Below are 110900 nucleotides of genomic sequence, written 5' to 3'. Positions count from 1 at the left end.
GCGGCCATCCGCGGATCGCGGGCGCGATCGATCTCGCCGCGTACCTCGCGGCCGATCACGTCCAGGCGTCGCCGCGCCCGTCGGGGCCGGGGCTCGAGGACGAGGGGCTGGCGGCGCTCGGCGAGACGCGACGGGTGGCGATCCGCTGCCAGAACATCTGGTCCGCGTGGCAGGTGGTGGCGCAGACCGACCTTCTCCTGACGCTGCTGGCAACGCATGCGGCGACGCTGCTGCCAGTCGCCGACAACCAGATCCTGCCGCTGCCGTTCGCGATCGCGCCGCGACCGTTGCAATTGCTGTGGCATCCGGCGGCAACGCGCGATCCGGGCAATATGTGGCTGCGCGATCTTGTCCAGGGGCGGCTGGCGGAGGCTTAGCGGCCAACGTCGGACGGTCGCATCGGCTGCTCGCACTAACACAGTCATGCAGCACGTTCATGACGGCGATCGCGGATCAGCATTGGCGTCGATGGGCATCGGGCCGCTATTGCGGGCGCAGTTACACTGCTGGGTGGGAATAATGTCCAACATCTTCACGATTCCGGAACTCGACGATCTGCGCATGTCGGAAGGCGTGCGGCCGCTGTTTGACGCGGTGAAGGCGTTCGTGCGCGATCACGTCGACCCGATCTATCCCGAGTTCGAGCGGCTGGGCGAGGGGCGCGCCGACCGCTGGAGCTTCGCGCCGGGACAGCTCGAACTGCTGCAGGGAGCGAAGGACAAGGCGAAGGCGGCGGGGCTGTGGAACTTCTTCCTGCCCAACGCCGAGACGGGGGAGGGGCTGTCAAACCTTGATTATGCCTATATCGCCGCTGAGCTCGGCAAGTCGCCGCTCGCCTCCGAAGCACTCAACTGTTCGGCGCCCGATACCGGCAACATGGAAGTGCTCGAGCGCGTCGGCACGCCCGAGCAGAAGAAGCAGTGGCTCGAGCCGCTGCTCGCCGGCGAGATCCGCTCCGCCTATGCGATGACCGAGCCGGACGTCGCCTCGTCCGACGCCAAGAACGTGCGCTGCGCCGCGCGGCTCGAGGGTGACGAATGGGTCATCAACGGCGAGAAGCATTACATCTCGGGCGCCGGCGATCCGCGCTGCAAGGTGATGATCACCATGGTGCGCACCAATCCCGATGCGCCGTCGTCGCAGCAGCAGTCGCAGATCCTGGTGCCAATGGACGCGCCGGGCGTCGAGATCCTTGGTGCGATGGAAGTGTTCGGCAAGGACCACGCGCCGCGCGGGCACATGCACCTGCGCTTCAACAACGTGCGCGTGCCGCGCGAGAACATCCTGTTGGGTGAGGGCCGCGGCTTCGAAATCTCGCAGGTGCGGCTCGGGCCGGGGCGTATCCACCACTGCATGCGCACGATCGGCAAAGCGGAGATTGCGCTCGACCTGATGGTGAAGCGTGGCAATTCGCGCGAGGCGTTCGGCCACTCGCTGATCATGCTCGGCAAGAACCTCGAGCTCGTCAGCCGCGCGCGGATCGAAATCGAGGCGATGCGGCTGATGGTGCTGAAGGCGGCGAAGGCGATGGACGTGCTGGGCAACCGCGAGGCGCGCGTGTGGGTCAGTATGGTGAAGGCGATGGTGCCCGAGAAGACCTGCCAGATCCTCGACCAGGCGATCCAGATTCATGGCGCCTACGGCATGAGCCAGTTCACCCCGCTCGCCGAACTCTACGCCGACGTGCGCCACCTGCGCTTCGCCGACGGGCCGGACGAGGTGCACCACATGGTGGTCGGCCGCAACGAGCTGGCACTGCACTGATCGCCCTATCCAAGCGACACAACAGGCGACAGTAAAGGCGCCGGGGAACATCGCGGTTCCCCGGCGCCTTTACTTTAAGGGGATCCGAGTGACCGATGCCATCTTCACGCGCGACGGCGCCGGGTTCGTCGCGAGCGGCTATGCCGCGGGGCCATGGCACCCGGGCCTGCAGCACGGCGGGGCGCCGTCCGCACTGGTCGCCTGGGCGGCGGAACAGGTGCCGACTGCCTCGCCGATGCGCGTTGCGCGCGTGACGGTCGAGCTGCTGCGGCCGGTGCCGGTCGATCGGCTGGCGGTGGAGACGGAGGTGATCCGTGACGGGCGCAAGATCCAGCTCGTCCAGGTGCGGCTGCTGCACGCCGACAAGGAAGTGACGCGCGGGATCGTGCTGCGCGTGCGGATCGGCGACGAGTCTTTGCCCGAGGGGGCGGGGATCGCCGGCGGGCCGGGATCGCCCGACGACGTGCCGCCTGACACGACATTCCAGCGCGAACTGCCGAGCCGCATCAACTTCGGCGCGAACTTCGACATGCGGCGCATCCGCGGCGGCTTCGGGCAATTGGGGCCGGGTAAGATGTGGTTCCGCCAGCACCGCGCGCTGATCGCGGGCGAGCCGCAGACTCCCGCGACGCGCGCGATGGCAGTGGCGGATTTCTCCAACGGCATCGCGCCGATGTTGCCGTTCGACGCGTGGACCTTCCTCAACGCCGACTTGACCGTCAGCTTCGCTCGCGTGCCTGAGGGCGATTGGATCTTCTCCGACGCGGAGACGTGGCTGGGCGAGGATGGCGCGGGGCTGGCGATGACGCGGCTCGGCGACGCGCGCGGCTGGTTCGGGCGCGCGGTGCAGTCGCTGATCGTCGAGCGGCGCTGACCGGCGTGCGTGGCGGGACGGCCAACCGGTACTTTATGCTGCGTTGGCGGCGCGCGGAGGTGACGGGTGGCGGATGATTACGCGCACGGCCGCCGCGACGGGCTGCGGCTCGCGCTCGCGATCCTCGCGGCGGAGGAGGCGAAATGGGCGGCGCTGCTCGGCGAAAGCCGATCGTGGCGAACCAACCAGATACGCGAGGTTCGTTATAAAACGCTGCAGGTGGCGCAGAAGCGCGTGCAGACCGCGCTCAATCGGATGAGCCCGAAGGAAGCGGACGGGACGAGCGAGGAGCTCGCGGCGGCGCTCGACAAGCTCGGGCTGTAGCGGCCGGGCGCGCCGGGCAGTCAGGCGCGGCGGGCGGTGGGGCGCACGCCGAGCGCGTCGAGCGCATCGGCATTGTCGCGGCCCCAGGCGTAGAGCAGCTCGACCGGCTCGACGAAACGGCAGCCGAGCGGGGTGAGGCGATATTCGACCGCGGGCGGCATCGCGCTTTCGACGTGGCGCGTGACGAGGCCCGCGCTCGCCATGTCGCGCAGCGTCTGCGTCAACATCTTCTTCGAAATGCCGGGCAGGCTGCGCTGGAGCACGCCCGTGCGCGCGGCACCGGCGTGACGCGCATGGAGCGTGTGGAGGACCATGCTGGTCCATTTCGTCGCGAACAGCGCGAGGACGCGGCGTGGCGCGCAATCCTCGCGCCAGTCCGCGTCTGGTGTGCCGGGTGTCATTCGTGGTTACCTGTCGGTGCCCGGAGGCGTGAATGGTGCCGTCTGGAAGCGTTCGGCGGCGATGCCTAGTTCTCGGTGCGACGAGACGAAGGATCGGACATGGCAAAGACGGCATTGGTGGTGGGCGCGAGCGGGATCGTCGGCAGCGCGACGGCGGCGTTGCTGGTGGCCGAGGGCTGGACCGTTCATGGTCTGGCACGCGGCGCGGTGCGGCAGGACGGCGTGACGCAGGTGCGCGCCGATCTGCTCGATGCGGCGGGCACGCGCGCGGCACTGGCGGACGTGTCGCCCGATGCGGTGTTCATCAGCACGTGGCTGCGGCAGGACAGCGAGGCGGAGAATATCCGCGTCAATGCGGCAATGGTGCGCAACCTGCTGGCCGCGCTGCCCAAGGCGGACGCGCCGCGCCATGTCGCGTTGGTGACGGGGCTGAAGCATTATCTCGGGCCGTTCGAGGCGTATGGCAAAGGCAGTTTGCCGCAGACGCCGTTTCGCGAGGAGCAGGAGCGGCTCGACGTCGAGAACTTCTATTATGCGCAGGAGGACGAACTGTTCGCGGCCGCGGCGCGCGACGGGTTCAGCTGGAGCGTGCACCGCCCGCATACCGTGATCGGCAAGGCGGTGGGCAATGCGATGAATATGGGCACGACGCTGGCGGCGTACGCCAGCTTGTGCCGCGAGCTGGGCCGGCCGTTCGTCTTCCCCGGGTCGGCGGCGCAGTGGGAGGGGCTGACCGACATGACCGATGCGGGGCAGCTGGCGCGGCATCTGCTGTGGGCAGTGGAGACGCCGGCGGCGCATGACGAGGCGTTCAACGTCGTCAACGGCGACGTCTTTCGCTGGCAATGGATGTGGGAGCGGATCGCGGAGTGGTTCGGCGTCGACGCGGCGCCGTTCGACGGCGTGGTGCGGCCGCTGGAGGAGCAGATGGCGGATGACCAGGAGGTGTGGCGCTCGATCGCGGAACGTCATGGATTGGTGGAGGCGGATCTGACGCGGCTCGCGTCGCCGTGGCACACCGATGCCGATCTCGGCCGGCCGATCGAGGTGGTGACCGACATGTCGAAGAGCCGGCGATTGGGCTTCACGGCCTATCAGCCGACCGACGACGCCTTTTTCGCACTGTTCGCACAATTGCGGGCCGATCGGCTGATCCCGTGACGATGCGGCGTCAGTAGGGCTCGACCGATACGCTAGGGCGCGGCGTGACGATCACGCCGCGCTCGGCCATCTCCTTGGCGAAGTCGTGCCGCGCATCGGCGACCTCGCGGCGGTATTCCGCCCAGGCGTCGATCCGGTCCCCGGGGTCGTTCGCCCGCGCCAGATCCTTGCGCAGCTCGCGTCGCGCTTCGCTGAGGTCGGTCTTGTAATCGAGATAATGTGAATTGCTGTCGTCGTAGACGCCGCCCGGAAAACGCTTGGGTCCACCGGCGAGTGCGGGGGTTGCCGCGGTGGCGAGCGTGCCGGCCAGCGCCAGCATGGTCAGGGTCTTCATACGCCTCACTCCTTTGGGTCGTTTCGGCATGGCGGAAGGAACGGCGCGCGGGCGCGGCGGGTTCCGTTTGGCGTACCGACGAGCGCTGAATGAGAGACCGCGATGAGGTTGCCACATCCCGAACCCGACGCGGCGGGACCGGGGCAGGAGAGCGTGTGGCGCTATCCGCGGCCGGCGGCTGCAGAGCGGGTGGCGAACCACCTCAAGGTCGTTTTCGACGGTCGCACGCTCGCTGAGACGCGCGCTGGCGTGCGCACGATCGAGACAAGCCATCCGCCGACCTTCTACTTCCCGCCTGGCGACGTCGATCAGGCGATGCTCGAGGCGGTGGCGGGCGGCAGCTTCTGCGAGTGGAAGGGCAACGCGCGCTACTATGACGTCGTGTCGGGCGGGCGACGCGCGGCGCGCGCGGCCTGGGCCTATCCCGCGCCGACGGCGTCGTTCGCGATCATCCGCGACCATATCGCCTTTTACCCGGCGCTGATGGACGCGTGCTTCGTCGACGACGAGCAGGCAGTGTCGCAGCCGGGGCGCTTCTATGGCGGCTGGATCACGTCGCGCGTGGCAGGGCCGTTCAAGGGCCCTCCGGGAACCGAATTCTGGTGATCGCCGGAAAAGAGAAGGGCCGCGGCACCGGGGTGCTGCGGCCCTTCTCTTTTGGAGCGTGGGCAGCGGCTTCGCCGCTGCCGGACGTCAGACCAGTCCGGCTGACGCCGGCTGGCTAGCCGCTTCCGATTTCGTGTCGGGCGCAGCTTCCGCTGCGCCCGTCCGAAATCAGAAGTCCATGCCGCCCATGCCGCCGCCGGGCATTGCCGGCATCGCGGGCTTGTCTTCCGGCAGCTCGGAGACGGTCGCCTCGGTGGTGATGAGGAGACCCGCCACCGATGCGGCGTTCTGCAGCGCGGTGCGCACGACCTTGGTCGGGTCGATCACGCCGGCCGACACGAGGTTCTCGTACACGTCGGTCGAAGCGTTGAAGCCGAACGACGTGTCGTCCTGATCGAGCAGCTTGCCCGAGACGACCGCGCCGTCGTGACCAGCGTTCTGTGCGATCTGACGCACCAGCGCCGTCAGCGACTTGCGGACGATGTCGATGCCGCGCGTCTGGTCCTCGTTCGCGCCGGTCAGGCCCTGCAACGACTTGGTCGCGTACAGCAGCGCCGTGCCGCCACCCGGGACGATGCCCTCTTCAACCGCGGCGCGGGTCGCGTGCAGCGCGTCGTCGACGCGATCCTTGCGCTCCTTCACTTCGACCTCGGTCGCACCACCGACCTTGATCACCGCGACGCCGCCGGCGAGCTTGGCGAGACGCTCCTGCAGCTTCTCACGGTCATAGTCCGAGGTCGTCACCTCGATCTGCTGACGGATTGCCTCGGTGCGGCCCTTGATCGCATCGGCTTCACCCGCACCGTCGACGATGGTGGTGTTGTCCTTGTCGATCGACACGCGCTTGGCGGTGCCGAGCATGCCCAGCGTGACGCTCTCGAGCTTGATGCCGAGATCCTCGCTGATGACTTCGCCCTTGGTAAGGATCGCGATGTCCTCGAGCATCGCCTTGCGACGATCGCCGAAGCCCGGTGCCTTGACCGCTGCGACCTTCAGGCCGCCGCGCAGCTTGTTGACGACGAGCGTGGCGAGCGCCTCGCCCTCGATGTCCTCGGCGATGATGAGGAGCGGACGACCCGACTGAACGACGGCTTCCAGAATCGGGAGCATCGCCTGCAGGTTCGACAGCTTCTTCTCGTGAATCAGGATGTACGGATCGTTGAGCTCGACCGCCATCTTCTCCGGATTGGTGATGAAGTACGGCGACAGATAGCCGCGGTCGAACTGCATACCCTCGACGACGTCGAGCTCGAACTCGAGACCCTTCGCCTCTTCGACGGTGATCACGCCTTCCTTGCCGACCTTCTCCATCGCTTCCGCGATCTTCTCGCCGACTTCCTTGTCGCCGTTGGCCGAGATGATGCCGACCTGGGCGATCTCGCTCGAACCAGCGACCGGCTTCGAACGGGCCTTCACGTCCTCGACGACCTTGGTCACGGCGATGTCGATGCCGCGCTTCAGATCCATCGGGTTCATGCCGGCGGCGACCGACTTCATGCCCTCGCGCACGATCGCCTGGGCGAGAACGGTCGCGGTGGTGGTGCCGTCACCGGCGATGTCGTTGGTCTTCGAGGCCACTTCGCGCACCATCTGCGCGCCCATGTTCTCGAACTTGTCCTTGAGCTCGATTTCCTTGGCGACGGTGACGCCGTCCTTGGTGATGCGCGGTGCGCCGAAGCTCTTGTCGATCACGACGTTGCGACCCTTCGGGCCGAGCGTCACCTTCACCGCGTCGGCGAGGATGTCGACACCCTTGAGGATGCGCTCGCGTGCGTCGCGGCCGAATTTCACGTCCTTGGCTGCCATGTGGCTACCCTTTCAACTGAACGAATGATGGAAAAAGAAAGAAGGAAATGATGCGTTCGCTCAGCCGACGATGCCGAGGATGTCGCTTTCCTTCATGATCAGCAGGTCCTCGCCGTTCACCTTCACCTCGGTGCCCGACCACTTGCCGAACAGGATACGGTCACCGGCCTTGACGTCGAGCGGGGTGACCTTGCCGTCCTCGGCCTTGGCGCCTGCACCGGCGGCGACGACCTCGCCCTCCTGCGGCTTCTCCTTGGCGGTGTCGGGGATGATGATCCCGCCGGCGGTCTTTTCCTCGGCCTCGACGCGGCGCACGAGCACGCGGTCGTGCAGCGGACGAAAGTTCATGGCTGTACCCTCTTTTGAGCGGTGTATGACAATTTCTTGGCACTCAGCGATACCGAGTGCCAGCAGCCGCCATATGTGGGTGCCCCCCGGCACCGTCAACGGGTACCACCGACAAAAATCGGAACTATTCGTCAGGCCGTGCGTGGCAGCAGGCCGAGGCGATCGCGCACGTGCCAGCGCCACAGCAGCAGGATCGATACGGCGAGCAGGCCGACGGCGAGCCCGATCCATACGCCGACGCCGCCCCAGCCGAACCGAAAACCTAGCAGGATCGACGTGCCGAAGCCGATCACCCAATAGCCGAACAGCGCGATCAGCATCGGCGCGCGCGTATCCTGCACGCCGCGCAGCACGCCGGCGGTGACGACCTGCGCGCCGTCGAGCAGCTGGAAGATCGCGGCAATGAGGAGGAATTGCAGCGCGAGGGCGATCACCGGCGCGTTAACTGGATCGGCAAGATCGAGATAGGCGCCGACGAACGGCAGCGGCGCGATCCAGATCGCGGCGGCGGTGAGCACCATCGCGCCGATGCCGAGCGCGACCGCGACGTTGCCCGCGCGCCCGACCCATGCCGGATCGCGCGCGCCATACGCCATACCGACGCGGATCGTCGCCGCCTGACCAATGCCGAGCGGGATCTGGAAGGCGATTGCAGCGATGTTGAGCGCGACGGCGTGCGCGGCGACCTCCGCCACGCCGATCAGCCCCATAAGGACGGCGGCGCCACCGAACAGCGCGCCCTCGAACGTCAGCGTCAGCGCGATCGGCACGCCGAGGCGGACGATCTGTGCCATGCGCGGCCATTCGGTCTGCCACCAGCGGCCGAACAGGCGGTAGCGCCGCAGCCGGCGATCGCGCACGAGGATCACGGCATAGGCGATCGTCATCACCAAAGTGGTGACGAGGCTGGCGAGCGCGGATCCTTCGAGCCCCATGCGGGGAAAGCCGGCGTTGCCGAACACGAAGCACCAGTTGGCGACGATGCCGACACCGAGCGCGATCGCAGTGACGACCATCGCCCAGCCCGGTCGGCCGAGCGCCGCGGCAGTGGTACGCATCACCCCGCACAGGACGCTGGGCACGAGGGCAAACAGCAGGATGTCGAGAAAGGCGTCGGCGCGATCGGCGACCGCCGGATCCTGCCCGGCGGCGAGTAGAATCGTCTCGCCGAACGCCATCGCGACGGCGAGCGGCGTCGCGACAAGGACGCCGAGCCACATCGCCATGCGGAACGAGCGGCGGACCTGGCGCACGGCATGGCGTCGCGCGCCGAGTTCCGCGGCGATCAGCGGAGCGCAGGCACCGGTGAGCCCAATGAGGCCCCACATCACCAGCGAGTAGATGAAGAGGCCGAGCGTCGAGGCGGCGAGTTCGAGCGCCCCGAGCCGTGCAACGAACACAACGTCGACCGCGTAAACCGCCATCTGAAGCAAGTTCGCCGCCACCAGCGGGCCCGCGAGCCGGCCGAGCGCGACCAGTTCCGCGCGATTGCTCGCGGGGCGATGCTCGGTCAGCGTGCGAGGGGCGACGGCGGCGTCCATGTCGAGCGGCGCTCTAGAAGCTAAGCGGGGCGCGTGAAAGTGGTGTGGACGGGTTCAGGGGTGCGACGTCCCGTGCTGCGCACGCGACGAAAGCAATGTTTTCTTACGAAGCCGGAACAAACGTGCAGCATCTGTCGTTCGGGGCTGCTGAAAGTACTAGTAATGGGAGGTTCTGATGGCTGATTATCGCACAACGGACGATCGAGTGGTGGTGAAGCGCGGCGGCGCGGGTCGCACGATCGCGATTCTGCTCGGCATCGTCGCGCTGGTCGCCGTCGTCCTCTTCGCGACCGGCTTCTGGTCCGCCGACGTTAAGGAAGGCGCGCTGCCGGACGTTGATATCAGCGCCAAGGGCGGCGCGCTCCCCAAGGTCGACGTCGACAGCAAGGAAGTCGTCGTCGGCACCAAGAAGACCGAGGTCGAGGTGCCGACCGTCGGCGTCAAGGACAACGGCGAGAAGTAAGCGCCCCGCGCCTGCTTTGCCGAATGAAGCGCCGGTCCCCAATGGGGGCCGGCGTTGTCGTTTGTGCGGCACCCGCGCGAAAGCTGCGGCGGCCGTATTGCTCACGCCATACACTGTCGGCTAGATCGGCGGCGGACTTCCCGGGAAAAATAAGATGAAGCTGGTTCGCGGCGCGTGGAGATTGCTGGTCGGCATCAAGGACGCGCTGGTGCTCGTCGCGATGCTGCTGTTCTTTGCCGCGCTGTTCGCGGCGCTCAACAGCCGCCCGACGCCGGCCGCGATCAAGGACGGCGCGCTGGTGCTCGACCTCGACGGGCCGATCGTCGAGCAGCCCGAGGAGGTGCCGCCGCTGGCGTTCGTCAGCGGGCAGGAAGTCGGCCGGCAATATCGGCTGCGTGACGTGGTGCGTGCGATCGACAAGGCGCGCGGCGACGATCGGGTGAAGGCGATCGTGCTGGATCTCGACCGTTTCGGCGGCGCCTATCCCGCGCTGCTCGGCGAAGTCGCGGACGCGCTGTTGCGCGCGCGGCAGGCGGGCAAGCCGGTGCTCGCCTATGCCACCGCCTACACCGACGGCGGCTATCGCCTGGCGGCGGCAGCGAGCGAGATCTGGATGGACCCGATGGGCGGCACGCTGTTCGCGGGCCCAGGCGGCAACCGGCTGTACTACAAGGGGCTGATCGATCGGCTGGGCGTCAACACGCACGTCTATCGCGTCGGCAAGTTCAAGTCGGCGGTCGAGCCCTATACCCGCGCCGACGAGAGCCCGGAATCGCGCGAGGCGTCGACCGCGCTGTACGGCAATTTGTTCGAGCAGTGGAAGGAGGCGGTCGCCCGCGCGCGCCCGAAGGCGCAGCTCGCCGGCTGGCTGACCGCGCCCGAGCAGGTGGTGCGCGCCACCGGCGGCGACATGGGGCAGGCGAACCTGCGCAGTGGGATCGTCGACAAGCTGGGTGACCGGGTGGCATTCGGCCGGCGCGTCGCGCAATTGGCAGGCAGCGAGAGCGGCAAGCCCGCGGGATCGTTCCGCGAGATCAAGCTCGCGTCGTACGTCGATGCCAATCCCGTCCCAACCGATGGCGCGATCGGCGTGGTGACGGTGGCGGGCGAGATCGTCGACGGCAAGGCCGATCCAGGCACCGCGGGCGGCGATACGATCGCCAAGTTCATCTACGACGGGCTGGCGCAGAAGCAGCTGAAAGCGCTGGTCGTCCGCGTCGATTCGCCGGGCGGATCGGTGCTCGCGTCCGAGCGCATTCGGCTCGCGATCATGGAGGCGAAGCGGCGCGGGCTGCCGATCGTCGTCTCGATGGGCGGGCTCGCCGCGTCCGGCGGTTACTGGGTGTCGACACCCGCTGACGTGATCTTCGCCGAGCCGAGCACGATCACCGGATCGATCGGCATCTTCGGCATCATCCCGACGTTCGAGAATACGCTGGCGAAGATCGGCGTGACGTCCGACGGGGTGAAGCTGACCCCGCTCGCCGGGCAACCCGACGTGATCGGCGGCACCAATGCACAGACCGACGCGGTGATCCAGGCGTCGATTGAGCACGGCTATCGCCAGTTCCTGACCCGCGTATCGCAATCGCGCCGGCTGCCGATCGCACGCGTCGACGAGATCGGGCAGGGGCGCGTGTGGGCGGGCGGCACAGCGCGGCAGATCGGGCTGGTCGACCGGTTCGGCACGCTCGACGATGCGGTGGCGGAGGCGGCGCGGCGCGCGAAGCTCGATCCCGCTGGCGCCAAGGCGGTGTATCTGGAGAAGAAGCCGGGCTGGGCGGCGCAGCTCGCGCGGCAGATCAGCGCCCGCGAGGACGACGAGGACGACGAGGACGCCGGCGCGCCGACCGATGCGCTGGCGCGGATGGCCTGGGAGCAGCGCCAGACGCTGGCGCGCGCGCTAGGCGACGTGCGGCGGCTGGTGACGGGCGGTGGCATCCAGGCGCGGTGCCTCGAGTGCGGCGGACTGGGGCCGACGCGGGCGAGCGGCGGCGATACGAGGATGTTCGACGCGCTGCTGGTGCGGCTGGGGCTGTGACGATCGCGGCGCTGCTGCTGCTGGCACAGGCCGGCGCGCCGGGCATATCGCCGGCGCCGGTAGCGGTGATGCATCCGGCGTCGCCGCGGACGCTGACGGGGCGCTTCACCTGTGCGGCGGCGGTGTACGAGGTGCAGGTGACGGCGGCGCCGCTGGCCGGGACGGGCGTGGTGCTCGACCGGCTGGCGAGCGGTGGCCGATCGGTGGAGGCGGGCGCGCTCGCCGAAGCGCGGCGCATGACGGCGCGGCTTGCCGACGTCCAGTCGCTCGACGTGCGCTGCCGCGACGACGGCACAGGCGAGCTGAGCATCTACGGCACACAGGGAACCGCTGGCGCGCCGCCGCGTCGCGCGCGGCTGCGCGGTACGATCCGAGGTGACGCGATCAGCGGCCTCGTCGTGGCGGTGGCGCGCTGACCGCGCGTCGCGCCGACGTCGCGATCCGGGCGGCGCGGCCGTCCGACGCGGCGGCGATCGCGGCGATCTACGCGCCACACGTGCTGACCGGGACGGTGTCATTCGAGACCGAGGCGCCCGATGCCGACGCGATCGTGGCGCGCATGGCGGCGGCCGGCGACGTTTATCCCTGGCTGGTGCCGGCGGACGGCGAGACGGTGCTCGGCTACGCCTATGCCGGCCGGTTCCGCGAGCGGGCGGCATATCGCTTCGCAGTAGAGACGACGATCTATCTTGCCGATGCCGTGCAGCGGCGCGGGATCGGGCGGCGGCTGTACGGGGCGCTGCTAGAGGATTTGCGCGGGCGCGGGTTCACGCAGGCGATCGGCGTGATCGCGCTGCCCAACGACGCGTCGGTGGCGCTGCACGAGGCGCTGGGCTTCCGCGCTGCGGGGCGGTTCGCCGCGGTCGGTTGCAAGTTCGGGCGGTGGGTGGATGTCGGCTATTGGCAATGCGCGCTGGCCGATCGCGACGGTGCGCCGTATTAGCCGCCGGGCGACCCGGCCGCACGATCGCGGTAGGCGGGAAGATGGATTTGCCAGCGGATCGCGGCGGCGCGCAAGCCGAAGCCGGCGGCGGCGGCGATCGCGGCAGCAATCGCACCGGGCAGGCCGGCGAGCGACAGGACGATGAACAGCGCCGAGGCGAGCGCGGCGGCGGTGACGTAGAGTTCGGGCCGCATCAGGATCGACGGCTCGCCCGCGAGCACATCGCGGATAATGCCGCCGACGCAGGCGGTGACGACGCCCATGACGAAGGCAGGGATCGGCGGGACGCCGTAGCCCAGCGCCTTGGCCGCGCCGTAGACGGCGTAAGCGGCGAGGCCGACCGCGTCGAACCAGTCGAGCGCCGCGCCGCGCCACCAGCGCTGCGGCGTGATCCAGATGACGACGGCCACCGAGAGGCAAACGGTCGCCGCGCGGGCATCGACGATCCAGAAGACGGGCGCGCCGATCAGGAGATCGCGCAGCGTGCCGCCGCCGACGCCGGTGACGAGCGCGAAGAAGGCGAGCGTGACCATCGTCTGCCCGCGCCGCGCCGCGGCGAGCGCGCCCGATGCGGCGAACACCGCGAGGCCGGCGAGATCGAACCACGGCGCAAAGGCGGGAAGGAGCGTTTCGGGCGGCACCGGCGGCCTTTAGTCGGCGGTGGGCGCGGCGGAAAGCCGGAGGAACGACAGGCGGGAAGGATCAGTCGGCCAGCGTGATCCACGTCGGGGCGTGATCGCTAGTCTTCTCCCACCCGCGTACGGCGCGATCGACGCCTGCGTCGGCGAGGCGCGGCGCGAGCGCGGGGCTTAGCAGCAGGTGGTCGATCCGCAGCCCGGCGTCGCGGGTGTAGGCGTTCCGGAAATAATCCCAAAAGGTGTAGATCGTTTCGTCGGGATGAAGGTGGCGCAGCGCGTCGGTCCAGCCCTGATCGAGCAAGCGCGCGTAGCGGTCGCGCACCTCCGGCGCGAACAGCGCGTCGTCGAGCCAGCGTTCGGGTTTGTAGACATCCCGCGCCGTCGGCATGACGTTGAAGTCGCCGGCGAGCAGCACCGGTGCGCCGGTGTCGAGCAGCGTTCGCGCGTGATCGATCAGCCGATCGAACCAGGCGAGCTTATTGTCGAACTTCGGACCGGGACGCGGATTGCCGTTGGGTAGGTACAGGCCGGCGACGATGATGCCGTTGACCGCGGCCTCGATGTACCGGCTCTGCGCCGGATCGGGATCACCCGGCAGCCCGCGCCGAGTCTCGTGAATCGAGCCGACCCGCGACAGGATCGCGACGCCGTTCCAACTCTTCTGCCCGTGCCAGATCGCGTCATAGCCGAGCGCCTGAAGTGCCGCGGCGGGAAAGCGCGCGTCGGGTGCCTTCAGCTCCTGCAGACACACGATGTCCGGCGTCGTCTGCTCGAGCCAGCGCAGCAGGACAGGCAGCCGGCCGTTGACGCCGTTGACGTTGTAGGTCGCGATCCGCACGGCGGCTGATTAGCCGATCCTGCCCGCCCCGTCTCGTTCAGCCGTCTTCAGCCGGTCCTCTTCAGTTGCTCGGCGGCGGCATCGAGCTTCGCGCGGTCGTTGCCGATATTGTGGATGAGATCGCGCGCCGCGTCCGCACTTATGCCGTGCTTACGTGCAAAATACTCGACCTCATAACTCTCGCCTGCCGCGACGCGCGCGCGATCTGCCGCGCCCTGCTTGGTCTTATCGTCCGCCATCACTCTCTCCTTCGCTGCGGCAGGAATCCGCGATTCTCCGCTTCGGTTCCGCCGACGCAATTATCCCCAGCTTGTAAGTGGCTGGCGGACTTGAACTTTCCGTTCGCCTTTCCATATCGCGATCACTGTTCAACAACTGAAAGGAGGTGGTCGAATGTCTCATTGTCTCACGCCGCTGAAGGCGGGTTCGGTGGAAGCGACCTCCCTCGGGAAGTTCGCCCACCGATAAGGACGCCAGCCTTCGGTGGCTGACAATGGAAGGGCCGTTCCCCGCTGAGGCGGGGGGCGGCCCTTCGTCTTTTGTGCGGGGCGTGCGACGTACCAATCTGGAGCAGGACGACGCGCGGGAACATCGCCGGGAAACAGTCGTCTGACGATCATGGAAGACGAAATCGTCCATCTCGGACTGCTCGACGACGACGCGATCCTGATTGATGCCGAGGCACTGCGGATCGCGAAGCTCGACCACCCCGACGTATCGCTTGCCCCCTACGCCGATCTGCTGAGCGAACTCACCGAACGGCTGGTCGAAGTGGGCGGCGGGGCAGAAACGGCGGCGGAGCGCGCCGCGGTGCTGGCGCAAGTGATCGCGGAGGAGCACGATTTCGTCGGCGACTTCGAGACGTACGACGATCCCGACAATGCCGATCTGATCCGCGTGATCGACCGGCGCCGCGGGCTGCCGGTGAGCCTCGCCATCCTGTACGTCGCCGCGGCGCGACGGATGAGCTGGGAGGCGGACGCGCTCAACACGCCGGGGCACGTGCTGGTGCGGATCGGATCGGCGACGGAGCCGGTGCTGATCGACCCCTTCGCCGCGGGGCGGGTGACGGGCGCGCCGCAGCTTGCCCGCCTGTTGCAGCGCGCGCTTGGACCCGACGCGATGGTGACGGGCGAGCATCTGATGCCGATGACCAACCGCACGATCTTGGTGCGGCTGCTGATGAACCAGGCGACGCGCGCCGAGGCGGCGGGGCAGGCCGACCGCACGCTGACGCTGTTCCGACGCATCACGACGATCGCGCCAGCGCACGCGCACGGCTGGTGGGAATGCGCGCGGCTCGAACTGCTGCATGGCGACGTCGCGGGCGCGCGATCGAGCCTGAGCGCGATGCTGGAGATGACGCGCGAGCCGAGCCTGCGCGCGCATATCTTCGCCGCGCTCGACGCGCTGTCGCACCGTACCTGACGCGGATGACGCGCCGCTAGCGGTCCTGCCCGCCATCGACGGGGATCACCGCGCCGGTGACGAAGCTGGCGGCGGGGCTGAGCAGGAAGGCAGCAACGCGGCCGATCTCGTCCGGGGTGCCGAAGCGCTGCAGCGGTACCTCGCGCTTGATCCAGCGCCACCAGCTCTGCGCGCGCGCGCCGGTCGATCGCTCCTCCCAGTCGCCGCCGGGAAAGATGATGTTGCCCGGCGCGATCGTGTTGACGCGCACCCCTGTCGGCCCTGCGATGACCGCGAGTTCGCGCGACAGGTGGTTCATCGCTGCCTTCGCGGTGCCGTAGGTGAGCGGCGTGCCCTTGGCGGCGAGGCCGGCGATCGAGCTGATCAGCAGCACCGATCCGGCGCCCCGCGCCGTCATGCCGCGCAGCGCGGCGCGGGCGAGGAAGAAGGCCGAATCGAGGTTCTGCGCGAAGCCGCCGCGCCATGTGGCGTCGTCGACCTCGAAGCCGGGCGGGCAGGGATGCAGGCCGACGTTGGCGACCGCGCCCCACAGCGGGCCGAACGCGGCTTCGGCGTCCGCCAGCGCTTCCTCGACGGTGGCGGACGCGGTCATGTCACCGGCGAAGCTGCGGATCGCGTCGGCACCGAAGCGGTTGGCGAGATCGGCATGGGTGGCGGCGAGCGCGTCGGCACCGCGCGCGGTGATTGCGACGCGCGCCCCTTCGCCGAGCAGCGCCTCGACGATGCCGCGCCCGATGCCGCGGCTGCTACCGGCGACGAGGATCGCCTTGCCGGCAAGGTTCAGGTCCATGCGTCTCTCCCGTATCTTTTGCGCAGTTTCGGCGCGGCTTGTGCGCAAGTCCAGCGCGCGTGAACCAAAGGTCAGCACTTACGCGCTACGCGCGGCGGGATGAGCAGGCAGGATGGAATGGCGGACGGGCGTGCGGCGATCGTCACGCTGTCGGTCGACGATGCGACGCTGGCCGCGTGGGACGTGCTGGCGCGTGACGCGGGGGCGGCGAACCCGTTCTACGCCCCCGCCGGCGTCGCGGCGGGGCAGCTGCTGCCGGAGAGCGGGCGGGTGCGGTTGCTGCTCGTGTGGGAGGGCGCGCGGCTGATCGGCGCGCTGCCGCTACGGACCAAGACGGCGCGCGGCATCGCGCTGTTCGTCGAGAATTGGGACCAGCGGCTGCGCGCACTTGGCGAGCCGCTAGTGCTACCGGGGCACGAAACCGCGTTCTGGCAGGCCGCGCTGCCGGCGCTGGCGCGCGCGCCAGGGCAGTGGCTGCGACTGTCCGCGATCGATCGCGACAGCGCGTCGACGCGGGCGCTGTTGGCGGTGCTCGGCGCGCGCGGGCGGCCGTTCTACGAGACGCGCCGCTACGCCCGCGCTGTGCTGCACGCCGGGCTGTCGAGCGCCGAGCACGCCGCGCAGCACGTGCGCGGCAAGGTGCTGAAGGAGCATCGCCGGCTGCGCGCGCGACTCGCCGACCGCGGCGCGCTGCGCTTCGAGCGGCTGGCGGCGGGGGAGGACGTTGGGCCGTGGATCGACGCACTGTTCGCGCTCGAGCAGACCGGGTGGAAGGGGCGCGAGGGGGTGGCGGCCGCGGCCGATCCGGCGACCGAGGCGTGTTTCCGCGCGATGATCGCCGCGGCGCACGCGGCGGGTGAGCTGGACTTCCATCGCATGACAGTGGGCGGGCAGCCGATCGCGATGCTCGCGAACCTCGAGCGCGGCGACGAGGCGTTCCAGCTCAAGATCGCCTATGACGAGGAATGGGCGAGCTTCTCGCCCGGGGTGCTGATCGAGATGGAGTATCTTGCGTATGCGCTCGACGTACGCCGTCTTTCACGCGTCGACAGTTGCGCGCGCGCGGGCCATCCGATGATCGACCGCATCTGGCCGGATCGGCGCACGATCGTGTCGCTGATCGTGCCGCACCCGACGCTCCGCTCGCGGCTGCTGTGTCGCGGGCAGGCGATGTGGCGCGCGCGGCGGCAACGTGCGCTTAACCCCGATGTGGGAGAGACGGCAGCATGACGACGCACGCCTGCTTCACCGCCGATGGCCTCGACCGCTTCGCCGCCGCCTATCCCGGTGCGTCGGCGCCGGTGCGGCACCAGCTGCACGATCACCCGCTGTTCCAGCGCGAGGCGCTGGCGGCGCTCGCCGAGCGGCTGCCGGCAAGCCATGTCGAGCACAACCTCGGCAATCTGAAGGTCGACCAGCGTCCCGACGCGATCGCGCAGGCGGCGATGTCACCCGGCGAGATCGTGCGGACGATCGCCGACAACGGCTGCTGGATGGTGCTGAAGAAGGTCGACGTCGATCCCGCCTATGCCGCGCTGATCGACGCCTGCCTCGCCGAGATCGCCCCGATCACGGCGGCGGCGACGGGCGAATACCGACGGCGCGAGGCGTTCATTTTCCTCTCGGCGCCCAATTCGGTGACGCCGTTCCACATGGATCCTGAGCACAACATCCTGCTGCAGATCGCCGGGCGCAAGACGATGCGCGTCTATCCCGCGGGCGACCTGTCGATCGTGCCGCAGACGGTGCACGAGGCGTTCCACCGTGGCGGCGCGCACCGCAACATGCGGCACGACCCGGCGTTCGACGCCAAGGCGACCGACTATCCCATGGGCGCGGGCGAGGCGGTGTACGTCCCCGTCAAAGCACCGCACTGGGTGCAGAACGGCGCCGAGCCGTCGATCTCGTTCAGCATCACTTGGCGATCGCGGATGAGCGACGGCGAGGCGCGGCTGCACCGTGTCAATCAGCGGATGCGCGGGATCGGCATCGCGCCGGGCATACCTGGCAGTGCGCCGGCGCTCGACGCGGCGAAGGTGGCGGGTCATCGGCTGTACAAGAGCGCGGTCGGCGCGGCGAAACGCGTGATCGGCAAGGAGCACGACCGCTCCGCCTATTAAGCGGCAGGCGTCGTTTCTGGAAAGAACAAGGAGAGCTGGCGGCGCGCGTTGACCGCGAGGTCGAAATCGCGTGCGACATGCGCGCGGCCACGCCGCGCCATCGCCAGCGCGGCGGCGGGATCGGCGTGGACGCGTAGCAACGCGGCGGCGAGCGCGGCGGCGTCGCCCGGCGGTACGAGCAGCCCGGTATCGCCGTCGCGGATCAGTTCGGGGATGCCCGAGATCGCGGTGGTGATCGCCGGGCGCTGATAGGCGAGCGCCTCGATCATCACGTTGGGAATGCCTTCCTGCCGGCCGTTGGGGCCGATCACGCTGGGCGCGACGCACACGCTGGCGGTGGCATAGGCCTCCGCCACCGCCTCGAACGGCTGCATGCCGGCGAACCGAACGCGATCTCCCAGGCCGAGCGCGGCGGCGCGGGCGCGCAGCGCGTCCGCGTCCGGCCCGTGGCCGATCAGCGTGCAGCGCCAGTCGCCGAGGCGGTTTCCCGCGACGACGAGGGCGTCAAGCAGATGGCTGACGCCTTTCTTGGGCTCGAGCGCGCCGACGTAGAGGATGTGGAACGGCGTGGTCGACGGCGGCGTCTCGACCGGACTGATCCGCGCGACGTCCACCGACGAGTGGATGACGTGAATGTCGCGCGTCCCCATGGCCGGCACCGTCCGCTGCAGAAAGGCGCGGCCGAAATCGCTGACGGTGCGCACGGCCTGCGCCTCGCCGAGCTTATCGCCAAGCAGCGCCTGCGTGCGGAACAGATCGTGCGCGCGGCAGCTGACCGAATAGGGTGCGCCGCCCGCGCGGTGCCCGAGCCACGCCGCCGTTGCCGGGTGGCCGGCGAATTCGGCGTGGACGTGAGTCGCGCCCCAGGCACGCGCGTCGTCGGCAATGGCGAGCGCCTTGGGAACGAGCGCGAGCGACTTGGCGGCGATCTTTGGGTGCGCGCGATAGGCCCACAGCATCCTGGCAATGCCGCCGATCACTGCGCGCGGACGGCGGGCGAGTGCGCGCAGCAGCGCGGCGGGCTGCCAGAAACCGAGATCGACCGCGCGCGCGGCGAGCGGCCGGGCAAAGCCGTGCAGCGTCTGCTTCGCGCGGTACGGCGCGACATGGTACAGGCGCAGCTCGACGCCGGCGTCCAAAAAGGTGACCAGATCGCGGTAAATGAACGTCTCGGTCGACTTGGGAAATTCGGTGACGATCACCGCGAGCTTCAGGGGGGCGGGGTTCACGGAATACGCTCCTGCGCACGCGCCAGCCGGCCGCACTGGATGGCGATCGCCACCAACAGCCAGAGGTAGCGCAAATCCTTATGCGGCATGAAGAAGCACGCGACCATCAGCCCGGCGAGCGCGACGCCAACCGCCATGCCGATACGTGCGAGCGGCGGCGACGCCGACTGCGCTGCCCGCCACGCCGAGAGCAACGCGTAGCCGAGCGCGGCGGCGAACAAGAGAAACCCGACGATGCCATATTCGGTCGCCGCATCGAGATAGGTATTGTGCAACTCGCGCGGGTAGACCTCGCGCCCCGGCATCCAGCGATAGGCGTCGGTCACGTAGTAGAGCGGGAAATTGCCCGGGCCGACGCCCCAGATCGGCGACTGGCCAATGAGGTCCGCACCGATGCGCAGATAGGTGATGCGGCGATAGAGCGTTGGATCGAGGCCGAAGTCGCCGATTGCGGTGAAGCGCGCAATGAGCGTCGGCGGCAGGAAGGGAAGCGCGCCGATCGCGGCGACGATCCCGGCGAGGACGAGCAGCGGGAAATAGGGCTTGTGGCGGAACGACAGGCCGATGAGGCCGAGCCCCGCGGCATAGCCGATGATCGCCGAGCGCGCCGAGGCGAGCACGAGCGCGAAGGTGCCAAGCGCCATCACGCCGGCGAGCACGACGCGCCATAGCCGCTTGCCCGAGAACAGCCAGCCGCTGGCGAGCAGCAGCGAGACGAGCAGCATCTGTGCCGCGGTGGTGGGGTTCTGATCCGAGCCGCCAGCCGAGCGCGCGACGCCTTCGAACCCAGCGGTGGTGGCGGCGATCGAGGTGGAAACGATACGCGTGCCGGTGCGCCATTCGGCGACGACGATCGCGGCGGAGACCGCGCCCGCGGCGATGATCGCCCATAGCAGCCAGCGCAGCCGCGCGGGCGTATTGACGATCACCAGGACGCAGAAGGCGGGAAGCAGCGCGATGGCGAGCTTCTGCAGATAATCGAGCCCGGCGTCGGCGTGGCGCGACATCGTCCAGCTAAACACCGCCCAGCAGAACATCGCCGCGATCAGACGCGCGCCCGTGTGGTTGCCGCCGGATGCCGATGCGGCAGGCGTGGGGGAGAGCAGCAGCAGCGCGGTGCTGCCGAGCAGTGCGGCGAGGATCAGCTCGGTCGTCCCGATCGGCAGGCCGGCCGAGATGCGGTTCGCCACCGCGTCGAGCTGCGTCAGGACGGCGTAGGCGAGCAGCGGTACCATCGCCACCGCGCGCATTGTCGCGGCGGTGGCTGGGGGTACCGCGAGCGGCGCCTCAGCGATCGAGCGCGACGACATGAGCGGGGTGCGGCGCGCGGAGGCCGAGCGACCGACGCCAGTCCTGCGGATCGCCAGGCCGAGTCGCGAGCACCAGATGCGCGTCCGCCGGCATGCGTGCGAGCGTATCGGCGACCGTGCTATCGCCGAGCCGACCGAGGTAGACGAAAGGCTTGCCGGCGCGATTCCAGCGGCTGCCCGGCTGCCGCCCGTCGACCACGGCGAGTGCGACGTCGTCGCGGCCGAGCGCGGCGTGGAGGAATTGCGCGAGCTGGCGGGCGTCTTCCTCGTGCCCGATCGATCCGACGAACAGGCCGCGATCGTCGGGGGCGAGCTGCTCGAACATCCATACGCCAAGGCGCGGGTGGAGGCGCGCGATCTCGTCCGCCGCGTAAGCCGTACCATTGGCCGGGCGCGGCAGCGTGCCGGGGAAGCGGCGGTCGGTGATCGGCGCGTCGACGGGCTGGGCCTCGTCAACCGCCGGAGCGGTGGTGGCGACCGCCGTGACTGGTTCTGCCGCGATCGGCTCAGGCACGGGCGTGACTGGCGCTTCGGTGGCAGGGGTCCTTTCGCCCGGTGCGGTCGCAGGCTCAACCTCTGGCTCGGCGGGCACGTCGGGTGCTGCGGATTCCGGCTGTGCGGGCGGATACCGTGCGTCTATCTCGGCCGAGGCTGGCTGCTCCGTCGCGTCAGACGGATTGACGAGCGCGGGTTCGGGCTCGTCGATCGGATCGATCGGTACAACGGGGGCAGCCTCGGGACGCGCGGCGACGGTGATCGGCCAGGTGACGTCATCGTCGTGGTACGGCGCGACGTCGCGGGCGAGCGCGGCGTTGCCGGCGAGTGCGAGCTCCTCGTAGCGGAGCGCGACGTTGCCTGCCTCGCGCGGTCGGCGCAGCGCCGGCGTCTCGACGATCGGGCGCGGAGCTTCGCGACGGATCGTGTGAACGGCGGCGAGCGGACGGGGTTCGGCAGGCGGATCGAGTGGAGCGGCGTCGGCCGGTTGCGGCTCGTTCGAAGCCGTTGGTGACGTATCGACGGGTGGTGCGACGTCGGGTCGCGGCGTGTCGACGGGCCGCGGCGCTTCCGCGTCGGTAGCCGCCTGGTCGTGCCCGTCGCGCGTTTCTTCCCCTGCGCGCTCCTTGGGCTTGGCGGGGCCAAGCAGGAGCAGCGCGCAGGCGGCGAGCGCGCAGCCCCCGATGAAGCCAAGTACCGTGTTGAAGAAAACCTTCGGGCTCGACCGGGTGAGCGGCGGCGTGGCGCGCTCGATCAGCTGGATGCGCGGCGCGTTGGCGAGGTTCTCGGTCTGGCTGAAGCTGACGCGTTCGGTGAGCGCGGTGACCTCCTGCTGGAGCAGCGCGGCGCGATCGTCGAGCGCCTTGACGCGATCCTCGCTGCCGCCGAGCCCGGCAATCTGGCGATCGATCTGGCCGATCCGCGCGGCGCGGATCGCGACGCTGCGTTCGAGCCCGGCAGCGCGCGGCGCCTCGATCGCCAGCGTCTGATCGACGGTGTTCTGCGCGCCGGTGAGCTTGCCGCTCGACTGGCTGCGCAGCGCGGCGACCTGGCTCTTCGCCGAATCGAGCGCGGCGCGATCGGTGGTGAGCTGCGCCTGTTCGGTGAGGCGCGCCTCGAGCAGCGCGGTCTTCTGCCGATCGAGGTCGACGACGCCGATCGAGGATTTCAGCCCGCGGCTCTGGCGCAGCACGGCGGCGAGCTCGGCGCGCTTCGCCGCGAGCCGTTCCTCGAGCGTGCCGGCGATCTCGCGCCCGGTGCTGCGCGAGGCGACTTCGGCGCGTGCGATGATCGCGTCGGCGAGTGCGTTGGCGAACCAAGCGGCGGACTTGGCGTCTTCCCACTCGACCGCGAGGCGCAGGAGATAGGTGCCCTCGACGGTTTCGATCTTGGTGTTCTCGGTCAGCTCCTCGATCATTTCGTCGCGCAACGGGACGACGGGTGCCTCGCCGTAATTGAGGATGGCGAGGATGCGGCCGGGCGAGAAGCCGGGCGCCCCGGTGTTCGCGGCGAGCCAGGCGCGCGGGCTGATGCCCTGCGCCGCCGCGGCCTCGGCGATGTAGCGATCGACGATCGGCGCAACGACAGGGCGCGTGTGCGCGTATTCGGCATAGGTGCCGAGCAGCACGCTGCCGCCGTCGAACGTCGATCCGCGCACGAAGCGGCTGGCGTAGCCGAGCTCTTCCGCGGTGGGCACGATGTTGAGCCGTGCCGCCGCCTCGAACTTCGGCTTGGTCGCGAGATAGAAGACGCTGACCGCCCAGGCGCCGATCGCGCCAAGCGCGATGAGCGTGAGGACGAGGCGCCAGCGCGACAGGACGATGCGCAGATAGACGAGGCCGATGGCCATCAGCGATGCTCCCCGCGAATCACGGCTGGATCAGCGTGATGGCGGATCCGATGTTGAACCCGTTGAAGCCGATGATCTGGCGGATCTGGCGCGACCGATCGGCGTCGCGCGCGAGACCCGTCGGCGGCACGATCAGGATCGTGTACGGCGGCAGAACGTCGATCGCGCGCGTGCTGCCGTGGAGCGTGGCGGAAAGATCGAGCATCCGCGCCTCCAGCCGGTCGCCGACCGGGGTGAGCATCACGACCCGCGTCAGATCGGCATCGCGATTGCCGCCGCCGGCGCGCGCCAGCCCCTCGAACGGCGTGGTGCCGTCGCGATACGGGAAGTTGCCCGGTTTCACGACTTCACCGAGCACGAAGATCTCGGGCGGGGGCGGCGGGCGGTTGTATTCGAGCAGCGCGACCGAGACGTCGGGGCGGGCGAGCTTGGCCCGGTACAGCGACTTGAGGCGCGCCTGCAGCGCGGCGGTGCTGAGCCCGCGGATCGACAAGGGTGGCAGCAGCGGCGGACTGATAGAGCCCGACAGCTGGACCCGCTGGTCGGTGTTGAGCTGCGGCGTATAGGGAAAGGACAGGCGCACGAGATCGCCGGGACGGAAATCGCCGTCCTGGTTCAGCCGATCCTCGACCATGCGGCTCGCCTCGCGCGCGAGATCGACCGAGCCAGCGGTGATCGGCACTTCGGGCGCGGGGGCGTAGCGCACCGGGCCGGCGCAGGCCGCGAGGGGGAGCGCGATCAGGAAAGAACGGAAGATTGGACGCATCGGACCTCTCGCAGGGAGGATGGCGCTATGGCGCAGGGGCCGTAACTTTAGCGTTAAGCCGGTGTTGACCGCGCGGGGCGGCACCGGGCGTCGCGGCTAGAACGCCGTCGAGCAATGCAGTGAACTCGGCGACCGAAGCCGCGACGGTGTAGCGTGCGGCGGTATCACGCGCGGCGGCGCGGACCGATAGCCGCCGCGCGGGATTGGCGAGCAGCGCGGCGATCGTGTCGGCGAGCGCGGGCGCATCGTCGGGCGGGACGAGGAAGCCATTCGCGGCCTCGTCGATGAACGTCTCGGGGCCACCGGCGCGGGCGGCGAGCACGGGCGTGCCGAGCGCCATCGCCTCGATCAGCGCGTTGCCGAAGCCTTCGCGGCGTGACGACGAGACCATGAGATCGGCGCCGGCGAGCAGCGGCGCGAGATGCGCGGCGTGGCCGGCGAGCGTCACGCGGTCGCCGAGCCGGAGATCGTCGATCTGCGCCTGAAGCGTGGTGCGGAGCGGGCCGTCGCCGTGGATTGCGAGCGTGAACGGCTGGCCACGCGCGGCGAGCAGCGCGGCGGCATCGATCAGCGTATCGAACCCCTTGGCCGGCACGAGGCGACCGGCGGCGACGAGATGCGTGCCGTGCAGAGGCTTGTCGCCGAGCGGCGGCGGGGCGGTGCGCAGGACGGGATTGCGGACCAGCGCGACGGGCGCGCCGCGCACGACGGACCCGATCGCAGCGGTCGGCACCGCGACGGCGGCGGCGCGGCGAGTGAGCAGGCGCGTCGCGGCGCGGCGCAGCCACGGCCACTTCGATTCGCGGCGAAACGCGTCGGGTGGCGTGTGTTCGGACGTGATGCGCGGCACCCGCGTCGGCGCGGCGAGCAGCGCGAGGTTCATCGCCGACGTCGCGGAATAGGCGACGTCGATACGGTGCGCGGCGAGCGAGCGGGCGATGCGCAACGGGCGACGCAACGCGCGGCCGCCGCCGATCGCCGCGACGGTGACGTACGGCGGTACGTGTTCGAGCAAGTCGCCGTCGAGCCTTCCGAGCAGCAGCACCGGCTGCCAGCGCGCGGGATCGAGTGCCTCGATCCAGTGGAGCACGACACGCTCCGCCCCGCCGGTGCGGAAATGCGGGAGCAGGAACGCGATGCGCCGTGGCGTGACGGGCGGCGTCATGCGCGGCGCGCGCGGCGGCGGGCGAGCAGCTTGGCCGCGACCTCGCGCAGCGCCGCCATCTCGGGCACACGCAGCAGCGCGGCGGCGGCGGCATAGACGACGACGATCAGCGCGCCGAGCGCGGCGAGCAGCGCGAGTTCGCCGAACAGCTTGTGCGTGTGGGGAACGAGCCGCAGCAGCAACACGCCCGCACCGGTAGCGATCAGCGCACAGGCGGCGGTCTGCGCGAAGTCGACGAGTTGCGCGCGGTGCGTGAAATGGTGGAAGCGCCGCACCGCCACGATCTGCGCTACGGCACAAGTTAGCGCGGTGGCGATCGCCGCGCCCCAGGCGATGCCCGGCGCCCCCCAGATCGGCGCGGCGACCGCGAGGACGGCGACGCGCAACACCGTGCCGGCGACCGCGATCACGGTGAGATCGCGCAGCGCGGGGGCGTGCGGATCGGCGTAGATCGAGGTGGTGATCGCGCTCATCGGCGCGAGAAAGATCGCTGCGGCGGCATAGCCGGCGGTGCACGCGGCGGCGGTGGCGATCGCCTGCGGCCCGAATGCGCCGTGGCCGAACAGCGCGCTGACCATCAGCGGCGCGCCGAGCATCATGCCGACCGACACCGGCATCTGTGCGAACACGCCGATCCGCTGGAAGCGCTGGATCCCGGCGGCGGCGGCGGCGCGATCGGATTGCTGGACCGCGCGGATCAGTTCGGGCGTCAGCACCGTCGCGAGGCTCGACATGACGAGGCCGGGGACTAGCGACACGAGGCGCGAGCCATATTCGAGTGAAGCGACATTGCCTTCGCCGCCAATCGTCGCGAAGGCGAAATCAAGCAGTGCGCTCGCCTGAAAATAGACGTTGATGACGATCGCGGCGGCCATGCCGCCACCCTTCGTCTCGGGCGGGGCGACGGTCGGCTGGCGATCGGCAGGGCGTCGCGTCGGTCGGACGATCGACCACGCGCCGGCGAGCAGGATCAGGAAGCCGACGATACCGGCGGCAAGCATCGTCCACGCGCCGGCGACGATGCCGAGCGGCGGGACGAACAGCGCGAGGACGAGAACGAGCAGCGCGCGCTGGACGAGGTTGGTGCCTTCGCTGAGGAGGTAGCGGCGGCGCGCCTGGAGCACCGCGGCGAGCAGCGAGGCGACGACGGCGAGCGGAAGCAGCGGGAGCATGATGCGCATCATGCCGGCGGTGAGCGCCTGCTGCCCGCCGCGGAAGCCGGGAGCGAAGACCTGCGCCCACAGCGTCGGCGCGAACATTCCGGCGAGCATCACCAGTGCGAAACACGCCAGGAACCAGCCCATGCGGCGCGGCAGGTGTTGGAGCGACGGCGCCTCGCCGCGGTCGACTGCGGCGAGCACGGGAGGCAGCACGATCTGGCCGACGAGCTTGCGGATCGTGTCGGCGAAGCCGACCGTCGTGCGGCGCGCGAGGAAGAAGGCGTCGAGCTGCCCCGATGCACCGAAGCGGTTGGCGAGCAGCACCGAGACGAGGAACGACAGGCCAAAATCGAGCCCGCGGACGAGCATCACGATCCCGGTGGAGCGCAGGAGATTTCCCCCGCCGGCCGCGCGCGGCGGCGCGGTGCCCGCGACGGTCGCGGTGCCGTCAGATGTCGTGCTGCCGCTCATGCCCGGCGGCGCCCGCGGCGCGGATCGTAGAGGCCGAGCGTGCCGTCGTAGCGCGACACGCGCGTCCAGCAGCGGTGTAGCAGGACATAGTGGCGCACCAGCGTGCCGCTTTCACGATAGCCGAACCGTTCGAGCACGCGGTACGACGCGCGATTGGCGCGGTCGACAACACCGTACATGCGCCTGACTCCGCGATTGCGCAGTGTGGCGACGACCCAGCGGACGAACGGCAGCGCAGTGCCGCGCGGCCGTTCCGCTGGATCGAGCAGCCAGCTGAAATGATACGCCTCGCCGGGTGCAACGGCATAGTATTCGCGCGTGCGCGGATCGTGATGATCGCTGAGCGCGATCCATGCGCAGCCGACCGCGATGCGATCGCGCAGCACGAAGAAACCAAGCAACCCCGCCTTCAGCATCCGCGCGAAGTCGGCGTGGCGGTGTCGCATCCATGGGCAGAGCGGCGGGACGGGGTCGTCGCCGGAGATGGCGAGCAGGGCGACCCCGGGATCGACGCGAATCTCGCCGAGTCGCACGTCGCGGCTGTCCGCTTCGAGCACGACGCTCGCGCTCGATCGGAATACGTGATCGGCGAACGCCTTGCGCAGCACCGCGCCCACGCCGTCGCGGCGCAGGCGGTGACGCAGCCGGGCCAATCGGCCGTCAGCCATGCGCCTCGCCCCGCCGTTTGCGAAGGGCGCGATAGGCGCGCCGGGCGCCGAGTAGCATGGTGTGCCGCAGCGGGGCGAGCGCGGCCATCTGCATCGGCGGCATCTGGCGGCGGTGCGGCGCGAAAGCGGTCTTGAACTGCAATCGGCCGGCCTCGCCCGGATCGGCGGGCGCGCCATCGGGCAGCCCCGCCAGATCGTAGCCGACGCAGCCGAGATCGCGCGCCGCGCGCATCCCCGCCCACAGCAACGGATAGCCGGGCGATGCACCGTCGCGGTCGATCGTGGCGAGCGACAGCCAGATCGCCTCGTCCGCCTGCCGCACGAAGGCGTGGGCGCCGATCGGCGAACCCTCGCGCTCTGCCAGCAGCATCGCCCCGCCGAGCGCCGCGACCAACGCAGACTGGGCGCGCGCGTCGGCCTGGCCCGAACGATCATAATCCGGCCGGCTAGCATGGAAGGCGTCGAGCAAGCGCTGGTAGGCGGCAAGATCGTCCGGGCCGTCAACGGGACGGACGACGATCCCCGCCTTGTCGGCGCTGCGCAGCGCGCGACGGGCGCGCTGCTTAAAGCCCGCGAGGATTTCGTCCTCCGGCTTGTCGAGCCAGACGATGCCGGTGACGTGGTGGAGCGCCTGATCGGCGGGGGGCAGCGGGGCGAAGCCGGTCGCCCGCATCGCTTCGGCCATCTGTGGCAGCGCGCGGCCGCGCACGCGCGGGCCGATCTGCACCGAACAGCACCCCGCGACGCGCAGCGCGCGCGCGAGCTCGGCGAGGACCGGTGCGAGCTGTGCGGGATCGTGGACGATCGGCCCGCGCTGGATCGTTGCGAGCCACGCGCCGAGTGCGAGCCGCGTCGCGCGAATGACGCACGCGCCGACCAGCGCCTCGCCGTCGTACGCGGCGAAATAGCGCCATTCGCGCCGGGGGTGCCGGGGCGCGGCGAGCGGCCAGGCGCGCGACTGCTGATAGGCGGCGAAGGGACTGTCGCGCAGAAATGCATCGATGCGCATCGCCTCCGCGCCGTCGAGCAGCGTCACCAGGGTCGATCGGATCGTCATGACGGCGGCGTTCTTCCCCGACTTGCAGCGTTCACCAATTCTTGGGACGCCCGCGATAGAGGGCACCTAACAAGCAGCGATTGCGGAGTGGTTAAGTGCTGGCGGCACGCGAGGGCGAGCCCTTTCATCTCGGAAATGGTTGGTTTTCGTGCTGGTCGGACGCATTCGGGCCGGTGACCTACCGCCATGCCCTGCCGATGATCGCGGCGCGTGAGCCGATCGGGCCGCTCGCCTTCGCTGGACTGCGCGGGGCGACCAATCCGCACAGCGCGCATTATGACGCCGCGCCCGGCATCGCGATCGCCGATGATCTGGCGGAGCGGCTGCTGGCGGAGAGCGGGGCGGCGAGCGTGCGCTTCGATTATTTACGAGACGATGCGGTGCTGCTCGCGGCGGCGGCGCGCTGGCCGCGCGCGCGGATCGCGCCGCACGCGGTGTCGCCGGTGGTCGATTGCCGCGTCGGCTATGACACGTGGTTCGCCGCGCGCAGCAAGCGAATTCGCCAGCGCCTGCGCCGCGACGGGCGCGAGGCGCTGTGCGAGCACAAGATGCGGTGCGAGTTTAGCACCGACGACCCCGTCCCTTCGGGCCTGTTCGACGCGATGTTGTCGGTCGAGCGATCGGGCTGGAAGGGGCGCGGCGGGACGGCGATCGCCGACAATCCCGCCGAACGATCGTTCTACACCGCGCTGGTCCAGCGCGCGGCGGCGGCGGGTGTGCTGCGAATCGCGCTGCTGTGGGATGGCGAGCGGCTGGCGGCGTTCGAGTTCGGCGTCGTCGGCGGGCGGCGATTGTTCCTGCTCAAGGTTGGCTACGACGAGCGCTACGCCGACCTGTCTGTCGGCTATGTGTTGGCGGCCGAGCATATCCGGCAGTGCTGCGACGATCCCGCGATCGACTGGTACGACAAGATGGGCAACGGCATGTCGCCGGCCGAGTACAAGATGCGCTTCGCCGACCAATGCGACACGCTGTATCGCGTCACCGTCTATGCGGCCGACTGGCGCGGGTGGCTGCTCCACGCGCGCGACGTGCTGCGCGCGCGTGCCAAAAGGTGGCGCGATCGACTGCGGGCGCGCAAGGCATGACGCGCAAGGCGGAACGGCGGCGGCGCGTGGTACGCTGGGCGGCAAGCGTGACGGCCGGCGTCGCGCTGGCGGCGGCAGCGGTGATGCTGCTGCCGGGCATTGCAGGCGCGATCGGTGCGGCGGTCGCGGTGCTGATCGGACTCGCGGCCGGACATCGCGCGATGATCGCGCCGCCGGGCGTTGCGATCCTCACCTATCATTCAGTGAGCCCGGCGCCTGGCTGGCTACCGTGGTCGCGCGATATTGCGGTGCATCCCGACACGTTCGCACGCCATCTCGACACGTTGCGGCGGATGGGCGCGACGGTGATGGCGACACGCGACCTGGTGGCGCGGCGCGCGGCCGGAGAACCGCTGCCAAGACGTCCGGTGGTGCTGCACTTCGACGACGGTTATCTCGACAACCACCGCCACGCGCGGCCGTTGCTCGAGCGCTACGCGATGCCGGCGACCTTCTTTCCATCGCTCGACTTCATCGCGCCGGAGGACACGATACGGCTCGATGGCGACGAGGCAGGATACATGCGGTGGCGCGAGTTGCGCGATCTTCATCGTGCGGGGTTCGAGATCGAGCCGCACGGCGTCGATCACGCGCGCGTGCCGACATCCGACGCGGTGGTCGGCACGCTCGACGCTGGCAACTGGCGGCGCAACGCGTGGATGCAGTGGCGCGCGACGCCGGGGCCGAAGCACGACTGGTTCCGGTTGGAGACGCCAGTGGCGGTGCCGCTGGGCAGTGCGATCCCGGCATCGGGGCTGGCGCTTGCCGAACGCGCCTGGATCGATGGCGCGCACGAGGCCCCCGCCACGTTCGAGACGCGGATCGAACGCGATCTTGCGCGCTGCCGCGACGCTTTTGTCGAGCATCTAGGAAGCCCTCCGCAGATCTTCTGCTGGCCGGAGAACAAGACCTGCGGCGAGGCACGGCGGATCGCGCGGCAACTTGGCTATCGCGCGACGACGGGGGGCAAGGGGCGCAACGCCGCCGATGAGCCCGCCGAGGTCCTGTCGCGAATCCACGTCGACGATCGGGCGATCGGCGTTCGCTGGCTGGCGATCGAAGGGTTGTACCTGCGCGCCGCCGTGCGGCTGATGCAGGGGAACCATTATTGGTATCTGCTGTTGGCGCCGATGCACATGACGAGGCGCATCATTTTCGCATTACGTCGCCGTTTCGGCGACGATTTCGCCTGAGCGATGTTTCTTAACCATCTTTTCCCGCGCAATCGTGATGCGAAACCGGCAGAGGCCGAGCGCCTTGCCGAGTTACGGGTCCAATTCCGCATGACCGACACCGCCCTGTCGCCAACGCTGCACCCCGAACGCCGCAAGGACATGGCGCGCCGTGTGCGGTTCGAATGCGACATGCGCGGTGTGCCGCTGCATTTGGAAGTGCGGCGGGGGCTTTACGTGCGGCGGCTGAAGCCGGTGGTGGACGGAGTGCTGGCGCTGGGTGCGCTGATCGTCCTGTCGCCGGTGATGATCGCGGTGGCGATCGCGATCAAGCTGCACGACGGCGGGCCGGTATTGTTCATCCAAAGCCGCACGGGATATCTCGGCCGCCGCTTCCGCCTGTACAAGTTTCGCACGATGGTGACCGATGCGGAGGCGCTGAAGGCAAAGCTGCGCGCGCACAACATTCACGGCGATGATTCGCCCGATTTCAAGCTGACCGACGATCCACGCGTGACGCGCGTCGGGCGCCTGCTGCGCAAGACCAGCCTCGACGAGCTGCCGAACCTGTGGAACGTCGTGCGCGGTGACATGGCGCTGGTGGGGCCGCGGCCGACGTCGTTCGATGCGACGACGTATCGCATGGGGCATCTCCCACGGCTGGCGGTGAAGCCCGGGCTGACCGGCCTGTGGCAGGTATCGGGGCGCGCCAACATCGACTTCGACGAGCGTGCCGAGCTCGACGTGCGCTACATCCGCTCGCTGTCAGCGAAGCAAGACCTGGGGCTGATCGTGAAGACCATCAGCGCGGTGAAGCGGGGCGACGGCGCGCACTGACGCCGCGTGTCAGCGGCGGATGGTGGCGGCGATGTTGTCGAACCAGGCACTTGCGGGGACCGGATTCGAATTGGCGGTGATGCCGATCTGGATGCGATCCGCCCCGAGCCGCGGCAGCACGGCAAGCGTCGCGCCCCGTGCGGCGAGCACCTCGCGCCCGTCGAGTAGAACGCGCGTCGTGCCGCGATCGTCGGGGGCGAGCTGTAGCTGCCACGTAATGCGATGCCAGCGGTCCGGACGCAGCGTCGGAGCGTCGTCGCGCGTCCAGGCGTGACGAATGCCGATCTTCGACCGATCGACCCGCAACCGGCCGCGCCGCAGATAGAGACGGATACCGGGATTGCCGCCCTCGCCACAGGTCGCGCACTCGACGTCGACGAGCTGGAGCGAATCGAGCGGGGTCGTCGCCGGCGCGCGGAAATCGAACGCGATCTCGAGCCGCGTGCCTGGCAGCATCAGCGCGACGCGCGCGACGAGATCAGCCTTGGCGACGGTGCCGCCGCGCTTCGGCCCGGCGGCGGCAAGTAGCGCGCGGCCCACCCGATCGGGCGCGGACGCGAGGCGGACGCTGCCGTTGACCTGCTGCGCAAGCGCCCAGGGCCGGCGATCGAACCGCAGCCCGCGCTCGAAATCGTCGCCGCCGCGCTCCACCGCCGGCCCGGTCGCGAGTGCGAGCCCGGCGGCGAGAAGGAGCGGCGGGGTGAGGAGCAGGGGCGCGCGCGTCATGCCTGTTTCTGCGGCGTCCATTGCGCGTAGCGACGCCCGCCGACGAACAGCAGCGTGCCGAGCGCGAGGCCGGCGAGGTGGAGCATCGCGCCGTGGACAAGGCGCAGCGGGCCGCGCAGCCGGACGCCCAGCGCGCCGGCGAGCGCGACCGCGGCGGCGGCGCTCAGGCCGGTAGCGACGAGCGCCCACCACGCCGATCCGTGAAGCCCGAGCCACAGCGCGATCAGCCACAGCGGCACGAGGCACAGCGGCGCGAGCCGACGGCCAACCTTGTGAAGGACGAGCGCGGGCGCATACCAGCCGGTACGCCAGGGGTTCATTAGCACGCGGCGACGCCACAGCGCGGTGAGCCCTCGCACGGTAATTCGTACGCGGCGGCGAAACTGCTGACGCCCGCCGCCGATGCTGTGTTCCCACACACGCGCGTCGTCAGCGAAGGCGATGCGGTAGCCCGCCGCAACTGCGCCGGTACTGATGTGGAAATCGTCGGTGACGTCCGCCGGGACGAGCGGCACGAGTGCGCGGCGGATCGCGTAGAGCCCGCCATCGGCCGAGACGCAGCCGAACAGCCGATCCTCCGCAGCGCGGAGCGCGGATTCATAGGCGCGGAACCAGCGATCGGCGCCTGCGAAACGCCCGGTCTTGCCGATTGTCGCGACATGGCCGGCGACCGCGCCGACGTGCGGATCGGCGAAGGGGGCGAGGAGCGCGGGAAGCGTGCCTTCGTCGAATAACGGATCGGCGTCGGTCATCACGATCACGTCGCCGCGCGCCTGCGGGACCGCGCGGTTGAGCGCCGCCGCCTTGCCGCCGCGTGGGGCGCGGACGACGTGCGCGCCGGCGGCTTCAGCGATCCGCGCTGTATCGTCGGTCGAGCCGTCGTCGGCGACGATCACCTCGGCGAGCCCCGGCCAGGCGGCGAGCGCGGCGGTGACCGAGGCGAGCTTCGCGCCGATCGTCGCGGCCTCGTTGTGCGCGCCGATCAGGATCGTGATCGGCAGCGGCGACCCCGCGGGCGGGTTGGGGCGCGGGCGGGGCGGGCGAAGCGCGGCGGCGACGAGGATCAGCGCGGGATAGCCTGCGAAGATCGCGGCCGGCAGCAGAAGGAGGATCCAGGCGGCGCTGTGCATGGTGCCTGCCTTATGCGGGCAAGATTAGAGGAAGGCTAACAGGACTGGCGCCGGATCAGCCCTGGAAGGTCGGTGCGGGCAGGGCGGCGCTCGGGAAGACGCCGCCCCATGGTCGCGATCAGGCGAGCGGTTGCGCGCCGCGCAGCAGGCGGCCCGGGGTGCGGCCGGTCCAATGACCGCGTTCGAACGTCGGCACGCCCGACTTCACCGTCCAGCGATAGCCGCGCGGCTGCTGGAGCAGGCGCGTGCCGCCGGCGGGAAGATCCTGCACGATTTCCGGCGGGGCGAGCGCAAGATCGTCGAGCGCGATGACATTGAGATCGGCGAGATAGCCCGGCGCCAGTACGCCGCGATCGTGCCACCCGACATGCGCCGCATTCTTCTGCGTATAGCCGTGGACGAGGCGTTCGAGCGGGGTCGACAGCCCGGCCTTGTTACCGCGTGACCAGAGCGCGACCGTGGTCGTCGGGAAGCTGCCGTCGCAGATCGTGCCGCAGTGCGCGCCGCCGTCGGACAGGCCGTAGAGCACGTGATCGCCCGTCATCATGCCGTGGACGTCGTCGAGGTTGCCGTTCGCGTAGTTGATCAGCGGCATGTAGAGCAGGCGCTGCCCGCCTTCCTCCATCAGCGCGTCGTAGACATAGGCCGCGGGATCGACCCCGGCGCGCGCCGCCTCGGCAGCGATCGACTGGCTCTCGTGCGGTTCGTAATCGACCGGATCGGTCATCCGGAACATGCGCGAATAGCCGCGCGTGATCAGCGCGATGAACCCTTCGCTGGCGTGGAAGGCGGCGTGTTCGGCGAGGATCTCGGCGCGCACCTGCGGATCGGCGAGCGCGCGCAGGCGATCATCGACGCATGCCGCCTGCGACGCGATGCGGCGATAGGTCGGCGCGACGACGAACGGGTTGGTGGTGGACGCGAAGGAGAGGATCGCGCCGATCGGGCGCGGCGCGACCTGCGCGCTGACGGGAAGGCCGTCCGCCACCATCTGGTCGATTTCGCGATAGATGCTCTTCCAGCGGTCGGGCGCGTCATCGGTCTGCTGCACGGTGAAGGAGACGCGGCGGCCGCTGGTTTCGGCGAGGCGGCGGATCAGCTGAAGCTCGGCGGTGGCGAAGGCGTCGTCGGCGGTGAGATACGCGTCGGAGATAAGCTGGATCACGCCCTTGCCCGTCTGGCGCAGCGCGGCGGCGATGCCGAGCAGCTCGGGATCCTCCGCCGTCAGCGTGCCGATATTGAGCCCGTCGCGGCTGCGATGCGCGTGCGTGCGCGAGGTGGAGAAGCCGAGCGCGCCGGCCTCCATCGCTTCCGCCGTCAGCCGCGCCATACGGTCGACCTCAGCCGTCGTCGGGCGTTCCATATGGTCGCCGCCGCGATCGCCCATGACATAGGCGCGAAGTGCCGCGTGCGGCATGTGCGCACCGAGATCGATGGCATATTCGCGCGCGGCAAGCGCATCGAGATAGTCGGGGAAGCTCTCCCAATCCCACGTCAGCCCCTCGGCGAGCGCGGTGCCGGGAATGTCCTCGACGCCTTCGAGCAGCTGGATCAGCCAATCGTGCTTGTCGGCGCGCGCTGGTGCGAAGCCGACGCCGCAATTGCCCATCGCCGCCGAGGTGACGCCGTTGATCGACGAGGGGGCGAGCACGCTGTCCCACGACACCTGGCCGTCGTAATGCGTATGAATATCGACGAAGCCGGGCGTGACGACGCAGCCGTCCGCGTCGATCGTCTCGCGCGCGGTGCCGGAGATGGCGCCGACCTCGACGATCTTGCCGTCCGCGACGGCGACGTCGCCGCGGAAGCGTGGTGCGCCGGTACCATCGACGATGGTGCCGTTCTTGACGAGCAGGTCGTACATGGGGGCTCTCTCCTGTGTTTCTTACTCGTTACGTTTCGAACATTCTGCCGTTCGCCCTGAGGAGGTCCTGAGCGTCGCGAAGGGCCGTCTCGAAGGGCTGGTGTCACGAAACGGTGCTTCGAGACGGCGCTTCGCCTCCGGCTCAGCACCTCTTCAGCACGAACGGAGGTGGGGTGTGCGGAAGGATGGGCGGCGAGCCGCGCATCACCGGCCGTCCGCCACCGCGGCGACGGCCTGCAGGCGGTCGACGATCACCGCTTCGTCGGGGTGCGGGCCGGCATCGAACATTGCGGCGGCGAGGACGTGGACGAGCGGACCGTCGCGCTCGACCGGCACGGCGACGCCGAGGATGCCGGCGTTGACATGGCCGCGATCGATCCCGACGCCGCTGCGCCGCGCGGTGGCGACCTCGCCTAGCCAGACGGCGAAATCGGGTGCGATCGCCCAGGGGACGGCGTCGAACCCCTCCCTCAGCGTGTCGCCGTCGAGATCGCCGCGCGCCGCGACGAGACGGCCCATCGCACCGAGCAGCATCGGCAGGCGGCGGCCGATGGTGAAGGCGACGCGCATCGTCGCGGACGAATCCGCGACGTGGATCAGTTCGACCGCGTCGCCGACGCGGCGCCACAGCCCGATCGTGGCGTGCAGCTCCTGCGCGGCGGCGGCCATCGCGGGGGCGGCGCGACGCACCGGATCGTCGTGGCCGACGAGCGGCGCGGCGAGATCAGCGAGGCCGCGCGCGAGCGTGTAGCGCTTGGTCTCGCGATCGAAGGCAACGAGCCGTTCGTGCTCGAGCGTGCGCAGGATATTGAGCGCGGTGGAGGTATTGAGACGCTCCTCGCGCACGATATCGGATAGCCGAAGCGCCCCGCGGTGGCGGCCGAGGCAGCGCAGGATGGCGACCGCCGCGATCACCGCGCCGACCGGCTTGGCGAGATGCGTGACGTTGCCCGCGTCGCGATCGGCGGCGTCTTGCAGCGCGTGCGGCGCGGCGGCGCTCACCGCGGAAGCTTCAGCAGCGCGGCGGCTTGCGTCGGCGTCGCGATCGGACGACCGGCGGCGTTCGCCAGATCGACGACCTCCGCAATGAGATCGAGATTGTTCGGCTGACGCTCGCCGCCCCAATCCTCTAAACCGACGCGGACGTGCCCGCCGCGCTCGATCGCGAGCTTTGCGAGGCCAGTCTCGACGACGCAATCGCCGATCGCGGCCACCGCCCAAGGCAGATCGGAACCTTCAAGCAGCTCGAGATAGGCGTCGAGCGCCTTTTCCGTCGGTGGCAGGCCAAAGGTGACATCACTGCGCTTGCCGTCGAGGAAGTTGTAGCGGCCGCCAAAATAGAGCTTCACGAACGCGCCCGCGGGAAGCTTGCCGGCGCGGTGATAGGCGAGCGTGGTGCGCAGCCAGCCGGGCTCGTAGATCGCGATCGCAGGGGCAAGCTTCTCCTGATCGTGGAGGTTGGCGAGCCAGGCGATGTCGCGATAGGTGGTGGCGTAGAGCACCGACGCGCCCGGAAGGCCATCGGGGCCATGCGTGCCGAGATTGACCGAGCCGGGATCGAACGCGCCCATCCGGACGCCGGCGCGCGCGAGCCCGCGATAATGGCCGAAGCGCGCCTCGACGTCGGGGCCGGTGGCGACGGTGCCCCACAGGATCGCGTCGGGACGCTGCGCCAGGACGGGCGCGAAGCCTTCCATGTAGCGGTCGGCCGCGGCATCGCCGGTCATGTCCATCCGCTCGATATGCGTATGAACGATCGCAGCGCCCGCCTTCATCGCGGCGAGCGCCTGCGCCGTGATCTCCCCGGGCGACACGGGAACGTTGGGGTTGCGCGCCTTTGGCGTCGCGCCGTTCAGCGCCGCTTCGATGATCAGCGGCGGCATGTCAGGCGGCGACCGCGGCGCGCTCGGCAGCAGGGACGGGGGCGGGCTGGCGGCCGCGGATGAGCTTGCCGGGCAGCGCCTCGGTCGGCTCGCCGTTGCGGTAGATCACCTGGCCGGACTTGATCGTCGCGAGATAGCCCGTCGCCTTCTGCATCAGGCGGCGCGCGCCGGTGGGCAGATCGTAGACCATATACGGCTTGCCGAGTTCGAGCGCGTCGAAATCGATCACGTTGACATCGGCGAGGTAGCCCGGCGCGAGCAGCCCGCGATCGTCGAGGCCGACCGCCCTGGCGGTGTCGAGCGTCTGCTGCTTCACCGTATCGGCGAGACCCAACAGCGGGCCGCGGGTGCGATCACGGCACCAGTGGGTGAGCATGAAGGTCGGCAGGCTGACGTCGCAGATCGCGCCGACGTGTGCGCCCCCGTCCGACAGGCCGGACAGCGTGTTGGGGTTGGTGATCATCGCGTGGACGTTGTCGAGATTGCCCTCGACGTAATTGTGCATCGGGAAGAACAGGAAGGCGCGGCCGTCGTCCTCGAGCAGCGCGTCGTAGACGAGTTCGTCGGGGTGGACGCCCAGCCGTTCGGCCTCGGCGGCGAGGCTATTCGAGGGATCGGGCTCGTAATCGACGCGATCGGTGATGCGGAACATCTTGTGCTGCGCGCCGGCGACCGAATTGACGAAGGGGTGGTCCTTCTCGGGCATCTCGGCGATCAGCCGGGCGCGATATTCGGGGTCGCGCATCCGGGCGACCTTCTCCTCGAGCGGCAGGTCGGCGATCTCGCGGTAGCTCGGGCGGCTGATGAACGGGTGAACCGAGCCTTGGAGGCCGAGCATCAGCCCGACCGGGCGGCCGGCGATCTGCGCCTTGAGCGGATACCCCTCGGCAACCGACGCATCGAGGCGCTCGGTCAGCTGACGCCACTGGTTGGGGACGACATCGGCCTGAACCATCGAGAAGCTCAATGGTTGGCCCGAGATCTTCGTCAGATCGCGCACCAGGCTGAACTCCTCGTCCATCTCCTGGAAATCGGACACCCATTGCAGCACGCCGGTGCCGGCATCGGCGATGCCGCGCGCGATCGCCTCCATCTCCTCGCGCGCCGCGCGAACGGTAGGGGTGAGATCGCCGTCGGCGGTGCGGTGGACCATCGTGCGCGTGGTGGAGAAGCCGAGCGCACCGTCGCGCAGCGCCTCGGCCGTCAGCCGGCGCATTTCTTCATTCTCTTCCGGCGTGGCGGGATCGCGGTCGGCGCCGCGCTGGCCCATCACGTAGACGCGCAACGCGCCGTGCGGCACCTGCACGGCGACATCGATGTCGTGCGGCAGCTTGTCGATCGCGTCCATATACTCGCCGAAGCTTTCCCACTGCCACGACAGCCCTTCGTGGAGCGCGGCGCCGGGGATGTCCTCCACGCCCTCCATCAGGCGGATCAGCGTGTCGTGATCCTGCGGGCGGACGGGCGCGAAGCCGACGCCACAATTGCCGACGACGACGGTGGTGGCGCCGAGCGTCGACGAGGGATCCATCCGCGAGGCCCAGGTGATCTGGCCGTCGTAATGGGTGTGGATATCGACCCAGCCGGGGGTGACGAGCTTGCCGGCGGCATCGATCTCGCGCGCGGCGGCGCCGTCGACGCTGCCGATCGCGGCGATACGGTCGCCCTTGATCGCGACGTCGCCGACATAGGGCGTGCCGCCCGAACCGTCGACGATCGTGCCGCTGCGAATGACCAGATCGTACATGGCCCTCTCCTCATTGATTTTGCGGCGATGGTGACTTCGTCGTACGGATGAGGCAAGGTTTATTCGCGTGGAAGAACAACATTCTCGATAGAGAAAAGAAAGGACGAGGCATGCAGGCGACGGCGACGATCGATCGGACGGCTCGCGATGACAGTGATGTGCTCTACGATCTGCTGCGTGAGCGGCGTTCGGTCCGCGGGTTCAAGCCCGATCGGGTGCCGGCTGATCTCCTCGAGCGGGTAATGGACATGGCGCAGCTCGCGCCGTCGAACTGCAACGTCCAGCCGTGGACCGCGCACGTCGTGTCGGGCGAGGCGGCGGAGCGGATGCGCACCGCGCTGCACGATGCGGCCAAGAACGGCACCAAGATGACGCCCGATTTTCCGCTGACCGGCGCCTATCCCGGCCATTATCGGGGGCGGCAGATCGATGCCGCGAAATCGCTGTTCGCGGCGACGAACGTGGCGCGGGACGACGTGCCGGCGCGGACCGAATCGTTCCTGCGCAACTTCCGCTTCTTCGACGCGCCGCACGCGATGTTCCTGTTCATCCCGGCCTGGGCGGGGATGCGCGAGGCGGCGGACTGCGGGATGTATGCGCAATCGTTCATGCTGGCGCTGACCGCGAACGGCCTTGCCTCGTGCGCGCAGGGGGCGCTGAGCCACCATGCCGAGATCGTGCACCGCGAGCTCGGCGTCGGGGAGGATCAGAAGCTGCTGTTCGGCATCGCGTTCGGCTACGAGGATGCGGCGCATCCGGCGAACAGCGCGCGGACGGTGCGTGACCGGGATCACGTGCTGCACGGCTGAGGATCGACGACGTCTCGCCATCACGGACGGCCTGCTATCGGCGCGGGGTACCTGCCTCGCGGTACGCTGTGGCGCGCTGCACCGGTATCGGTCGACCGTAGCGGTGCCGGCATCGTGCGGCGCGACGCCCTTCCCCCTCGCGATGCATCGGCGTATGGCGCGTCGCGAACCGATGACACCGACCGCCCCCCTGCTACCGCCGGCCGACTGGCGCGATTTCCTGGCGCTGACCAAGCCGCGGGTGATGACGCTCGTCGTCTTCACCGGGCTGTGCGGCATGCTGGCGGCGCCCGTGCCGATCCATCCGGTGCTGGGCTTCACCGCGATCCTGTGCATCGCGCTGGGCGCGGGCGCGGCGGGCGCGCTCAACCAATGGTATGAGGCCGATATCGACGCGGTGATGAAGCGCACCGCGCAGCGCCCGCTGCCCGCGGGGCGGATGGATCGGCAGGCGGCGCTCCACTTCGGCGTCGGGCTGAGCGCCTTTTCGGTGATCCTGATGGGGTTGGCGCTGAACTATGCCGCCGCGGCGATCCTGGCGATCTCGATCCTGTTCTACGTCCTCGTCTATACCGTGTGGCTCAAGCGACGGACGCCGCAGAACATCGTCATCGGCGGCGCGGCGGGGGCGTTTCCGCCGCTGATCGGCTGGGCCGCGGCGACGGGGCAGGTGGCGCTGCTGCCGCTGCTCTTGTTCATGCTCGTCTTCCTGTGGACGCCGCCGCATTTCTGGGCGCTCGCGCTGTTCGTCGAGACCGACTACGCCAACGCCGGCGTGCCGATGCTGCCGGTGGTGGCGGGCGAGCGCGTGACGCGGCGGCAGATCGGGCTCTACACGATCCCGATGGCGTTCGTCGCGATCGCGCCGTGGCCGCTGGGGCTGACAGGCGCCATCTACGGCGTCGTATCGCTGGCGATGACGGCGTGGTTCGCGCTGCTGGCGGTGCGCGTCGCGGCGCGCACGACCGGCGCGGACGATGCGATGCTGCCCGAAAAGGGCCTCTTCAAATTCTCGATCCTTTATCTCTTCGTGGTGTTCGGCGCGCTCGTCGTCGATCGGTGGATGGCATGATGCAAGACGATGACAGGCTGACGCAGGAAGAATTGATCCGGCGGCGTCAGAAAGGGCGCTCGATCGTGATGGCGCTGCTGCTGGGGGCGTTCGTGATCCTGGTGTTCGCGATCTCGCTGGTGAAGATCCAGCAGGGCGTGACGGTCGGATGATCCGCGTTTTCTCCGGCAAGGCGCGCACTGCGGCGCTCGCGGTGCTGGGTATCTGCTTCATGACCGGGCTCGCCTTCGCCAGCGTGCCTTTGTACCGCCTGTTCTGCCAGGTGACCGGGCTGAACGGCACGACGCAGCGCGGGCTGGTGGCGCCCGGCGCGGTGGGCGGCGAGATCCGCGTCGATTTCGACGCCAACACCAACACCCGGCTGCCGTGGCGCTTCGCCCCCGAACAGGCCAGCCAGACGGTGGCGATCGGCGCGCGCACGATGGCGTTCTTCACCGCGACCAACCGCGCGGCGCAGCCGGTGACGGGCACGGCGACGTTCAACGTCACCCCCGACCAGGCGGGCAAATATTTCACCAAGATCGAGTGTTTCTGCTTCACCCAGCAGACGCTGAAGCCGGGTGAGACGGTGCGCATGCCGGTGATCTATTTCGTCGATCCCAAGATCCGCGACGATCCCGACGCGCGCGACATCGACACGATCACGCTCAGCTACACGTTTTACCCGGTGGATTCCGGCAAGACGCCAAGCTAAGCGGGTCGCAACAGCGTACTGACAGGGAAAGCCAGATGGCCGGCGCCAAGAACCACCAATATCATATCCTGCCCCCCGATCCCTGGCCGATGATCAGCGCCTTTTCCGCGCTGGCGATGGCGGCGGGCGGCATCATGTGGATGCACGGCGGCCACGTCGGCAAGCCGAACGGCGGCGGCATCCTGTTCTTTGCCGGCCTCCTTGCGGTGCTGTTCTCCGCGTACAGCTGGTGGCGCAACGTCATCAAGGAAGCGCATGCGGGCGATCACACGCCGGTGGTGCAGCTGCACTTCCGCTACGGCATGATCCTGTTCATCGCGTCCGAAGTGATGTTCTTCGTCGGCTGGTTCTGGGCGTATTTCGATTTCGCGCTGTTCCCCGATGCGATCGCCTTCGTCGACGGCGCGGTGGAGCGCAGCAGCGACGCCGCGGCGATCATCGCGCAGTGGCCGCCCAAGGGGCTGGAAGTCATCAACGCGTTCGAGCTGCCGTTGCTCAACACGCTGATCCTGCTGCTGTCGGGCACCACCGTCACCTGGGCCCACCACGGGCTGATCCACAATCAGCGCGGCGGCGAGAAGCGCGGTGCGTGGGGGCTGCTGGGCGTCGGCGAGCGCGACAGCGTGCTGAAGGGGCTGTGGCTGACGATCGTGCTTGGCCTGATCTTCAGCGCGATCCAGGCGTACGAATACATGCATGCGCCGTTCCCGTTCAAGGGCATCAACTACGGCGCGTCGTTCTTTATGGCGACGGGCTTCCATGGCTTCCACGTCGTCATCGGCACGATCTTCCTGATCGTCTGCCTGATCCGCGCCTACAAGGGTGACTTCACGCCCAAGCAGCACTTTGGCTTCGAAGCGGCGGCCTGGTACTGGCACTTCGTCGACGTGGTGTGGCTGTTCCTGTTCGTCTCGATCTACATCTGGGGCGGCTGGGGTGCACCGGTACACGGCGGCTGACCGGCACCATTGATGAGCACGGGGAGGGCGCGGTTCCGCAGGGGACCGCGCCCTTGCTGTTTGGGGCAGGGCAGGCGACGGGTGAGCGCATGGCAGGATCGACGCTGAACGAGACGCGGCAGGCGGGACGGCGGGTGCCGATCGTGGCGTCGCTGATCGTCGCGCTGGCGATCGCGCTGATGATCGCGCTCGGGCTGTGGCAGTTGCTGATCCGCTTGCCCGAGAAGGAGGCTCAGCTCGCGCAGCTGGCGGCGAATCCGGCGCGGCCGCCGGTCGCCTTTCCGCTGGCACCCGATGATTCGCTGCTCTTCCGGCGCAGCGCCGCGACGTGCCGGGAGGTGGTCGGAATAGGCCGTGCTGGGGCAGGGGGTGCGGGATATCGCCTGATCGCCGAATGCCGTTCGGCGCCGGACGCGCCGACCTTCAAGGTGCAGTTGGGGACGACGCGCGACCCGATGCGCATGGTTAGCTGGACGGGCGGGGCGGTGAGCGGCTGGATCAGCCACGCGCCCGATGCGACGCCGCTCGGGCTGCGGCTGATCCGGCGCGTGCCGCAGCAGATGCTGCTGGTCGCCGACCGCCCGATCGGTGACCTTTCGGCAAACACGCGGCCCGACGTCGGCCTCGTGCCGAACAATCACCTCGCCTATGCCGGCCAGTGGTTCTTCTTCGCCGCGGTGGCGGCGGTGGTATACGTCGTGGCGCTGCGTCACCGCTGGCGGGCGCGCCGGGAGGCCTAAGGCGGCAAACCGGCGTTCGGTGGCGGGATAGACGAGCTACGGTTGTTCTCGCCCCGCGGGGCGGCTAACCGGCGGGCCCATGCGCTACATCAGTACCCGCGGGACCGCCCCGACGCTCGACTTTCGCGGTGCGACGCTCGCCGGGCTCGCGTCTGACGGCGGGCTCTACATACCCGAGCACTGGCCGACGCTGAGCCGCGACGCGATCGCCGGCATGGCGGGGCTGTCGTATGTCGACACGGCGGTGGCGGTGATGGCGCCGTTCGTCGGCGACGCGCTGTCGCACGACGAGCTGCGCGCGCTGTGCGAACAGGCCTATGGCCGCTTCGCGCACGCCGCGGTGACGCCGCTGCGGCAGCTCGATCACGATCAGTGGGTGCTGGAGCTGTTCCATGGCCCGACGCTGGCGTTCAAGGACGTGGCGCTGCAGCTGCTCGGGCTGCTGTTCGAGCGATTCCTGAAGGAAGACGATGGCGCGCCGCTGACGATCGTCGGCGCGACTAGCGGAGATACCGGGTCGGCGGCGATCGATGCGGTGGCGGGGCGCGCGGGGATCGACATCTTCATGCTGCATCCGGCCGGCCGGGTGAGCGAGGTGCAGCGGCGGCAGATGACGACGGTGCAGGCGCCCAACGTCCACAATATCGCGATCCGCGGTGATTTCGATACAGCGCAGGCGCTGGTGAAGGCGATGTTCAACGATCGCGGCTTCGCCGGGCGGTTCCGGCTGAGCGCGGTCAATTCGATCAACTGGGCGCGGCTGATGGCGCAGGTGGTCTATTACTTCTACGCCGCCGTGCGGCTGGGCGCACCCGAGCGCGCGATCGCGTTCAGCGTGCCGACGGGCAATTTCGGAGACGTCTTCGCGGGTTATGTTGCGGCCAAGATGGGGTTGCCGATCGCCAAGCTGATCGTCGCCACCAACGTCAACGACATCCTGCATCGCGCACTGTCCAACGGCGATTATTCCTCGGCGAGCGTGGTGCCGACCGCGACACCGTCGATGGACATCCAGGTGTCGAGCAATTTCGAGCGACTGTTGTTCGATCTGGGCGGGCGCGACGGGGTGGCGCTGGCGGGGCAGATGGGCGGTTTCGAGACGTCGAGGGCGATGCGGCTGACCAACGCGCAGCACGAGGGCGCGGCGGCGCTGCTGACGAGCGCCAGCATCGACGCCGATGGCATGGCGATGGCGATGCGCTGGGCGTGCGAACACGCCGGCGAGGTGATCGACCCGCATACCGCGATCGCGCTCGCAGCCGCGCGCCAGGCAGGTGTCGCCGCGCCGATGGTGACGCTGGCGACCGCGCATCCGGCGAAATTCCCCGAGGCGGTCGAGCGCGCGACCGGAGTGAGCCCGAACCTGCCGTCGCGCGTCGGCGACCTGTTCGAGCGCGAGGAGGCGCTCGTCACGCTCGACGCTACTTTTGGCGCGGTGAGCGACTATATCGCCGGACGCGCGACACCGCGTACCTAATCCACGTCGGTTCAACCTGAGGAGAGGCTGAGCGCAGTCGAAGACTTGTCTCGAAGGGCACGTGCTGTGCTTCGAGACGGCATTTCGACAAGCTCAATGCCTCCTCAGCACGAACGGATGTTTGTGTACGTCCTTCTATTCGAGAGCTGACATGCCATCCCCCCGCCGTACTTTCGCGATCATCTCGCACCCCGACGCCGGCAAGACGACGCTGACCGAGAAGCTGCTGTACGTCGGCGGCGCGATCCACCTCGCCGGCGAGGTCAAGGCGCGGGGCCAGAACCGGCGCGCGCGATCGGACTGGATGAAGATCGAGCAGCAGCGCGGCATCTCGGTCACGTCCTCCGTCATGACGTTCGAGAAGGACGGCGTGTTCTTCAACCTGCTCGATACGCCGGGGCACGAGGATTTCAGCGAGGACACATACCGCACGCTCACCGCCGTCGATTCGGCGGTGATGGTGATCGACGCGGCGCGCGGCATCGAGGCGCAGACGCGCAAGCTGTTCGAGGTGTGCCGCCTCAGGAACGTGCCGATCATCACCTTCGTCAACAAGGTCGATCGCGAGGGGCGGCCGGTGTTCGAGCTGCTCGACGAGATCGCCGATGTGCTCGCGCTCGACGTGTGTCCGATGAGCTGGCCGGTCGGCATGGGGGGCACGTTCGAGGGCGTGCTGGACCTTGCGACGAATCGCATCAGCCGCCCCGATGGCGATAGCCGGACGTTCCAGGGGCGCACCGAGGATGCGCCCGAGCTGCCGGTGGAGGTGGCCGAGGAGATCGAGCTGGCGCAGGCAGGCTATGCGCCGTTCGATGCGGAGGCGTATCGCGCCGGGGACCTGACGCCGGTCTATTTTGGATCGGCGCTCAAGGATTTCGGGCCGGCCGAGCTGATCGCCGCGCTGGCCGATTTCGCGCCGCCGCCGCGCCCGCAGCCGGCCGAGCCGGCGCCGGTGCAGCCCGACGAGAAGGACGTGACCGGCTTCGTCTTCAAGGTTCAGGCCAACATGGACCCGCAGCATCGCGACCGGATCGCGTTCATGCGGCTGTGCTCGGGCACGTTCAAGCGCGGCATGAAGCTGACGCCGACGGGGCACGGCAAGCCGATCGCGGTGCATTCGCCGATCCTGTTCTTCGCGCAGGACCGCGAGATCGCCGATGAGGCGTTTCCGGGGGACATCATCGGCATTCCCAACCATGGCACGCTGCGCGTCGGCGACACGCTGAGCGAGAAGCCGGGGGTGCGGATCACCGGCCTGCCGAACTTCGCGCCGGAAATCCTGCGACGTGTCGCGCTGAAGGACCCGACCAAGACCAAGCAGCTGCGCAAGGCGCTGGACGACCTGAGCGAAGAGGGCGTGATCCAGGTGTTCTATCCCGAAATCGGATCGAACTGGATCATCGGCGTGGTCGGGCAGCTGCAGCTCGAGGTGCTGCTGTCGCGGCTGGAGGCGGAGTATAAGGTGGGCGCGAACCTCGAGCCGTCGCCTTACGATACCGCGCGCTGGATTTCGTCGGACGATCCCGCCGCGCTCAAGGACTTCATGGAGCTCAATCGCGGCGCGCTGGCGAAGGATCGCGACGGCAATCCGGTGTTCCTCGCCAAGAGCGCTTGGGAGGTCGGGTATATCGCCGACCGCTATGCCAAGGTGACGTTCGCCGCGACGCGCGAGCGGTAAGGGCTATCCCAGGCGCTGATCTGCGTTGCCGTCTTCCGTTTGAGGTGGCGGCTGATCGGATGAGCTTTATGTCGGCGACGACGACGGCAAAGCCGCCGTCGTCGGTCGATCGGCTACGCCGTCGCCGGCCGTGACGGCCGATGCCCGCGTGGCGGGCACCGGCACCGCGGCGCGGCGCCTTCGGCCGTCAGAACCGGAAGCCGGCGGTTACGTTCCAGGTACGTGGATCGCCGTAATAGACCGTCTGGATATTGCCGACGCTGGAGAATTCTTGCCCGTCGGTCTTGTACAATTCCTTGGTCAAGTTCTTTACGCCGCCACGCAGATAGTAGCGGCCGCCGGGCGCATCATATTGCACGAAGGCGTTGAACAGCGTGTAGCCATCCTCCGACAGGCCGGGGCGATTGTCGACCGACAGGAACTGCTTGTCGACGAAGCGCACGTCGCCGCCGACCGTCAGGCTGCCCGCGTTGCCGAGCGGGATTGCATAGTCCGACGCGAGGCTGAAGGTGATCGGCGGCGCGAAGGCGGGTTTGCAGACGATCGCCTGGCCGGTGGGATTGCACGAGAAGCTGGCGGCCGGCGCACGGCGCGCGTCGTCGAACTCGCGGTACTTGGCATTGAGATAGCCGAAGCTCGAACGGATCGCCCATTCGGGCATCGGGCGGACCGCGATCTCGCTCTCGACACCCCAGATGCGCAGCTTGCCGGCATTGAGCACGGGCAGCGCGCCGCCGCTCGTCCCCGTATTGTTGCCGGCGCCGACGCGCGCCTGGAAGTTACGGTAATCGGAGTAGAAGGCGGCGCCCGACAGGCTGACGCGCCCGCCGAGGAAATTGCCCTTCGCGCCGGTCTCGTACGTCCACACCGTTTCAGGCTTGAAGAAGGGACGGACGACGGGCTGGCCGTTCACCACCTCCGTCACGTCGTTGAGCGAGTTGACGCGGCCGTTGAACCCGCCCGATTTGAAGCCGCGCGAGGCGGAAGCGTAGAGCAGCGTATCGCGCGTCGGCTTGAACGACAGCGTGGCGGACGGCGTCCAGGCGTCGAACGACACTTCGTTGTCCGCATTGAGCGGCGCGGGCAGGTTGCCCGGGAAGGCGAACGTGATGTTGTTGAGCGCGGGCAGCGTCGAGACGGTGCGCGTGAAGCGATCGTAGCGCTTCGTCTCCTTGGTGTAGCGCAGCCCGCCGGTGAGCGAGAACTGATCGGTCAGATCGTAGGTCAGCTGGCCGTAGGCGGCGTAGCTGTCGAGCCGCTGATCGTCGTCGATGAAGCGGGTGAAGGTGAAGGGGATGGCGGGCGTGAGTTCGAACAGGCTGTCGGCATAGGCCTCCTGATGCGAGGTCACGTCTTCGCGCAGATAGTAGAGGCCGAACACGCCGTTGACGCGATCGCCGGCGTATTTCAGCTGCAGTTCCTGGCTGAATTGCTGCTGCCGCACGCCGACAAAGACGTCACCGAGCTCGAACTGCGTCGCGTCGATATCGATGAAGGCATCCGAATTCAGATCGCGAAAGGCGCTGATCGAGGTGAGCGTGAAGCCGCCGCCGAGGTTCAGGTTGGCGGTGAGCGCGATGCCGGCGTGGTCGAGGTCCTGACCCTGGCCGGGCGCGAGCGAGGTGCGCGCCTCGTAGCGGAAGCGGCGGCCGAGCGGATAGGCGGGCGCGAGCACGCGCGTGCCGGTGGTGAAGCTGGTCGCGATCAGCGGCGCGGTCGCCTGGCCGAGCGTGGGGGCGGTGCGGATGCGAGTGTAATCACCCGCAAGGCTGAAATCGAGATCGTCGGTCGCCTGGAAACGCAGGATCGCGCGGCCGGCTAGCGTGTCGCGATCGTTGAACTTGCGGCCGGTGACCGGATCGGTGACGAGCCCGTCGCGCTTGTCGTAGACGCCCGCGACGCTGAGTGCGACGCGATCGGTGACGATCGGGGCGGAGACATAGCCGTTGACGAGCCACTGGTCGTAGCTGCCGTAGGTGACGCTGCCGCTCGCGCGAAAGTCGTTCAGGTCCGGCTTGCGGCTGACGATGTTGACCGCGCCGCCGATCGCGTTCTTGCCGTAGAGCGTGCCCTGCGGCCCGCGCAGCACCTCCATCCGCTCGACGTCGAACAGGTTGAACAGCGCGCCCTGGATGCGGCTGATATAGACGCCGTCGACGTAGATGCCGACCGCGGGATCGAACGTCTGCAGCGCATCGGGCTGGCCGATGCCGCGGATGAAGATGTTGGCGTTGGTGGAGGTGCCGCGGCCCTGGACGAGGTTCACGTTGGGCACCGCGCCCTGAATGCCCGAGATGTCGAGCGCCTGGCTCTTCGACAGCTGCTCCGCCGACAGCGCGCTGACCGCGATCGGTACGTCGACCAACCGCTCCTCGCGCCGGCGTGCGACGACGACAATCTCGCCGCCGGCATCGTTCGCGAGAGCTTCGGCCGTGTCGGGCGCGGGCTCGGCGGTCTGCGCGTAAGCCGGCAGCGCGGTGAGCAGGCTGGAGGCGAGAAGCGCCGAAGCGAGCGGCAGACGACGCATGGCGGACGCGCGGAAAGTCATGGGATATCCCCCCCGATGATGAACCGGCGTCCCTGCGACGCCGCCCGGTCTTGGCCGGGTTGTGAAACGATGACGCGTCCAATAGTGAAAGATGAACCAGGTTTCAACTTGGGAATGGAGGGCAGGGTGAGCGAGGCGACGGATAGCGAGGCGATGCCGCCCGAACCCAAGGCGCCGCGCACCGCACGTGGGCGGCGCACGCAGCGCGCGATCCTCGACGCAGCGATGGGTGAGTTCGGGGAGCGCGGCTTCCACGAGGCGTCGATCAGCACGATCACCAAGCGCGCGGGCGTCGCGCTGGGCAGTTTCTACACCTATTTCGATTCAAAGGACGCGGTGTTCCGCGCGCTGGTGCGTGACCTGTCGGACCGGGTGCGTGACCATGTCGGCCCGGCGATCCGCGCTGCACCTGATCAGATCGCGGCCGAGCGCGCGGGCCTCGTCAGCTTTCTCGACTTCGTGCGCGGGCACAAGGCAATCTACCGCGTGATCGACGAGGCGGAGTTCGTCGACCCGGAAAGCTTCCGCCTTCATTACTCAACCACGGCGGAGCGGATCGCCGAGCGGCTGCAGGCGGCAGCGGCACGCGGCGAGGTGCGCGGCGACGTGGGCGAAGTCCACGCCTGGGCGATCATGGGGATGAACGTGTTCCTAGGGCTGCGCTACGGCGTGTGGGACGATGACCCCGCGATCGACGCGATCGGCGATACGATCGCCGCGATGCTGGCGCGCGGATTGGCGGCAGACGGCAAGGCCGCCGCGCGCTAAAGCGCCCGCCATGGCCGAACGCTTTGAGAGACACCGCCAGCCGTGGCGGCCCGACGAGATCCAGAAGCTGCACACGCTGGCGAAGAAGGGGATGGCGCTGAAGGCGATCGCCAAGGCCCTGACGCGCAGCGAGGAATCGGTGAAGGAACAGGCGAAGAAGGACGGCCTGTCGATCGCCAAGCTGCACTGAGCCGGTGGCAAGCGAACCTTATGACGCGATCGTGCTTGGGGGCGGCGCGGCGGGGCTGATGTGCGCCGCGATCGCCGGGCAGCGCGGGCGGCGCGTGCTGGTGATCGATCACGCGGAGAAGGTGGGCAAGAAGATCCTGATCTCGGGCGGGGGGCGGTGCAACTTCACCAACCTCGGCACCGTGCCCGAGCGCTACCTGTCGGCGAACCCGCATTTCGCGCGATCGGCGCTGGCGCGCTACACGCCGGCGGACTTTCTGGCGCTGGTCGAGCGATACGGCATCGCGTGGCACGAGAAGACGCTGGGGCAATTGTTCTGCGACGGATCGGCGCGGCAGATCGTGGCGATGCTGGTGGCGGAATGCGACAAGGGCGGGGTCGAGTTCGCGCTAGGGAACGATACCGGTGCGGTGATGCACGCCGATGGCCTTTTCACCGTCGCGAGTGGCGATCGGACGTATCGCGGCGCGGCGTTGGTGATCGCGACCGGCGGGCCGGCGATCCCGCAGATGGGGGCGAGCGGCTTCGCCTATGATCTGGCGCGGCAGTTCGGGCTGAAGGTGGTCGAGCCGCGGCCGGCGTTGGTGCCGCTGACGCTGGCGGGCGAGGAGCAAAGGTTTCGTGCGCTGGCGGGCGTCGCGACGCCGGTCGTCGCGCGCGCGGGCAAGGCGGCGTTCCGTGAGGCGATGCTGTTCACGCACCGTGGCCTGTCCGGCCCGGCGACGCTGCAGGCGTCGTCCTACTGGCGGCACGGCGAGCCCGTGACCGTCGACCTGGTGCCTGATCAGGATGCGGGCTGGTTACGCGCGGCGAAGCGCGCGGCACCGCGTGCAAGCGGTGGCAAGGTGCTGGCCGGAGCGCTGCCGCAGCGGCTGGCGGACGCGCTGGCAGACGAACTCGGCATCGTTGGCGAGTTGGGCGGCCAGACCGATGCGAAACTCGCCGCGGCGGAGCAGACGCTGGCGGCGTGGCGCTTCACGCCAAGCGGCAGCGAGGGCTTTGCCAAGGCGGAGGTGACGGTTGGCGGCGTATCGACCGCCGAGCTGTCGTCGCAGACGATGGCGGCGAAGAAGGTGCCGGGGCTGTACGTGATCGGCGAGGCGGTCGACGTTACCGGGTGGCTCGGCGGCTACAACTTTCAGTGGGCGTGGGCGAGCGGCGTCGCAGCGGGGCAGGCGATCTAGCCCGACGCAAGTCGGTGCGCGCCCAGAGCCGCAAGCTAGTTTAGTGCGCGGGGGCGACGCCCAGCAGGCTCGCGACCTTGGCTTTGAACGCGCGCAACTTCTCGCCCGACAGCGTCGCGACGCTGGACAGCGAAATCGAGCGCGGGTTCACGTTGACGCCGTTCTTCCAAACTTCCCAGTGAAGGTGCGGGCCAGTCGACAGGCCGGTCGACCCGACGTAGCCGATGATCTGGCCGCGCTGCACGCGCTGCCCCGACGAGACGGCGAAGCGGCTGAGATGGCCGTAGCCGCTGGCGACGCCGCTGCCGTGATCGAGCTTGATGAAATTGCCGTAGCCGCGGTTGCGCCCCGCCATCGCGACGCGCCCGTCGATCGGGGCGTATATTGGCGTGCCGCTCGGCGCGGCGAGATCGAGCCCCTTGTGCATGCGCAGGAAGCCGAGCAGCGGGTGGCGTCGCATTCCGAAGGTGGACGAGACGCGGCCCGAGACGGGCATGCCCATGAAGCCGCTGCGCTTGACCTGGCCGTTGGCGTCCCAGAACTGCCCGCCGTTGCCGTCGCCGTCTTCCCAGCGGACGAGGCGGAGCTTCTTCGATCCCTGATCGAGCCCGGCATATTGCAGCTGGCCGATCTGTATCTCACCGGTCGCGGCACGCGCGTGATCGGCGATGATGTCGAACCGGTCGTTCGCGCCGATGCCGCCGATCGAGGTGCGCGCGGCGATCGCCTTGATATAGGCTTCGACGAGCTTCGCCGAGGCGCCGGCGGCGCGCGCCGAGCGATAGAGGCTGGCGCCGACGAGGCCCTGGATGCGCAGCGGGGTGCGATCGATCGCGATCGGGCGCCGCTCCAGCGTCAACCCGCCCTCCTGGCGGTGCAGCGCGAGGTTGAGGTCGAACCGCGCGCGGAAGGCGAGCTGCTCGAGCGGGCGCGCGGTGCGGCGATCGTGGCGGCGGCCGAGCGTGAGATCGAGCACGGTGCCGGGCTGGAGATCGCCCAGCGCGACCTCGCCTGCCACGAGATCGGCGGCGCGCGCCGCATCGGCGCGGCCAACGCCGGCACGCTGGAGCGCGGCGCCGAAGCTGTCGCCGCTGCCGAGCGTCGCGGTAAGCTCAATCACCGGGCGTTCGGGCGTTTCGGCGAGCGGGCGGACGAGATCGTTCGCCGCCATCCGCCGGCCGGTCGAGGCGCCGAGGCCAAGCGGGGCGATCGACAGCGTGCGTGCTTCCTCGCGCTCCGCACCCGTCATCCCGGTCGCGACGAAGCCGGGGATCGGGCGGATGCCGGGATTGGTCAGCGTGACGGTCGCGATCAGCCCGACGCAGGTGGCTAGGCCGCGCCACCACGTGGCGCTGCCGATACGCGCGCCGAGATCGGGCACCCAATCGATCTGGTGCAGCGCGCCGCGCATGCGATCGTGCAGCGGCACCTGCCGCACCGGCACGATCGCGCGCCCGAAATCGCGCGACCGGGCAAGGCCACGCGAACCGGCGGCGCCGGCAAGCTCAAGTCCTGGCTGCTCGCGCAGAAACACGGCGAGAAGAAGCGCCCCCAAACGCAAAACTGGTCGCCGATCCACCCCCGGCGCAGGCAGGAGCGTTGTGATCGCGAGATGCTAAAGTCAAATTAACCGCCGCGCTGCGCGACTCGCCTTGCGCCGAAGCGTGGGCCGGGCGCGGCGAAACGGCCGGGCTTGATTCAGCTAGTTGATTCAGCGGCGATTGCGCCCGATGTTCAGCGGCATGCCTGGCCATGACAACGCCCGCGTCAGCGCGGTTCTGGGGCCGACCAATACCGGCAAGACCCACCTCGCGGTCGAGCGGATGGTGGCGCATTCGAGCGGCATGATCGGCTTTCCGCTGCGGCTGCTGGCGCGCGAGGTGTACGACCGCGTCGTCGCGATGAAGGGGCCGGATCGCGTGGCGCTGATCACCGGCGAGGAACGCATCGTGCCCAAGGACGCGCGCTGGTTCCTGTGCACCGCGGAGAGCATGCCGATCGATCGCGATGTCGCCTTTGTCGCGCTCGACGAGGCGCAGCTGGGCGCGGACGCCGAGCGCGGGCACGTGTTCACCGATCGCCTGCTGCATGCGCGCGGGCGCGAGGAGACGATGATCCTTGGCTCGGCGGCGCTCAAGCCGGTGGTGCGTGCGCTGGTGCCGGGCGTCGAGATCGTCGAGCGGCCGCGCTTCTCCGACCTCTCCTACGCCGGCGCGAAGAAGATCAGCCGGCTGCCACGCCGCTCCGCGATCGTCGCGTTCAGCGCGGAGGAAGTCTACGCCGTCGCCGAGATGCTGCGCCGGCTGCGCGGCGGGGCGGCGGTGGTGATGGGCGCGCTTAGCCCGCGCACCCGCAACGCGCAGGTGGCGATGTTCCAGGCCGGCGAGGTCGACTATCTGGTCGCCACCGACGCGATCGGCATGGGCCTCAACATGGACGTGGCGCACGTCGCCTTCGCGGGGCTGCACAAGTTCGACGGCAAGCGGCGCCGACGGCTGTTCACCGCGGAGATGGCGCAGATCGCGGGCCGTGCGGGGCGGCACCAGCGCGACGGCACGTTCGGTGCGATCGCGGAAGAGGGCCCCGACGCCTTCCTGCCCGAGGAAGTGCTGGCGATCGAGGAGCATCGATTTCCCACGCTCGACACGCTGTTCTGGCGCGAGGGCGCGCCCGATCTGTCGAGCGTCGACGCGCTGCTCGCCTCGCTGAGCGCGCCGCCGATGCACGACGCGCTGCGCCCTGCGCCCGAGGCGGTCGATCTTGCCGTGGTCCGCCGGCTGACCGATGATCCGGCGGTGCGCGCGCGCGCGCGCGGGCAGGTCGATCGGCTGTGGGCGGCGTGCAGTATCCCCGATTTCCAGAAGCTGGGCGTCGAGCCGCACGCGCGGTTCGTCGCGCGCGTTTTCGGCTATCTTGCCGAGGGATATCTGCCGCACCAGTGGTTCGCCGACGAGGTGGCGCGGCTCGACCGTGCGGATGGCGACGTCGAGACGATTGCTGGGCGCGTCGCGGCGATCCGCACCTGGGCGTATATCGCGCAGCGCCGCGACTGGCTCGCCGACCCCGCGCACTGGGCGGCGCGCACGCTGGCGGTGGAGGAGCGGCTGTCCGATGCGCTGCACGCCAGCCTGACGCAACGCTTCGTCGACAAGCGGACCAGCGCGCTGATGAAGCAGATCGGCGCGGGGGCCGGTGCGCTGCCGGTCGAGATCGGGCCGCAGGGCGAGGTGACGATCGACACCCACGCCATCGGACGGCTCGACGGCTTTCGCTTCACCGTCGCGCCCGAGGCGCGGGCGAGCGACAAGCGACTGCTGCTGGCGACCGCCGAGAAGCGGTTGGCGAGCGAGCGGCGGACGCGCGGCGAGGCGCTGGTGGGGGCGGCCGACGATGCCTTCGTGTTGGAGCCGGGCGGCGGAATAGTTTGGGACGGCCATGTCACGGGGCGGCTGGCCCGCGGGCGCTCGCTCGCGCGGCCGGTTGTCGTACTCGACGATGCGCTCGATTGCCTCGATCCGACGCAGCGGCGGGCGGCGGCCGAGCGGATGCAGCGCTGGGTGGAGGGGCAGATCGCGGCGCAGCTCCCCGCGCTAGCCGCGCTGGCGACGATGGCGCGCGATCCGGCCGCGACGCCGGCGCTGCGCAGCGTCGCGGGGGCGATTGAGGCGAGCGGTGGGCTGGCGGCGCGGCTGCCGGTCCGCGTCGCGGTGGAGGCGCTGACCGGCGCCGACCGCCAGCGGCTGCGCCGCGCCGGCGTGACGATCGGCGCCCTCGACCTGTTCGACGCACGGTTACTGCGACCGCGGGCGCGCGGCTGGCGCGCGGCGCTGCTCGCCGCAGCGGGGCTGGCGGTGCCCGACGCCCCGCGCGACGGCGCGAGCGTACTACCGCGCGGCGCGCCGGGCGCGGTGATCGAGGCTGGCTATCGGCCGCTCGGCACGCAGGCGGTGCGCATCGATCTGGTCGAGCGGATCGCGCGCGCAGCGCACGACGCGCGCAACGGGCGGGCGCCGTTCGTGCCCGATCCGGCGCTCGCCACGTCGATCGGGTTGGAGGCGGGGACGATCGCGCGGCTGATGGCCGAACTCGGTTTCCGGCCGTTGCCCGAAGGGCGCTGGGCATGGCGCGGGCGACCGCCGGCCAAGGTTGCCGCGCCGCGCCGCGACAACGCCTTTGCCGCACTGGCGGAGCTCGGCCTTGGCTGACGCGCGTGGTGCGGGCGCGACGATGCGGCTCGACCGCTACCTGTGGTTCACGCGGCTCGCCAAGACGCGCAGCGCGGCGCAGGCAATGGCGGCGGCGGGGCGGATGCGGATCGACGGCCGGGTGATCGACCGCGCGCACGCCGCGGTGCGAATCGGCAATATCGTCACCTTCGTGAAGGCGGGCGCGGTGCGCGTCATCCGCATCGAGGCTCTGCCGCTGCGCCGCGGCCCAGCGCCCGAGGCGCAAGGATGTTATCGCGAGCTGCAGCCCGGAGCGCCAGACGAGAGTGAATCGCAGGAAGGCGCGGGCGATTGACGCTGGCGGCAGGCAGGCATAGCAGCAGCGCCCAAGTCCGACTGAGGGGAGTTTACCGGCCATGACCTATGTCGTCACCGACGCGTGCATCCGTTGCAAATATATGGATTGCGTCGAAGTGTGCCCGGTCGACTGTTTCTACGAAGGCGAGAACATGCTCGTCATCAATCCCAGCGAGTGCATCGATTGCGGCGTGTGCGAGCCGGAATGTCCCGCCGAGGCGATCCTGCCCGATACCGAGAGCGGGCTGGAGCAGTGGCTGGAGATCAACGCGACCTTCTCGAGCCAATGGCCCAACGTGACGCGCAAGGGCGACCAGACCCCCGCCGATGCCGACGAGCACAAGGGCGAAGAGGGCAAGTACGACAAGTATTTTTCGGCCGAGCCGGGCGCGGGCGACTGATCGCAGCGCTTCGTCACCCGTCCGTCAGGGTCCGAGCGACCGTCAACCGCCGCGCCGGGATCGATCCCGCGCGGCGGTTTTTCGTGGTGGCGTGAAAACGCCAGCGATGCTGCCCGATCGGCGCTGGTAATATTGCTGCAACGCTGCTATATAAGACCACGACGGACGCATCGCTCTTTCGCGTCCGCTGGAGAAGCTCAACCCTTCACGCTTGCGCAGGCCGGATACGGGCGGGCACCAGCCCGCGCATCTCCGCGTCCCTGGCGTGATCAACCCCGAGGGTCCGGTTCCTATGGCTGCCAAGGCGCTGCATTTCGATGTCGGTGATTACGTCGTTTACCCCAAGCACGGTGTCGGCCGTGTCATCGAGCTGCAGAAACAAGAAATCGCCGGCATGCAGCTCGAGCTGTACGTGCTGCGGTTCGAAAAGGAGAAGATGACGCTCCGCGTGCCGACCAACAAGGCCGAGAGCGTCGGCATGCGCAAGCTGTCGAGCGACAAGACGATGCGCGAGGCGATGGAGACGCTGAAGGGCAAGCCCAAGGTGAAGCGCACCATGTGGTCGCGCCGCGCGCAGGAATATGAGGCGAAGATCAATTCGGGCGACCTGGTGTCGATCGCCGAAGTGGTCCGCGACCTGTTCCGTGCCGAGGATCAGCCCGAGCAGAGCTATTCCGAGCGGCAGATCTTCGAGGGCGCGACGAGCCGACTCGCGCGCGAGCTTGCCGCGATGGAGCAGATCGACGAGCCGGCGGCGCAGGAAAAGATCCTCGAGATCCTGCGGGCGGCAGCGGCGATCTACAACAAGGACAAGGTGGCGGCCTGACCCGGTCACGCCGATGATGATCGAGGGGCGCTCCCGGTGGGGGCGCCCCTTTTTCTTTGTCCTGCGCTCATTGTTTACAAGCGTAGTCGAAGCGGCTATCGTTTTCCCGAATCTGCTGGAGACTAACGATGCGCTTCCTTGCCCTGCTGCTGCTTCCCCTCGCCGGTGAGGCGATCGCGCAGGATCGAGGGGGCGTCGAGATTGCGGGCGAGCGCAGCGGCGACGCGATGATCTATCGCGCGCAGGGGTTCGACGGAGTGGCGCTCGGCACTGCGGCGACGGTGGATGTGCGCGTCGGACCGGCGTGGTCGGTGCGCGCGACCGGCCCGGCGGCAGCGCTCGCGGCGCTGCGCGTCGAACGCGACGGCAACACGCTGGCGCTCCGTCGGCCGAAGGGTGCGCGCAACGGCGACTGGCGGCTGGAGCAGCAGGTGCGCATCTCCGTCACGCTGCCGCGGCTCGCCAGCGCGTCGGTCGGCGGGGCGGGGCGTATGCGGGTCGATCAGGTGACCGGCGGCCGGCTGAACGCGGCGGTCGGGGGATCGGGCGCGCTGTCGTTCGCGCGGATCGCGGTCGACGAATTCGACGTCGCGATCGGCGGATCGGGGAGCGTCGCGGCGGCAGGTACGGCCGCGCGGCTCGACGTCAAGACGGGTGGTTCGGGCGGCCTCGTCGCACCCGATCTTCGTGCGCGCAGTGCCGAGGTGACGACGGCAGGGTCGGGCAGCGTGCGCGCCAGCGTCGACGGCACGGCGAGCGTTTCCCTGGTCGGTAGCGGCTCGGTCGATCTTGGTCGGGGGGCGCGGTGCACCGTGTCGCGGATGGGCAGCGGCCGCGTGACATGCGGTAGCTGAAACGGGGTTGCGAGCGATCTGCTGGTGTATTAATACAGTGATACACAGGAGGAGGATCGATCATGCGTGCGCTGACCCTGGCAATGCTGATGCCGCTTGCCGCGTGCAACATCAGCTGGTCCGACGATGACGACGGCCCCGCGATCGCGGCGAGCGGGAGCGGCACAACGCGAAGCTATGCCGCGACCGACTTCACCAAGATCGATCAGCGCGGCCCCGACGACATCGACGTGCGGGTCGGCTCGGGTTTCTCCGTGCGTGCCGAAGGCGACGCTGAAACGCTCGACAAGATCCGTATCGCGCGCATTGGCGATTCGCTGCGGGTCGGGCGCGCGCGGCTGAGCGGCATCAACTGGAACAGCGGTGAGGGCATCAAGATCTACGTAACGATGCCGCGTATCGCCGGGGCGAACCTGGCCGGATCGGGCGACATGAACATCGACCGCGTCGAGGGCGGCGCGTTCGACGGCGCGATCGCGGGATCGGGCAGCATGACGCTGGGCAGAGTGGCGGTGGAGGCGCTGGGCCTGTCGATCGCCGGATCAGGCAGCGCCGCGGCACGCGGCACGGCGGATATGCTCAAGATCAACATCGCGGGGTCAGGGGATGTCGATGGCGACGGGCTCGAGACGCGCGGCGCATCGATCAACATTGCGGGATCGGGCAGCGTCAAGGCGATGGTGGACGGTGACGCCAAGGTTTCGATCATGGGATCCGGCGACGTCGATCTGGGGCCGAAGGCGCGCTGCAAGACGAGCAAGATGGGCGCCGGTGAGGTGCGCTGCGGCGGCTGAACCCCTTGCGCGGCGCGCGCGGTTGGTGCGACGTGCGCGCATGACGCCTCGCCTGCTGCCGCTCGCCCTGTTCCTGCTGTCCGCGACGCCGGCGTCGGCGGCGGATCGCGTCTTCTCGGTCGGCAGTTACGACCGCGTGCGTGTCGACGGGCCGTTTGAGGTGCGCATCGTGACGGGAACGTCGCCGGGCGCAAAGGCGTCGGGCGACCGGCAGCTGCTGGAGCGGCTCGCAATCGCGGTCAACGGTACGACGCTGACGGTGCGGATCGGCACCGGGGGGTGGGGCGAGACGCCGCTGCGCCGTGACGGTAGCGCGCCGGTGGTATCGCTGTCGACACCGCGGCTGACGACGCTGTTCGTGACGGCGGGCGCGCAGGTTAAAGTCGATCGGATGAAGGCGCAGCGGATCGATCTGTCGATCACGGGCAGCGGGCGGCTCGCGGTGGCGCAGGCCGATACCGATCAGCTGTACGCTTCGATCCTTGGCGCGGGATCGGTGACGCTCGGCGGGCGAGCGAACCGCGCGCGCCTGCTGACCGACGGCGCGGGAACGATGGACGCGACGGATCTGGCGGTGAATGATCTGACGGTGCGGCTGGACGGCCCGGGCGAGACGCGGGCGGCGGCGCGCTATACAGCGGCGGTCACCTCAACCGGGCTCGGCAGCGTGACGGTGACGGGCAAGGCGAAGTGCACGGTACAGGCCTCGGCCGGCGGCCCGGTGCGCTGCGGTGAGGGGGGCGGTACGGGCCAACTGCGCTGACGGTCAGCCACGCGTCGACCGGCGCCGGTCACGCAAAAAGCCGCCGCCGCGGTGCGGCGACGGCTCGATCGAAACGCGCAGAATCGCCACCGCGCTCGAGGCGCAGCGCGACGCGGCCGCTTACTTGATCTTGGCTTCCTTGAACTCGACGTGCTTGCGGACGACGGGATCGTACTTGTTGAAGCTCAGCTTCTCGGTCTTGGTGCGCGGGTTCTTCTTGGTGACGTAGAAGAAGCCGGTGTCGGCCGTGCTGACGAGCTTGATCTTGACGGTGGTCGGCTTTGCCATGACCCGCGAATCCTGTTCTTTTGAAGCAAAACAAAAAAGAGCGGCGAGCGTGGGCGCGCCGCTTCCAACGCTGCGCCGCATGGCGGATCGGGCGGGGCAAGTCAAGCCGGGCGCGCGCTTCCTGACCTTTAGGGATTATGCTCGGAGTCGGCAGGAGGTGCTGCGTTGTGTCTCGTCGCCAAGGGTCGGACAACGTTGTTCTGGCTATCCGGACTCCTTCTCTATCCGAAGGTGCCGCGCTGGCTAAGTAACGCCGCCTTTACGCCGCGCGTGCGATACCGATGATGATCGGGATGCGGCGGCATGCCACGTCGATCCGAGGAGGGGCAGGCGATGACCAACGACGGTTTGCAGGACGTGCGCGCAGAGCTGCTGCATCGCATCGGCGCGATCGAGTGGCGGGCGCGGCCCGGCGTGATCGCGGGTGATATCGACGCGATCCGGCGCACCGCGCACCGTGCGCAGATGCTGCCCGCGGTGACGGTCGCGCAGCTGCTCGAAGCGGCGCTGGCGCGCGGCGAACGCGGCGCGCTCGTCCATGGCTGGCTCGGCATCCTGCGCGAAGCGGTCGGCAGCGACCGGCAGGACGCGGCAGCATCCGCCGCGTTCGCCGCGGCCTGCCAGGTGCGCTTCGCAGCGTGATCGTTTGCGATGGGTGAGTTGATGGCTGCGCTGGTGCTCGGCGCGATCTGTCAGGCGGGCGATAAGACGCCGTGGCTGGCGGCGATCCTAGCCGATCGTTTCCGGGCGCCGGGACTGGTGATCGCCGCGACCGCCGCCGGCCTCGCCGCGAATTACGCGCTTGGCGTCCTCGGCGCACTGCTGATCGCGCCGCTGCTGACGCCTAATGCGCGGCTGCTGCTGCTTGCGCTCGCGCTGGTGCTCGCGGGGGCGAGCACGACGCTGCGCGCGACCTCGCCCGATCGGCTGGAGGGATGGCGGCTCGGTTCGTGGGGGACGAGTGTATTGGGCCTTGCGATCATGATATTCGGCGATCGCATGCAGTTCATCGTCGCCGCGCTGGCGGCGGGGAGCACGCTGCCGTGGCTCGCCGCGATCGGTGCGACGATCGGCGCGCTGGCGGTGGCAGCGCCGGCGGCGCTGATCGGCGAGCGGCAGTGGCTCGCGCTGCCGCAGCGCGCGATCCGCTGGACCACCGCCGCCCTGCTGGTGATCGCGGGCGTGGTGTTCGGCCTGTCGGCGGTGCGGTTGATCTGATCGGCGGGCGCGATGATCGCGATCGCCGGCTTGCGTGGAGCGATTCTACGATCGGTCCGTTGTCGCAACGAACCGTTCTGATGGAGCCGAAACCGTGGCCGATATTGCCCCCCAGCTGAAGACCCCGACCGACCTGCAGCGCAACGACGTCAAGTCGGTTGCCGATGCGCTCAACTCGTCGCTCGCCGATTGCTACGCGCTGTACCTCAAGACCAAGAATTTTCACTGGCACGTCTCGGGGCCGCATTTTCGCGACTACCACCTGCTGCTCGACGATCAGGCGACGCAGATCTTGGGCGTGACCGACGCGATCGCCGAGCGCGTGCGCAAGACGGGCAACGTCACGCTGCGGTCGATTGGCGATATCTCGCGCCGGCAGACGATCACTGACAACGATCGTGACTTCGTGCCAGCAGCCGAGATGCTTTCCGAGCTGCGCGAGGACAATCTTAAGCTGGTCGAGAGCTTCCGCGTGGTAAAGGACGCCGCCGATGCGGCGAAGGACAATGCGACGAGCGGGATCGTCGACGACTGGACCGACGAGGCCGAGGAGCGCGCCTGGTTCCTGTTCGAAGCCAGCCGCAAGGCCTGACGCGCCATGCTGAAGTGGGCGCTGATCTTCCTCGTGCTCGGGCTGATCCTGGGCGCGATGGGGTTTGGCGGTGTCGGCGGCGCGTTCGTCGGTATCGCCAAGATCCTGTTCTTCGTTGCGATCGCGATTTTTGCCGTGCTGCTGGTGCTCGGCTTGGTCGCGGGCAAGACGGTGAAGGACGCGATCGACTGATCGCAGGGCCGCGACGCTTCAGTTGCGTCGCGGACCAAGCGTGACGAGCCAGATGTCGGGGGGCGCACCGATGCGCACCGGTACCATGCTGGTGCCGAGGCCCGCCGTGATGACGAGCGTGCGTCCACCCTCACGCACGATGCCGCAGCGATAGCGGTTGCCGTAGCGCGACGGCACCCACAGCGCGCCGATCAGCGGCAGCACGATCTGGCCGCAGTGCGTGTGGCCGGCGAGCAGCGTGGCGGTGGGTGGCAGCTTGGTCGCCACGTCAGGCGAATGGGTGACGAACAGCCGCGCGCCGGGTTTGCTTTGCATGGCCGCAACCGTGCGTGCCACGCGATCGTGCCCGCTGTACGCGTCGCCGACGCCGCCGATCACCAGCGGACCGCGCACCGCCGCCTCGTTCTCTAGCACGGTCGCACCGCCCGCCCGCACCGCGCGCGCGACCGCGGCGGAATCGCTGTCATTGTCGTGGTTGCCGAGCACCGCGATCGTCCCGAGCAGTGGGTGCAGGCGGCGAAGCGCGGCGGCAAGCGATGGGGCGGCGGCGCGCGCGGTTCGGCCTTCGTGCCCATCGACGAAATCGCCCGCCAAAATCACCAGCGCAGGGTTCGTCGCGGCGATCCGGTCGATCATCCGCACGAGACGATCCGCCGGCATCGCGCCGCCGCCGGCGTGGATGTCGCTGGCGAGGGCGACGCGGATCGGCGGCGCCCCGCGCGGCCAATCGGGCAGTGACAGCGTCACGCGGCGGATGACCGGATCGCGATGCGCCGCGCGCCAGCCGCCAACGAGGATCGCGAGCACGACGACGATCGACACGCCGGCGAGATAGCGGAGCAGAGCGGACGCACGCGGCATGCCCGACGCGATAGCCGGAGCGCAACCGCGGTGCCATGCGTTGGCTGTGCCATGCACGCCTTCGCCCAGCTGCTCGATTCACTGATCTATACGCGGTCGCGCAACGCCAAGCTGAAGCTAATCGGCGACTATCTGCGCGCGACGCCCGATCCAGACCGCGGCTGGGCGATGGCGGCGCTGACCGGCGACCTCGACATTCCGGGCGTCAAGCCGGCGGTGATCCGCGGGCTGATCGAGGAGCGGATCGATCCCGTCCTCTATCGCATGAGCCGCGACTTCGTAGGCGATTCGGCAGAAACGGTGTCGCTGTTGTGGCCGACGCCCGAGGTGCTGCCCGACGTGCCGCCGCTGAGCGTATCGGCGGTGGTCGATCGGCTGATGCACTTGCCCCGCGGCGAGGCGCCGGCGGCGCTCGCTGCGATGCTCGACGTGCTCGATCCGGAAGAGCGGTTCGCGCTGCTCAAGATGGCGACGGGGGCGCTGCGCGTCGGCGTGTCCGCACGGCTAGCAAAGCAGGCGCTGGCCGATGCCTTCGGCATCGCGGTGGAGGCGGTGGAGGAGGTGTGGCACGGCATCGATCCGCCGTACGACGCGCTGTTCGCCTGGGCCGAGGGGCGCGGCGAGCAGCCGACCGCCGCCGATGTGCCGGTGTTCCGCCCGTTCATGCTCGCGCATCCGCTGGAAGATTTGCGCGTCGACCTCACCGACTATGTCGCCGAGTGGAAGTGGGACGGCATCCGCGTGCAGATCGTCCATGTGCCAGGTGAAGGCGGCGGCGAGACGCGGCTCTACAGCCGCACCGGTGACGACGTGACGCGGGCGTTTCCTGATGTCGCCGCAGCGTTCGCGACGCATGGCGTGGTCGACGGCGAACTGTTGGTGAAGGGCGAGGCGCAGGGCGGCACGCTGGAGGACGGCGGCGGCGCGGCGAGCTTCAACGCGCTGCAGCAGCGGCTTGGGCGCAAGGTCGTGTCGGCAAAAATGCTCGAGGAAGCGCCCGCCTTCGTGCGGCTGTACGACATCCTGTTCGACGGCGCGGAGGATCTGCGCGAATTGCCGTGGCACGCGCGCCGCGCCCGGCTGGAGGCGTTCGCCGCGCGGCTCGACCCCGATCGCTTCGACGTGAGCGCGGTGGTGGAGGCGGCGGACTTCACCGCGCTGGAGGGCATTCGCGCCGGCGCACGCGACGCTGCAATCGAAGGGATGATGCTCAAGCGGCGCGATTCGCCCTATGTGCAAGGGCGGCGCGCGGGACTGTGGTACAAGTGGAAGCGCGATCCGCTGACCGCCGACTGCGTCATGATGTACGCCCAGCGCGGCAGTGGGCGCCGATCGTCCTTCTACAGCGATTATACCTTCGGCTGCTGGACCGCGGACGGCGAGCTGCTGCCGGTGGGCAAGGCCTATTCGGGGATCACCGACGAGGAGCTGAAGATGCTCGACAAGTTCGTGCGGACCAAGACGGTCGCGCGGTTCGGGCCGGTGCGCGAGGTGGAGAAGACGCTGGTGCTGGAGATCGCGTTCGATTCGATCCACGCGTCGAAGCGGCACAAGTCGGGGGTCGCGATGCGCTTCCCGCGGATCGCGCGCATCCGGACCGACAAGCCTGCGGCGGAGGCGGATACGGTGGCGGCGCTGGAGAAACTGGTGACGTGAGGGACCGGCCCTCGCGAGGTGCGGGCGGATGGTGTCCGCCAGGGAGGGGACCGTGCGGCATCAATCGATACATGATCAGGGGATCGAGCGTTCACCTTCGACCGTGAGATCGCGTGCCGACCTGAGAACGAGGTGCGTCTGGAAATAGTATTTCCCCGTCGGCTGCCCATTGGCCGTGAAGTCGATCCTCGTTTTTCGAGCGACGCCGCGGACGGCGATCACCTTGCGCACGAGATGACTTTCGACCGGCTGTCCCAGGCGCTCGACCAGCGCCTGCTCCTGCGGCAGTGCGATCACGATCGTCAGGTTTCGGGGGTCGCGATAATCCTTCTCGGAGTTGAGGTATAGAAAGCCGCCCTGCCTGCCCGTCGCGCGTACAACCATCTCGAACACGCCGCCGATCCCACGCGGCATTTCCGCTGCGTTGATGACCGCTTGCACTGGCGACAGCCGCGACGACGCGGCTGGAGATGGTTGCGCCGCGGATTGAACCGGCGCCGCCATGCAAGCGATCGCGATCGTCACAAGTGTCCGCTTCATCGTCGACTCCCCCCTTGTGGCACCCTGCCACTGCCATGTGACAGCCGGCTTACTGTAGCTTAGCCGTGAATTTCAGGTCGAACGATCGGGCCGCCGTGCCTCCTCGCGCGTCAGCCACTGCGCCTTGAGCGTCTCGCTGGTGGCGCGCGAGCCGTCGTGGCTCCAGCCGGGTGGGCGCCAGAGGTAGCCGAGCTTCGATCCCCACGGCGCGTGCCATGCGTCCCGCGCGATCGCGATCCATTCGTGGAACGCGGCCCACAAAAGGTTGAAGCTGCCGAGCTGATGGACGATGCCGTAGCGCGGCCGATCGTCATCCCGTTCGGGCTCGAACGTGCCGAACAGGCGATCCCAGACGATGAATACGCCGGCATAGTTGCGATCGAGATAGCGCGGGTTGGTGGCGTGGTGGACGCGGTGGTGTGAGGGCGTGTTCATCACCGCCTCGACCCAGCGAGGCAGCCGGCCGATCACCTCGGTATGGATCCAGAACTGGTAGACGAGGTTGAGCCCGGCGACGAAGAACACCATCGCGGGCGGGAAGCCAAGGAGGAACAGCGGCAGCCGGAAGAGGAAGGCGAGGCTGAAGAAGCCGGTCCACGTCTGACGCAGCGCAGTCGACAGATTATAGTGCTGCGAGCTGTGGTGGATGACGTGGCTCGCCCAAAACCAGCGGACGCGATCCGCCGAGCGGTGGAAAAGGTAGTAAGCGAGATCGTCGAGCACGAAGGCGACGACGAACCAGTACCATGCATAGCCGATGTCGAAGAGGCGGAAGCGATGCAGCCAGGTGGCGAGCGCGAAGACCGCGCCCGCCGACAGGACGCCGGCAACGGTGCTGCCGAGCCCAAGACCGAGTGAGGTGAGCGTATCACGCGCTTCGTAGCGCGTCCGGTCTTTCGCCCAGGCGACGACCATCTCGGCGAGAACGAGCAGGACGAAGCCCGGCACCGCCAGGCTCACGGGGTCGGGTAGCGCCATGGTGCGCGGCAAGCCTCTCCTGTTATGAAGAAGTGCTTACACGCGTGTAAGTTGCGGCGCCAGCCGGCGGACGTCGAGATTGTCGACCCCGGCGACGAGGACCTCGCCGAAGCGCCGCTCGCCGGTGGCGACGACCATCCCCTCATGCGTCGCGCGCACGTCGCGCCAGACGATCTCGCGCGCCGCGATGCGGGCGCCATGTGCCTTCACCACGACGATACGCATGCCGTCGCCGAAGATCAGCGCGGCGCGCCCGTCGCTGCCGACCGCCGCGGACTGCGCGACGAAACCAGGAAGCGATTCTTCTGCGGCGAGCATGACCTGCTCGGGATCGGCGAGCCGCCGGTCGGTACCGCCGAGCTTGAGCCAGGCAGCGAGCCCGGCGAGCGCGAGCACCGCGGCGAGCGAGGCGGCGAAGACGATCCAATTCATGCGGGGCGATCGGTCGGGAGGAAGGATGACGCGTCGGCGATCGATGCCGCGCGCTTACTCGGCGGGTTTTACGGCATCCATCAGCGGGCGCAGCCCCGAGATGTCGTAGCCGGCGCCGCGCGCCTGCGTGACGAGCGCCTCCGCATCGGCGCCGAGCCCCGCCTGCGCCAGCGCCCAAAGGTTGCACGAGCGGGTGCCCGAGCGGCAGTAGGCGAGCACCGGGCCGCTCGCGGTGGCGAGCGCATCGATCATCGCGCTGACCTGCGGCATCGAAAAGCCGGCATGCGTCACGGGGATGGCGGTATAGGCGAGGCCGTGATCCTCGGCGGCGGCGCGGATCGCGTCGCCGGTCGGCTGGCCGCCCTCTTCGCCATCGGGCCGGTTGTTGACGATCGCGACGAAGCCCGCGGCCTTGATCGCGGCGATATCCTCGGGGGCGATCTGCGGGGCGACCGAGACGCGATCGTCGATGCGGCGGATGTCGAGCATGGCATCGTTCCTAGCGCAGGTTGGCGCGGGGGAGAACCGCTTCGTCGAGCCTGTTTCGGCGATTCCGGTTGGCGCGGCGTATCGATCGAGCCGGCGTGGCGGCGACGGGGCAGACGGGCGGCGTCGGATCTCGAGCAGCCGCTGTGGCGATGGCAAAGCGAGCACCCGTACGTCAACGGCGGAAATCGCTGAGTCCGGTTCGTTGCGTGTGGGCGTTCAACCGATCGGTAGAGCTGGTCGATCGATACGGCGGCTAATTCTCGCGGATCACCCTAAGGAAGGGTTCGCCATAGGCATCGAGCTTGCGTTGGCCGATGCCGGTCAGGCGGCCGAGCGCGTGGAGCGTGGCGGGCCGGAGTGCCGCCATCTCGCGCAGCACCGAATCGTGAAAGATGACGTAGGGTGGGACGCCAGCCTCCTGCGCCAGCTCGCGGCGGCGGTTGCGCAGCGCGTCGAACAGCGGATCGTTGACGGGATTGGCTGGCTGATCACCGCGGCGGCGGCGCGCGCGCTTGGGCGGGACGACGAGCTTCAAACTGTCCTCACCCTTGATTAGGCCGCGCGCGGCGGGGCCGAATTCAAGCCCGCCGTGATGATTGGCGCGTAGCGCGTCGCGCAGCAGCAGCGCGCGCCCGACGGGCTTGAGCAGCATCGCCTCGTCGCCGGCGACGATGTTCCACACCGACAGCGCCTCGTGCCCGTTCATCAGGCTGCGCTCGCTCGATTTGCCGGTGAGCACCTCCTCGACATAGGTCGCGCCGAAGCTCTGCCCGGTGCGGAACACCGCGGAGAGATATTTGCGCGCCGTCTCGGTCGCGTCGATCGCGGCGGGGGGCGAGAGGCAATTGTCGCAATTGCCGCATGTCTCGGGCGGGTGCTCGCCGAAATGCGCGAGCAGGATGCGGCGGCGGCAACCTGCGGTCTCGACCAGCGCGCCGAGCGCGTTCAGCCGCTGACGCTCGCCGGGCTGGCGGGCGGGCTCGACCTCGCCGATGCGCTGGCGCGCGCGGGCGAAATCGTCTGCGCCCCAGAAGAGATGCGCGACCGCCGGATCGCCATCGCGCCCGGCGCGGCCGGTTTCCTGGTAATAGGCCTCGATCGATTTGGGCAGGCCGGCGTGCGCGACGAAGCGCACGTCGGGCTTGTCGATCCCCATGCCGAACGCGACCGTGGCGCAGATCACCATGTCCTCGCTGGCGACGAAATCTGCCTGGTTGCGGCGGCGCACTTCCGGATCGAGCCCGGCGTGATACGCGCGCACCGGGCGCCCCGTCGTGGTGCGCAGCGCGTCGGCCATCTTCTCGGTACCAGCGCGCGAGGGGACGTAGACGATCCCGGCGCCGGGCGTGTCGCGGATCAGGTCCGCGATCTGGCGCGTCGTATTGTCGCGCGGCGTGATCGCGTAGCGGATGTTGGGGCGGTCGAAACCCGCGACGATCATCCCGTCGTGCGGGATGCCGAGCTGTTCGAGGATGTCGGCCCGCGTATGTGCGTCGGCGGTCGCCGTCAGCGCGAGGCGCGGGACATCGGGGAAGCGATCGAGCAGCGGGCGCAGCAGGCGGTAATCGGGGCGGAAATCATGCCCCCACTCGCTGACGCAATGCGCCTCGTCGATCGCGAACAAGGCGACGCGGCCGCGATCGAGCAGCTCGCGGAAATCACCGGTCGAGGCGCGTTCCGGGGCGATATACAGCAGGTCGAGCGCGCCATCGAGGAAGCGGCCGCGCGTCTCCGCCTTGTTCTCGTCAACGCTGGTGAGCGTCGCGGCGCGGATGCCGACCGCCTCCGCCGCGCGCAGCTGATCGTGCATGAGCGCGATCAGCGGCGACACGACGACGCAGGTGCCCTCGAGCATTGTGGCGGGCAGCTGATACGTCAGCGACTTGCCCGCGCCCGTCGGCATCACCGCGAGCGTCGACTGCCCTGCGAGGACACGGTCGACGACCTGGCGCTGAACACCGCGGAAATCGGGGAAACCAAACAGCTTCTGAAGGATGGGAACGGGATCGGCGGCCATTGCCGGCGGCTCTAGGCGGGGGAGGCGGGGGCGGCAACCAGCCGGCAGGCGGGAACCACGGATCGGCGCCGGGCATTGATCCGACGTCATTTCGGGAGAGAATCGATGCGCAGGACGTGGGGAGGCATGTCGCTGATCGTGGCCGCGGCGTTGGTGGGATGCTCCGCCCCGCGTGACGACACGCAGGCGAACGCCTCTGCATCCGAGACCAAAGATGATGTATCGGCGGGGGGCGCCGGCGTGACCCGCGAGCTCGTTCCCGCAGCCACGCCGAGCGCTTCGCCGGTGGCGCAGATCCAGGCACCCGCGATCCAGACGCAGCCGGGGCCGAAGGGGAACAACGTCGCATTGAACCGCGTCGCCGTCACCGGCGATATCCTGACGGTGTCGATGACCTTTTCGGGCGGCACGTGTTGCGTGCATATGCGCATCGAGGACGTCAGTGTGATCGACGACGCGACGTCGCAGCGGATCGGCGTGTTGAAGGACAACGCCGGGAAGTACATGGCGGCGCCGCTCGAATCGAACGGCACGAGCGTGAGCCCGGAGAGCTGGCGCACCCCTTCGGTGGTGTGGTTCAAATTCCCCGCACCGCCCGCGACCAGCAAGACGGTGTCGATCGCGCTGCCCGGCGTGGCGCCGTTCGATGCGGTGCCGGTGACGCGATGATCCGTCGGCCCACAGGTTGGGCGTTGGCAGGCGCGGCGGCGATCGGCCTTGCAGCATGCGGGAAGCCGGCACCGGACGCCGCGGTAGAGCAACCTACCGAGGCAGCACCCGCCGCGACGCCGACCGCGCCGTCACGGCAGATCGGTACCGTCAGTGCGCTGAGCGGGACGACGAGCCCGCTCAGCGGCGCCGTCAGTGACTTCGTGGTCGAACGGACCGCGATGCAGACGCGCGTCCAGCTCGCCGCCGACACGCTGTTCGCGTTCGACGAGGCGACGCTGACCCCGGAGGCGCAGGCCAATTTGCAGCGCGCGGCCGATCTGGTGCGTCAGGGCGGACCCGGCGAGATCAGCGTCGTCGGGCACAGCGACGCGAAGGGGGAGGAAGCGTACAATCTCGACCTGTCGACGCGTCGCGCCGAAGCAGTGGTCGCCTGGTTGAAGAGTCAGCCGGGCATGGCGGGTCGCGCGTTCGTCGCCGCCGGCCGCGGTGAGGCCGAGCCGATCGCACCCAATGCGCGCCCGGACGGCACCGATGATCCGGACGGCCGGGCGCGAAACCGCCGCGTCGTCGTCAACATCCCGCGGTGATCGAATCGCACCGGGTCGGCTGATCCGGTTGATGCGCTGCGCCAGTGACGCGGCGCCGCCGACGCGCTAGGCCGATCGCATGAACACCGTTCGCGACAATCGTGCCGAGCAGGAATTCGAGCTCGACCTCGACGGCCACCGCGCCGTCGCCGCCTATCAGCGGGAGGGGGGCCGCATCGTCTTCACCCACACTGTCGTGCCGCCCGCGATCGAGGGGCGGGGCGTGGGATCGAAGCTGATCCGCGCCGCGCTCGACAGCGCGCGTGATCAGGGGCTGAAAGTCGTCCCGCAATGCCCGTTCGTCGCGGCGTTCATTCGCAAGCATCCGGCGTATCGCGACCTGCTGGCGTAGCAAGGAACGAAGCGCGACGCCGGCGTCGCGACGTTCGACGTATGAAGTGGGTCTGACACTAGGATTATGACGCGTCAGCCGACCCCGTAGCAGTCGACGGCGCGTACCATCCAAGTCCGCGCGGCAGGTCTGACCGGGCATGGACGCTGTTCGCGCAGCAGCTTAGCTTATCCCCTCTTCTCAGTGTTTCCGCAGCAAGCACACCTGGCGAGCGGTGAGCGGCTTAGCCGTCGACCAGCGCCTCGCGCCGCTCGTTCGCCTGGCGCGCCCATAGTTCGGCATAGGTGCCGTCGGCGCGCAGCAACTCGGCGTGCGTGCCCTGTTCGACGACGCGCCCAGCCTCGAGCACGACGATCTTGTCGGCATGGACGATCGTCGACAGGCGGTGCGCGATGACAATGGTGGTGCGGCCGCGCTCGATCGCGTGGAGCGTCGCCATGATGTCCGCCTCCGTCCGGCTGTCGAGCGCCGACGTCGCCTCGTCGAGGATCAGGATCGGTGGGTTCTTGAGCAACGTGCGCGCGATCGCGACGCGCTGCTTCTCGCCGCCCGACAGTTTGAGCCCGCGCTCGCCGACGCGCGTGTCGTAGCCGTCGCTCTGCCCCTCGATGAAGCCGGCGATCGCGGCACCGCGCGCAGCGGCGTGGATCTCCGCTTCGCTGGCGCCCTCCCGGCCGTAGGCGATGTTGTAGCCGATCGTATCGTTGAACAGCACCGTATCCTGCGGCACGATGCCGATCGCGCGGCGCAGCGACGCCTGCGTGACCTTGGCGATATCCTGCCCGTCGATCGTGACGCGCCCGTCGGTGAGATCGTAGAAGCGGTAGAGGAGGCGCGCGAGCGTCGACTTGCCCGCGCCCGACGGGCCGACCACCGCGACGGTGGCGCCGGCGGGGATGTCGAGCGTGATGCCCTTCAGGATCAGCCGATCGGCGTCGTAGCCGAAACGCACGTCCTCGAAGCGCAGAAGGCCGCGATCGACCACCAGCGGCTGTGCGTCTGGCGCGTCGACCACCTCTGACGGCGTGTCGACCAGATCGAACATCGCGCCCATGTCGATCACGCCTTGGCGGATCGTGCGATAGACCATGCCGAGCAGGTCGAGCGGGCGGAACAGCTGCGCAAGCAGCGTCGAGACGAGCACCACGTCGCCGGCGCTGAACCGCCCCTGCGCCCAGCCCCAGACGACGAACGCCATGCCGCCGCCGAGCATCAGGTTGGTGATCGCCCCCTGCCCGACGTTGAGCCAGGCGAGGCTGTTTTCCGAACGCACGGCGGCCTTGGCGTAGGCGCCCATCGCCGCGTCGTAGCGCTTGGCCTCGCGGTCCTCGGCGCCGAAATATTTCACCGTTTCGAAGTTGAGGAGCGAATCGACCGCGTGCGCGACCGCACCGGTATCGAGATCGTTCATCCGTTCGCGCAAGGCGGCGCGCCAGTCGGTCACCTTCCGCGTGAACCAGATGTACACGACGACCATCACCACCGTCGCGGCGACCAGCGGCCAGCCGAATTTCACCCAGAAGATGCCGAGCACGAGGCTTAGCTCGAGCACGGTCGGCGCGATGTTGAACAGGAGGAAGTAGAGCATCGTGTCGATGCTCTTGGTGCCGCGCTCGACCACCTTCGTGACCGCGCCGGTGCGCCGTTCCAGGTGGAAACGTAGCGACAGATCGTGGAGGTGGCGGAACACCTGCGCGGCGAGCCGGCGTGTCGCCTCCTGCCCGACGCTCTCGAACACCGTGTTGCGCAGATTGTCGAACAGCGTGCTGCCGAACCGCGCGGCGGCATAGCCGATGACGAGCAGAATCACGAGACTGGCGGGCGAGCGCGGCACGCCGGCCATGCCATCGACCGCACCTTGCAGCGCGAAGGGGGCGCCATAGACCTGCACCAGCTTCGAGGCGACGACGAGCAGCATCGCGCCGGTGACGCGCAGCTTCATCCCCGGTGCGTCCGAGGGCCAGAGATAGGGGAGGAAGCGGCGCAGTGTCGGCCCGAGCGGGCGGTCGGCGGTGCGGTTGGTCGGATCGGAAGGCGGCATTGCCGCGCTATGTCGGCGCGGGAGCGGCCGGGTGCAATGGCCCGGACGTGGGGGCTCTCGCGTACAAAGTCTTACACGCGGGTTCCGGCACGATGCGGCTTGCGTCGCGGGCGTCGCTGGCGGATGGGCGCGCGCCTGATGGTCGACAAGAGCTGGGGGCTGGCCCCAACACCACCAATTGAACGACGCGCGCGGGGCGAGCCGCTGGCCGACCGACTGGAATCGCGCGCGGCGGCACGTGCCGCATCGGCCGCCTCTCGCGAAACGGCGCGGCAGTCGGCGCGCGCGGCGGATGCGGCGCTGAGGGAGAGCGATCCGCATACCGCAGCGGCGCAGCGGCGGCGCGGATCGGGGCGCAAGGACATCGTGCGCGAGGATCGCGACACCAGCGGCTATCGCATGGTGACCGATCCGGCGCGGATCCGCGCGCTGGCGGCGCGCGGCGCATCGGCCCAAAGCCTGTCCGACGTCCTTGGCCTGCCGGTCGAGACGATACGGCAGGCACTGGCGGACGCCGGCTGAGGCGTAGGCCGGCTGAGGGGGGGCGAGCCTAGTTGGTGGCGCCGAGCCCGGTGACGTAGCTGGCGCCGTGGCGGATCTCGGCGGTCGAGCCCTTCAGCGCGTCGCCGATCGGTTCGGCGCGGCCGCCGAGGCAGGGGGCGAGGAAATTCTCCGTCACCGCGTTGAACGCGATGTTGTTCACCGGCCGCGCGAAGCCGTGGCCCTCGTCGGGGAAGACGACGTAGGTGACGGGAATGTTCTTTGCGCGCATCGCGTCCACCACCTGGTCGCTCTCGCGGATGTTGACGCGCGGATCGTTCGCGCCCTGACCAATCAGCAGCGGCCGCTTGATCTTGTCGGCGGCGAACAGCGGCGAGCGTTCCTTGAGGATCGCCTGGCCTTCCGGCGTGGTCGGATCACCCATGCGGCGGTACATCTGCTGCTTGCCGGCCTCCCAATAAGGCGGGATCGCGGCGAGCAGCGTGTTGAGGTTCGACGGGCCGACGATGTCCACCCCACAGGCGAACGTGTCCGGCGTGAAGGCGAGACCGGCGAGCGTGGCATAGCCGCCGTACGAGCCGCCCATGATGGCCACCTTGTTCTTGGTGGTGACGCCGCGCTTCACCGCCCAGTCCACCGCGTCGAGCAGATCGTCGTGCATCTTGCGGCCCCATTCCATGTTGCCGGCGGCGAGGAACTTCTTCCCGAAGCCGGTCGAGGCGCGGAAGTTGACCGATAGGACCGCGTAGCCGCGATTGGCGAGCCACTGGTGGTAGCTGTTGTAGCCGTAGCCGTCGCGGCCCCATGGGCCGCCGTGGACGAACAGCACCATCGGCACCGGCCTGTCCGCCGTGCCGTCGCCGTTCGCGTCGGCACCCTTGGGCAGCGTCAGATAGGAGACGAGATCGAGCCCGTCGCGCGACCTGATGACGGTCGGGATCATCGGGACGAGCGGCGCGCCGACCAGCGCTGGGCGCGAGACGTAGAGCTGCTTCAGCGTCTTTGCCCGGCGATCGTAGACCCAGGTCGAGGCGGGGGCGGATACAGGATCGAACGCGACGAGCCACTTGTCATCCGCCTCCGTGCGGCTGGTCACCGTGAACTCGCCCTTGTTCTGCGCCTTGAGGAAGGCGAGATCGGCCTTCACCGCGTCGCCCACGGGCACATACTCGCTGCGGAGATAATCCTGCTGATACGCCTCGATCGTGCCGGTCCCGGGGTTGAACAGCGCGCGCCTGACGTCGACGCGCGGATCCTGCGCGACGAGCGTCATCTTGCCGTTCGCATCCTGCGCCATGATCGCGCTGGTGTCGCGATCGCGCGAATCCATCCAGTAGATCGTCTTGCCGTCGGTGGTGATGCCGAGCGGCGCGGTGGTGAGGCTGTCGTCATGCCCGTAGGAGACGAGCGGGGTCGCCTCGACCGTGCCGTTGGTCACGCGGAACCAGTCGTCACCGCCGTCGGGGCGCGGACGCGAGGCAAGCCGGACGGTGAGCGCGTCGTCGGCGAGGAACCCGCCGTAGCCCTCGTTCCGCATCACCAGCGTCAGCTTGCCGGTCGCGAGATCGAGGCTGTAGACGTCGTGCCAGCGTGGATCGCGGTTGTTGAGGCCGATCAGGATGCGGTCTTTGATCGTCGTGCTCTCCCCGATCGGCATCACGCGAACCTTGTCGAAGGGCGTATAGTCGCGCGCCGCGCCACCATCGACGGCGACGCCGTAGAGGCGGAAGTTCTCGTCGCCGCCCTTGTCGTTGACGAACAGGATCTGGCGCGAATCGGGCGCCCAGAAGGTCTGGCGGATCGGACGAATCTTCTCGGCGGTCAGCGGGCGCGCGGCGGCGGGATCGGCTGCGGGCGCGACCCACACGTTGAGAACCCCGTCGCGCGGCGCGATGAAGCTGATCCACTTGCCGTCGGGGGACAGGAGGCCGCCGGTCTTCTCGGGATTGCCGAACAGCTTGGTGCGCTCGATCAGCGGCACATCGCCGGGCGCCTTCGGCGCGGCGAGCGCCGCAGTGGCGGCGGCAAGCGCGATGCCGGTCGCAGCGAGCAAAATCTTGGTCTTGGACGGCATGATCGATCCTCCCCTGGCAGTCGCGTTCCCGACCGGTGTCCGGGTGTGTCATCATACTAAGACACACGCAAGAGTTTCCAGGGAACATCTTGTGTCGATACGGTTTTATAGCCGGGAGAGTGGAGGCGATGTATGCAACCGATCTTCTTCGTCCTGGCGATTATGGGCTGTGGGGACGATACCAGTGCATGCGCTGAGGCACGCATCGAGCCGGTGCAGTATGCAACGGTGCAGCAGTGCCGCGCGGCGCTGCCGGCGGCGCTCGCGCGCAACACCGACCTTAGCTATCCAGTAATCAGCGCAGCCTGCCGCTCGAACGGTCCGCAGTGGGTTTCGGCGAGCGAAACGAAGCCGAAGGGCTGATCGTCAGCGGCGCGTCGCGGCGAGGATGTAGTTCAGCGCGAGCGAAGACGAGAGACTGAACCCCGACGTAGGCGAAAAGGCGATGCCGCGGCTGTCGCGCACGTGTAGGCCACTGGCCTCAAGCATCGTTTTCAATTCGTCGGGTGTGACAAAGCGATCCCAGTCATGGGTTCCGCGCGGGATCTGCCCGGTTCCTTCGGCGACAGTAATCATCGCGACGCGCGACAGCGGCGTGCGGTTGGGCGTCGACACGATCAGCAGACCGCCAGGTGCGAGCGTCGCGGCGAGCCCCGCGACGAAGGTGGTGGGATCGGCAACGTGCTCGATCACCTCGAGGCATGTGACGAGATCGAACCTCTCGCCCGCTGCCGCCTCGATCCCGCCGGCGCGATAATCGATTACCAGGCCGCTCGTCTGGGCGTGAAGACGGGCCACCGCGACGTTCTCCGCCGCGGCATCGAACGCGGTCACGCGTGCGCCGAGGCGTGCCAGCGGTTCGGCGAGCAGCCCGGCACCGCAACCGACGTCAAGCGCGGTGCGGCCCTTCAGCGGTGTGAAGCTTGCGGGGTCGCCGTCCCAGTGCCGGTCGGCCTGCTCGCGGATGTAGCGCAGCCGGACCGGGTTGAGCCGGTGAAGCATCGCGGAGGAGCCACGCGGATCCCACCATTCCTTCGCCATCGCGCCGAAATGCGCGGCTTCCTTCGCGACCACGCTGGCGCTGCCCGGCGCCGGGACGGTGACATTGGCGGTGGGAGAGGTATCGGTTGTTACGGTTGCGTCGGCCATGTGCGCTTCCTATCAGGCGCGCCTGTTTCTCCCAAGCATTCCGAAGGTCTCAGCGCGTGGCCCGCATCGTCATGAAGTTCGGCGGCACATCGATGGCGGGGATCGAGCGGATCCGCTCGGTCGCCGCGCGGGTGAAGCGCGAAGTGGCGGCGGGCAACGAGGTGGCGGTGGTCGTCTCCGCGATGGCGGGCGAGACCGACCGGCTGGTCAATTTCTGCCGCGAGGCGAGCGCGCTGTACGACGCGCGCGAATATGACGTCGTCGTTTCGGCCGGCGAGCAGATCACCAGCGGGCTGTTGGCGATCGCGCTGCAGGCGGCGGGCGTTCCCGCGCGCTCGTGGCTCGGATGGCAATTGCCGATCGATACCTCCGATGCCTTCGCCAAGGCGCGGATCGAGGATATCGGCACCGACGCGCTGCTCGCCAGCATGGGCGCGGGCGAGGTGGCGGTGATCCCCGGCTTCCAGGGCGTGCACGACCAAAGGGTCACGACGCTGGGCCGCGGCGGATCGGACACGTCGGCGGTGGCGGTCGCGGCGGCGATCAAGGCGGATCGCTGCGACATCTACACCGACGTCGACGGCGTCTATACCACCGATCCGCGCATCGTGCCGCGCGCGCGCAAGCTCGCCAAGGTAACGTACGAGGAGATGCTGGAGCTCGCCAGCGTCGGCGCCAAGGTGCTGCAGACGCGATCGGTGGGCCTCGCCATGAAGGAGAACGTCCGCGTCCAGGTGCTCTCGTCGTTCACCGGCGAGACGGCACCGATGGCGGATACGCTGCCCGGAACGATGATCGTGGGCGAACAGGAGGTTGAAGACGTGGAACGCCAGCTGATCACCGGGATCGCGCACGACAAGAACGAGGCGAAGATCACGCTGACCGCGGTGCCCGACAAGCCGGGCTCGGTCTCCGCGATCTTCGAGCCGCTCGCGGCGGCGAACATCAACGTCGACATGATTATCCAGAATATCGCGCATGGGTCGGGCTCGACCGACGTGACCTTCACCGTGCCAGCGGCGGATCTCGCCCGCTCGATCGAGGCGCTCAACCAGGGGCGCGAGGCGATCGGCTTCGGCGAGCTGGTGCACGACACGCGCGTGGCGAAGATCAGCGTCGTGGGCGTCGGCATGCGCAGCCACGCCGGCGTCGCGAGCACGATGTTCTCGACGCTGGGGCAACGCGGAATCAACATCCAGGCGATCTCGACCAGCGAGATCAAGGTGAGCGTGCTGATCCACGAAGACGAGACCGAGCTCGCGGTGCGCGTGCTCCATACCGCCTACGGGCTGGATGCGGACGAGGCGGCGTAGGTAGATCCGCCGCCCGTCCTTAGGCACCCCGCGGTTCGTATGACTCAGGGCTGACCAGACGCGATTAGTCACTCCCCAAGCAGATGGACCGCGACTTCGCGGCGATGTGGCGCGCGGCGGTGCTCGAACAGGTAGATGCCCTGCCACGTACCGAGCACCGGGCGGCCGCCGACAACGGGGATCGACAGGGTCGTGGCGGTGAGCGCGGCGCGCAAGTGCGCAGGCATGTCGTCCGGGCCCTCGTCGTCATGCTCGTACGCGCGTGATTCGGGTGCGATCTGCGCGACCCAGCGTTCGAGGTCACGCCGTGCGGCGGGGGCGGCGTTCTCCTGGATCAGCAGCGATGCCGAGGTGTGGCGGATGAACAGCGTCAGCAGGCCCTGCTCGATCGCGGTTTGCGCGACCCAGGCCAGCACTCGATCGGTGATTTCGTGCAAACTCTGGCCGGGCGTCGCGACGATGATGTTGCTCGATTGTTGCCGCATATTTGTCTCCGCGGCCGCGCCGGTGTAGCGGCGCGGGCATGACCGATACCGCCATCGACCGCCCGAGTTCCACCGACAGCGGCGCTGCCCGCCTCACCCGCCGCATGGCGCGCGGCGCGGCGTTCCTCGGCAGCGAGGTGGCGATCATGGCGGGCGCGATGAGCTGGGTGAGCGAGCGCAACCTCGTCGCCGCCATGTCCAACGCCGGCGGCTTCGGCGTGATCGCGTGCGGCGCGATGACGACCGACCTGCTCGACGCTGAGATCGCCGCGACCAAGGCGCTGACCGACAAGCCGTTCGGCGTCAATCTGATCACGATGCACCCCGATCTGATGGCGCTGATCGCGGTCTGCGCGAAGCACCGCGTCGGGCATGTCGTGCTCGCTGGCGGACTGCCACCGAAGGGGTCGCTCGAGGCGATCAAGGCGCCGCGGGAAGACGGCAGCCGTGCGAAGGTGATCTGCTTCGCACCGACGCTGGCGCTGGCGAAGAAGCTGATCCGCTCGGGCGTCGACGCGCTGGTGATCGAAGGGATGGAGGCGGGCGGGCATATTGGCCCCGTTTCGACCAGCGTGCTGGCGCAGGAGATGCTACCTGAGATCGCCGAGGCAGTGCCGGTGTTCGTTGCCGGCGGGATCGGGCGTGGGCAGGCGATTGCGGGATATCTCGATATGGGCGCGGCGGGCGTTCAGCTCGGCACGCGCTTCGTGTGCGCGAACGAGTCGATCGCGCACCCGAAGTTCAAGCAGGCGTTCATCCGCGCCTCCGCGCGCGATGCGGTGGCGAGCGTACAGATCGATCCGCGGCTGCCGGTGATCCCCGTGCGCGCGCTGAAGAACGCGGGCGGCGAGCTGTTCACCGCCAAGCAGCGCGAGGTGGCGCAATCGCTCGACGAGGGTGCGGTGGCGATGGCGGAGGCGCAGCTGGCGATCGAACATTATTGGGCGGGCGCGTTGCGCCGCGCGGTGATCGACGGCGACGTCGAGCACGGCAGCGTGATGGCGGGCCAGTCCGTCGGCATGGTGACGAAGGAAGAGCCGATCACCGACATCATCGCGACGCTGCTCGACGAGGCGGCAGAAGCGCTCGCGGCGCGCGCAGCGTAGCGGGCGGCGCCATCACGCAGCACCGGATCGCGGGGAAGCGGCAGGTCGGCTCTTCTAGGATCGCCCGTTCTTTAGCGCAGGCACGACAGGCGCGGCGCTGGCTGCCTGTGTCGCTAGACCGGGTCGGAAGGGGCGGCGCGTTTGCCGCACGACCGTTGCGGCTATTCGCGGCGAACCGTTCGGCGCACGCTTTAGACGGCATTAACCTTAGTGCGCGCATCGCGGGGCATCAGGAGCCGGGGGAAAACGGAGCCGCCATGTCCCGCGTCAGCATTGTCATGTCCCGCGTCAGCAAAGCCGCTGCCATCGTCGCCCTAGCCGCCATCGCCGGATGTGCCGCCAAGCCGAAGGAGATCGCGGCGGTGCCGCCGCCGCCACCGGCGCCGGTCGTGCCCGTCTATGTCGCGCCGCCGATCTCGCCGATCAACCGTGGACTGAGCGAAGCGGCGACGGTGTGGCATGTGCGCTCGGCGCTCAACGTCGCGGCGCTCGCGTGTCGCGGCGCGGGGGAGGCCGAGATCGTGCGGCGCTACAATGCGATGCTCGCGACGCACAAGACCACGCTCGCCGGCGCGCAGACGACGCTGTCGGCCGAGTATAAGGCGGGCGGCGGCGACTGGCAGGATCGCTACGACGACGCGATGACGCGGCTCTACAACTTCTTTTCGCAGGCGCAGGCGCGCGACGCCTTCTGCACCGCCGCCGCAGCGACGCTGGCGGAGAGTGAGCGGCTGACCCCGGGCGAGCTGCAGCGCTTCGCCGCGGTGGTGCTGCCGACGCTCGACGCGCCATTCGCCGAGATGGCGCTGCCGCGGCAAGTGATTGCGGTCGCCTCCTCGACGATGGGGCCGGTCGTCGCGCCGGCGAGCTACGCGCCGCGCGCCGTCGCGGCTCCGGCCGTCGCGCCGCGTTCGATCGCTCCATTGGCCGCGCCAACGGCAGTGACGACGCCTGTGGCAGCGGCGATCGTCAAGCCGCAGCCGATGCCTGCCATGGGAACGCGCGCTGTGGCGATCCCGCCGTCGCCGGCCACCACATCAGCACCGAAAGCGGCTACCCGCGTCGTGCCGAAGCTGGAGCTCGACCTCACAGGCCTGTGACAGCCGGCTGATCGCGCGGCACGGCGCGCGACGCCGCAACGTCTTCATTGATAACGCGCCGGCCGGGTTGCAGCGTGGGGTTCCGCGCGGCGGTGCGTTCGGTTAACAGCGCTTTCATGGAGACCGGCCGCGCCGACCTGCCCGTCGAGGGGCGCTTCGACGGGATCGAGCACCGCCTGCCCGTGCGCGTCTATTTCGAGGATACCGACCTGTCGGGCGTCGTCTATCACGCCAATTACCTGCGCTACATGGAGCGTGGGCGATCCGACATGCTGCGGCTCGCGGGCGTCGACCAGCGTGCCGCACAGGAGGCGGGCGAGGGCGCCTATGCCGTCGCGAGCCTTGCGATCCGCTATGCCGCGCCCGCGCGGCTCGACGATGCGCTGATCGTCGCGACGCGCGTGACGGCGGTACGCGCCGCCAGCGTCTCCATTCATCAGAGAGTCATGCGCGACGCGCTTGTGCTGGCCGAAGCGGACGTGGTGGCCGCGCTGGTCGCCCCCAGCGGGCGGCCGCGGCGGCAACCGCGCGCGTGGATCGACCGTTTCGCGGCTCTCGTCGATCAGGGGGAAACAAGGCCTTGAACCCGTTCTTCAATACCGACGCTGCCACCTTGTCGCCGATCGCGCTGTTTTTGCAGGCTGATTTCGTCGTCAAGGCGGTGATGTTCGGTCTGCTCGCGGCGAGCGTGTGGACCTGGGCGATCATCTTCATGTTCTGGCGCAAGCTGGGCCGGACGCGCAAAGCGACCGAGGTGTTCGAGCGCGATTTCTGGAAGGCGGAGGATATCGACGCTTTCTACAAAACACGCGCCGACGAGGATCTGCCGAGCGCGCGCGTCTTCGCCGCGGGCGTGGCGGAATGGCGGCGATCGACGCAGGGCGTCGGCATCGACCGTTCGGGCACGCGCGAGCGGCTGGCGACGACCATGGGCGCCGCGGTGGCGAACGAGATCGACAAATTGTCCGACCGGTTGAACGTGCTGGCGACGGTGGGCTCGGTGGCGCCGTTCGTCGGCCTGTTCGGCACGGTGTGGGGCATCATGCGCAGCTTCACCAGCATCGCGAGCCAACAGAACACGAGCCTTGCGGTCGTCGCGCCGGGCATTGCGGAAGCGCTGTTCGCCACCGCGATCGGCCTATTCGCGGCGATCCCGGCGGTGATCGCGTACAATCGCTTCAGCCACGGCATCAACCGGATCGAGGCGCGATTGAACCGCTTCGCCGACGGCTTCCACGCGACGCTGTCGCGCCAGCTCGACCGCGAGAAGTGAGAGGGTAGCCGATGGCGATGCAGCTTCCCTCGCAGCGCTCGGGCGGGCGCCGCGCGCCGATGGCCGACATCAACGTGACGCCGCTGGTCGACGTGATGCTGGTGCTGCTGATCATCTTCATGGTGACGGCGCCGCTGCTGACCGCGGGCGTGCCGGTGAACCTGCCAGACAGCCGCGCCAAGCCGCTCGACCAGGACAAGCAGCCGACCGAGATCTCGCTCGACGCCGACGGCAAGATCTTCATCGCCAAGGAAGAGGTGAGCGCCGACGCGCTGCCCGCGCGGCTCGACGCGATCGCCGCGGCGGCGGGCGAGGGCGAGCCGCCGCAGGTGTATCTGCGCGCTGACCGCGTGCTGGGCTACGGCCAGGTGATGAAGGTGATGGGTGAGCTCAACCGCGCCGGGCTGAACCGCGTGGCGCTGGTGACGATCGGGGACGAATAACCCGATGGAGCGGGCCGAACGCATCGGGCTGGGCATCGCCGGCGCGGGACATCTGATCCTGTTCGGGCTGCTGTCGGTCGGCTTTCTGGCAACGCCCAATCCGGAAAAGCTGAAGCAGACGCCGATCGAGGTGAGCCTCGTCAAGGACGTCGGACTGGAAGCGACCGCGCCGCAGGCGGTGGAGCAACCCGCACCATCGATAGCACCCGAGACCGGCGAGCCCGACGATGCGGCGCCGCCTGCGCCGGCCGAGCAGCCGGCACCCGAGCCCGCGCCGGCCCCGCCGCCGCCTGCGCCGCAGCCCAAGCCCGCGCCGCCGCAGCCAGCGCCAAAGGCGGCGCCGAAGGTGGAACCCAAGCCGAAGCCCGCGCCGCCCAAGCCGCAACCCGCGCCCAAACCGGTTCCGAAACCCGCGCCCGCGCCCAAGCCGCGCCCCAATCCAGCGGCGGAACGCGCCGCGGCGCAGAAGGCCGAGGCGGCGCTGGCCGAGGCGGCAGCGAAGCGCGCGGCGGCTGCGGCACAGGCCAAGGCCGCTGCGGCAGCGCGGGCGCAGGCGGCATCCGACGCGCGCGCGAAGGCCGCGGCCGATGCGAAGGCAAAGGCGGCCGCGGTGGCCAAGGCACGCGGATCGGGGACGGACAGCAAGTCGACCGCGTCGCGGCCGCGCGGCGGGCGGCTAGGCGACGATTTCCTCAAGGGGCTGACGACCGAGCCATCGACGAGCAAAAGCCAGACGCCGCGCGCGGCGAAGATCGACGGGCGCGCGCTCGCCTCAATCGTCCAGGCGATCGCGCGGCAGATCCAGCCGTGCGCCGACCGGCAGGTCGATCCCGGGCCCGGCGCGAACCAGATCGTGACGACGCTGAACCTGCGGCTCAACGCCAATGGCACGCTCGCCGCGACGCCGACGGTGGTGCGCCAGCGCGGACTGACCGACGAGAACGAGCGCTACGCCCAGCGCGTCAAGGACCTGGGCATCGCGGCGTTCAAGGGCTGTTCGCCGCTCAAGCTGCCGGCGGAATATTACGACACGCCTGGCGGCGGCTGGAACAACATCAATTTCAACTGGAAGCTGCGGTGATCGCGGCGTCGCGCGCTCGTGCCGCAAAGCCACCGGCGAGCGACACCGGATGCGACGGTGAGGGAAGATACAGACGATGAAGCGCTTCGTTCTACTGGCCACGCTGCTGGCGTCGTCCGCCTTCGCGCAGGATGTGCCGCCGACGCCGCTCGACGTTCCCGCGCAGGCACCTGCGACTGGTGTGGGGGCGCCGACGAGCGGCGGGCCGCTCGAGGTGGACGTGACCGGCGGTATCTCGGCGCCGATGCCGATCGCGATCCCCTATATGCCCGCCGCGGCGATCGCACAGACGCCCGCGGGGTCGACCGATGCGTTGGGACGGCAGCTCGCCGAGATCGTTACCAACGACCTCAGGAATTCCGGCTTGTTCACGCCGCTGCCGCCCGCGCAGCTGCGCACGGTGATGTTCCCAGAGGTGCAGGCGCCGGCGTTCGATTACTGGAGCGGATCGGGCGCGCAGGCGCTGGTGCAGGGGTACATCCGTGCCAACGGCGACGGCACGTTGACGGTCGGCTGCTACCTCTACGACGTGTCGGCGCAGAACGAGCTGATGCGGCAGGGGTTCGTCGTGCCGCCATCGGACTGGCGGCGCGCGGCGCACAAGTGTGCTGACATGGTTTATGCCCGGCTGACCGGCGAGGGTCCGTATTTCGACAGCCGCGTGGTCTACGTGTCGGAGACGGGGCCGAAGGGCAACCGCATCAAGCGGCTGTCGATCATGGACCAGGACGGCGCGAACCACCGCTTCCTGACCAACGGCCAGTCGATCGTGCTCACGCCGCGCTTCTCGCCCAACCAGCAGTCGATCGTCTACATGAGCTACGTCGGGCGCGTGCCGGCGATCTACGTCTACGAGATCGGATCGGGGCGGCAGCGGATGGTGGTGCAGAATGTCGCCACCACCTTCGCGCCGCGCTTCTCGCCCGACGGACGGTGGATCCTGTTTTCGATGGCGACGGGCGGGAATACCGATCTCTACCGCGTGTCGGCGCAGGGCGGCGCGCCGCAGAAGCTGACCAACTCACCCGGCATCGACACCGGCGGCAGCTATTCGCCCGACGGCAGCCGGATCGTGTTCGAGAGCGACCGGTCGGGCGGGCAGCAATTGTACGTGATGAATGCCGACGGATCGAACCAGCAGCGCATCAGCTTCGGTGGCGGGCGCTATGCGACGCCGGTGTGGAGCCCGCGCGGCGACCTCATTGCCTTTACGCGCATCTCAGGCGGCTTCCGCATCGGCGTGATGAGCCCTAGCGGCGGGGGCGAGAAGATCCTGACCAACAGCTGGCAGGACGAAGGGCCGTCTTGGTCGCCCAACGGCCGCGTGCTGATGTTCTATCGCGCCGCGCAGGGGCGCAGTGGCAAGGCCGATCTGTGGTCGGTCGACCTTACCGGCGTGAACGAACGGCGCGTGCCGACGCCGCTCGACGGGTCCGATCCGTCATGGGGTCCGCTCAGGCCCTGAAGCTGCTATCGGACCAGTATCTGTTATCGGGGGCGACAAAGGGGTGCGACATATGGAGAAGACGATGGCCAGAATGACCACCACCATGCTGCTCGCGGCGGCGCTCGTGACCACGGCGGCCTGCTCCAAGAAGCGGCCGGAAGTGCTGCCGCCAGCGCCGGGCGATGCGCCGTCGGGTGCGGTCGATCCCAACGGCGGCGGCGCGGGCGGTTCGGGCGTCGCGACGCCGGGCTCTTCGGAGGATTTCAAGCGATCGGTGACGAGCGACACGATAAACTTCGGGCTCGACATGATCGACATCGACGCGACCGCGCGCGGCATCCTCGACAGCCAGGTCGTGTGGCTCAACCGCTATCCCAACGTGCGCGTGACGCTTGAGGGCCATGCCGACGAGCGCGGGACGCGCGAGTATAATCTCGCACTGGGCGATCGACGTGCAAACTCGGCCAAGAACTATCTCGTCGCGCGTGGCATCTCGCCGAGCCGGATCACGACGATCAGCTACGGCAAGGAACGCCCGGTGGCGCTTGGTTCGGACGAGGAGAGCTGGGCGCAGAACCGTCGCGCAGTGACGGTGGTGCTCAACTGACGCTGGATTGACGGGGGTGCCGGGTTCGTCCCGGCACCGATCGCTGGCTATCGCCTGCCCAGGTGGCGGGCGAGCCAGGCGGCGGCGGCTTTGGGCGTCGCCTTATTCGCGTCGCGATCGACCATGTAGTTCGCCTCACGCATCGCGGTGACACCGATCCGGCCGACGAGTGGGCGCAGCGCCGCGAGGAATTCCGCGTCATCGGCGCGGCGCGGCGCGGCGAGCAGGATCGCGTCATAGCCGGGGATCGCGCCTCTGGGATCGCTCAGTACGACGAGCTTGTCGGCCGCGATGCGGCCGTCCGACGAGAAGGCGCTGATGACGTCAGCCCGGCCGCTGGCGAGCGCGCGGTACATGAATGTCGGGCTGTACGGCGTCATCGCGCTGAAGCGCAGCGGATAGGCGCGGCGCACCGCGACCCATTCCGGACGGTCGAGGAATTCGAGATCGGCGCCAAGCGTGAGGCGCGGGGCAGCGGGCACAAGATCGTCGAGCGAGGCGATCCCCAGGCGGCGGGCGTCCGCGCCGCGCATCGTGAAGGCGTAGGCGTTCTCGAAGCCGAGCGACCCGACGAGCGAGACATTGTGCGTACGCTTCGCCCAATCGCCGATCGCCGCCACTTGCGCCGCACGCGGCAGCACGTCGGCGCGCTTCATCTGGCCGGTCCAGATCGTGCCCGCGTAATCGACGTAGACGTCGATCGCGCCGCTCGCGACCGCGCCGAACGCGACCGCCGAGCCGAGCCCGTCGCGATATTCGACGTCATACCCCGCCGCGCGCAGGCGATCGCCGATCAGACGCGCGAGAATATATTGCTCCGAAAAGTTCTTCGCGCCGACGACGATGCGGCGATCGTCCGTTCCGCGCCACAGCGGCGCGCTGGCGGCGAGTGTCGCGCCGACAAGCAGCGCGAGCGCGCCGATCGCGAGCCAGCGGCGGCGGGTGGCGAGGCCGTATTCGGTGAGGCCGAGCAGCGCGTCGACCGACAGCGCGAGCGCGGCGGCGGCGACGCAGCCGGCGAGGACGAGCGGCCACGCCTGCGTCTGCAACCCGGCGAAGATCAGATCGCCGAGGCTCGGCTGGCCGACCGTCGTGGAGAGCGTCGCGGCGCCGATCGTCCACACCGCGGCGGTGCGGATGCCGGCGGTGACGACAGGCAGAACGAGCGGCGCCTCGACCAGCCGGCGTTTCTGCCAGCGCGTCATGCCGATGCCGTCGGCGGCCTCGATCACCGCAGGGTCGAGCCCTTGCAGGCCGGTGACGACGTTGCGCAGGATCGGCAGCAGCGCGTAGAGCGTCAGCGCGAGCAGCGAGGGCAGGAAGCCGAGCGCGGGCACACCGCCGATCCACAGCAGCACGGGATAGAAGAGCGCGAGGAGCGCGAGGCTGGGGATCGTCTGAACGAGGCTGGCGAACCCGAGAGCGACGCGGGCGGCAACCGGGCGATGCGCCGACCAGAAGCCGAGCGGGACGGCGATCGTGATGCCGAGCGCGAGCGCCGCCATCGCAAGCAGCAGATGCTGCGCGGCAAGCTCGGGAACGCGCGCCCAGGCGTCGTTCATCGCGCGAGCGCCGCGAGTTGTTCAGCCTGCGTCCGCGGCACCGCGACGAGCGCCTGCGCCGCGTCGCCGCCGTGGCCGGCGAGCAGGTGTTGCGGGGTTTCGTCGGCGACGATGCGACCTTGCTGCATCACCAGCACGCGCGTGGCGAGGAGCAGCGCCTCCGCCATGTCGTGCGTCACCATGATCGTGGTGAGGCCGAGCCGATCGTGCAGCGCGCGCACTGCCTGGCCGAGCGAATCGCGCGTCACGGGATCGAGTGCACCGAACGGCTCGTCCATCAGCAGCAGCTTCGGGCCGGCGACGAGCGCACGGGCGACGCCGACACGCTGCCGCTGGCCGCCCGACAGCTGCGCGGGCATGCGGCGGGCGAGATCGCGCGGCAGCTCGACCAGATCGAGCATCTCGTCCACGCGCGTCTCCATCGCACGTCCGGCGATACGCAGCGGCAGCGCGATATTGTCGCCGACGGTGAGGTGCGGGAACAGCCCGACGTTCTGGAACACGTAGCCTATCCCGCGGCGCAGCGCGGGTAGCGGTCGGTCTGCGACGTCCGCGCCTTCGATCATCACATGGCCGGCGGTCGGCGCGACCAGGCGGTTGATCGTCTTGAGCAGCGTCGACTTGCCCGAACCCGAGGTGCCGACGAGCGCGACGAAGCTGCCCCCCGCGATTTCGAGCGTCACGTCGCCGACCGCCGGTGCCGCTTCCCCGAAGCTCTTGGTGACGCCGTGGAAGGCGACCGTCGGTCCGGGCTTTTCCGCTGGCATCGAGCGCGAGGATGCGGGATGCGGCAGGCGACGTCAAACGCGGGAAACTCGGATAATGAAGGCAATCCTCATCACCGGCGGCGGATCGGGCATCGGGCGCGCGGTGGCGCAGCTTTTCGCAGGCCGCGGCTGGCGCGTCGGGCTGGCAGACCGCGACCCGGCGGGGCTGGTCGATACCGCCGCGCTGCTGCCGGCCGATCGGACGACGAGCCACGTCATGGACGTGCGCTCACCTGAGGATTGGGAGGAAGTGCTCGGCGAATTCACGCGCGCGAGCGGCGGACGGCTCGACGTCCTGTTCAACAACGCGGGCATCGCGGTGGGCGGCGCGTTCGGCGCGGCGGCGCTCGACGATCTCGACCGCGCGCTCGACGTCAATCTGAAGGGCGTCGTGTACGGCGCGCGGCTGGCCTATCCGTATCTCGCCGCGACGCCGGGATCGTGCCTGCTCAACACCGCGTCGGCCGCCGGCATCTACGGCACGGCGGGCGCGGCGGTCTATTCGGCAACCAAGTTCGGCGTGCGCGGGCTGACCGAGGCGCTCGATGGCGAGTGGGCGGCGGACGGCATCCGCGTTCGCAGCCTGATGCCGGGCTTCATCGATACGCCGCTGCTGCAAGCGGGCGTCGGCGGATCGAACCGCAACGTGCGCGAGACGGTGGTCGAGGCGGGGCTGGAATTCACCCCGGTTGAGACGGTGGCGGAGGCGGCCTGGGCGGCGGTGCACGGCAACAAGGTGCACACGCTGGTCGGCAAGACGGCACGGCGGTTGAGCTTCGCGGCGCGGTGGATGCCGGGGAGTCTGCGCAAGCGAATGCGCGCGGGCGGCGGGGTCTGAGGCGTTACGCTTCGGGAAGTGTGAGACCGGTCAATCGGAAATGGTAGCGCCACCGGTCGGGTTGCAAACAATCGGGGGGGCGCACACCAGCGCTGAACGAAGGCTGCCTTCCGCCCAAAGCGCCGGCCCGATGCGCCCTTTCAAGCGGCATGGGCCGGCGATGAATGTGATACCTTACTTGGGCGTGCGGATCGACATCAGCGAAAGACGTGCGTCACGCCGGAAAATGGATGCCGCACAATTTGTTGCCGTCCGGATCGCGGACATAGGCAAGCTCGACCGTGCCGAGCGAGGCGGTTTCACGGGTGCCGGGAGGCGCTTCGATCGACGTGCCGCCATTGGCGACCGCGACGTCGTGGAACTGCTTCACCTGTTCGGGCGAATCGCACTGGAACGCGACCGTCCCGCCGTTGGCCACCGTTGCGGGTTCGTCGTTGATCGGCTGCGTGACGATGAACAGCGTGCCTTGCTGGCCGCGATAGATGAGCCGGGTATGGCCGCTGTCGGCCACGTTGCGCGACGCCTCGCCCACCCCCAGTGTGCCGAGAACGGTATCGTAGAAGCGTTTCGACCGCTCGATATCGTTGGATCCAATCATAGTGTGAAACAGCATCTGTCGTCTCCTGCCGTGGCCCGGCGCGGCGCGATCGGGCGCCGGCCACGGCAGGCGATAGCGCATGCGACGGCGGACCCCCCCTCATTTCGGCGGCAAGCAGTGCTAATTCTGAAAGGGGGAGCGTGCGACTGAGGACGCGCCGGCAATGGCCACCGGAACATGCGGCCATACGCTTCATTGTCGCGCGGCGGCTCTAGCCGGCCGCTTGCGACGGGCCTGGCGAGTTTACTAGTCTCGCCGGGTCTTGGCTTGCCGCTGTGCCGCTTGGCGATTGAATGGCCCTGATCGAACGGCGGCGCGGGAGCCTGACGGGCTTCGGCGCGTTGGCGGCGAATCATTTCAAGTGCGAGCCGATCACGATGCAGAAACGCGGTCCTTATATCGTCTATGCCGCGCTAGCGCTGCTCGTGCTGTGTGTGGTGTCTGCAATGAGTTACCTGCAGACTTATGTGCCAGTGCGCGCGATGGAGCGCGCCTCGTTGGGCGCACCGCTTTCCAAGCAGCAGATTGATTCGCGACGGCAGGCGGCGATGGGGACGGTTGCGATCGCCGGTGCGACGACGCAGTGAGCGCGCCGTCCTAGCCGATCAGCAGCCCGGCGAGCGCGGCGGACATGAGGTTGGCGAGGCTGCCGGCGAGCAGCGCACGGATGCCGAGCTTAGCGATCATCGGCCGCTGGTTGGGTGCGAGGTTGCCCGTCACCGCCATCTGGATCGCGATCGAGGAGAAATTGGCGAAGCCGCACAGCGCAAAGGTGACGATGGCGACGGTGCGCGCCGAGAGGCCGGCGGCGGCCTGCTTGCCGAGATCGATGTAGGCGACGAATTCATTGAGCACGATCTTCTCGCCGAACAGCCCGCCCGCACGCAGCGCCTCGTCCCACGGCACGTTAATGAGGAACATGACGGGCGCGAAGACGTAGCCAAGGACTTGCTGGAAGCTCAGTTGCGGGTAGCCGAACATCCCGCCGATCCCGCCGAGAATGCCGTTGGCGAGCGCGACTAAGGCAACGAAGGCGAGCACCATCGCGCCGACCGCCACGGCGAGCCGCACACCGGTCTGCGCGCCTTGTGCCGCGGCCATGATGAGGTTGGCGGGCGCCTCCTCGTCGTGCGTCGCCTGTGGCATCGGCTCGCCCGGCGTCAGTTCGTCGGGCAGCGCGGCGATGCTGGCGGGGGCGATGCGCGCCTCGGAAACGCGGATCTCGACGTCGGGATCGGGCACGTCGCCTAGCGGCAGCTCGCCTTCGGGTGGCACCGACGAATCGGGCATGATGATCTTCGCCATTAGGATGCCGCCGGGCGCCGCCATGAAGCTGGCGGCGAGCAGGTAATCGATGCGGATCCCCATCGAGGCATAGGCCGCGAGGATCGTGCCCGCGACGCCCGCCATTCCGCTCGTCATCACCGTAAACAGCTGCGGCGGGGTGAGCCCGGCAAGATAGGGGCGGATGACGAGCGGCGATTCGCTCTGTCCGACGAAGACGTTGGCGGCGGCGCACAGGCTCTCGACCTTGGAAACGCCGATCACCTTCTCGATCGCCCCGCCGAGCCAGCGCACGACGAGCTGCATGATGCCGAGATAGTAGAGGATCGAGACGAGGCTGGCGAAGAAGATGATGACGGGCAGCGCCGCGATCGCGAAGCTGTTGCCGCCGATCGCCGGGCTGGCGAGTGGGCCGAACAGGAAATCGACCCCCGCCTTGGCATAGCCGAGCAGGTTCGACACGCCTGCCGACATGCCCGACAGGATCCGCTTGCCCCAATCGACGTAGAGGACGAGCACGGCGATGCCCACCTGCAGCGCGAAGGCGCTGGCGACGACGCGCGGGCGGATCGCGCGACGGTTCGTCGACAGGGCGAGCGCGAGCGCCAGGATCACGACGATACCGGCGATGCCGATCAGAAAACGGCTCAAGTGCGACCCCCGTTGCGGGCGGAAGCGCGCCGCCTGTGCTTTACGCCCGTCATCATAGGGAAGGTGGCGGCGGTTCGACAAGACGGGCGCGCATTCGCTGCCGCGGCGTGTCGCTCGGGCGACACAGGTGCCGGCGGGCGGTGCGGTGTGGTCTGAAGCGGCGCAAAACGGGCTTTCGCCCGCGCCGGTCGCGATGCTACCCGCGATCGGATGGAAACAGCCCGTCCAGCGTCAATCTCGCGCTCGCTCTTCGCCTTCGCGATCTTCTACGGCGGGATGGTGTGCATCGCCGGGGTGCTCGGCAACAAGCAGGTGTCGCTCGGGCCGCTCGCCGTGGAGGCGGGGATCTTCGCCTTCCTGCTGCTCGTCGTCACGTCGAGCGCGGTGGCGGAGCTGCACGGCCGGCACGTCGCCACCCGGCTGGTCCAGATCGGCTTCGTGCCGCTGATCGCATCGCTGATCCTGTCGTGGATCGTCCACATGCTGCCCGCCGCGCCCGAGATGCAGCCGGCGAACCGCGACGCGATCCAGCTGATCCTGGGATCGACATGGCGGATCTGGATCGGCGGGATCATCGCCTACGGCACGTCGCAGACGCTCAACGTCACGCTGTTCGCCGCGCTGAAAGGGCAGGAGGGGGGGCGGTTGCTGTGGCTGCGCGCGGCGGTGGCGAGCGTCCTGTCGCAGATCGTCGACACGTTGCTGTTCGTGACGATCGCCTTCTACGGCGTGTTCCCGATCGGGGAGCTGCTGCTGGGGCAGATGCTCGCCAAGGTGACGCTGTCGATCGTGCTGGTGCCGCCACTGATCTACGGATTCGTGGCGTTGGGCAAGCGACTGGATCGATGATGCAAGCTACGGACGGGATCAGTCGGGAACAAGTTCGGCAAGCCTATCAAATGCTGCTGGGCCGCGAGCCGGAATCGGTGGAGGTGATAGACGCCCATCGATCGCAGCACGCAACGCTGTCGTCGCTGGCAGATGCCTTCATCGCCTCGGACGAGTTCCGGCAACGCCTGGGAGGACAGCGACAACCGGCGCCGATCGGGGTCGAACGCGGTTACTGGGCGCAGCCTACGATGGTCGAGCATCAGGTCGCGCCCGAGGTGCTGGATCGACTGGCCGAGCGAATTCGCGCGCAATGGACCGCGCTGGGCGAGCAGGATCCTTACTGGTCGGTATTGACGGCGGACAAGTTTCGCAGCGCGCGGATCGATGCGGCGGCGCTCGAGGAGTTCAAGATCTCCGGCGTTCAAGCGGCTTCGTTGATCGATTTGACGATTGGGCGCAGCACCAGGGACGCGCCCCGGGGCGTGTGTCTGGAGCTGGGATGTGGCGTGGGCCGCGTGACGCGGCACCTTTCGCGCCGGTTCGATCGGGTGATCGCCGTCGATATATCGCCCGGCAACCTCGCCCTATGCCGCCGGTACATGGAAGAGGAGAGCATCGACAACGTCGAAACCGTGCTGGTGCGCGACCTCGCTGATTTCGATGCCCTACCAGCGTTCGATTTCTTTTATTCCGTGATCGTGCTGCAGCACAATTCCCCGCCCGTCCAGCGGCACATATTGCAGGTGTTGCTGTCAAAGTTGCGGGTTGGCGGCCAGTATCTGTTCCAGGCGATCGCCGATCAGCCGGGTTACGTCTTCACGATTGATCGGTATCTCGCGACGCCGTCACCAGAAATGGAGGTCCATTCGCTGCCGATGTCGGCGATCATGCAGATCATCCGCGACGCCGGTCTCGTTCTAGATACGGCGCGCCTCGATACCTGGGCAGGCTTCTATGGCAGCTATACCTTCCATGGCTGCCGCGAGGGGTGACGCGCGCGGGGCGGTTGCATTAAGGGCGCCCGCATGACCGACCATGCCCCTGCGCCGGCGCTGCTGGCCAAAGCCGAGACGCTCGTCGAGGCGCTGCCGTATCTGCAACGCTATGCCGGTGCGACGTTTGTCGTGAAATACGGCGGGCATGCGATGGGCGATCCGGAGGCGCAGCGCGACTTTGCCGAGGATGTGGTGCTGCTGAAGGCGGTCGGCATCAATCCTGTCGTGGTGCATGGCGGCGGCCCGCAGATCGGATCGATGCTGAAACGGCTCGGCGTCGAATCGCGCTTCGTCGACGGTCTACGCGTGACCGATGCCGAGACCGCCGAGATCGCCGAAATGGTCCTCGCCGGATCGATCAACAAGCAGATCGTTTCGTGGATCGCGGCGGCGGGCGGGCGCGCGGTGGGCATTTCGGGCAAGGACGCTGGCTTGGTGCAGGCGGAAAAGGTCGGCCGCAACCAGCCCGATCCGCTGCAGGGGATCGAGCGCAAGGTCGACCTTGGGTTCGTCGGCGAGCCGGTGGCAGTCGACCGGACGATCATCGATACGCTGAGCGCGGCGGGCATCATCCCGGTTATCGCGCCGATCGGGATCGGCGCGGACGGGCACACCTACAACATTAACGCCGACACGATGGCAGGTGCGATCGCCGCGGCGCTGGGGGCCAAACGCTTCTTCCTTCTGACCGACGTCGCCGGCGTGCTCGACAAAAGCGGCGAGCTGATGACCGATCTGACGCCGGGCGACATCGCCGGGCTGCGCGCCGACGGGACGATATCCGGCGGGATGATCCCCAAGCTGGAGACGTGCGTCGCAGCGGTCGAATCGGGCGTTGACGCGGCGGTGGTGCTTGACGGGCGTGTGCCGCACGGGATGCTGCTCGAGATCTTCACGCGGCGCGGCGCGGGCACGTTGATCCGCCACGGCTGACGCCTTGATCGGGGTGCATGTTGCCCCCAAACTGTGCTATGCGAATGATACACGCCGACGGAGATCGATCTTGCTGCTGCTAACCATCATCCAGATCCTGCAGGTGCTGCTAAACGTCGTCTGGTGGGTGATCATCATCCAGTTCGTGCTGTCGCTGCTGGTCGCATTCAACGTCGTCAACATGCAGTCGAACTTCGTCCGCTCGCTCTATCAGGGGCTCGATCGGTTGACCGAGCCGATGTACCGTCCGCTGCGCCGCATCCTGCCGCAGCTGCAGGGGATCGATCTGGCGCCGGCGGTGGTGCTGATCGGTATCGCGATCCTGACGATCGTGCTCAACAACATCGCCGCCAGCGTGATGATGGGATCGATCTGATCCGCGCCGCGCTGCGCCGGGTGCGTCGTGATGTCGTGACGATTTGCCCGCGCGTGTGTGGCGTAACCGCGCCACCGCGGCTATGCGCGCGGCCATGACGGCACGGATGATCGACGGAAAGGCGTTCGCGGCGGATCTCCGCGCGCGGATAGCGACAGGCGCAGCCGAGGTGACGGCGGCGACCGGCCGCCGGCCGGGGCTGGCGGTGGTGCTGATCGGCGAGGACCCGGCATCGTCGGTCTATGTCCGCTCGAAGGGCAAGGCGACGATTGCCGCCGGGATGGAGAGTTTCGAGCATCGCCTGCCGGCCGATACGCAGCAGGCGGCGCTGGAGGCGCTGGTCGATCGGCTCAACGCCGATCCGGTAGTGGACGGTATCCTAGTCCAGCTGCCGTTGCCAAAGCATCTGGATGAGAGCGCGATCATCACGCGGATCGATCCCGACAAGGACGTCGACGGATTCCACCCGGTCAATGCCGGGCGGCTGGCGACGGGGCTCGAGGGCTTCGTGCCTTGCACGCCGCTCGGCTGCCTGATGCTGCTGCGCGATGTGCTCGGCGACCTGAGCGGCAGAGACGCGGTGGTGATCGGGCGATCGAACATCGTCGGCAAGCCGATGGCGCAGCTGCTGATCGGCGAAAGCTGCACCGTCACGGTCGCCCATTCACGCACGCGCGACTTGCCCGAGGTCGTGAAGCGCGCCGATATCGTCGTCGCGGCGGTGGGCCGCGCGAAGATGGTGAAGCCGGATTGGATCAAGCCGGGCGCGACGCTGATCGACGTCGGCATCAACCGCACCGAAGAAGGCCTGGTGGGTGACATCGATCCTGCCTGTGCCGAAGTGGCTGGCGCGATGACGCCGGTGCCGGGCGGCGTCGGGCCGATGACGATCGCGGTGCTGCTGCGCAACACTTTGGTCTCCGCCGCGCGTCGCGCCGGTGTTACACTCGCGGCGGCGATCTGATGTTCTCGGCGCTGTTGCTCGTGGCGGCCGCGCCGCAGTCCGCGGTCGAGGCGGAGCGCGCCTTTGCCGCCGACGCGAAGGCGATCGGGCAGTGGACGGCGTTTCGCAAATGGGCCGCGGACGATGCGATCTTCCTGCCGCCCCAGCGAGTGGCGGACGCGCTGAAGGACGCGCCCGATCCGCCAGTCGCGGTCGACTGGTGGCCGACGGCGAGCTTTACCTCGTGCGACGGCGCGACTGCGGCGAATACCGGCGGGGCGCTGTGGCCGGGCGGTCGATCGAGCTATTTCTCCACCATCTGGCAGCGGCAACCCGGCGGTGCGTGGCGCTGGCGGCTCGATCATGGCGCCGATCTCTCAAGCCCGCGCGCGCGGGTGGCGCAGCCGGCTTTGCGCCGCGCCTCGTGCCGGCGGACGCCGACGCTCGACGACGCAGGGGCCGATGGCGGCGCCTCCGCCGACGGCACGCTGCGCTGGCGCTGGACCGTCGCGCCGGGCGGTGGGCATAGCTTTGCCGTACAGATGTGGACCGGCGGCAGTTACGAAACAGTGATCGACGACCGCGTTCCAGCGCCGCCGGCGAAAGTGACGCGACCGTGATCGAGCTATTCGTCTCGTCCTTCATCACCTTCTTCGTGGTGATCGATCCGCCGGGCTGCGCGCCGATTTATGCTGGCCTTACCGCAGGTGCGGGCGCGGCGCAGCGGCGGGCGATGGCGGTGCGCGCTGTCGGCGTCGCGGCGCTGATCCTGCTTGTCTTCGCGCTATTTGGCGAGAAGCTGCTCAAGGGGCTGGGCATCGAGCTTGCCTCGTTCCGCATCGCGGGCGGAATCATGCTGTTCCTGATCGCGCTGGAGATGGTGTTCGAGAAGCGGACGCAGCGGCGCGAGGATCGCGCGGCGAATATCACGCCCCAGGAGGCGGAGGACGTGTCGATCTTCCCGATGGCGATGCCGATGATCGCGGGGCCGGGATCGATCGCGAGCGTGATGCTGCTGATGGCGCGCAACGACGGGCTGGAGCGATCGGCGATCGTCATGGCGGCGCTGGGGCTGAACCTCGCGCTGACGCTTGTCGCGCTGCTCGCCGCGGGGCCGCTGATGCGGCTGTTGGGGCACAAGATCGAGGCGGTTATTACCCGGCTGCTCGGCGTGCTGCTTGCCGCACTGGCGGTGCAGTTCGTGATCGACGGCATCCAGATCCAGCTGGGATAGCGAGCAGCTCCTCTTCCTGCCGCCCGCGCCCGAACCCACGCTGAGGCGCGGCGGGTTGCCAAGCGTGTCGCGCAGCGGCCATCAGGGCGCAAAAGGAGACGATGCATGGCCGACGAGCAACTCTATCGCGTGCCCGCCGCATGGGCGGCGGCGGCGCGGGTCGATCGGGCGGGTTATGACGCGCTTTATGCGGCGGCTGCCAGCGATCCCGATGCCTTCTGGCTGGAGCAGGCGAATCGACTCGATTGGATGACTTCGCCGACCGTGGCGGGTGACTGGTCGTTCGATGAGGGTGATTTCCACATCGAATGGTTCAAGGACGGCGTGCTCAACGTCTCCGCCAATTGCATCGACCGGCATCTGCCCGAGCGCGCCGACAGCGTTGCGATCATCTGGGAACCCGACGAGCCAGGGGAGGCGCCGCGCCGCTTCACCTATGCCGAGCTTCACGCCGAAGTGTGCCGCTTCGCCAACGTGCTGAAGGCGCAGGGCGTGCGCAAGGGCGACCGCGTGACGATCTACCTGTCGATGATCCCCGAGGCGGCGTTCGCGCTGCTCGCCTGCGCCAGGATCGGCGCGATTCATTCGGTGGTGTTCGGCGGCTTCTCCCCCGATGCTCTCGCCGGGCGGATCGAGGATTGCGACTCGAAGCTCGTCATCACCGCCGATTGCGGGCGGCGCGGGGGCAAGAAGATCCCGCTGAAGGCGAACGTCGACGCCGCGGCCGAGCGCGCGCCGAGCCTGGAGACGGTGATCGTCATCAAGGCGACGGGCGACGACGTGCCGATGCACGCGCGCGACGTCTGGTATCACGAGGCCGCAGCGAGCGTATCGGCCGATTGCGCACCCGAGCCGATGAACGCGGAGGACCCGCTGTTCATCCTCTATACCAGCGGGTCGACGGGGAAGCCCAAGGGCGTGCTGCACACCACCGGCGGGTACCTGCTGTGGGCGAGCTACACACACGAGCTGGTGTTCGATTACCGCCCGGGCAATGTCTTCTGGTGCGCGGCGGACATCGGCTGGGTCACGGGGCATACGTACATCGTCTACGGCCCGCTGGCGAATGGCGCGACGACGCTGATGTACGAGGGGCTGCCGACCTGGCCCGACGCGAGCCGCATCTGGCAGGTCGTCGACCGGCACCAGGTGCACACGATCTTCACTGCGCCGACCGCGCTCCGCGCGCTGATGAAGGAGGGCGACGCGCCGGTGAAGGCGACCAGCCGGGCGAGCTTGCGATTGCTCGGCACCGTCGGCGAGCCGATCAATCCGGAGGCGTGGCGCTGGTATCACGATGTGGTGGGTGAGGGTCGTTCGCCGATCGTCGATACCTGGTGGCAGACCGAGACGGGCGGCGCGCTGATCGCGCCGCTGCCCGGTGCAACCGACCTGAAGCCCGGATCGGCGACCAAGCCGCTGCCGGGCGTCCACCCGCAACTGGTCGACGAAAATGGCGCGGTGCTTGAGGGGGCGGTGAGCGGCAATTTGTGCATTACGCGCAGCTGGCCGGGGCAGATGCGCACCGTGTGGGGCGATCACGAACGCTTCTTCCAGACCTATTTCACCACCTATCGCGGCAAGTATTTCACCGGTGACGGCTGCCGGCGCGACGCGGACGGCTATTATTGGATCACGGGCCGCGTCGACGACGTGATCAACGTGTCGGGCCATCGCATGGGCACTGCGGAGGTGGAAAGCGCGCTGGTCCTCCACCCCAAGGTCGCCGAGGCGGCGGTGGTCGGCATGCCGCACGACGTGAAGGGGCAGGGCATCTACGCCTATGTCACGCTCAACGTCGGCGAGGAGGGAACGGACGCGCTGGGGGACGAGCTGCGCCAGTGGGTGCGGAAGGAGATCGGGCCGATCGCCAGCCCCGACGCGCTGCAGTTCGCCCCGGGGCTCCCCAAGACGCGCAGCGGCAAGATCATGCGGCGGATCCTGCGCAAGATCGCCGAAGGCGACGTGTCGAGCCTGGGCGACACATCGACACTGGCAGACCCCGCGGTGGTCGATGATCTGGTGGCGAACCGGATCGGTTAAGCGGCCGACTCGGGCCGGATCGTGCGCCGTCGCACGGATCGATTCACCCTCTCACGGCGCTTTCACCGCGCTGGGACGGCCCGGCCTCAACGACTCGTCGCCGAAACGTTTCGGCCGAACAGATGGCGCCGCGCATCGGCTTGACCCGCGCGGCGAGTCGGCGCTCGGTAGCCGTGCAGGCCGCATCCGACGGCCGGTCACCCGTGGGGGGTTCGCATTGGGTCAGCAAGACGACGGCGCGTGGATCACGCCCGAATTGCTCGAGAAGGTTTTGGGGTCCGCGCGTCATGCCGGGCCGCATCTGATGATCTCGCGCGGCGACTGCCAATATACGCTCGACGCGCTGACGCGGCAGGGCTGGGTGCAGGAGAAGCGCGGCCATATCGTGCTGACCGCCAAGGCACGCGCGCGCCGCACGAACGAGGCGCGCGTCGCAGCTAATTGACACGCCGCCGCTATGCCGCGGCGCGTTTCGGTGTACCGTCATGCGATGCGGGCGGGGGCTTTCCAGATCGGGCGTGAGGTCGCGCATGAACATGCGCTGCGGCCGGTGATCGGCGCGTGATGCGCTGGTGGTTTGCGATTCCATTGTGGCAGCGCGTGCTCGGCGGCCTTGCGGCGGGCGTGCTGCTGGCGCTCGTCTGGCCCGCGGCGACGCCGCGGGTGGCGTTCCTCGGCGAGTTGTTCGTCCGCGCGATCCGCATGCTCGTCGCGCCGATCGTGCTGGTGACGATCGCGGCTGGGATCACGACGCTCGCCGATCCGCGGCGGCTGGGCGCGCTGGGTGCGCGGACGATCGGGTTGTTCGCGCTCACGACGTTGCTTGCCGTGTCGGTCGGCATCGCCGCGGGGCTGCTGATCGCGCCGGGGGCGGGGGCGCCGATCGGCACTGCGCCGCCGCACGCGCTCGGCCGCGCGGTGTCGCCGTACCAGCAGTTGATCGGCATCGTGCCGGTCAACATCGTCGAGGCGCTGGCGAAGGGCGACATGCTGGCGCTGATCCTGTTCGCGATCCTCACCGGCGTCGGCACCGTGCTGGCGGGCGAGGCGGGGCGGCCGTTCGCCGCGTTGTTGCAGTCGCTGTCTGCCGTGTTGCTGCGCATCGTCACGCTGGTGATGGAAGCCGCGCCGCTCGGCGTCTTCGCGCTGATCGCCAATGCGGTGGCGGCGCACGGCGCGGCGGTCTTCGTCCACGTCGGTTGGCTCGCGCTCGCCGTGTTGCTGGGTTCGATCGCGCAGGTGGCGGTGGTGCACGCCGTGCTGCTGCGCTGGGTGGCGCGCGTTCCCGTCGTGCGCTTCCTGAGCGGCATCGCCGACGCGCTGGTGGTGGCGTTCTCGACCGCGTCCAGCTCCGCCACGCTGCCGGTCGCGATGCGCGTCGCGGGTGAGAATGTCGGCATCGGCCGCACGATCTATTCGACCGTGCTGCCGGTGGGCGCGAGCGTCGGCAAGGACGGCACGGCGATGTACGTCGGACTGCTAAGCCTGTTCGCGCTGCAAGCGCTGGGTGTTGCGACCACGCCGGGGGTGCTCGGCATGGTGCTGCTGACCGGAGCGCTGGCGGCGTTCGGCACCGCGCCGGTGCCTTCGGCGTCGCTGTTCATGCTTTCCGCCGTACTCTCCGCCGTCGGCGTTGCGCCCGAGCAGACCGCGCTGGTCGTCGGCTTCGTGCTGCCGTTCGACCGGCTGCTCGACATGACGCGAACCGTGCCGAGCGCGAGCGCGAACCTGACGGTGGCGGCGGCGGTGGCGCGGTTGGAGGGCGAGCTCGATGCGTCGCGCTTACGGCGAGAGCCGGCGGCGTAAGCGGCACGGGTTGCGCGGCGCGGCGTAGCGGCGGATGATGCGGCGGACGGCACGGTGCCGATGGGAGAGATAGACTGATCCTGCTCGCTCTGCTTGCCGCGGCCGAGATCATTGCGCCCGCCGCCACCCCGCGCCCCGTCGCGAGCGTCCGCGTCGCGTTCGACCGGCGCGGCGAAACAGCGACGGCGGTGGAGGGGTTGGCGGATCGCGCCACGGGGCGGCGGGTGGCGGCGGACGATCCGGTGCGGATCGCCTCGATCAGCAAGCTGGTGACTGCGATCGGCGTGATGCGGCTGGTGGAGCAGGGGACGCTCGACCTCGACGCCGATGTGTCGACGCTGCTCGGCTGGCGGCTGCGCAACCCGGCGTTCCCCGATGTGCCGATCACGCTGCGGCTGCTGCTGTCGCACCGTTCGAGCTTGACCGATGCGGCGGGCTATGTGCTGGCGATGGATGAGGCGCTGGTGGACAAGGTGGCGGCACCCGCGGCGTGGGATGCGGTGCACGCCCCGGGCAGTTTCTTCCGCTACACCAACTTCAATTTCCCGATCGTCGCGGCGGTGATGGAGCGGGCGACCGGCGAGCGGTTCGATCGGCTGATGCAGCGGCTGGTGCTGGCGCCGCTCCAGCTGAAGGCGTGCTTCAACTGGGCGACGTGCGGTGCCGCGACCAAGGCGCATGTGGTGGTGCTGTACGACAAGGGCGTGGCGGTCCGCGACGAGCCGGCGTTCGTCGCTGGTTGCCCGGTGACGCCCGCCCGCGACGGATCGTGCGACCTCGCGACATGGCGGGCGGGACGCAACGGCGCGTGGTTCTCGCCGCAGGGCGGGCTGCGGATCTCGATGCGCGAACTGGCGAAGATCGGGCGATTGCTGCTTGGTGACGGATCGGTCGACGGCGTGCGGCTGCTCCGCCCGGCGTCGATGCGACTGCTGGCGACGCCCGAGTGGACGTTCGACGGCAGCAACGGGGTGCAGAACGAGGAGGCGGAGAGCGGGGTGACACCGGGCGGTTTCAACTGCCGCTACGGCCTCGCGGTCAGCTTTACCGCGACGCCGCTGCCGCAATGCCGCGACGATCCGTTCGGCGACGGACGGACGCGGATCGGCCATGCGGGCGAGGCTTACGGCCTTCGGTCGGGGCTATGGGTCGACCGGGTGCGTGGGACCGGCGTCGCCTATTTCGCGACCGACGTACCCGCCGATCCCGGTACGCGATCGGCGCTGAGCGCGACCGAGGAGGCGCTGGCACGCGGCCCAAGCTGAGGCGATCGGCCATTCGCGGGCGCGCGCCGACAAGGTCGCGCTATAGCAACGGCTTGTCGATCCGGCGCAGCGCGCGTTCGAACAGCGAGATGGTGTGCGCGTGGAGCGCGTCGCCGATCGGCTTCGGGGTGAGGCCAGCGCAGGCGCGCGCATGGCTGCCTTCCAAGATCGCGCCGAGCTTGAACGGGGCGAGCACGGTGTACCAGCGCGCGTCGGCGGCGCTGCGGCCGGTGGCGGTGAGATAGCGATCGAAGATCTCGGCGAGCGTTGGGAACCCGTCCCACGGCGTGACCGAGACGCGCTGGTTTGCCTCGTCGGGATCGCGCCAGGTGGCCGTCAGCCAGCCGAGATCGAGCAGCGGATCGCCGCGGCTGGCGAGCTCCCAATCGACGATCGCGGCGAGCTCTGGCCCGTCGGGACGGTACATGACGTTGGAGAGGTGATAGTCACCGTGGATCAGCCCCGCCTGCATCGTGGCGGGGCGATTGGCATCGAGCCACGCGCAGATCGCCTCGACGTCGGGCAGCGCTTCGAGCCCGCTCCATCCGTCGAACTTGGCATAGCCGTCGAGCTGCGCACGCCAGCGGCCGACCTGCCGTTCGAGCCAGCCGTCGAGCTTGCCGAGATCGTCGAGCCCCGCCTCGTGCGGATCGACGCGTGACAAGGCGACCGCGCCGTCGACGATCGCCTCCCCCATGCGGCGGCGCACGTCGGCGCTGCCGGCGTGAAGCGGCGGTAGGCCGACCGTCGCGTTAAAGCCGTCGATCGGCTCCATGAGGTAGAAAGCGGTGCCGAGCGCGGCGGGATCGCCCTCACCGGCGATGAAGCCCGGGTGCGGCACGTCCGATCCGGCGAGCGCGGCGAGCACCTTCATTTCGCGCCGCATCACCTCGTCGCTTTCGGGTCGCGGGCGACGCGGCGGCCGACGCAGGACATAGGTGCGGCCGGCGCGGGTGAAGCGCAGCAGGATGTTCTGCGTGCCGCCGCCGAGTGTGTCGGCGTCCTCGATCGGCGTGCCGGTGCCGAGGTCTTTGCCATCCATCCAGCGTGCAAGCGCGCCGAGATCGATCAGTTCGCGCCAAGCCTCCCGGTCGTGCGCCAGCTCTGCCACGATCGCCTCTCCCACCCGTCGTTAAGTCGTTCGGATTATCATGGAGAGGGGGGTGGGGCACGTCAATCTAAGCCAGATGACTTGAACCGCCGCGCTCCATGGTCGATGCTGCCGCCGTATGAACCTTGCGCGTCCCCAATCCGCCGGCCGTGGCGGCACCACCCGAAACGAGCTGAAGCGCGCCGCCCGCCGCCTGTTCGCCGAGCGCGGGATCGCGGCGGTGGGCATGCGCGAGATCGTCGAGGCGGCAGGACAGCGCAACGCGGCGGCGGTGCATTATTATTTCGGCAGCAAGGACGATCTGCTGCGCGAACTCGTCGTCGAGGGCGCCGATCTGATCGACGGGCTGCGCATGCGGATGCTCGACGAGGCGGAGGCGCGCGGGCCGGTCGAGCTGCGCGATGTTGTCCGTGCGCTCGTCGTTCCCAATGCCGAGATGGGCGGGGCGAACGGTGAGAGCGAGACGTATTTCCGCTTCATGACGAGCATGCAGACCGAGCGGCGGCAGATGTTCGATCAATGGGCGGGGGGCGAGCATTCGGCGGGCTATGTGCGGTGCCTGACGCATTTCCACCGCCTGCTCGATCACCTGCCGCTCGCATTGGTTAATCAACGACTGCTGTTCGCAGGTCTGTCGCTGCGCACGCTGCTCGCCGGGCGCGAGGCGGCGCGCGATGCCGGCGCGGGGCTCGACCACCCCTATTGGGGCGAGCCGGTGGCGACCGAGGGGATGATCGACGCGGTCGAGGCGGTGCTCATCGGCCCCGCCAGAGGCGCCTGATCGCCGGCGCCAGCGTGGCGGGCACGCCGGGGCGAAGCAGCAGCCAGTCGCGGATCGCAGGGCCTTCGGCGGCGCCGATCGTTCGCTTGTAGCCGCTGTCGCCCGCCCCCCAGTCGACGCGGGCGATGCCGCGATCGAGCGCGTCGACGAGGTTGCGATAGTAGAGCAGCTTGCCCGGCGAATGTTTGGCGAAGGCGGGGTCGTAGCTGTTGGCGATCGCATATTTGAGCGGGCCGGCGTCGATATCGAACGAGAAGGCGGCGGGGCGATCGTCGACGGTGAGGAGCGCCGCGCGGAACATCGCGGCGAGCACCGGATCGGCGGCGGCGGCGCGCCAGAAGGCGCCGTGTCCCGCACGCGTGAACTTGGCGTCGCGCCCGTCGGTGCGCGTCGCGATCCAGCTGGTCCATTCGACCGCCGCGAAATCGTCGAACGCGGCTGGCCAGTCGGCGCCCGAGACGAAGCGCCATTCGAGCCGGCCGTGTTCGGCGAGATGCTTCTCGTGGAAGCGATTCTTGCGCAGCGTGGAATTGCGCGGCCACGTGCCCTCGGCGCGCGCCGCGGCCATGTCGAGCAGGAAGCTCGATGCGATGAAGCGCCCGACGACGCCCCAGCCGCGCGCGCGCGCCGCGTCGAGCAGCGGGATGACGGCCGCATCGTCATCGTACACCGGACCGATACGCAGCGCGGCGATCCGCGGGGCGAGCGCCGCGAGCGCGGCATCGAGCACCTCGGCGCCGGCATCCTGCGCCAGCGGAAAGCTGCGGAACGGCCAGTAGCTCCCTGGCACCGCCGCGACGCCGAGCAGCGCGGGGCCGACCGATACCAGCGGTAGCGCCAGAACGGGGTGATCCTCGGCGTGGACGGTGAGCGTGCGCGCCCGTCCGCCGTACGCGGTTATCGCCGCCGCGAACCACGACTGGCGAAGGAAGCCGTGGCTCGGCGCGGCCGCTTCCGCCACCTGATCGATCGTGTTCGACAGCCCTTCGACGAAGGTGGTGCGGACCAGCCGGGGCAGGCGTTCGAACGCATCGAGGACGAGCGGCTTGGTCATGACCGCGCGCTTAGCGCGACAGGAGTTACCGCGGCGTTGCCGCAGGGGGGTTACCGCCGCATTGCTGCGGCGGCGGGGGTTACCGCGGCGTTGCCGCTTGCCCACGATCCGACAGCGCGGCACATCACGCGGCATGCCCTACTCGCCCGAAGTGTTGACGATCGCGCAGACGATTCAGCTGTCGCTGAGCCCGGTGTTTATGCTGGCGGGGATCGGCGCGCTGCTCAACGTGCTCGCGGGGCGGCTGTCGCGCGTGATCGATCGCGCGCGGGCACTCGAGGCGCTGCACCCGCGATCGAGCGGGCCTGAGCACGATCGCCACGTGTGGGAATTGCGGCTGCTCGACCGGCGCATGACGATCATCAACCGCGCGCTGTTCCTCGCGGTCTCGTCGGCGGTGATGACCTGCGCGGTCGTCGCGCTGCTGTTCGTCGCGGTGCTCGCCAAGCTGCATATCGGGCAATATGTCGCGGTTGCCTTCATCCTCGCGATGCTGCTGCTGATCGCCAGCCTGGTCTCGTTCATGATCGAGGTGCGGATCTCGCTGCGTGCGATCCACGTGCGCGACGAACTGCTTCGCGGGTGACGGGCAGATGACGGTCGGCGGAACCCGCCGAGCCGCTTGATCTTTATCAATCGCTACGCAGCATGGGACGAGACGATGGCGCTGATCCTCACGCGACTTGGCGCGATCGCGCTGTTCGTCGTCGTCGCGATGCTGCTGACCGTGACGATCGTGCCGCGCTTCCTCGACCGCATCTATTATGAGGGGCCGGCGAGCGACCATTTCGACAGCGCGCGCTTCTTCAATCCTGACGGAGACGAGGATACCGCGCGCCCGCCGACGGGCGGCAGCCGCGCCGGCTTCCTCTGGCGCAACCTGACCGGGACTGACGGGCGGCCGGCGTGGCCCGAGCGCGTCGCGGTGACGCAGCATCGCCCGGCGCCGCGGATCGCGGGCGCGCGGATGGTCGCGACGTGGATCGGCCACGCGAGCGTGCTGGTTCAGACGCAGGGGATCAACATCCTCACCGATCCGATTTGGGCCGAGAATGCCGGACCGTTCGGGTTCGGGCCGACGCGCGTAACCGCGCCGGGCATCCGGATCGAGGACCTGCCCAAGATCGACCTCATCCTCGTCAGCCACAATCACTACGACCATCTCGATAAGGCGACGCTGAAGCGGCTGTGGGAGCGCGACCGGCCGACGATCGTAACGAGCCTCGGCAACGACAGCGTCATCGGGCAGACCGGCGCGCGCGCGACCGCGATCGATTGGGGGCAGCGCGTGGCGGTGCGGCCCGGGATCGAGGTGGCGGTGGTGCGCAACCATCACTGGGGCAGCCGCTGGTTCGCCGATCGCAACCGTGCGCTGTGGTCCGCCTTTGTCGTTCGCCTGCCGGGCGGCAATTTGTTCTTCGCCGGCGACACGGGGCTGGGGGACGGCAAATGGCCAGCGGAAGCGGCGGCGCTTGGCCCGGTGCGGCTGGCGCTGATTCCGATCGGGGCGTTCCGCTTCGTGCCGGGACAGATGGAATCGGGCAGCCATATCGGGCCCGGCCAGGCCGCGCAGGTGTTTGCACGGCTCGGCGCGGCGCACGCGATCCCAATCCACTGGGGCACGTTCCGGCTGAGCTACGAGGGGCGCGACACGCCGCCGCGGATGCTCGACGCGGTGCTTCGCGCGAGCGGCGGCGACCCGGCGGCATTCGCGCCGGTGCCGATCGGCGCGCCGGTGGAGGTGCCGAGCTACGCGCCGCCGACGCAGCGGATCGATGAGGCGCGGATCGGGCCGGCGCTGCGCAGCCCGGCGGTCAGCGCGCTGCGCTAACGCGCCGCCGGGCGCGGATCATTTCTTGCAGTCGGCGGCCCAGCGCTGATCCATCGCGGTATCGGTCGACAGTTGCGACGCGAGCGTGACCTTGCCGTCTTTGAGGATGAAGCGCTCGTAGCCCGTTTGCCCCATGCCGACGCTGGCGTTGACCTCGCCGCACACCGTCTGGCCATACGCCGCGACGTTCTTGAACTGCGCGGTCTGAGGCTGCTTGAGCGTCGCGCGGACCGCCTCGGTGCCCTCGCGGATGCGCGCGACCTCGGCGGGGTCGGGGCCGACGTCACATGCGGCGAGCAGGATCGCGGGAAGCAGCGCGCCGAGCGCAGCGGTGGCTCGGGTCACTGCGCGGCTCCCGCAGCGGCGCCGGGCTTAAGCAGATCAAGTGCGGCGGCGGTCATCGCTGTCGCGCCGGTGACGATGACGGGTTCGGGGGTGATCTTAAACAGCGGCGAGTGGTGCGAGGGCACCGCGGGCCCGCCCTGGCGCTCCGCCTCGAACGCCGCGCGCGGCGTGCCGCCGACCGCGAAATAATAGCCTTTCACGCCCGTGTCGGGCTGCACCAGATAGGCGAAATCCTCCGCCCCCATGCCCATCTGTTCGAACGGCACGACGTTGGCGGCGCCGAGCGTGTCGACCATCACCGCATTGAGCCGCTTGGCAAGCGGCGTGTCGTTGATCGTCGTCGGCGTACCCTCGCTCACCGTCACGACGGGCATCTTGTCCGCCGGCATGCCGTTCAGCGTGCCGATGCCGGCGGCGACGCGCTTGATCCCGGCGAGGAGCTGCGCGCGCGTCGCCTCGTCATTAGCGCGCACTGTTACCTGCAGCTTCGCCTCGTCCGAGATGATGTTGTGCTTCAGCCCGGCGTGGAATGAGCCCACGGTGATGACGCCGGGCGCGAGCGGCGAGCGCTCGCGGCTGACAAGCCCCTGCAGCGCGACGACCAGCTGCGAGGCCATGTAAACCGGGTCCTTGCCCATGTGCGGGCTGGCGCCGTGCGCGCCGATGCCGGGGATGGTGATGTCGACCGAGTCGGACGAGGAATATTGGATCGTCTCGCCAGCCGCGACCTTGCCCGTCTCCATCGCGGCGGCGACGTGGAAGGCGAGCGCGTAATCGGGCTTGGGGAATTTGCTGTAGAGGCCATCCGCGAGCATCGCCTTGGCACCGCCGACGCGCTCCTCAGCCGGCTGGACGATGAACACGATCGTGCCGGCCCAGCGATCCTTGAGCGCGGCGAGGCGGCGCGCAGATGCGAGCAGCGCGACGATGTGCGTATCGTGGCCGCAGGCGTGCATCACCGGCGCCTCGACGCCGTCCACGCCGACCTGGCGAACCTTGGACGCGTTGGCGAGGCCGGATTTCTCCTCCACCGGCAGCCCGTCCATGTCGGCGCGGATCAGCACTACGGGCCCGGCGCCATTCTTCAGCACGCCGACGACGCCGGTCTGGCCGACCTTTTCCGTCACCTGCATGCCGGGCACCTTGCGCAATTCGGCCGCCATTGCCGCGCCGGTCTTGATCTCGCGGAACGACAGCTCGGGATTGCGGTGGAACTGGTCCCACAATTTGCCGAGGTCGCGATCCCAATCGGCCTTCACCTGTGCCTGGTAATCGGGTGCGGCGAGCGCGGGCACGGGGGCTGCGGCGAGCAGGATGGCGGTGATGGTGCGGCGCATGCGATTCCCTCGATTGATCGGGTGGCACCATAGCCGGCGCGGGCGCGTGGTGAAGCCGCTTCGTCGCCGCCCACGCCCTTTCGTTCGCCCCTGATCCGACCCATATCGTGCGCATGGCGATCCAGATCCGAACGACTCTCGACGAACCAGAAACCGGCGCAGGCTTCGTTCCGCATCGCCCGACCCGGCCCGAGAAGGTGGAGGGCGGGCGCCGGTTCAAGCTGGTGTCCGATTACGAGCCGGCGGGTGATCAGCCGGCGGCGATCGCCGAGCTGACGCAGGCGGCGCTGGCGGGCGAGAAGGATCAGGTGCTGCTGGGCGTCACCGGATCGGGCAAGACCTTCACCATGGCCAAGGTGATCGAGCAGTTGCAGCGCCCGGCGCTGATCCTAGCGCCCAACAAGATCCTCGCGGCGCAGCTCTACGGCGAATTCAAGAGCTTCTTTCCGGAGAATGCTGTCGAATATTTCGTCAGCTACTATGATTATTATCAACCGGAGGCGTACGTCCCGCGGTCCGACACGTACATCGAGAAGGAAAGCTCGGTAAACGAGGCGATCGACCGGATGCGCCACTCGGCCACGCGATCGCTGCTGGAGCGGGACGACGTGCTGATCGTCGCTTCGGTATCGTGCCTCTACGGCATCGGATCGGTCGAGACCTATTCGGCGATGATCTTCGATCTGAAGAAAGGCCAGACCGTCGACCAGCGCGAGATCGTCCGCAAGCTCGTCGCGCTGCAGTACAAGCGCAACGACGCGGCTTTCGCGCGCGGCAATTTCCGCGTGAAGGGCGACAATCTGGAAATCTTCCCGTCGCACCTCGAGGATGCGGCGTGGCGGATCAGCTTCTTCGGCGACGATATCGAGGAGATCGTCGAGTTCGATCCGCTGACCGGCAAGAAGGCGGCGAGCATGAACTCGGTGCGGATCTACGCCAATTCGCACTATGTGACGCCCGGCCCGACGATGAAACAGGCGAGCGAGGCGATCCGCCACGAACTGACCGAGCGGCTCAAGGAACTAGAGGCGGAGGGCAAGCTGCTGGAGCATCAGCGGCTGGAGCAGCGCACCAATTTCGATCTCGAGATGATCGCGGCGACGGGCAGCTGCAACGGGATTGAGAATTACAGCCGCTTCCTCACCGGCCGCCTGCCGGGCGAGCCGCCGCCGACGCTGTTCGAATATCTCCCCGAGAATGCGCTGCTGTTCGTCGACGAGAGCCACCAGACGGTACCGCAGATCGGCGCGATGGCGCGCGGCGACCATCGGCGGAAGATCACGCTGGCGGAGTACGGCTTCCGCCTGCCGAGCTGCATCGACAACCGGCCGCTGCGCTTCAACGAATGGGACGCGATGCGCCCGCAGACTGTCAGCGTCTCCGCGACGCCAGGCGGATGGGAGATGGAGCAGACCGGCGGCGTCTTTGCTGAGCAGGTGATCCGCCCCACCGGCCTCATCGATCCGCCGGTCGAGATCAAGCCGGTCGAGGAGCAGGTGCAGGACTGCATCGTCGAGTGCCGCAAGACAGCCGAGCTAGGTTATCGTACGCTCGTCACCACGCTGACCAAGCGCATGGCCGAGGACCTGACCGAGTATATGCACGAGGCGGGCGTCAAGGTCCGCTACATGCACTCCGACGTCGAGACGCTGGAGCGTATCGAGCTGATCCGCGACCTTCGGCTGGGCGTGTACGACGTGCTGATCGGCATCAACCTGCTCCGCGAGGGCCTCGACATTCCCGAATGTGGCCTCGTGTGCATCATGGATGCCGATAAGGAAGGCTTCCTGCGTTCCGAGACGTCGCTGATCCAGACGATCGGACGCGCCGCGCGCAACGTCGACGGACGGGTGATCCTCTATGCCGACCGGATCACCGGCTCGATGGAGCGGGCGATGAACGAGACCGCGCGCCGCCGCGAGAAGCAGGAAGCGTACAACCTCGAACACGGCATCACGCCGACGACGATCAAGCGCAACATCGGCGACATCATCGCGCACGTCTCCAACCAGGACAGCGTGCTGGTGGATACGGGTGACGAGCAGCGGCCGCACATGGTTGGGCACAATCTGCGCGCGTATATCGAGGAGCTCGAGAAGAAGATGCGCAAGGCCGCGGCGGACCTCGAGTTCGAGGAAGCGGGTCGCCTGCGCGACGAGATCCGCAACCTCGAGCAGGAAGAGCTCGGCCTGCCGGTGCACGAGCAGAAGGCGCCGCTGATGGGGCGCAGCAACGAGGGCAAGCCGGGGACGCGCAAGACGCGTTTCGGCAAGCAACAGCAGATGCGGATGGCGAAGCGGCGCTGATCGCCGCTTCGCTTCCGCCGTCGCGTCAGTTTAGCGAGAGATCCTCGGTTCCCGCGCCGTAGTAGCTCGCAACGCGATCGGCATAGGCCTGGTCGAATTGCGGGGCGTTGTTCGCCCAGCTCGGCCCGCCCTCGAGCAGCCGTCGATCGATCGTGACAACGTAGAGGTCGCGCACCGGATCGAATTGCAGCAGCGAGAAGGGCAGGGGGTAATAGCTTTTGCCGACGCCCAGGAAGCCGCCGAGGCTGAGCACGGCGTGCGTCGCGCGGCCGGTGCGCTTGTGGACCATGAAGGCTGATACGCTGCCAAGCTTGTCGCCGTCGCGACTCTCGACCTTCATCGTGCCGGCGAGCGACGTTTCGATCAGTACCAGGGTCTGCGTATCGGTCGTGCTCATAAAGATCCTCCTGCCGCGCTGAACCGCTCCGGGGCCGCGCCGGTTCCGGTTGAGCCTTTCGGCAGGGCCGCTAGGGTGCACGCGATGCGCCACCTTCGCCCCATCGCCGCCAGCGCCCTGATGCTCGCCGTCACCTGCTGCGTCGCGCCGCCGGCCGAACCGCCCGCGCCGCCGCCGCCCGCTCCGGCCCCGAGACCTGCGCCGGCACCCGCGCCCGCGCCGCTCGCGTCGGACTGGCAGGATTGGCCGCGCACGCCGGGGACGTGGACCTACCGGCGCGATGAGCGCGGATCGCGCGCGATGTTCGGGCAGGCGGGCGGCGACGCGCGCGCGGTGCTGCGCTGCGATCGGGGGGCGGGGCGCGTCTATCTGTCGCGCGCCGGCGACGCGACCGGGGCGATGACGGTGCGTACCAGCAGCACAACGCGCGCGTTGCCGGTTCGGCCGACGGGTGGCGCGCTGCCGTATGTCGCGGCGGAGCTCGGCACGCGCGATCCACTGCTCGACGCGATGGCGTTCAGCCGCGGACGCGTGGCGCTGGAACAGGCCGGCACGCCGCCGCTGGTGCTGCCGACATATGCCGAGATCGGGCGCGTAATCGAGGATTGCCGCGGCTGATGCGGATGTGGCGGGTGAAGCGGCGGGCCGTGCAAAACACCCCTTGCATCGCGCCGCGGTTCGGCTGACATTGCCGGTGTGGCCGGGCTGGCCACGCTCGTTATCAACCAGCGAAAGGAGGTGATCCGATGTCTCATGGTTCAGCAATGGGGTCGGTTCAGTTCGTTCGGGGGACGCGCTTCTA

General features: G+C 68.9%; 116 protein-coding genes (1 of these 116 only partly in view). 71 read left to right on the top strand and 45 right to left on the bottom strand.

Annotated features, from left to right (window positions below):
- From B7L05_RS03575 to B7L05_RS03560, 4 genes are all read left to right on the top strand, one after another.
- Positions 1-377, top strand: the end of a protein-coding gene (locus tag B7L05_RS03575) for a LysR family transcriptional regulator (protein ID WP_307718249.1). It extends 532 nt beyond the left edge of the window; the window shows 377 of its 909 coding nt (coding positions 533-909); the start codon falls outside the window, past its left edge; the stop codon is at positions 375-377.
- A gap of 142 nt (positions 378-519) precedes the next feature.
- Positions 520-1764, top strand: a complete 1245-nt coding sequence (locus B7L05_RS03570) for an acyl-CoA dehydrogenase family protein (protein WP_085808825.1) — start codon at positions 520-522, stop codon at positions 1762-1764.
- A gap of 88 nt (positions 1765-1852) precedes the next feature.
- Positions 1853-2638, top strand: a complete 786-nt coding sequence (locus B7L05_RS03565; RefSeq protein ID WP_085808824.1) for a thioesterase family protein — start codon at positions 1853-1855, stop codon at positions 2636-2638.
- Positions 2639-2704: 66 nt separating this feature from the next.
- A complete protein-coding gene (locus tag B7L05_RS03560; RefSeq protein WP_085808823.1) occupies positions 2705-2962 on the top strand; it encodes a hypothetical protein in 258 nt (85 codons plus the stop codon).
- Between the two features lie 20 nt (positions 2963-2982).
- On the opposite strand, the gene B7L05_RS03555 is transcribed toward B7L05_RS03560, so the two are convergent.
- Positions 2983-3363 (bottom strand): helix-turn-helix domain-containing protein, encoded by a 381-nt coding sequence (locus B7L05_RS03555; protein WP_085808822.1) that lies wholly within the window; start codon positions 3361-3363, stop codon positions 2983-2985.
- A gap of 99 nt (positions 3364-3462) precedes the next feature.
- On the opposite strand from B7L05_RS03555, the gene B7L05_RS03550 reads away from it, so the two are divergent.
- On the top strand, positions 3463-4524 hold the full coding sequence (locus tag B7L05_RS03550; RefSeq protein WP_085808821.1) for an SDR family oxidoreductase: 1062 nt from the start codon (positions 3463-3465) through the stop codon (positions 4522-4524).
- Between the two features lie 10 nt (positions 4525-4534).
- Here B7L05_RS03550 and B7L05_RS03545 read toward each other — a convergent pair whose 3' ends face one another.
- Complete coding sequence (locus B7L05_RS03545; RefSeq protein ID WP_085808820.1) at positions 4535-4858, bottom strand: hypothetical protein; 324 nt, start codon at positions 4856-4858, stop codon at positions 4535-4537.
- Positions 4859-4960: 102 nt separating this feature from the next.
- Here B7L05_RS03545 and B7L05_RS03540 point away from each other — a divergent pair, with 102 nt between their 5' ends.
- Positions 4961-5464, top strand: a complete 504-nt coding sequence (locus B7L05_RS03540) for a DUF427 domain-containing protein (protein WP_085808819.1) — start codon at positions 4961-4963, stop codon at positions 5462-5464.
- 168 nt (positions 5465-5632) lie between these two features.
- Here the strand turns inward: B7L05_RS03540 and groL are convergent, their stop codons facing one another.
- The 3 genes from groL to B7L05_RS03525 all read right to left on the bottom strand — a co-directional run bounded on the left by groL (position 5633) and on the right by B7L05_RS03525 (position 9159).
- Entirely contained in the window at positions 5633-7270 is a 1638-nt protein-coding gene (gene groL / locus B7L05_RS03535) for a chaperonin GroEL (protein ID WP_085808818.1), read from the bottom strand.
- Positions 7271-7330: 60 nt separating this feature from the next.
- On the bottom strand, positions 7331-7618 hold the full coding sequence (gene groES, locus B7L05_RS03530; protein WP_085808817.1) for a co-chaperone GroES: 288 nt from the start codon (positions 7616-7618) through the stop codon (positions 7331-7333).
- Between the two features lie 131 nt (positions 7619-7749).
- Complete coding sequence (locus tag B7L05_RS03525; RefSeq protein ID WP_179187107.1) at positions 7750-9159, bottom strand: MATE family efflux transporter; 1410 nt, start codon at positions 9157-9159, stop codon at positions 7750-7752.
- Between the two features lie 175 nt (positions 9160-9334).
- On the opposite strand from B7L05_RS03525, the gene B7L05_RS03520 reads away from it, so the two are divergent.
- The 4 genes from B7L05_RS03520 to B7L05_RS03505 all read left to right on the top strand — a co-directional run bounded on the left by B7L05_RS03520 (position 9335) and on the right by B7L05_RS03505 (position 12606).
- Positions 9335-9622, top strand: a complete 288-nt coding sequence (locus B7L05_RS03520) for a hypothetical protein (RefSeq protein WP_085808816.1) — start codon at positions 9335-9337, stop codon at positions 9620-9622.
- A gap of 154 nt (positions 9623-9776) precedes the next feature.
- Entirely contained in the window at positions 9777-11663 is a 1887-nt protein-coding gene (gene sppA, locus B7L05_RS03515; RefSeq protein ID WP_085808815.1) for a signal peptide peptidase SppA, read from the top strand.
- A complete protein-coding gene (locus B7L05_RS03510) occupies positions 11660-12079 on the top strand; it encodes a hypothetical protein (RefSeq protein WP_085808814.1) in 420 nt (139 codons plus the stop codon). The genes sppA and B7L05_RS03510 overlap by 4 nt, the downstream gene beginning before the upstream one ends.
- Entirely contained in the window at positions 12076-12606 is a 531-nt protein-coding gene (locus B7L05_RS03505) for an arsinothricin resistance N-acetyltransferase ArsN1 family B (protein ID WP_085808813.1), read from the top strand. Before B7L05_RS03510 ends, B7L05_RS03505 begins: the two co-directional genes overlap by 4 nt.
- On the opposite strand, the gene B7L05_RS03500 is transcribed toward B7L05_RS03505, so the two are convergent.
- The 3 genes from B7L05_RS03500 to B7L05_RS03490 all read right to left on the bottom strand — a co-directional run bounded on the left by B7L05_RS03500 (position 12603) and on the right by B7L05_RS03490 (position 14321).
- Positions 12603-13247, bottom strand: coding sequence for a trimeric intracellular cation channel family protein (locus B7L05_RS03500; protein WP_085808812.1), 645 nt, complete (start codon positions 13245-13247; stop codon positions 12603-12605). The two genes, B7L05_RS03505 and B7L05_RS03500, sit on opposite strands and share 4 nt — an antisense overlap.
- A gap of 61 nt (positions 13248-13308) precedes the next feature.
- Positions 13309-14082: an exodeoxyribonuclease III gene (xth, locus tag B7L05_RS03495; protein ID WP_085808811.1), complete on the bottom strand. Its 774-nt coding sequence runs from the start codon at positions 14080-14082 to the stop codon at positions 13309-13311.
- 47 nt (positions 14083-14129) lie between these two features.
- Entirely contained in the window at positions 14130-14321 is a 192-nt protein-coding gene (locus tag B7L05_RS03490) for a DUF3606 domain-containing protein (RefSeq protein ID WP_085808810.1), read from the bottom strand.
- A 379-nt stretch (positions 14322-14700) separates the two neighbouring features.
- Between B7L05_RS03490 and B7L05_RS03485 the strand changes: the two genes are divergently transcribed.
- Positions 14701-15510 carry a SirB1 family protein gene (locus tag B7L05_RS03485; RefSeq protein ID WP_085808809.1) on the top strand — a complete coding sequence of 270 codons (810 nt, stop codon included), beginning with the start codon at positions 14701-14703 and terminating at the stop codon, positions 15508-15510.
- Between the two features lie 16 nt (positions 15511-15526).
- On the opposite strand, the gene B7L05_RS03480 is transcribed toward B7L05_RS03485, so the two are convergent.
- Positions 15527-16300, bottom strand: coding sequence for an SDR family NAD(P)-dependent oxidoreductase (locus B7L05_RS03480; protein WP_085808808.1), 774 nt, complete (start codon positions 16298-16300; stop codon positions 15527-15529).
- Between the two features lie 99 nt (positions 16301-16399).
- Between B7L05_RS03480 and B7L05_RS03475 the strand changes: the two genes are divergently transcribed.
- The gene (locus B7L05_RS03475) at positions 16400-17530 is read left to right on the top strand and encodes a GNAT family N-acetyltransferase (protein WP_085808807.1); all 1131 of its coding nucleotides are present in this window, start codon (positions 16400-16402) and stop codon (positions 17528-17530) included.
- Positions 17527-18420: a cupin-like domain-containing protein gene (locus B7L05_RS03470; RefSeq protein ID WP_085808806.1), complete on the top strand. Its 894-nt coding sequence runs from the start codon at positions 17527-17529 to the stop codon at positions 18418-18420. Before B7L05_RS03475 ends, B7L05_RS03470 begins: the two co-directional genes overlap by 4 nt.
- Here the strand turns inward: B7L05_RS03470 and B7L05_RS03465 are convergent.
- From B7L05_RS03465 to B7L05_RS03435, 8 genes are read right to left on the bottom strand one after another with little or no spacing between them, the layout of a single operon-like run.
- Positions 18417-19649 (bottom strand): glycosyltransferase family 4 protein, encoded by a 1233-nt coding sequence (locus B7L05_RS03465; RefSeq protein WP_218775983.1) that lies wholly within the window; start codon positions 19647-19649, stop codon positions 18417-18419. The two genes, B7L05_RS03470 and B7L05_RS03465, sit on opposite strands and share 4 nt — an antisense overlap.
- On the bottom strand, positions 19646-20959 hold the full coding sequence (locus B7L05_RS03460) for an O-antigen ligase (protein ID WP_144037106.1): 1314 nt from the start codon (positions 20957-20959) through the stop codon (positions 19646-19648). The genes B7L05_RS03465 and B7L05_RS03460 overlap by 4 nt, the downstream gene beginning before the upstream one ends.
- The gene (locus B7L05_RS16830) at positions 20937-23303 is read right to left on the bottom strand and encodes a hypothetical protein (RefSeq protein WP_144037105.1); all 2367 of its coding nucleotides are present in this window, start codon (positions 23301-23303) and stop codon (positions 20937-20939) included. The genes B7L05_RS03460 and B7L05_RS16830 overlap by 23 nt, the downstream gene beginning before the upstream one ends.
- Before the next feature lie 19 nt (positions 23304-23322).
- Positions 23323-24069, bottom strand: coding sequence for a polysaccharide biosynthesis/export family protein (locus B7L05_RS03455; protein ID WP_085808804.1), 747 nt, complete (start codon positions 24067-24069; stop codon positions 23323-23325).
- A 25-nt stretch (positions 24070-24094) separates the two neighbouring features.
- Positions 24095-25234, bottom strand: coding sequence for a glycosyltransferase (locus B7L05_RS03450; RefSeq protein WP_085808803.1), 1140 nt, complete (start codon positions 25232-25234; stop codon positions 24095-24097).
- The gene (murJ, locus tag B7L05_RS03445; RefSeq protein WP_085808802.1) at positions 25231-26865 is read right to left on the bottom strand and encodes a murein biosynthesis integral membrane protein MurJ; all 1635 of its coding nucleotides are present in this window, start codon (positions 26863-26865) and stop codon (positions 25231-25233) included. Before murJ ends, B7L05_RS03450 begins: the two co-directional genes overlap by 4 nt.
- Positions 26862-27533 (bottom strand): GNAT family N-acetyltransferase, encoded by a 672-nt coding sequence (locus tag B7L05_RS03440; RefSeq protein ID WP_085808801.1) that lies wholly within the window; start codon positions 27531-27533, stop codon positions 26862-26864. Before B7L05_RS03440 ends, murJ begins: the two co-directional genes overlap by 4 nt.
- Complete coding sequence (locus B7L05_RS03435; protein ID WP_085808800.1) at positions 27526-28590, bottom strand: GNAT family N-acetyltransferase; 1065 nt, start codon at positions 28588-28590, stop codon at positions 27526-27528. Before B7L05_RS03435 ends, B7L05_RS03440 begins: the two co-directional genes overlap by 8 nt.
- A 173-nt stretch (positions 28591-28763) precedes the next feature.
- Here B7L05_RS03435 and B7L05_RS03430 point away from each other — a divergent pair, with 173 nt between their 5' ends.
- The 3 genes from B7L05_RS03430 to B7L05_RS03420 all read left to right on the top strand — a co-directional run bounded on the left by B7L05_RS03430 (position 28764) and on the right by B7L05_RS03420 (position 31687).
- Complete coding sequence (locus B7L05_RS03430) at positions 28764-29678, top strand: GNAT family N-acetyltransferase (RefSeq protein WP_144037104.1); 915 nt, start codon at positions 28764-28766, stop codon at positions 29676-29678.
- Complete coding sequence (locus B7L05_RS03425) at positions 29675-30871, top strand: polysaccharide deacetylase family protein (RefSeq protein ID WP_144037103.1); 1197 nt, start codon at positions 29675-29677, stop codon at positions 30869-30871. The genes B7L05_RS03430 and B7L05_RS03425 overlap by 4 nt, the downstream gene beginning before the upstream one ends.
- 90 nt (positions 30872-30961) lie before the next feature.
- Positions 30962-31687 carry a sugar transferase gene (locus tag B7L05_RS03420; protein ID WP_144037102.1) on the top strand — a complete coding sequence of 242 codons (726 nt, stop codon included), beginning with the start codon at positions 30962-30964 and terminating at the stop codon, positions 31685-31687.
- Positions 31688-31696: 9 nt separating this feature from the next.
- Here the strand turns inward: B7L05_RS03420 and B7L05_RS03415 are convergent, their stop codons facing one another.
- From B7L05_RS03415 to B7L05_RS03390, 6 genes are all read right to left on the bottom strand, one after another.
- Positions 31697-32413: a heparin lyase I family protein gene (locus B7L05_RS03415; protein ID WP_144037101.1), complete on the bottom strand. Its 717-nt coding sequence runs from the start codon at positions 32411-32413 to the stop codon at positions 31697-31699.
- Positions 32410-33543, bottom strand: coding sequence for a glycosyltransferase (locus tag B7L05_RS03410; protein WP_085808796.1), 1134 nt, complete (start codon positions 33541-33543; stop codon positions 32410-32412). The genes B7L05_RS03415 and B7L05_RS03410 overlap by 4 nt, the downstream gene beginning before the upstream one ends.
- A 118-nt stretch (positions 33544-33661) precedes the next feature.
- Positions 33662-35407 (bottom strand): amidohydrolase family protein, encoded by a 1746-nt coding sequence (locus B7L05_RS03405; protein ID WP_085808795.1) that lies wholly within the window; start codon positions 35405-35407, stop codon positions 33662-33664.
- Between the two features lie 204 nt (positions 35408-35611).
- Positions 35612-36409 (bottom strand): IclR family transcriptional regulator, encoded by a 798-nt coding sequence (locus B7L05_RS03400; RefSeq protein ID WP_085808794.1) that lies wholly within the window; start codon positions 36407-36409, stop codon positions 35612-35614.
- A complete protein-coding gene (locus B7L05_RS03395; RefSeq protein WP_085808793.1) occupies positions 36406-37290 on the bottom strand; it encodes a 3-keto-5-aminohexanoate cleavage protein in 885 nt (294 codons plus the stop codon). Before B7L05_RS03395 ends, B7L05_RS03400 begins: the two co-directional genes overlap by 4 nt.
- A gap of 1 nt (position 37291) precedes the next feature.
- A complete protein-coding gene (locus B7L05_RS03390) occupies positions 37292-39037 on the bottom strand; it encodes an amidohydrolase family protein (protein ID WP_085808792.1) in 1746 nt (581 codons plus the stop codon).
- Between the two features lie 110 nt (positions 39038-39147).
- Between B7L05_RS03390 and B7L05_RS03385 the strand changes: the two genes are divergently transcribed.
- From B7L05_RS03385 to B7L05_RS03355, 8 genes are all read left to right on the top strand, one after another.
- Positions 39148-39846 (top strand): nitroreductase, encoded by a 699-nt coding sequence (locus B7L05_RS03385; RefSeq protein WP_085808791.1) that lies wholly within the window; start codon positions 39148-39150, stop codon positions 39844-39846.
- A gap of 172 nt (positions 39847-40018) precedes the next feature.
- Entirely contained in the window at positions 40019-40918 is a 900-nt protein-coding gene (locus tag B7L05_RS03380) for a heme o synthase (protein WP_144037099.1), read from the top strand.
- Complete coding sequence (locus tag B7L05_RS17330; protein WP_179187106.1) at positions 40915-41070, top strand: hypothetical protein; 156 nt, start codon at positions 40915-40917, stop codon at positions 41068-41070. The genes B7L05_RS03380 and B7L05_RS17330 overlap by 4 nt, the downstream gene beginning before the upstream one ends.
- Positions 41067-41612, top strand: a complete 546-nt coding sequence (locus B7L05_RS03375) for a cytochrome c oxidase assembly protein (protein WP_085808789.1) — start codon at positions 41067-41069, stop codon at positions 41610-41612. Before B7L05_RS17330 ends, B7L05_RS03375 begins: the two co-directional genes overlap by 4 nt.
- 35 nt (positions 41613-41647) lie before the next feature.
- The gene (locus B7L05_RS03370; RefSeq protein ID WP_085808788.1) at positions 41648-42571 is read left to right on the top strand and encodes a cytochrome c oxidase subunit 3; all 924 of its coding nucleotides are present in this window, start codon (positions 41648-41650) and stop codon (positions 42569-42571) included.
- Positions 42572-42660: 89 nt separating this feature from the next.
- Positions 42661-43311: an SURF1 family cytochrome oxidase biogenesis protein gene (locus B7L05_RS03365; protein WP_085808787.1), complete on the top strand. Its 651-nt coding sequence runs from the start codon at positions 42661-42663 to the stop codon at positions 43309-43311.
- A 79-nt stretch (positions 43312-43390) separates the two neighbouring features.
- Positions 43391-44788, top strand: a complete 1398-nt coding sequence (gene thrC / locus B7L05_RS03360; RefSeq protein WP_085808786.1) for a threonine synthase — start codon at positions 43391-43393, stop codon at positions 44786-44788.
- Between the two features lie 151 nt (positions 44789-44939).
- Positions 44940-46466: a peptide chain release factor 3 gene (locus B7L05_RS03355; protein WP_085808785.1), complete on the top strand. Its 1527-nt coding sequence runs from the start codon at positions 44940-44942 to the stop codon at positions 46464-46466.
- Positions 46467-46653: 187 nt separating this feature from the next.
- Here B7L05_RS03355 and B7L05_RS03350 read toward each other — a convergent pair whose 3' ends face one another.
- Positions 46654-49014 (bottom strand): TonB-dependent receptor, encoded by a 2361-nt coding sequence (locus B7L05_RS03350; RefSeq protein ID WP_256926586.1) that lies wholly within the window; start codon positions 49012-49014, stop codon positions 46654-46656.
- 114 nt (positions 49015-49128) lie between these two features.
- Here B7L05_RS03350 and B7L05_RS03345 point away from each other — a divergent pair, with 114 nt between their 5' ends.
- Genes B7L05_RS03345 through B7L05_RS03335 form a run of 3 tightly spaced genes read left to right on the top strand, consistent with a single transcriptional unit; the run spans position 49129 to position 51155 of the window.
- Positions 49129-49782, top strand: a complete 654-nt coding sequence (locus B7L05_RS03345) for a TetR/AcrR family transcriptional regulator (RefSeq protein WP_085808784.1) — start codon at positions 49129-49131, stop codon at positions 49780-49782.
- A gap of 10 nt (positions 49783-49792) precedes the next feature.
- A complete protein-coding gene (locus B7L05_RS03340) occupies positions 49793-49972 on the top strand; it encodes a hypothetical protein (protein ID WP_066778880.1) in 180 nt (59 codons plus the stop codon).
- Between the two features lie 4 nt (positions 49973-49976).
- On the top strand, positions 49977-51155 hold the full coding sequence (locus B7L05_RS03335) for an NAD(P)/FAD-dependent oxidoreductase (protein WP_085808783.1): 1179 nt from the start codon (positions 49977-49979) through the stop codon (positions 51153-51155).
- A gap of 40 nt (positions 51156-51195) precedes the next feature.
- Here B7L05_RS03335 and B7L05_RS03330 read toward each other — a convergent pair whose 3' ends face one another.
- Positions 51196-52710 carry a M23 family metallopeptidase gene (locus B7L05_RS03330; RefSeq protein ID WP_256926585.1) on the bottom strand — a complete coding sequence of 505 codons (1515 nt, stop codon included), beginning with the start codon at positions 52708-52710 and terminating at the stop codon, positions 51196-51198.
- 175 nt (positions 52711-52885) lie between these two features.
- Here B7L05_RS03330 and B7L05_RS03325 point away from each other — a divergent pair, with 175 nt between their 5' ends.
- From B7L05_RS03325 to B7L05_RS03295, 7 genes are all read left to right on the top strand, one after another.
- Positions 52886-55360, top strand: a complete 2475-nt coding sequence (locus tag B7L05_RS03325; protein ID WP_256926584.1) for a helicase-related protein — start codon at positions 52886-52888, stop codon at positions 55358-55360.
- A gap of 22 nt (positions 55361-55382) precedes the next feature.
- Positions 55383-55676, top strand: a complete 294-nt coding sequence (locus tag B7L05_RS03320) for a S4 domain-containing protein (RefSeq protein WP_085809076.1) — start codon at positions 55383-55385, stop codon at positions 55674-55676.
- Between the two features lie 61 nt (positions 55677-55737).
- A complete protein-coding gene (fdxA, locus tag B7L05_RS03315; protein ID WP_085808782.1) occupies positions 55738-56079 on the top strand; it encodes a ferredoxin FdxA in 342 nt (113 codons plus the stop codon).
- Between the two features lie 292 nt (positions 56080-56371).
- On the top strand, positions 56372-56905 hold the full coding sequence (locus B7L05_RS03310) for a CarD family transcriptional regulator (protein ID WP_085808781.1): 534 nt from the start codon (positions 56372-56374) through the stop codon (positions 56903-56905).
- 128 nt (positions 56906-57033) lie between these two features.
- Positions 57034-57759 (top strand): GIN domain-containing protein, encoded by a 726-nt coding sequence (locus B7L05_RS03305; RefSeq protein ID WP_085808780.1) that lies wholly within the window; start codon positions 57034-57036, stop codon positions 57757-57759.
- Between the two features lie 62 nt (positions 57760-57821).
- Positions 57822-58553, top strand: coding sequence for a head GIN domain-containing protein (locus B7L05_RS03300; protein ID WP_085808779.1), 732 nt, complete (start codon positions 57822-57824; stop codon positions 58551-58553).
- Positions 58554-58593: 40 nt separating this feature from the next.
- Entirely contained in the window at positions 58594-59316 is a 723-nt protein-coding gene (locus B7L05_RS03295) for a GIN domain-containing protein (RefSeq protein ID WP_085808778.1), read from the top strand.
- A 120-nt stretch (positions 59317-59436) separates the two neighbouring features.
- Here B7L05_RS03295 and rpmG read toward each other — a convergent pair whose 3' ends face one another.
- Entirely contained in the window at positions 59437-59604 is a 168-nt protein-coding gene (gene rpmG / locus B7L05_RS03290; protein WP_028967260.1) for a 50S ribosomal protein L33, read from the bottom strand.
- Between the two features lie 303 nt (positions 59605-59907).
- Between rpmG and B7L05_RS03285 the strand changes: the two genes are divergently transcribed.
- From B7L05_RS03285 to B7L05_RS03270, 4 genes are all read left to right on the top strand, one after another.
- Entirely contained in the window at positions 59908-60246 is a 339-nt protein-coding gene (locus B7L05_RS03285) for a hypothetical protein (protein WP_256926583.1), read from the top strand.
- A 21-nt stretch (positions 60247-60267) separates the two neighbouring features.
- Positions 60268-60822, top strand: coding sequence for a TMEM165/GDT1 family protein (locus B7L05_RS03280; protein WP_256926582.1), 555 nt, complete (start codon positions 60268-60270; stop codon positions 60820-60822).
- Positions 60823-60916: 94 nt separating this feature from the next.
- Complete coding sequence (locus tag B7L05_RS03275; protein ID WP_085809075.1) at positions 60917-61414, top strand: Dps family protein; 498 nt, start codon at positions 60917-60919, stop codon at positions 61412-61414.
- A gap of 6 nt (positions 61415-61420) precedes the next feature.
- Entirely contained in the window at positions 61421-61606 is a 186-nt protein-coding gene (locus B7L05_RS03270; RefSeq protein WP_085808775.1) for a DUF1328 domain-containing protein, read from the top strand.
- An 18-nt stretch (positions 61607-61624) separates the two neighbouring features.
- Here B7L05_RS03270 and B7L05_RS03265 read toward each other — a convergent pair whose 3' ends face one another.
- Complete coding sequence (locus B7L05_RS03265) at positions 61625-62467, bottom strand: metallophosphoesterase (protein WP_085808774.1); 843 nt, start codon at positions 62465-62467, stop codon at positions 61625-61627.
- A gap of 51 nt (positions 62468-62518) precedes the next feature.
- Here B7L05_RS03265 and B7L05_RS03260 point away from each other — a divergent pair, with 51 nt between their 5' ends.
- Complete coding sequence (locus tag B7L05_RS03260; protein WP_085808773.1) at positions 62519-64123, top strand: cisplatin damage response ATP-dependent DNA ligase; 1605 nt, start codon at positions 62519-62521, stop codon at positions 64121-64123.
- A gap of 75 nt (positions 64124-64198) precedes the next feature.
- Here B7L05_RS03260 and B7L05_RS03255 read toward each other — a convergent pair whose 3' ends face one another.
- The 5 genes from B7L05_RS03255 to recQ form a co-directional block, all read right to left on the bottom strand.
- Positions 64199-64648: a hypothetical protein gene (locus tag B7L05_RS03255; protein WP_256926581.1), complete on the bottom strand. Its 450-nt coding sequence runs from the start codon at positions 64646-64648 to the stop codon at positions 64199-64201.
- A gap of 87 nt (positions 64649-64735) precedes the next feature.
- The gene (locus B7L05_RS03250; RefSeq protein WP_085808771.1) at positions 64736-65641 is read right to left on the bottom strand and encodes a sterol desaturase family protein; all 906 of its coding nucleotides are present in this window, start codon (positions 65639-65641) and stop codon (positions 64736-64738) included.
- 36 nt (positions 65642-65677) lie between these two features.
- Positions 65678-66073: a hypothetical protein gene (locus tag B7L05_RS03245; protein WP_085808770.1), complete on the bottom strand. Its 396-nt coding sequence runs from the start codon at positions 66071-66073 to the stop codon at positions 65678-65680.
- 54 nt (positions 66074-66127) lie between these two features.
- Positions 66128-66562, bottom strand: coding sequence for a TIGR01244 family sulfur transferase (locus B7L05_RS03240; RefSeq protein ID WP_085808769.1), 435 nt, complete (start codon positions 66560-66562; stop codon positions 66128-66130).
- A gap of 253 nt (positions 66563-66815) precedes the next feature.
- On the bottom strand, positions 66816-68579 hold the full coding sequence (gene recQ, locus B7L05_RS03235; RefSeq protein WP_085808768.1) for a DNA helicase RecQ: 1764 nt from the start codon (positions 68577-68579) through the stop codon (positions 66816-66818).
- Positions 68580-68705: 126 nt separating this feature from the next.
- Here recQ and B7L05_RS03230 point away from each other — a divergent pair, with 126 nt between their 5' ends.
- From B7L05_RS03230 to B7L05_RS03220, 3 genes are all read left to right on the top strand, one after another.
- Complete coding sequence (locus B7L05_RS03230; protein ID WP_085808767.1) at positions 68706-69248, top strand: hypothetical protein; 543 nt, start codon at positions 68706-68708, stop codon at positions 69246-69248.
- A complete protein-coding gene (locus B7L05_RS03225; RefSeq protein ID WP_085808766.1) occupies positions 69245-69838 on the top strand; it encodes an OmpA family protein in 594 nt (197 codons plus the stop codon). Before B7L05_RS03230 ends, B7L05_RS03225 begins: the two co-directional genes overlap by 4 nt.
- A gap of 79 nt (positions 69839-69917) precedes the next feature.
- Positions 69918-70190, top strand: a complete 273-nt coding sequence (locus tag B7L05_RS03220; RefSeq protein ID WP_085808765.1) for a GNAT family N-acetyltransferase — start codon at positions 69918-69920, stop codon at positions 70188-70190.
- Positions 70191-70413: 223 nt separating this feature from the next.
- Here the strand turns inward: B7L05_RS03220 and B7L05_RS03215 are convergent, their stop codons facing one another.
- Positions 70414-72231, bottom strand: a complete 1818-nt coding sequence (locus B7L05_RS03215; RefSeq protein WP_085808764.1) for an ABC transporter ATP-binding protein/permease — start codon at positions 72229-72231, stop codon at positions 70414-70416.
- A gap of 99 nt (positions 72232-72330) precedes the next feature.
- On the opposite strand from B7L05_RS03215, the gene B7L05_RS03210 reads away from it, so the two are divergent.
- The gene (locus B7L05_RS03210; protein WP_144037098.1) at positions 72331-72753 is read left to right on the top strand and encodes a hypothetical protein; all 423 of its coding nucleotides are present in this window, start codon (positions 72331-72333) and stop codon (positions 72751-72753) included.
- Between the two features lie 28 nt (positions 72754-72781).
- On the opposite strand, the gene B7L05_RS03205 is transcribed toward B7L05_RS03210, so the two are convergent.
- Positions 72782-74806: a S9 family peptidase gene (locus B7L05_RS03205; RefSeq protein ID WP_085808763.1), complete on the bottom strand. Its 2025-nt coding sequence runs from the start codon at positions 74804-74806 to the stop codon at positions 72782-72784.
- Positions 74807-74938: 132 nt separating this feature from the next.
- Between B7L05_RS03205 and B7L05_RS03200 the strand changes: the two genes are divergently transcribed.
- Positions 74939-75169, top strand: coding sequence for a hypothetical protein (locus B7L05_RS03200; protein WP_085808762.1), 231 nt, complete (start codon positions 74939-74941; stop codon positions 75167-75169).
- 3 nt (positions 75170-75172) lie between these two features.
- On the opposite strand, the gene ubiG is transcribed toward B7L05_RS03200, so the two are convergent.
- Positions 75173-75955, bottom strand: coding sequence for a bifunctional 2-polyprenyl-6-hydroxyphenol methylase/3-demethylubiquinol 3-O-methyltransferase UbiG (gene ubiG / locus B7L05_RS03195; RefSeq protein WP_085808761.1), 783 nt, complete (start codon positions 75953-75955; stop codon positions 75173-75175).
- Positions 75956-76011: 56 nt separating this feature from the next.
- Here ubiG and B7L05_RS03190 point away from each other — a divergent pair, with 56 nt between their 5' ends.
- Positions 76012-77268: an aspartate kinase gene (locus B7L05_RS03190; RefSeq protein WP_085808760.1), complete on the top strand. Its 1257-nt coding sequence runs from the start codon at positions 76012-76014 to the stop codon at positions 77266-77268.
- A 68-nt stretch (positions 77269-77336) separates the two neighbouring features.
- On the opposite strand, the gene B7L05_RS03185 is transcribed toward B7L05_RS03190, so the two are convergent.
- Entirely contained in the window at positions 77337-77753 is a 417-nt protein-coding gene (locus B7L05_RS03185; protein WP_085808759.1) for a secondary thiamine-phosphate synthase enzyme YjbQ, read from the bottom strand.
- 38 nt (positions 77754-77791) lie between these two features.
- On the opposite strand from B7L05_RS03185, the gene B7L05_RS03180 reads away from it, so the two are divergent.
- From B7L05_RS03180 to pal, 8 genes are all read left to right on the top strand, one after another.
- On the top strand, positions 77792-78859 hold the full coding sequence (locus tag B7L05_RS03180) for a nitronate monooxygenase family protein (RefSeq protein WP_307718246.1): 1068 nt from the start codon (positions 77792-77794) through the stop codon (positions 78857-78859).
- A 257-nt stretch (positions 78860-79116) separates the two neighbouring features.
- Positions 79117-79959 carry a hypothetical protein gene (locus B7L05_RS03175; protein ID WP_144037097.1) on the top strand — a complete coding sequence of 281 codons (843 nt, stop codon included), beginning with the start codon at positions 79117-79119 and terminating at the stop codon, positions 79957-79959.
- A gap of 116 nt (positions 79960-80075) precedes the next feature.
- Positions 80076-80543 carry a tol-pal system-associated acyl-CoA thioesterase gene (gene ybgC, locus B7L05_RS03170; protein ID WP_085808757.1) on the top strand — a complete coding sequence of 156 codons (468 nt, stop codon included), beginning with the start codon at positions 80076-80078 and terminating at the stop codon, positions 80541-80543.
- Positions 80540-81232, top strand: a complete 693-nt coding sequence (gene tolQ, locus B7L05_RS03165) for a protein TolQ (RefSeq protein ID WP_085808756.1) — start codon at positions 80540-80542, stop codon at positions 81230-81232. Before ybgC ends, tolQ begins: the two co-directional genes overlap by 4 nt.
- An 11-nt stretch (positions 81233-81243) precedes the next feature.
- Positions 81244-81675 carry a protein TolR gene (tolR, locus tag B7L05_RS03160; RefSeq protein WP_085808755.1) on the top strand — a complete coding sequence of 144 codons (432 nt, stop codon included), beginning with the start codon at positions 81244-81246 and terminating at the stop codon, positions 81673-81675.
- Positions 81676-81679: 4 nt separating this feature from the next.
- Positions 81680-82756 (top strand): cell envelope biogenesis protein TolA, encoded by a 1077-nt coding sequence (locus B7L05_RS03155; RefSeq protein ID WP_085808754.1) that lies wholly within the window; start codon positions 81680-81682, stop codon positions 82754-82756.
- A gap of 76 nt (positions 82757-82832) precedes the next feature.
- A complete protein-coding gene (gene tolB, locus B7L05_RS03150) occupies positions 82833-84221 on the top strand; it encodes a Tol-Pal system beta propeller repeat protein TolB (protein WP_085808753.1) in 1389 nt (462 codons plus the stop codon).
- Between the two features lie 64 nt (positions 84222-84285).
- Positions 84286-84810, top strand: coding sequence for a peptidoglycan-associated lipoprotein Pal (pal, locus tag B7L05_RS03145; protein ID WP_085809072.1), 525 nt, complete (start codon positions 84286-84288; stop codon positions 84808-84810).
- A 47-nt stretch (positions 84811-84857) separates the two neighbouring features.
- Here the strand turns inward: pal and B7L05_RS03140 are convergent, their stop codons facing one another.
- Positions 84858-86372, bottom strand: coding sequence for an ABC transporter permease/substrate-binding protein (locus tag B7L05_RS03140; RefSeq protein ID WP_085808752.1), 1515 nt, complete (start codon positions 86370-86372; stop codon positions 84858-84860).
- Positions 86369-87139, bottom strand: a complete 771-nt coding sequence (locus B7L05_RS03135) for an ATP-binding cassette domain-containing protein (RefSeq protein WP_085808751.1) — start codon at positions 87137-87139, stop codon at positions 86369-86371. Before B7L05_RS03135 ends, B7L05_RS03140 begins: the two co-directional genes overlap by 4 nt.
- Before the next feature lie 55 nt (positions 87140-87194).
- Between B7L05_RS03135 and B7L05_RS03130 the strand changes: the two genes are divergently transcribed.
- Positions 87195-87977, top strand: coding sequence for an SDR family oxidoreductase (locus B7L05_RS03130; RefSeq protein ID WP_085808750.1), 783 nt, complete (start codon positions 87195-87197; stop codon positions 87975-87977).
- 214 nt (positions 87978-88191) lie between these two features.
- On the opposite strand, the gene B7L05_RS03125 is transcribed toward B7L05_RS03130, so the two are convergent.
- On the bottom strand, positions 88192-88590 hold the full coding sequence (locus B7L05_RS03125) for a VOC family protein (RefSeq protein WP_085808749.1): 399 nt from the start codon (positions 88588-88590) through the stop codon (positions 88192-88194).
- A 278-nt stretch (positions 88591-88868) separates the two neighbouring features.
- On the opposite strand from B7L05_RS03125, the gene B7L05_RS03120 reads away from it, so the two are divergent.
- Positions 88869-89162, top strand: a complete 294-nt coding sequence (locus B7L05_RS03120) for a hypothetical protein (RefSeq protein ID WP_085808748.1) — start codon at positions 88869-88871, stop codon at positions 89160-89162.
- A 10-nt stretch (positions 89163-89172) separates the two neighbouring features.
- On the opposite strand, the gene B7L05_RS03115 is transcribed toward B7L05_RS03120, so the two are convergent.
- A complete protein-coding gene (locus B7L05_RS03115; RefSeq protein ID WP_085808747.1) occupies positions 89173-90510 on the bottom strand; it encodes a NupC/NupG family nucleoside CNT transporter in 1338 nt (445 codons plus the stop codon).
- Between the two features lie 210 nt (positions 90511-90720).
- Between B7L05_RS03115 and B7L05_RS03110 the strand changes: the two genes are divergently transcribed.
- The 11 genes from B7L05_RS03110 (at position 90721) to B7L05_RS03060 (ending at position 100936) form a co-directional block, all read left to right on the top strand.
- Positions 90721-91359, top strand: a complete 639-nt coding sequence (locus tag B7L05_RS03110; protein WP_085808746.1) for a queuosine precursor transporter — start codon at positions 90721-90723, stop codon at positions 91357-91359.
- A gap of 50 nt (positions 91360-91409) precedes the next feature.
- Positions 91410-92333, top strand: coding sequence for a methyltransferase domain-containing protein (locus B7L05_RS03105; RefSeq protein ID WP_179187105.1), 924 nt, complete (start codon positions 91410-91412; stop codon positions 92331-92333).
- Positions 92334-92366: 33 nt separating this feature from the next.
- Positions 92367-93269 carry an acetylglutamate kinase gene (argB, locus tag B7L05_RS03100; protein WP_085808744.1) on the top strand — a complete coding sequence of 301 codons (903 nt, stop codon included), beginning with the start codon at positions 92367-92369 and terminating at the stop codon, positions 93267-93269.
- 70 nt (positions 93270-93339) lie between these two features.
- Positions 93340-93645: a YggT family protein gene (locus B7L05_RS03095; protein ID WP_085808743.1), complete on the top strand. Its 306-nt coding sequence runs from the start codon at positions 93340-93342 to the stop codon at positions 93643-93645.
- A 94-nt stretch (positions 93646-93739) separates the two neighbouring features.
- On the top strand, positions 93740-94609 hold the full coding sequence (gene folD / locus B7L05_RS03090; protein ID WP_085809071.1) for a bifunctional methylenetetrahydrofolate dehydrogenase/methenyltetrahydrofolate cyclohydrolase FolD: 870 nt from the start codon (positions 93740-93742) through the stop codon (positions 94607-94609).
- Positions 94609-95208, top strand: coding sequence for a hypothetical protein (locus tag B7L05_RS03085; protein WP_085808742.1), 600 nt, complete (start codon positions 94609-94611; stop codon positions 95206-95208). Before folD ends, B7L05_RS03085 begins: the two co-directional genes overlap by 1 nt.
- Positions 95205-95822 carry a MarC family protein gene (locus tag B7L05_RS03080; protein ID WP_085808741.1) on the top strand — a complete coding sequence of 206 codons (618 nt, stop codon included), beginning with the start codon at positions 95205-95207 and terminating at the stop codon, positions 95820-95822. The genes B7L05_RS03085 and B7L05_RS03080 overlap by 4 nt, the downstream gene beginning before the upstream one ends.
- A gap of 105 nt (positions 95823-95927) precedes the next feature.
- Positions 95928-97865, top strand: a complete 1938-nt coding sequence (gene acs, locus B7L05_RS03075; RefSeq protein ID WP_085808740.1) for an acetate--CoA ligase — start codon at positions 95928-95930, stop codon at positions 97863-97865.
- A 217-nt stretch (positions 97866-98082) separates the two neighbouring features.
- Positions 98083-98310, top strand: coding sequence for a hypothetical protein (locus B7L05_RS03070; RefSeq protein WP_085808739.1), 228 nt, complete (start codon positions 98083-98085; stop codon positions 98308-98310).
- A gap of 119 nt (positions 98311-98429) precedes the next feature.
- Positions 98430-99671, top strand: a complete 1242-nt coding sequence (locus B7L05_RS03065; protein ID WP_085808738.1) for a dicarboxylate/amino acid:cation symporter — start codon at positions 98430-98432, stop codon at positions 99669-99671.
- 74 nt (positions 99672-99745) lie between these two features.
- Entirely contained in the window at positions 99746-100936 is a 1191-nt protein-coding gene (locus tag B7L05_RS03060; RefSeq protein WP_307718248.1) for a serine hydrolase, read from the top strand.
- A gap of 40 nt (positions 100937-100976) precedes the next feature.
- On the opposite strand, the gene B7L05_RS03055 is transcribed toward B7L05_RS03060, so the two are convergent.
- Positions 100977-102047, bottom strand: a complete 1071-nt coding sequence (locus B7L05_RS03055; protein ID WP_256926580.1) for a phosphotransferase family protein — start codon at positions 102045-102047, stop codon at positions 100977-100979.
- Positions 102048-102165: 118 nt separating this feature from the next.
- On the opposite strand from B7L05_RS03055, the gene B7L05_RS03050 reads away from it, so the two are divergent.
- The gene (locus B7L05_RS03050) at positions 102166-102828 is read left to right on the top strand and encodes a TetR/AcrR family transcriptional regulator (protein ID WP_085808736.1); all 663 of its coding nucleotides are present in this window, start codon (positions 102166-102168) and stop codon (positions 102826-102828) included.
- Here the strand turns inward: B7L05_RS03050 and B7L05_RS03045 are convergent.
- Entirely contained in the window at positions 102803-103882 is a 1080-nt protein-coding gene (locus B7L05_RS03045) for a GNAT family N-acetyltransferase (RefSeq protein WP_085808735.1), read from the bottom strand. The two genes, B7L05_RS03050 and B7L05_RS03045, sit on opposite strands and share 26 nt — an antisense overlap.
- Before the next feature lie 133 nt (positions 103883-104015).
- Here B7L05_RS03045 and B7L05_RS03040 point away from each other — a divergent pair, with 133 nt between their 5' ends.
- Both B7L05_RS03040 and B7L05_RS03035 read left to right on the top strand, forming a co-directional pair.
- Complete coding sequence (locus tag B7L05_RS03040) at positions 104016-104468, top strand: DUF2721 domain-containing protein (RefSeq protein WP_085808734.1); 453 nt, start codon at positions 104016-104018, stop codon at positions 104466-104468.
- A gap of 75 nt (positions 104469-104543) precedes the next feature.
- Positions 104544-105713 (top strand): MBL fold metallo-hydrolase, encoded by a 1170-nt coding sequence (locus B7L05_RS03035; protein WP_085809069.1) that lies wholly within the window; start codon positions 104544-104546, stop codon positions 105711-105713.
- A gap of 18 nt (positions 105714-105731) precedes the next feature.
- Here B7L05_RS03035 and B7L05_RS03030 read toward each other — a convergent pair whose 3' ends face one another.
- A complete protein-coding gene (locus B7L05_RS03030) occupies positions 105732-106058 on the bottom strand; it encodes a hypothetical protein (RefSeq protein ID WP_085808733.1) in 327 nt (108 codons plus the stop codon).
- The gene (locus tag B7L05_RS03025) at positions 106055-107395 is read right to left on the bottom strand and encodes an amidohydrolase (protein WP_085808732.1); all 1341 of its coding nucleotides are present in this window, start codon (positions 107393-107395) and stop codon (positions 106055-106057) included. Before B7L05_RS03025 ends, B7L05_RS03030 begins: the two co-directional genes overlap by 4 nt.
- A gap of 113 nt (positions 107396-107508) precedes the next feature.
- Here B7L05_RS03025 and uvrB point away from each other — a divergent pair, with 113 nt between their 5' ends.
- Positions 107509-109701: an excinuclease ABC subunit UvrB gene (gene uvrB, locus B7L05_RS03020; RefSeq protein WP_085808731.1), complete on the top strand. Its 2193-nt coding sequence runs from the start codon at positions 107509-107511 to the stop codon at positions 109699-109701.
- 25 nt (positions 109702-109726) lie between these two features.
- Here uvrB and B7L05_RS03015 read toward each other — a convergent pair whose 3' ends face one another.
- Positions 109727-110098: a PRC-barrel domain-containing protein gene (locus B7L05_RS03015; RefSeq protein WP_085808730.1), complete on the bottom strand. Its 372-nt coding sequence runs from the start codon at positions 110096-110098 to the stop codon at positions 109727-109729.
- An 84-nt stretch (positions 110099-110182) separates the two neighbouring features.
- Between B7L05_RS03015 and B7L05_RS03010 the strand changes: the two genes are divergently transcribed.
- Positions 110183-110716, top strand: a complete 534-nt coding sequence (locus tag B7L05_RS03010; protein ID WP_085809068.1) for a hypothetical protein — start codon at positions 110183-110185, stop codon at positions 110714-110716.
- Positions 110717-110900: the final 184 nt, after the last annotated feature.

This window comes from Sphingomonas sp. TZW2008 (genome assembly GCF_002117915.1).
In the GTDB taxonomy this organism is placed as follows: Bacteria; Pseudomonadota; Alphaproteobacteria; order Sphingomonadales; family Sphingomonadaceae; genus Sphingomonas.
Note: the sequence above shows the minus strand (reverse complement) of the source record. Positions and strands in the feature narration are given on the sequence as shown.

Coding starts and splice junctions, on each gene's coding strand:
- B7L05_RS03570 (WP_085808825.1), top strand. CDS start 520: ATGTCCAACATCTTCACGATTCCGGAACTCGACGATCTGCGCATGTCG.
- B7L05_RS03555 (WP_085808822.1), bottom strand. CDS start 3,363: ATGACACCCGGCACACCAGACGCGGACTGGCGCGAGGATTGCGCGCCA.
- B7L05_RS03550 (WP_085808821.1), top strand. CDS start 3,463: ATGGCAAAGACGGCATTGGTGGTGGGCGCGAGCGGGATCGTCGGCAGC.
- B7L05_RS03545 (WP_085808820.1), bottom strand. CDS start 4,858: ATGAAGACCCTGACCATGCTGGCGCTGGCCGGCACGCTCGCCACCGCG.
- B7L05_RS03540 (WP_085808819.1), top strand. CDS start 4,961: ATGAGGTTGCCACATCCCGAACCCGACGCGGCGGGACCGGGGCAGGAG.
- groL (WP_085808818.1), bottom strand. CDS start 7,270: ATGGCAGCCAAGGACGTGAAATTCGGCCGCGACGCACGCGAGCGCATC.
- groES (WP_085808817.1), bottom strand. CDS start 7,618: ATGAACTTTCGTCCGCTGCACGACCGCGTGCTCGTGCGCCGCGTCGAG.
- B7L05_RS03525 (WP_179187107.1), bottom strand. CDS start 9,159: ATGGACGCCGCCGTCGCCCCTCGCACGCTGACCGAGCATCGCCCCGCG.
- B7L05_RS03520 (WP_085808816.1), top strand. CDS start 9,335: ATGGCTGATTATCGCACAACGGACGATCGAGTGGTGGTGAAGCGCGGC.
- sppA (WP_085808815.1), top strand. CDS start 9,777: ATGAAGCTGGTTCGCGGCGCGTGGAGATTGCTGGTCGGCATCAAGGAC.
- B7L05_RS03490 (WP_085808810.1), bottom strand. CDS start 14,321: ATGGCGGACGATAAGACCAAGCAGGGCGCGGCAGATCGCGCGCGCGTC.
- B7L05_RS03485 (WP_085808809.1), top strand. CDS start 14,701: ATGGAAGACGAAATCGTCCATCTCGGACTGCTCGACGACGACGCGATC.
- B7L05_RS03480 (WP_085808808.1), bottom strand. CDS start 16,300: ATGGACCTGAACCTTGCCGGCAAGGCGATCCTCGTCGCCGGTAGCAGC.
- B7L05_RS03475 (WP_085808807.1), top strand. CDS start 16,400: ATGAGCAGGCAGGATGGAATGGCGGACGGGCGTGCGGCGATCGTCACG.
- B7L05_RS03470 (WP_085808806.1), top strand. CDS start 17,527: ATGACGACGCACGCCTGCTTCACCGCCGATGGCCTCGACCGCTTCGCC.
- B7L05_RS03460 (WP_144037106.1), bottom strand. CDS start 20,959: ATGTCGTCGCGCTCGATCGCTGAGGCGCCGCTCGCGGTACCCCCAGCC.
- B7L05_RS16830 (WP_144037105.1), bottom strand. CDS start 23,303: ATGGCCATCGGCCTCGTCTATCTGCGCATCGTCCTGTCGCGCTGGCGC.
- B7L05_RS03455 (WP_085808804.1), bottom strand. CDS start 24,069: ATGCGTCCAATCTTCCGTTCTTTCCTGATCGCGCTCCCCCTCGCGGCC.
- B7L05_RS03450 (WP_085808803.1), bottom strand. CDS start 25,234: ATGACGCCGCCCGTCACGCCACGGCGCATCGCGTTCCTGCTCCCGCAT.
- murJ (WP_085808802.1), bottom strand. CDS start 26,865: ATGAGCGGCAGCACGACATCTGACGGCACCGCGACCGTCGCGGGCACC.
- B7L05_RS03440 (WP_085808801.1), bottom strand. CDS start 27,533: ATGGCTGACGGCCGATTGGCCCGGCTGCGTCACCGCCTGCGCCGCGAC.
- B7L05_RS03435 (WP_085808800.1), bottom strand. CDS start 28,590: ATGACGATCCGATCGACCCTGGTGACGCTGCTCGACGGCGCGGAGGCG.
- B7L05_RS03425 (WP_144037103.1), top strand. CDS start 29,675: ATGACGCGCAAGGCGGAACGGCGGCGGCGCGTGGTACGCTGGGCGGCA.
- B7L05_RS03420 (WP_144037102.1), top strand. CDS start 30,962: ATGACCGACACCGCCCTGTCGCCAACGCTGCACCCCGAACGCCGCAAG.
- B7L05_RS03415 (WP_144037101.1), bottom strand. CDS start 32,413: ATGACGCGCGCGCCCCTGCTCCTCACCCCGCCGCTCCTTCTCGCCGCC.
- B7L05_RS03410 (WP_085808796.1), bottom strand. CDS start 33,543: ATGCACAGCGCCGCCTGGATCCTCCTTCTGCTGCCGGCCGCGATCTTC.
- B7L05_RS03405 (WP_085808795.1), bottom strand. CDS start 35,407: ATGTACGACCTGCTCGTCAAGAACGGCACCATCGTCGATGGTACCGGC.
- B7L05_RS03395 (WP_085808793.1), bottom strand. CDS start 37,290: ATGCCGCCGCTGATCATCGAAGCGGCGCTGAACGGCGCGACGCCAAAG.
- B7L05_RS03390 (WP_085808792.1), bottom strand. CDS start 39,037: ATGTACGATCTGGTCATTCGCAGCGGCACGATCGTCGACGGTTCGGGC.
- B7L05_RS03385 (WP_085808791.1), top strand. CDS start 39,148: ATGCAGGCGACGGCGACGATCGATCGGACGGCTCGCGATGACAGTGAT.
- B7L05_RS03380 (WP_144037099.1), top strand. CDS start 40,019: ATGACACCGACCGCCCCCCTGCTACCGCCGGCCGACTGGCGCGATTTC.
- B7L05_RS17330 (WP_179187106.1), top strand. CDS start 40,915: ATGATGCAAGACGATGACAGGCTGACGCAGGAAGAATTGATCCGGCGG.
- B7L05_RS03375 (WP_085808789.1), top strand. CDS start 41,067: ATGATCCGCGTTTTCTCCGGCAAGGCGCGCACTGCGGCGCTCGCGGTG.
- B7L05_RS03370 (WP_085808788.1), top strand. CDS start 41,648: ATGGCCGGCGCCAAGAACCACCAATATCATATCCTGCCCCCCGATCCC.
- B7L05_RS03365 (WP_085808787.1), top strand. CDS start 42,661: ATGGCAGGATCGACGCTGAACGAGACGCGGCAGGCGGGACGGCGGGTG.
- thrC (WP_085808786.1), top strand. CDS start 43,391: ATGCGCTACATCAGTACCCGCGGGACCGCCCCGACGCTCGACTTTCGC.
- B7L05_RS03355 (WP_085808785.1), top strand. CDS start 44,940: ATGCCATCCCCCCGCCGTACTTTCGCGATCATCTCGCACCCCGACGCC.
- B7L05_RS03350 (WP_256926586.1), bottom strand. CDS start 49,014: ATGACTTTCCGCGCGTCCGCCATGCGTCGTCTGCCGCTCGCTTCGGCG.
- B7L05_RS03345 (WP_085808784.1), top strand. CDS start 49,129: ATGGAGGGCAGGGTGAGCGAGGCGACGGATAGCGAGGCGATGCCGCCC.
- B7L05_RS03340 (WP_066778880.1), top strand. CDS start 49,793: ATGGCCGAACGCTTTGAGAGACACCGCCAGCCGTGGCGGCCCGACGAG.
- B7L05_RS03325 (WP_256926584.1), top strand. CDS start 52,886: ATGTTCAGCGGCATGCCTGGCCATGACAACGCCCGCGTCAGCGCGGTT.
- B7L05_RS03320 (WP_085809076.1), top strand. CDS start 55,383: ATGCGGCTCGACCGCTACCTGTGGTTCACGCGGCTCGCCAAGACGCGC.
- fdxA (WP_085808782.1), top strand. CDS start 55,738: ATGACCTATGTCGTCACCGACGCGTGCATCCGTTGCAAATATATGGAT.
- B7L05_RS03310 (WP_085808781.1), top strand. CDS start 56,372: ATGGCTGCCAAGGCGCTGCATTTCGATGTCGGTGATTACGTCGTTTAC.
- B7L05_RS03305 (WP_085808780.1), top strand. CDS start 57,034: ATGCGCTTCCTTGCCCTGCTGCTGCTTCCCCTCGCCGGTGAGGCGATC.
- B7L05_RS03300 (WP_085808779.1), top strand. CDS start 57,822: ATGCGTGCGCTGACCCTGGCAATGCTGATGCCGCTTGCCGCGTGCAAC.
- B7L05_RS03295 (WP_085808778.1), top strand. CDS start 58,594: ATGACGCCTCGCCTGCTGCCGCTCGCCCTGTTCCTGCTGTCCGCGACG.
- rpmG (WP_028967260.1), bottom strand. CDS start 59,604: ATGGCAAAGCCGACCACCGTCAAGATCAAGCTCGTCAGCACGGCCGAC.
- B7L05_RS03285 (WP_256926583.1), top strand. CDS start 59,908: ATGCCACGTCGATCCGAGGAGGGGCAGGCGATGACCAACGACGGTTTG.
- B7L05_RS03280 (WP_256926582.1), top strand. CDS start 60,268: ATGGCTGCGCTGGTGCTCGGCGCGATCTGTCAGGCGGGCGATAAGACG.
- B7L05_RS03270 (WP_085808775.1), top strand. CDS start 61,421: ATGCTGAAGTGGGCGCTGATCTTCCTCGTGCTCGGGCTGATCCTGGGC.
- B7L05_RS03265 (WP_085808774.1), bottom strand. CDS start 62,467: ATGCCGCGTGCGTCCGCTCTGCTCCGCTATCTCGCCGGCGTGTCGATC.
- B7L05_RS03260 (WP_085808773.1), top strand. CDS start 62,519: ATGCACGCCTTCGCCCAGCTGCTCGATTCACTGATCTATACGCGGTCG.
- B7L05_RS03250 (WP_085808771.1), bottom strand. CDS start 65,641: ATGGCGCTACCCGACCCCGTGAGCCTGGCGGTGCCGGGCTTCGTCCTG.
- B7L05_RS03245 (WP_085808770.1), bottom strand. CDS start 66,073: ATGAATTGGATCGTCTTCGCCGCCTCGCTCGCCGCGGTGCTCGCGCTC.
- B7L05_RS03240 (WP_085808769.1), bottom strand. CDS start 66,562: ATGCTCGACATCCGCCGCATCGACGATCGCGTCTCGGTCGCCCCGCAG.
- recQ (WP_085808768.1), bottom strand. CDS start 68,579: ATGGCCGCCGATCCCGTTCCCATCCTTCAGAAGCTGTTTGGTTTCCCC.
- B7L05_RS03230 (WP_085808767.1), top strand. CDS start 68,706: ATGTCGCTGATCGTGGCCGCGGCGTTGGTGGGATGCTCCGCCCCGCGT.
- B7L05_RS03225 (WP_085808766.1), top strand. CDS start 69,245: ATGATCCGTCGGCCCACAGGTTGGGCGTTGGCAGGCGCGGCGGCGATC.
- B7L05_RS03220 (WP_085808765.1), top strand. CDS start 69,918: ATGAACACCGTTCGCGACAATCGTGCCGAGCAGGAATTCGAGCTCGAC.
- B7L05_RS03215 (WP_085808764.1), bottom strand. CDS start 72,231: ATGCCGCCTTCCGATCCGACCAACCGCACCGCCGACCGCCCGCTCGGG.
- B7L05_RS03205 (WP_085808763.1), bottom strand. CDS start 74,806: ATGCCGTCCAAGACCAAGATTTTGCTCGCTGCGACCGGCATCGCGCTT.
- B7L05_RS03200 (WP_085808762.1), top strand. CDS start 74,939: ATGCAACCGATCTTCTTCGTCCTGGCGATTATGGGCTGTGGGGACGAT.
- ubiG (WP_085808761.1), bottom strand. CDS start 75,955: ATGGCCGACGCAACCGTAACAACCGATACCTCTCCCACCGCCAATGTC.
- B7L05_RS03185 (WP_085808759.1), bottom strand. CDS start 77,753: ATGCGGCAACAATCGAGCAACATCATCGTCGCGACGCCCGGCCAGAGT.
- B7L05_RS03180 (WP_307718246.1), top strand. CDS start 77,792: ATGACCGATACCGCCATCGACCGCCCGAGTTCCACCGACAGCGGCGCT.
- B7L05_RS03175 (WP_144037097.1), top strand. CDS start 79,117: ATGTCCCGCGTCAGCATTGTCATGTCCCGCGTCAGCAAAGCCGCTGCC.
- ybgC (WP_085808757.1), top strand. CDS start 80,076: ATGGAGACCGGCCGCGCCGACCTGCCCGTCGAGGGGCGCTTCGACGGG.
- tolR (WP_085808755.1), top strand. CDS start 81,244: ATGGCGATGCAGCTTCCCTCGCAGCGCTCGGGCGGGCGCCGCGCGCCG.
- B7L05_RS03155 (WP_085808754.1), top strand. CDS start 81,680: ATGGAGCGGGCCGAACGCATCGGGCTGGGCATCGCCGGCGCGGGACAT.
- tolB (WP_085808753.1), top strand. CDS start 82,833: ATGAAGCGCTTCGTTCTACTGGCCACGCTGCTGGCGTCGTCCGCCTTC.
- pal (WP_085809072.1), top strand. CDS start 84,286: ATGGCCAGAATGACCACCACCATGCTGCTCGCGGCGGCGCTCGTGACC.
- B7L05_RS03140 (WP_085808752.1), bottom strand. CDS start 86,372: ATGAACGACGCCTGGGCGCGCGTTCCCGAGCTTGCCGCGCAGCATCTG.
- B7L05_RS03135 (WP_085808751.1), bottom strand. CDS start 87,139: ATGCCAGCGGAAAAGCCCGGACCGACGGTCGCCTTCCACGGCGTCACC.
- B7L05_RS03130 (WP_085808750.1), top strand. CDS start 87,195: ATGAAGGCAATCCTCATCACCGGCGGCGGATCGGGCATCGGGCGCGCG.
- B7L05_RS03125 (WP_085808749.1), bottom strand. CDS start 88,590: ATGCTGTTTCACACTATGATTGGATCCAACGATATCGAGCGGTCGAAA.
- B7L05_RS03120 (WP_085808748.1), top strand. CDS start 88,869: ATGGCCCTGATCGAACGGCGGCGCGGGAGCCTGACGGGCTTCGGCGCG.
- B7L05_RS03110 (WP_085808746.1), top strand. CDS start 90,721: ATGGAAACAGCCCGTCCAGCGTCAATCTCGCGCTCGCTCTTCGCCTTC.
- B7L05_RS03105 (WP_179187105.1), top strand. CDS start 91,410: ATGCTGCTGGGCCGCGAGCCGGAATCGGTGGAGGTGATAGACGCCCAT.
- argB (WP_085808744.1), top strand. CDS start 92,367: ATGACCGACCATGCCCCTGCGCCGGCGCTGCTGGCCAAAGCCGAGACG.
- folD (WP_085809071.1), top strand. CDS start 93,740: ATGACGGCACGGATGATCGACGGAAAGGCGTTCGCGGCGGATCTCCGC.
- B7L05_RS03085 (WP_085808742.1), top strand. CDS start 94,609: ATGTTCTCGGCGCTGTTGCTCGTGGCGGCCGCGCCGCAGTCCGCGGTC.
- acs (WP_085808740.1), top strand. CDS start 95,928: ATGGCCGACGAGCAACTCTATCGCGTGCCCGCCGCATGGGCGGCGGCG.
- B7L05_RS03065 (WP_085808738.1), top strand. CDS start 98,430: ATGCGCTGGTGGTTTGCGATTCCATTGTGGCAGCGCGTGCTCGGCGGC.
- B7L05_RS03050 (WP_085808736.1), top strand. CDS start 102,166: ATGAACCTTGCGCGTCCCCAATCCGCCGGCCGTGGCGGCACCACCCGA.
- B7L05_RS03045 (WP_085808735.1), bottom strand. CDS start 103,882: ATGACCAAGCCGCTCGTCCTCGATGCGTTCGAACGCCTGCCCCGGCTG.
- B7L05_RS03040 (WP_085808734.1), top strand. CDS start 104,016: ATGCCCTACTCGCCCGAAGTGTTGACGATCGCGCAGACGATTCAGCTG.
- B7L05_RS03035 (WP_085809069.1), top strand. CDS start 104,544: ATGGCGCTGATCCTCACGCGACTTGGCGCGATCGCGCTGTTCGTCGTC.
- B7L05_RS03025 (WP_085808732.1), bottom strand. CDS start 107,395: ATGCGCCGCACCATCACCGCCATCCTGCTCGCCGCAGCCCCCGTGCCC.
- uvrB (WP_085808731.1), top strand. CDS start 107,509: ATGGCGATCCAGATCCGAACGACTCTCGACGAACCAGAAACCGGCGCA.
- B7L05_RS03015 (WP_085808730.1), bottom strand. CDS start 110,098: ATGAGCACGACCGATACGCAGACCCTGGTACTGATCGAAACGTCGCTC.
- B7L05_RS03010 (WP_085809068.1), top strand. CDS start 110,183: ATGCGCCACCTTCGCCCCATCGCCGCCAGCGCCCTGATGCTCGCCGTC.